Origin of the sequence: Actinoplanes sp. NPDC049548, assembly GCF_040676695.1 — a bacterium.
GTDB lineage: Bacteria > Actinomycetota > Actinomycetes > Mycobacteriales > Micromonosporaceae > Actinoplanes.
In genome coordinates this window covers 1-115,343 of sequence record NZ_JBFAPM010000001.1, presented here as the reverse complement: position 1 = coordinate 115,343, position 115,343 = coordinate 1, and the positions used below count along the sequence as shown (strand labels likewise).

Sequence of the window (115,343 nt, the reverse complement as noted above, 5' to 3'; positions counted from 1 at the left end):
GTGACCAGCGCACCCCGCTGGATGGACTACCGCCCGGCGATCCGCGACCTCTTCGGCTCCAAGGTGGAGCTGCGCCTCGGCGACCCTACCGACTCCTCGGTCAACCGACGGCAGGCGATCAACGTGCCGGAGAAGCCCGGCCGTGGTCTCGTCGAGCACCCGACCGACAAGAACAAGGCCCTCCACTTCCTCACGGTACGGCCGGAGCTCAGCAACGCCGAGTCCACCGAGCTGGTCAAGATGATCGCCAGCGCGTGGACCGGGCCCGTCGCGCCCCGCGTACGGTTGCTGCCCCCGTCGCTGCCGTACGCCGACATCGACCTCAACCGCTCGACCGGCCTGCGCCTGCCGATCGGCATCGCCGAGGCGGACCTGCAACCGGTCGAGATCGACTTCGCGAGCGACCCGCACTTCCTGCTCTTCGGCGACGCCGAATGCGGCAAGTCGTCGTTCCTCCGCGCCCTCGCCACCACCATCATGCGGCGCTTCCAGCCGACCGAGGCCCGGATCATCCTGGTCGACTACCGCCGCAGCCTGATGGATCTGCCGGAGAGCGACCACCGCATCGGGTACGGCATCCAGGCGCAGAAGACCCTCGAGCTGATGGAGTCGGTGGCCGGCTACATGGAACGCCGCCTGCCGGGCCCGGACGTGACCGCCCAGCAGCTCCGCGAGCGCTCCTGGTGGAACGGTCCGGAGCTGTTCGTCCTCGTCGACGACTACGACCTGATCGCGTCGGGCCCGACGAACCCGCTCCAGCCGATCCTCGAGTACCTCCCCCAGGCCCGAGACGTCGGCCTGCACCTGATCGTCACCCGCCGGGCCGGCGGCGCCAGCCGAGCCATGTACGACCCGGTGATCCAGCGCCTGCGCGAACTGTCGTCGCCCGGCCTCGTGATGACCGGCCCGTCGGACGAGGGAGCGCTCATCGGCCCCGTACGCCCCACCCTGATGCCACCAGGGCGTGGCCGCCTGGTCACCCGACGTGAGGGTGTCCGGCTGGTGCAGCTTTCCCACCTGCCTCCCTTCTGAGCTCCGACCTGCCCAGACGCACCAAGGGTGCGATCCACATCGACAGACCCCAGCGACAACGCGCGGATTCGGAGTAATCTCCCTCCATCGACCGCCCGTCAGAATGGTCCGCCGTCCAGTGAGCGCTGTGAGCGAAGCACCGCACGCGTCCCGTCCGTCCCGGCGTGACGCTTCCGCGCCGTCCCCGGAACGCGGCGGTGCCCGTTGGTGAGACTTCTTGCCGCACGTCTGTGGGCGGCCGGTGTGGCCGCCGGGTTGACCGCGGCCCCCGTCTTCGCCCCGGCCGTCGCGTCCGCGGCTCCCGCTGCCGCCGCGCCTGCCGCCATTGCCCCCGCCACTTCCGCAGTTTCTGCGGTTTCAGCGGGCGGGTCCGGCGCCGCATCCGAGGCCTCTTCGGGTGGGTTCGCCGCCGGTGGCGGCGGGTCGGCCGCGGAAACCTCGAGTTCAGTTCCTTCAGCCTTTGAGACGTCACATTCTGATTCGTCTACTTCCGAGGCGTCTCACTCAGGATCGTCTACTTCCACCGACTTCCCGGACTCCTCTGGCTCCCCGGACTCCCCGAAGTCCTCCGGCTCCCCGGCCTCCTCTGGCTCGTCCGCTTCCTCCGGTTCGTCCGTTGTGGAGTCGTCGACCGCCGGCGGGGCTGCCGCCGCACGGCCGGTGAGCGCGCCCGCCGCCGACCCGCTGACCGGACCCGAGCCCCTCGCCGGCGACTCGGTCCGCGCCGAGCAGTGGCACCTCAAGACGCTCAACGTGGCGGGCGCCTGGACCTACTCGTCCGGGGAAGGCGTGACGGTCGCCGTCATCGACTCCGGCGTCGACGCCGACCACGTCGACCTGCAGGGCCAGGTGCTCAAGGGCCTCGACCTCGTCGACCCCCAGGGCGACGGCGACACCGACCTGGTCGGCCACGGCACCACGGTCTCGGCGATCATCGCGGGCCGCGGCGACGACGCCGCCGGCGTGGTCGGCATCGCCCCTAAAGCCAAGATCCTCCCGGTCCGCGTCCTGGACCGCGAGAACAGGTACGACGACGCGATGATCGTCGCCAAGGGCGTCCGCTGGGCGGTCGACAACGGCGCCCGCGTCATCAACCTCTCCCTCGGCGGCAACGGCAGCAGCCCCGCGCTGGCCGCGGCACTGGACTACGCGTTCGCCAAGGACGTGGTCGTCGTCGCCTGCACCGGCAACGTGAGCGCCTCCTCGTCGTCGGGCGTCTGGTATCCGGCCCGGGAGCCCGGCGTAATCGCCGTGGCCGGCATGGAGAAGGACGGCAACGCCCTCTGGTCGGGCTCGATCACCGGCAAGGAGACGGTGGTGACCGCCCCCGCCACCCAGCTGGTCGGCGCCCGCCCGGACGGCTCCCACGACGGCTACTGGCGCGTCCAGGGCACCAGCTTCGCGGCCCCCATGGTCTCGGGCACGGCGGCCCTCATCCGGTCCCGCTGGCCCACGATGTCCGCGGGCGAGGTGGTCAACCGGATCATCAAGACGGCCAAGGACCGAGGCCCGGCGGGCCGGGACGCCGACTTCGGCTACGGCATGGTCGACCCGGCGGCCGCCCTGACCGCCGAGATCCCCACGGTGATGCGCAACCCGCTGGACACCACCGCATCGCCGGGCATCGCGCGCTTCGGCAACGCCCCGGCCTCCGGCCAGGCCCAGTCGGCCCCGGACGACGCCACCAGGAACGCCGCCGGCGCCCAGGCCCGGGTCTCCGACGCCGGCACGGCCACGGCCTCCGGCGACGCGGGCTCGGCCGAGGAACCCCGCAGCTGGTGGGCGGCGGGAGCACTGTTCCTGCTCTCGGCCGTCGCGGCCGCCGTGACGATCCGCCGTTTCGCCAACGTCACCTGACGCCCGCTCAGACGCCCAGCAGCACCGGTTCGGCGGGAACGCCCGTCGACGCTCAGGACAGTCGAGAGCATCCCCGGCTCCAGAGGCGAGAACAGGCGCCGGGACCGCCGTGGGCGCTGTTGATTTCGTCAGCGAGTTTTGAGCGCCGCGTCGGCCGACCGAGCATGATCAATGTTGCCGGGTTCGGGCGCCACCTAGACATCCCACGTGCTCAAGAAGTCAAGCGGCGATGGCCAGTTGTGGTTCTGCGGCCGGCCAGGCGGTGGTTTCGTTGTAGGGCTGGTGGTGGCGGAGGCAGCCGTGGAGGATGCCGACGAGGCAACCGGTAACATCCATGCCCGACGGTTGCTGGTCGAGGCCGCGTGGCATCACCGAATGGATTACCGCAATCCGGGGGCGACGATGCGTGCGCGGTGGAACCTCGCCTCGCCGGCGGCCCGGGCGCGTGGTCACGCCGGGAACCACCGGCTGCATCAGCGGTGGCAGAGCTTCACCGCCCGCGGCAAGAGACCCGTGATCGCCAACGTCGCGATCGCTCGGGAGCTGGCCGGCTGGTGCTGGTCACTGGCCGTCCTCGACGACTGAGGCTCCCACCTTGAGCAGCCGGCCGGTTGAGGCGGGCGTGGCAGCGCGTGGAGCGACCCGCGTTACACCTATGAGCAACGCCGCCCGGCGGCGTCACGCTCGTCATTGCTAGACCAGCGGAACGCTCCAGCCGAACAGCCCGTCCTGCGGTAACCAACCCGCGCATATCAGTCTGACCGCGCGTCGCCCGACGACACGCACACGACCCGCCTCAACCGCCCGGCCACCAGCGCAAATGACGCCCCGAGCGCGAAGCTCAGGACGCCGTTTCCGCCTGCCTATTGACAGGAACCACCCTCATATCAGATGTAGACCTCGAAGGTCTGGCCGAATCAGTGCTCGACTCCTGGCGGTGTGGACCCGACCCCTTCTACCAGAACAGGCCGGTTCGAGGCCCATTAGACCGGAGGTCTCTATGGCCCACCGTAATGCCCGGCTGACCGTGCACGGCAGACGCCTGCTCATCGAGCGTGTCGTGCATGACCGCCGCCCGGTCGCGCATGTCGTGCAGGAACTCGGCGTATCGCGTGCCACCGGCCACAAATGGCTGGCTCGGTGGCGCGCTGAAGGCGACGGTGGCCTGCGTGACCGCTGCAGCACCACGCACCGGCTTCCTACCGACGCAGGCTCGCGGCCGGGAAGACCCCGGTGGAGGCCTTACCCGCGCTCAAACGACGCCTGTCCGACATCGTCTACCGGCGGATGGTCGCCGACGCCAAGCTGCTCAGGACGGGCCCGGGAGGACACATGGGGGCGACTCTGCAATCCAGCGCGGCCGACCCGAACCCCAAGATCGACACTTCGGAGAAGTCACTTCCCGGACCCGCCGAAGCCCACTCTAGAACACCGCTGCTCGCCGCCTCTTGACACAGAGGGATGCCGTGAGGGTGCGACGTCGTGTGCCGGGCGTCAGGAATGCTCATGGGGGTGTGATGACGAGCCTTGCCGCGCATCGCTCGCCGCGCGGGAGGCGCACCGGCCCAGCACGTCGGCCTGTCGTTGAAGATCCGCGTTTCGGAACGGGTAGCCGCCGCCGGAGGTGGCCCGGTCGAATGCGGCGTCGATGAAGTCGCTGACAGCGCGCCCTTGCCGGAACAGGTCCGCACTGTGCCAGCCTGTCATCGTCCGACTTCGCTCAAAGTAGTGGTCGCTGAGGGCCGTCAGGTCGGCGCGGAGTTCGGGACGTGGCAGATGCCCGAGGGCCAGGGACTCCATCGCTTCCCGGACCGACGCCTTCATTCAGCAGGTCATTGCCGCGCCGACACTCGACAAGGTCCCGGTCATTGCCGCATTCCGAGCCAGGCTCATCGCTCAGGATGCCGGCCTCGTCGACGAGCCGGCGTTCGTCGAGGAGGACGCCCGGCATGTCCCAGGCCGGGAAGTCGACCGGCAGGCGCACCCCGGTGACGCGCTCGGCAAAGGCGAGCCCAGCCACGCGCCAGTCAGCGTCGCCATCGTGCCCGAAGGGCAGGTCCGTGAGGTAGGCGTCGACATCGGCAGCATCGGGGCCGCTTCGGTCCTCTGGGCGCGACATGTCGAACCTGAAACGCGTACGGCCGCCGACCGCATACCTCAGGGCGTCGGTTGCCTCAACCGGCAGCACCCTGCAAGAACTCATCGGCATCGGCCCGTCCGGCGCCGCCCGCCTGATCGGCGACATAGGTGACATCGCTCGGTTCGCCAGCCGCGCACTTCGCGTCGTGGAACGGCACCGCCCCCATCGACGCGTCCTCCGGCGATCAGAACCGGCACCGGCTCTCCCGGGCCGGAAACCGGCGCATCAACCACGCCCTGCACATCATGGCTGTGGTCCAGTTACGCCGTGACACCGAAGGCCGCCGTTCCCGCCAGCGCAAACTAGCCGACGGCAAAACCCCGATGGAAGCGATGCGAGCGTTGAAACGCCGGCTGTCCAACATCGTCTACAAACGGATGGTCGCCGATGCCAGACGGCTGGAGACGAGCCCGGGAGGACACGTAGGGGCGACTCTGCAATCCAGCGCGGCCGACCTCAACCCCATGATCGACGCTTCGGAGAAGTCATTTTCCGGACCCGCCGAAACCCACCTTAGAGCAGACCTTGCCGCGGCCTCTTGACATAGAGGGGTGACGCCCGCGCTCCCCCGCGCGCACGAAAGGCGGCAGATCAACGCGCTCGACCTCAGTGTCCTGTAACTGTTCCCGCAAGGCCGGACCAGCGGATCATCCAGTCGACCACGGATCATTTCTTGATATGAAATACGGGCGGTCATGTTCGTGGATCATGAGGGGCGCCTGAGACAATGGAGAAATGACGCAGCTCGCATTGTTCCCCACGAAGAATGTGCGGGACCGGACGCTGCTTCGCAATTATTCGCCGGCCGCTGAAGAGTTCCGGCGCGAGCATGCGCGGCACCGCTCATGGGGCTTGGTGCGGCGTCATTCCCGGCGCTTGCGCCGGCCACACGAGACCGCGAACCCGCAACCCGGCCCTCATCACCTCCGCCCTGGCAATCCGCGTCCTGGCGATTCGCACCTCAGTGACGTCCGCCCCGGTGACCCGCGTCCTGGCGATTCGTACGTCAGTGATGTGCGCCCTGGCAATCCGCGTCCTGGCGATTCGCACCTCAGCGGCGTCCGCTCCGGCGACTCATACCCCGGTGATCGGCGCCCCGGAGCGCCGCCCAGCATGACGTATCCCGGTAGCCCCACTCGTCATCCCGACCAGCCGGACAGGCCAGCACAAGACGACGACCCTGGGCGAGGCACCGCACCTGCAAACGGCACAGTGCCAAGCGCCGGCGCAGCGGAGCACCGACTCGAGACGGCGGCCGCGCAACAGGCGCGCGCCGCCGGACCACCGCCACCCCGCCGGACGCGACAGCCGCGCATCGATCGTGCCGGGCAAATCTTGCGACCAGAAAAGGTCACCACCCGGCCGCCGCTTCCCTGCACGCGAATACGGCGGCGTCATCCCATCAGCGGCCATTGTCCCACCGGACCAGCGCGGCGACCGCCGCCGGTTACGGGCGGAAAGGCGAACGAGACCCCTTGCGGAAACTGTCGACGAACTCGTCTCGGCAAATTCGGATATCGCCGATGCAGGCGGTAGCGGATCACCCTGCCAACGCAAGGTGAGCAGAGGTTGGCTTTGACTCGCCCGAGCGGTCGCTGCTCGCTAGTGTTCGTTGCACGAGGCGGTAGAGCGATCGGGAGATGGTCCGTTTGAGGCAGCGTCGGATCTCGTAGTCGCTCTTACCCTCGGCGATGCGTCTGTCCCGGTAAGTCTTGGTCTCGTCGTGGTAGCGCATTCGGCTGGTGGCGATGAGCACGGTTGAGTTGGCGATCCCGTGTCGGTTGAGGCGACGACGAACAACCCGGCCAGAGGATGCCTCGAGCGGGGATACCCCACCGAGGGCGGCGAAGGCGGCCTCGGTGCGGCAGCGACCGGGGCCGGAGAACGCGACGAGCTCTTGCGCGGCGCTGAACGGGCCGACACCGGGCTGCTCGAGTAGCTCAGGCGGCATACCGCAAACGCTGTCGGTGAGCGCGCGTTCGTTGGCGCGCATGTCTTGGTCAAGTACGCGGATCCGGGACGCGAGCCTGCGCAGAGCCGCTACAAATGTGCGTCGTTCGACAGTGTCCCTGGTCTTTGCGCGCAGTCGGCCGATGCGAGCGAGTTGATCGACGACTGTTCGGCCGGGGAGGTCTTCACGCACGTCGTCCGGATCAACGCTTTGAGAGTGTTGATTGCTGCGGTCCTGGCCGAGGCGCTCGTGTTACGGACCACCAGCAGTAGTCGCAATGCTCCACGGGGTCCATCGATGCGAGGTTGCGCGCGGTGAGCAGCGGCAAGAGCGACCCGCGCGATGCACCACTCGCCGCGCGCCAAGCTCTCGTCGCCTGGTCGAGGAGTGCGGCGTGGTGGTCGTGCGGCTTCGATAACAGCCTGTCCGCTGCTGGTAGGCAACCTTGCAAGGCCGGCTCCGTGAGTGCGATTGCCGTCCACCGCGCTCTCGGCGAGCATGGGCGGCGCAGGAGCCCTTTCAAGTGGCCGGGGATGACGTGACGCGGGTCTGGAAGGGGGCCTGCGCGGTAGATCTGTGATTCGGTCGGCGGTCGCGGCGCACAGCCGCGGATCGGTGAAGGCCTTGGCTCTGACGCGACGGACCCCTGCTCACGCTCGGTCAACGCTGGGAAGAGCACGTTGACGAGCTTGGTGGCCGGCACGTAGCGGACATGGAGCCGGCCATCGCAGCTCCCGTGCCCGCGGCGATGCGCAGGTGTGACTTCCCGGTGCCGGAGTCGCCGATCAGGCCGACCGCACAGCTCGCCGACCCCTCAGGCGCAGTCGCCGGTCCGGACGCCGCGGGTTCGTTCGATGCCGAGCCTCGCCGTGCTTGACGCCTCGGCTGCTGTCAGCGCGAAACCCACGTTCCGGTCGTCCGCGGCCGCCGCGAAGATGACGCCGAGGACGTCGCCGTTGGGGGCGATCAGCGGGCCGCCCGAGTTGCCGCTCTGCACCAGGGCCCGGATCGTGTAGATCTCGCGGGTCACGTTGCCCGAGTCGTAGATGTCCGGTCCGGTGATGTTGCTGACGTCGCGGACCCGCGCGCCCTGGGCGTTGTACGGGCCGTCCAGCGGGAAGCCGAGGACGATGGCGTTGGCGCCGGTGCCGGCCGGCTTGGGGACGAAGTCCAGTACCGGCGCCCGGAGGCCCGGGACGTAGATGACGGCGAGGTCGCGTTCGGGGTCGTACACGACGACTTTGCCCTCGAGGCGGTCGTTCTGCGTCTCCACCTGCACGTTGCGGGTGCCCGCCACCACGTGGGCGTTGGTCATCACCCGCTCGTTGGCGTACACGAATCCGGAGCCCTCGATGCGGCGGGAGCAGCTGGGGGCCGTACCCAGGACTTTGATGACCGATTTGCGGGAGTTGATCACGACCTGGCTCTTCGCCAGGGCCGGGTCCGGCGCCGCGACCTCGCGCGCGTTGGTGCGGGTCAGGCCGCCGAAGACGTCCGGGAAGCCGTTGGTGTTCAGCGACTCGCGCAGGCCGGCCGAAAGGGCCTCCGCCTGGTCCGGCATGAGCTTGTTGATGCCGTTGAGGACCGCGCTGCTGCGAACCTGCCGGTTGATCTCGGGGAACGGCGTCGATCCCAACGGTACGGCGATGAGCCAGGCGACCAGCAGCACGGCGATGAGCGACACCAGGGCCCCACCGGCGTCGTCGAGGCGCTGCAACGGCCGGCTGTCGATCGCGCGGCGCAGCTTCGTCCCGAGCCAGCCCGCCAGGGTCTGCCCGAGCACCGCCAGCGCGAAGATCGCCACGAGCGACACCACCAGCCGCACCGTGCCGTCCGCGAACTGGTTGGCGATCAGCGGGCCCACCTGCAGGCCGATCAGCACGCCGCTGAAGAACCCGCCGAAGGACAACGCCCCGATGACGAAACCCTGCCGGTAGCCGCTGATCGCGAAGACCAGCATGAGCAGGATCAGGATTCCATCGACCACAAGCACTCGCTCAAGGTAGAAGTGACGGTCATGGGACCACCTCGTCAGAGGCGGTAGGCGCCGAAGCCGCAGCGTCGGCCGCCGCCACCGGACCGTGGGGCATCGGTGCAGGATCGTGGGACGAAGGCGCGGAGCCGTGGGGACGTAGGAGGGGTTCGGACGATAGGGGTGCGGGGTCGGACGGCCGGGGTGCGGGGTCGGGCAGTTCCATGATGCGACCCGGGCGCCAGGGCCGGCTCCACCCGGCCATGTCGAGCAGCGCGGAGATGACCCCGGCGGTGAATCCCCAGACCAGCATCCCGCGCACCTGGAAGGCCGGGCCGACCCAGCCGCTCGGGTGGCGTACCCGGATCCGGTTGGCGGGATCGACCAGCTCGGCGATCGGCAGCCGCGCGACGTGGGCGACCTCCGCCGGCTGCCGGGGATGCACCGGATGCGGGGCGTGCCACCAGGCCAGCACGGGCGTGACCACGAACCGGCTCACCGGGATGTAGAGCTCCGGCAGCGTGCTCAGCACGGTGGCGCTGGCCGGATCGAGACCGACCTCCTCGCTGGCCTCGCGCAGGGCGGTAGCCGCCGGGTCGCGATCGTCCGGGTCGGCCGCGCCGCCCGGGAACGCCGGCTGACCGGCATGGTTGCGCATGGTCGCGGCGCGCTGCAGCACCAGCAGGTCCGGCTCCCCGGCCCGCTCCTCCCCGAGAAGTACGAGCACGGCGCTGGGTCGCCCCCCGGAAGCAGGCGCCCGCAAGGTGGTGAAATCTTCGGTACGCGCGGAGGCGGCCCGCGTCAGCAACGGCTCCCACCATCCGGGCAGCCCCACCGGCCGCACCCCGTCGCCGCCCGAACCGTCCGAACGCCGGTCAGCGGAGGCCCGCTCCAGCGGCCGCACACCGTCGCCACTCGAACCGGGAACGTCCGAACGCCGGCCGGCGGAAGCCTGCCCCGGCGGCCGCGCGCCGAAGGGAGCACGCACTCCGGCGATCGGGCCCTCGCGGCCGGCGGCGTCGGGGGTCATCCGGTCACCGTCACGCCGGTGTGGGTGCGGACCAGCGCTCCCAGGGTGGGCTTGTCGAGCGCCTTGCCGGTGTAGACGAACCGCTTGCCGTCCCGGTCGAGCAGAACGGTGACCGGCAGCGTGGTGCGCCCGAGCGCCACCAGCAGTTTCTGGTCCTGGTCGAAGAGCGTGGGGATCGTGACGCGGTGGTCGGTGGCGAACGAGGCGCCCGCATCCCGATCGTCACGCGTGTCGACGCCGAGCACGTGCAGTCTGCCGGCGGTCGCGTCGGCGAGCTCCTGCATCAGCGGAAGCTCTTCGCGGCACGGCCCGCACCAGGAGCCCCACAGGTTGATGACGGCGGGGCCGCGCAGGTCGGTGGTCCGGATCGGTGCCCCGCCGGTGAAGCACGTCAGTGTGACGTCCGGCAGGTCGGCCACGACCTGGGAGACGGAAACGCCCGGTGAATGGGAAGCCCCGGCAGCCGTCGTGCCGTCCGAAGCGACGCCCGGCGAAGAGCCAGAGCCGGCGGCCGGGGGCGTGGTCAGCGTCGTGCAGTCGGCGAACGGGGACGCGGCCTTGCTCTGGTCCGGCGTGACCTCGGTGGCCGTGCACGCGGCCAGGAGCAGCACCAACGGCGGCGTCAGCCACCTCGGCAGGGCCGATCCGGCCGGGCGGCGGCCCGCGGGGTCACTGCTCACGGGGCCTCCGGGGCCACGACCGCCGCCGCCGGGACGAGGTCGGGGTCGATGCCCGCCTGGGTGGCCAGGTCGCGGGCTCGGGGGCCCTTGAGGAGCTTGGCGGCGGGGGCCGCCTCGGTGGGGCCCGTGCCGTAGGAGGGGCACATCGTGGCCAGGGTGCAGGCGCCGCAGGCCGGTTTGCGGGCGTGGCAGACGCGGCGGCCGTGGAAGATGATGCGGTGCGACAGCATGGTCCAGTCGCGCTTCTCGATGAGGTCGGCGACCTGGAACTCGATTTTGACCGGGTCCTCCTCCTGGACCCAGCCGAAGCGGTTGACCAGGCGGCGGAAGTGCGTGTCGACCGTGATGCCGGGGACGTCGAAGGCGTTGCCGAGGATGACGTTGGCGGTCTTGCGGCCGATGCCGGGGAGGGCGACCAGCTGGTCGAGCTTGCCCGGTAGTTCGCCGTCGTGGCGCTCGACCAGGGCCTGGCCGAGCTTGATGAGCGAGTCGGTCTTGGCGCGGAAGAACCCGGTGGGGCGCAGGATCTCCTCGAGCTCCGCCCGGTCGGCCGCCGCGTAGTCGGCCGGCGTCAGGTAGCGCTTGAAGACGATCGGCGTGACCTCGTTGACCTTCTTGTCCGTGCACTGGGCGGACAGGATGGTCGCCACGGCGAGCTGCAGGGGCGTCTCGAAGTCGAGCTCGCAGTGCGCGTCGGGGTGGGTCTCGGCCAGCACCTTGGCCATCTTGCGGGCCCGGCGTTTGCGCCCGATGGGCGTCTCCCCCGCGAACCGTTTGGCCGACCGGACGAGCACGGCCGCACCGGTGGATGCGGCGACGGGGGGACGACTCACGCGAGCAAGAGTACGTCGCCCCGCCGACATTTCTCGTCCGCGGAAAGGTCCCGGAAGCGCCGCAAAACGGTCGGATACCGGCAGCAGGTCGGGTGAACGTGAGGAAAAAGGTCAGGCCGGGGCGGCGATGGAGCCGTCCTTGCCGATCTTCGCCGCCGTGTCGCCGAAGTCGTCCGCGGAGAGCTCGCGGACCCGGGCGAGCCCGCGCTCGTTCTCGCTGTCACGGGTGGGCCGCCCGACGGGGTTCATGGCCGTCGAGAGGAACTTGCCGCCCGCGAACTCGCCGTCCCGGGTGAGGGTGACGTGCAGGATGCCGCCGTACCCGAGGACGCCGCTGCGGCTCAGTGTCTTGCCGCCGCCGGCGAAGTTCCCGAGGCTGTACGCGATCAGCTTGCCCTTGTAGAACTCCATGCCGCGCAGCACGTGCGGCCCGTGCCCGATGACCACGTCCGCGCCCGCGTCGATGACGGCGCGGGAGAACTTCATGGGGTCGCCGCGGTTCTCGCCGAAGAACAGCTCGTTGCCCGGCTTCACGTGGCCCTGGTCGGAGCCCTCGGCGCCCATGTGCACCTGGACCACCACGATGTCCGCCCGGCCGGCGGCCTCAGCGATGACGGTCCGGGCCGCGTCGAGGTCGTTCAGGTTGTTGGCTCCCGCGTACGGGGAGAAGCCCACGACCGCGACCCTCACACCCTTGACCTCGACCACCGCGATCTCGCCCTCGGCCCCGGTGTGCTCGAGGCCGGCCTTCTCCAGCGCCTCGACGGTGTTCTTGTAGCCCTGCGTACCGAAGTCCTTGGAGTGGTTGTTGGCCGTGTTCATCAGCTGGAAGCCGGCGTCCACGAGGTGGTTGGCATAGGACGGCGGCGAGCGGAACGCGAAGCAGTTGGGGCGCGGTGGGGTGCCGCATTTCGAGGTGCCGGTGTCGCCGGTGAGGGGTTGCTCGAGGTTGCCCATCACGAGGTCGGACTTGAGCCCCGGCTTGACGGGATCGAAGAAACCCTCGCCGTCGTCGGCGGGCAGCTTGTTCGGCGCGCTGCCCATGATGATGTCCCCGGTCGCCGACAGCGTAACACTCTCACTACTCTGAGTAGTTGATGGCGGTGCCGACGGCGTGCGGGAGGGGGCTGCCGAGAGGGGTGCCTGCCAGATGGCCCCGGTGTCCTGCGGCCCGCGGTCCGCGAGGGCGATCCCGCCCAGGCCGGCGCCCACGAGGGCGGCGACGGCGATCGTGAGGGTCAGGATCGGGCGACCGAAGAGGCCCGGTCGGTGCGGCGGGGGCTGGGCATTCATCGACGAGGACGATACCGTCGGGCGACGTGCCGGTACGACCGTCGAACGGCCGATCGCCGCTCACCGAGAGCGACGGTTTTTCCCACCTCGGCGGCCGGAGTGGTTACGCTGCGAGATCTGGATCGAGGGGTGGCCGCCCGTTTGTGGGCCCCGTGCGCCTAGACTGATCGGGCGCGGCGAAGCGCGTAGTCGGAGGTACAGCGATGGATGAGGTACTGGCTCGCAGCGGGATCTTCCAGGGCGTTGACCCGGAGGCTGCCGAGGCGCTCGCCAAGGAGATGGAGACGATCGAGTTCCGCAAGGGCGACATCGTCTTCAATGAGGGCGAGGCGGGCGACAGCCTTTACATCGTTCTCTCCGGGAAGATCAAGCTCGGCCGCCGCGCCGCGGACGGCCGGCAGAACCTTGTCTCGATCATGGGTCCGTCGGACATGCTCGGCGAGCTGTCGCTGTTCGACCCCGGACCGCGGACGGCCACGGCGACGGCGGTGACGGACACCCGGCTCGCCCGGTTGAAGAAGTCGTCCCTGCGCCCGTGGCTCAACAACCGCCCGGAGATCGCCGAGCAGCTGCTGCGGGTGCTCGCCCGCAGGCTGCGCCGGACGAACGACGCCCTGGCCGATCTGATCTTCACGGACGTGCCGGGCCGGGTGGCGAAGAACCTGTTGCAGATGGCGGGCCGGTTCGGCACGCGCGACGGTGGCGTGCTGCGGGTGACGCACGACCTGACGCAGGAGGAGCTCGCCCAGCTCGTCGGGGCCTCGCGGGAGACGGTCAACAAGGCGCTGGCGGATTTCGCGTCGCGCGCCTGGCTGCGGCTCGACGGCAAGAGCGTGATCATCCTGGACCCGGAGCGGCTGGCTCGACGCGCACGCGTCTGAGCAGCTCAGCGACGGAACACACCACGCCGGACCGAGGAAGGGGTCGTCCTGACGGACGACCCCTTCAGCGTGCCTGCATAACGGTCATATCGCCCCTTTATCCGCGTTTTCCCACCTGATCAGGGGACAAAGCCAGCCCGTCAAGATCCGTGTCGCACCCGGTCAGCCGCTCGTTACGGAGGTGGTCGAGAGGCACTACGACGGTCGAGAGGGCGCGGCTTTGAACGAGGTGGCGGGCGTACAGCGCAGCGGGGTGACGACGTGACCGTGCTGGACACCGCTATCGACCCGCGCACCCTCGCCTATCTGGCCAACCGCAGCGCGATGCTCGAGCGGCTCGCCGAGCTGGAGACGGCGCTCGAGGCGGCTCGGGCCGGGGGCGGCGAGAAGTGGGTCACCCGGCATCACGCGCGCGGGAAGCTGCTGCCTCGCGAGCGCGTCGAGATGCTCCTCGACCAGGACAGCCCATTCCTCGAGCTGTCGCCCGTCGCGGCGTGGGGCTCCGAGTTCCCGGTCGGCGCGAGCGTCGTCACCGGGATCGGGGTCGTCGAGGGTGTCGAGTGCGTGGTCATCGCGAACGATCCGACGGTCGAGGGCGGTGCCGTCAACCCGTACACGGTGGAGAAGATCCGGCGGGCCGCGCGGATCGCTTCGGTGAACCGGTTGCCGCTGGTGAACCTGGTCGAGTCCACCGGAGCGGCCGCGCCCACCGGGCCGCCGCCGGGCGGGGCGATCGCGCGGGACCTCAGCCAGCTGACCGCCGAGCGGGTACCGACCGTGTGCGTGGTCTTCGGCGCCACCAACGGCGACGCCGCCTATCTGCCGGCGTTGTCCGACTACACGATCATGGTTCGCGGGCACGCGAAGATGCTGACCATCCACCCGCAGCCGATCCGCGCCTCGGTGGCCAACGGGCGGCCCGCGCCCGAGGTCCGCAGCGCCCCCACCGTGCCGGCCGGGGTGACGGGGCCCGCCGACCAGCTGGCCGAGGACGAGCGGGACGGGCTGCGGCTGGCCCGGCAGTGCGTACGCCGCTTCAACTGGCGCAAGCGCGGCCCCGCCCCGCGGAACTTCCCGCCCGCGCCGCCGAAGTACGACGCCGAGGACCTGCTCACCATGGCCGGCACCGACCCGGCGTCGATCTTCGACCCGCGTGAGGTGCTGGCCCGGATCCTCGACGGCAGCGACTTCGACGAGTTCAAGCCGGCGCAGGGCACCGGGCTGGTCACCGGTTGGGGCGAGCTGCACGGCTATCCGCTCGGGGTCGTGGCGAACCTCGGCGGCGCGTTCTCACCCGCCGAGACCCAGAAGGCGGTGCACTTCATCCAGCTGGCCAACGCCACCGCCACCTCCCTGCTCTTCGTCCAGTACACCGGCGCGCCCGCGGCCGAGCCGAACGAGGCCGCCGACGTGCGGCACGGGGCGCCGCTGGTGCACGCCGTCGCCAAGTCGACCGTCCCCCACCTGACGCTGATGATCGGCGCTACTCCGGCGGAGGAGGCCGGGGGCATCTACGGGCGCGCGTACGAACCACGGTTCCTCTTCAGCTGGCCGGTCGAGCGGCCGGCGGAGGTGCCGCTCGGCAAGCTGCCCGACGACGGCGTGATCGACCCCCGGGACACCCGTACGGTGCTCGGCCTCTGCCTGTCCGCGGTGCACAGTGCGGTCGTGGAGGGCGCGGAACACATCGGCGTCTTCCGGCCCTGACGGCGTTTTTCGAAAGGTAGAGCAGAGCAGTGATCCGACGTCTTCTGGTGGCCGACCGTGGGGAGATCGCCCGCCGGGTCTTCGCCACGTGCCGCCTGGTCGGCATCGAGACGGTCGCCGTCTACTCCGATGCCGACTCCGACGCGCCCCACGTCACGGAGGCGGACTACGCGGTCCGCCTGACCGGGGGCACGCCGGCCTCGACGTACCTGCGCGGCGACCTCATCATCGCCGCGGCGAAGCGGGCCGGTGCGAACGCCATCCACCCGGGCAACGGGGTGCTCGCCGAGGACCCGGAGTTCGCCGCCGAGGTGGCCGACGCGGGCATGATCTGGGTGGGGGCGCCGGCGAAGACGCTCGGCACGCTGCACAGCAAGATCGAGACGAAGGGGGTCGTCGCGGAGGCCGGCGTGCCGGTACTGCCGACGCACACCGACCCCGAGGCGGTGGACGGCTTCCCCGTGCTCATCAAGCCCGCCGGCGGAAACGGCGGAGCGGGCATGCGGGTGGTCCGGGACCCGGTCGCGCTCGCCGAGGCCGTCGCGTCGACCCGGCAGGAGACCGGCGACGACGTGTTCTGCGAGCCGTACCTGGAGAACGTGCGGCACATCGAGGTGCCGATCATCGCCGACGCGCACGGGGCCGTGGTGCCGTTCGGGGAGCGGGAGTGCTCGGTCCAGCGCCGCTACCAGAAAATCATCGAGGAGACGCCGTCGCCGGCGGTCGACCCCGGGCTGCGCGAGGAGCTGTGCCGGGCGGCGATCCTGGCGGTCCGGTCCATCGGGTACGTGGGCGCCGGCGCCGTCGAGTTCCTGCTCGCCGACGACGGCGCGTTCTGGTTCCTCGAGCTCACCCCCAGCCTGCAGGTGGAGCACGCGGTCACCGAGTGCGTCTCCGGCTACGACCTGGTACGCCTGCAGCTGCTCATCGCCGAGGGCGGCACCCTGCCGATGCCCGGCCCGCCCCCGATCCGCGGCCACGCCATCGAGGTGCGGATCTGCGCGGAGGACCCGGCGTACGCGTGGCTGCCCGCCGCCGGCACCCTGCACCGCTTCAAGGTGCCCGACGTGGCCGGTTCCTTCCGTCCGCTGCCCCAGCCCGGCCTGCGCCTGGACGCCGGGGTGGTGGACGGCTCGGTGGTCGGCGGCCAGCACGACTCGATGCTCGCCAAGCTCGTCGCGTGGGCTCCCACCCGGCAGGAGGCCGCGCGGATGCTCGCGTCGGCGCTCACCCGTACCGAACTGCACGGTGTCGTCGCGAACCGCGACCTGCTCGTCCGGGTCCTGCGGCACGGAGCTTTCCGGGCCGGCGACGTGGACACCGGCTTCCTCGACCGGCATCCGGAGGTGTTCGCGCCGCTGCTGTCGTCGGTCGACGCCGTCCGCATCTCCTGCCTGGCCGCCGCCCTGGCCGGCGCCGCGGCCCGGCGGGCGTCCGCACCGGTCCTGCGCTCGCTGCCCTCGGGCTGGCGCAACGTGCCGTCGGGATCGCAGACGGCCGTGTACGACGGCCCGGCCGGCCCGGTCGAGGTGGGCTACCGGATGAACCGGCACGGCGAGCTGGCGGGCTGGTGGGTCCGCGCGGTGGATCCGGAGGAGCTGGACCTGGCGGGCCTGGGGCAGGCGCCGACCCTGGACGACCACCCGCCGACGGTCGTGGTGCACGCCGACGGTTCCCGGGTCGACCTCGACGTCAACGGGATCCGGCTGAGCCTCAAGGTGCACCGGGTCGGCGACGTGTCGTACGTGGACAGCCCCGAGGGATCGGTCACTCTGCGCGAGCTGTCCCGCTTCCCGCTGCCCGCCCCGGAGGCCACCGAGGGTTCGCTCATCGCCCCGCTGCCCGGCGCGGTCCGGCGCGTGCTGGTCGTCCCGGGTCAGCGGGTCCGGGCGGGCGAGCTGCTGCTCACCCTCGAGGCGATGAAGCTGGAGCACCCGGTGCACGCGCCCTCGGCGGGCGTGGTCGCCTCGCTGCCGGTGCACCCGGGCGCGGAGGTCGACACCGGCGAGCTCCTGGCCGTGCTGGACCCGGAATAAGCGCGGTCAGCTCAGCCGCGGGCCAGCACCGGTCCGTGCAGGCTGTCGGCGCCCCGCCCGGCGAGGCAGCGGAACGTCCGGTCACCCGACGTCGGCGGCAGCACCGACAGCGCCCACTCGGTGCTGTCGGTGCGGGTGGTGGTGCGCTGGAACATCCGGCGGCTGCAGACCCGCAGGACGCCGGGGTCGGTGGTGACGGCGTCCCGGTCGCGCGGGTTCACCTGCGCGGGCAGTGAGCCGACGGCGAAGACCTCCCAGCTGTGCCGCTTGGCGCACGACACCTCGCGCGCGATCGGGCCGCTGCCGGGTTCGAGGGTGAAGCACTCCAGCTCGCCGGGGCAGTGCGCGCGACCGGCGAGGCACCCGGGCAGCCGGGACATCGCCGCCGGCAGGGTCGAGGTGGCCGGGACGGTGAGGCGGGAGGCGAGCGAGCGCACCGCCGGCGCCCGCGTCGACGCGAGCCACGCACCGCCGACCGCCGTGGCGAGCAGCAGGAACGCTCCGAAGCCACCGAACAGCCACCGCCGCTTGTTCCGCTTGGGGTTCTCGGTGTGTACGGTCGGCGTCTCGTCCGCTCCGGACGACTCCCGCGTGGGCGTCACCGGCGGCACGGGACGCGGCTGCGGCGAGGGGTGGAACGGCCTCGGCGTGGGCGGCACGAACGTCGACGAGTGGTAGACCGTGGGGGCCTGCGCGCCGCCGGGGTGCAGGTGCAGGCCGGCGAGCATCTCCCGGAGCTGCTCGGCGGTCGGCCGTGCGCGGGGGTCGTTGGCCATGCCGTACCGGAGCACCTCGGTCAGCGCCCGCGGCACGCCCGGAAGGTCCGGAATGGGCTGGTGGAAGAGGTCCATGAGCGTGATGAGGCTCGGGCTGCGGTCGCTCTCCCAGCGCGGCGGGCGGCCGCGCATGACCGCGTAGAGCGTGGCGCAGAGCGCGTACACGTCGACGGCGCCCGACGGGTCGGCGTGGGAGAACATCTCGGGCGGCGCGTACGCGGGGGTCAGCACCTCGAGCGTCACCGACGAGTCCCGCATCTCGCCCAGCACGGCCAGCCCGAAGTCGGCGAGGACGGCCGGGTTGAAATGCGAGTACAGGATGTTGGCCGGCTTCACGTCGCGGTGCAGCACACCGTTGGCGTGCGAGTGCACCAGCGCGTCGGCGATCTTCACTCCGAGGTCGCGGGCCTCCAGCGCGCCGAGCGGCGAGATGCGCATGCGGTCCAGGTACGACCCGTCGCACAGCTCCATGATCAGGTACGGATGCTGGTCGACCGTCACACCGACGTCGAAGAGGTCGACGACGTGCGGGTGCGACGACATCCGCCCGGCGGCTTTCGCCTCGCGCAGGAACCGCGCCTGATCCCGGGGACTTTCGAGTGTCCGGTTCTCGACCTTGATCGCGACCTCGCGCCCGACCGAGTCCTGCGTCGCTCGGTACACGGTTGCGTACCCTCCGCGAGCCATGACGGTCAGGCCGGACATACCTGGCACGTAAGGCACGGGCAGGCGACCAGGCGGGGTATCCGTCACGGGATAGAAAATACGCGAAGGCCGAGCCGGATCATCCCGGCACGTCAGACGCGTAGGCGACAGATTCCGGCGGGTCCACGATGGAATGTGCCAGAGCGTCCCGGAGTTCCTCTGCCGCAACGCGTTCGCTGGCCTGTTCCGTCGAGTACGCGAGCAGCACGGCCTCCTCCGCGGCGTCCCGTGCGCCCGGAATGTCCCCGGCGGCCGCGTTGACCCGGGCATTCACCAGCGCCGCCACCACCCCGCTGCGGACGTCCTCGGCCGGGATCTCCCGCGCCCGGCGGATCCAGGAGGCGGCGGCGTCCACCCGGCCGTCGGCGAGCAGCGCCGAGGCGTACGACGCCAGCGCCTGCCGGCGGGAGAACAGCAGCGAGCCGCCGGTGTCGCTGGCGATCGGCGCGAGCAGGCCGATCGCCGTACCCGCGTCACCGGCCCGCAGCCGCGCCTCGGCCAGCAGCACCCGGGGGCCCACCTGGGCGGGCGCGAGCGGGTTGTGCGGCTCGACCGCCGTCATCACCCGGCGTGCGTCGGCCTCGGCGGCGTCCCCGTCGCCTCGCTGCAGCGCCACGAACCCGCGCAGGGTGCCGGCCATGCCCAGCAGCAGCGGATGCCCGGTGCGGCCGGCGAAGTCCAGGGCGTCCGTGAGCAGGTCGTTCGCGTGATCGAACTCACCCAGGCCGCGGGCGATCACCCCGCGGACGACCAGCGCGAGCCCGCGCCCCCAGTCGTCGGAGACCTTGTCGAAGTCGCGGTACGCCCGGCGGGCACCGCCGTCGGCCTCCGCCAGGTCGCCGAGCTCGGCGGCCGCGTACGCCTCCACCGCCCGCAGCGTCCCGACCGCCCAGCCCTCGCCGACCCGGTCGCCGAAGGGCAGGAAGATCCGGGCCAGCCGGCGGGACTCCTGCAGCCGTCCCGCGAGCAGCCGCGCGAACGCCGTGGTGCCGCGCAGCCAGGACCGCCCCACGGGATCGCCCAGCTCGGCGAAGAGCCGGGCGGCGCGGCCCAGCACCGCGTCCGTACCGGCGAAGTCGCCCCGGGTCGTGGTCACCCAGGCCAGGTTCTGCAGCGCCCAGGCCTGCCCGTGCCGGTCCCCGGCGGCCAGCGTCACCTGGTACGCGGCGGCGAAGCGGCTGCTGGCCTGGCTCAGCCGCCCGGACAGGAAGTCGGCCATGCCCAGCCGCCGCATCGCGTTGGCGCGCTCCGGGGCCAGCTCGGCCTCGGTCGCCACGTCCAGCGCTTCCTGCCAGGCGTCGACCGCCCTGGCGACGTCACCCATCGCCTCCTGGGCCCGGCCCACCACGAGGAGCGCCTCGGCCTTGCACACCGGCTCCTTGCGGGCGGTCGCGGCGATCTTCTCGCCGATCGCCAGCGCCTCGTCGGCCCGGCCCAGGCGCAGCAGGGCGCGGGCGTGCACGAGCTGGTCGGGCAGGGGCAGGCCGTCCTTGGCCAGGGCGGCGGCGCGCTCGGCGTACGCGATGGAGGCGGCCGGCTCGATGTTGGCCAGCGCCCGGCGGGCCATCCTGCCGAGTGCCGCCACCCCGAGCGGCGCGACGTCCCGGACCGCGGCGTCGGGGCGCAGGCGGACGGCGTCGGCCAGCTCCACCGCGCATTCGGCGTGGGTCGCCACGAACGCGTCCCGCTCGTTCTCCCCGAGGCTGAGCCGGGAGGCGCCGTCGTAGCCGAGCTCGTCGATCGTCTCCGGGGCGGCCCAGCGCGCCAGGTACGCATGCCGGTCGGCCAGGTCCGCCTTGCCGATGCCCGCGTACGCCGCCTCCCGCATCAGCGGGGTCGTGAACGCGTACCCGCCTCGGACGCGGTGCAGCATGCGGCGTTGCAGCAGCTCGTCGACCGCGCGCTCGAGCTCCACCGCGGCGACCGCCCCGGGCCGGGCGTCGCCGGGCGACCGGCGCTCACGCAAGGCCTCGATCACTCCCGTCGGCACGGTGTCGCCGACCACCGCCGCGTCCCGCAGCACCGACCGCGGCTCGGTCGGCAGCGCGTCGATGCGGGCGGCGAGGACGGCGGCCAGGTCGCGCGAGAGGAGCTGGCTGCCCATCGTGCCGCCGGCCAGCTGCCACCGGCCGGCCGCGTTCGCGCCGACCGCGGGCATCAGCGAGCCGCGCTCCAGCAGCAGCGTGACCAGCTCGGCCAGGTAGAACGGGTTGCCCTGGGCGGTGGCCAGCAAGCGGTCCGCGTCCTGCTGCGGGAGTTTTCCGCCGTTCAGGTACGACGTCAGCAGCCGAGCCGCGTCGGCGCCCCGCAGCGGCGGCAGGGTGTGGATCTCGGCGTCGGCGAGCCGGGTCAGGGCACCCGCGGTGCGGACCAGCTCCGGACGGCCGAGCAGCAGCATGACGACCGGCCCGTCGAGGCGCGAGAGCACCCCGCCGAGCGCGTCGATCGTCTCCGCCGTGGCGTCGTGCAGGTCGTCGACGATGACGACCAGCGGCGCCTCCCGGGCCAGGGCGCTGAGCAGGCCGGCGACGGCGACCGGCACGGTCTCCGAGTCGGGGCGCGCGCCGCCGGTCGGCTGCCACTCCGCCACCGCGGCCGGCCCGACCGGGTTCGCCGGGGCCTCGCCGTACCCGAGGAGGGCGAGCAGCCGGTCGATGTCGATGTCCGGCGGCTCGCCGTCACGGCTCAGCCGGGTGACCAGCTTGCGCAGCCGCTCCTCGACCACCGGGCGGCTGACCGTCGCGGCGACGTCCTTGGGCAGGCCCACGGACTTGCGGACCAGGTCGGCCAGGGGCGCGAACCGCCGTCGCTCGCCGAACGCCCGGCAGCGGGCCCGCAGCACCCGGGCGCCGGTGTGCGCGGCGAACCGTCCTGCGCCCACGTCGTAGCCGGCCGCCAGCCGCTTGACCTCGCCCGCGAACCGGGTCTTGCCGATGCCGGCCTCCGCGGTCATCACCATCACCCGCGGCGTGCCGGAGTCGATGACCTCGGCCAGCCGGCCGGCCACCCGGCCCAGCTCGGTCTCGCGCCCCACGAACGGCGCCTCGTCGCCCACGCCGGAGCGGGTGCCGGGGGCGTCGTGGAGGCCGAGCAGCTCGTACGCCGGCACCGGCTCCCGCTTCCCCTTGAGCCGCAGCGCCCGCAGCTGCCGCCAGGAGGCGACGTGCCGGGTGCCCGCGGCCGTCCGGGAACCGGCGTAGACGGCACCGACGGCGGCGGCGTCGGCCAGCCGGGCGGCGGTGTTCACGGTGTCGCCGATGACCGTGTACTCGATCGCGGCCTGGATGCCGGCGACCACCTCGCCGGTGTTCAGCCCGACGCGCAGCCCGAGCGGGGCACCCCCGCCGCGTTCGTCGTCGAGCACCCGGCGGACCGCTCGCTGCATGCTCAGCGCCGCCCGGACCGCGCGCTCGGCGTCGTCCTCATGGGTCACCGGCGCCCCGAAGACCGCCATGATCCCGTCGCCGGTGAGCTTGTCGACGTGCCCGCCGAAGGTCTTGACCGCGCCGGCGAGCGCGGCGAGCACCCGGTCGGTGACCGCGCCGACCCGCTCCGGGTCGAGGTCCTCCGACCAGGACGTGAAGTCCGACAGGTCGCCGAAGAGAACGGTCACAATGCGGCGTTCCGCGGCGGGCAGGGTGGCCGCCGCAGGCAGGGCGACCCCGCAGTTGTGGCAGAAGCGGGCACTGGGAACGGCCACGGTTCCGCACACGGGACAGGTCACAGCGGGTCCAACCCTTCAGGGGTCCGCTGTGATTCCCGCCTCAGAAAGTCGAGTTGGGCCCCGGCCGACGCCTCGGCGGCGAACCGGATCCTGGGGTCGATGTCGGGATACACCAGGTCGACGACGGCCTCCGGCGAGTCCGCGCCCTGCGCCACCGCGGCCCGGACCTGCGCCAGCCGCTCCCGGCGATGATCCAGATAGGCCCCGGCGACCGCGGCGCAGTCGGCCTGCGCCGGACCGTGCCCCGGCAGCATGAGCAACGGGTACGCCCGCAGCACCTCAAGACTGCCCAGGTACGCACCCAGGTCCCCGTCGGGCCACGCCACCACGGTCGTACCCCGGCCCAGGATGGTGTCGCCGGTGAACACCGCGTCCGCCACGACGAAGCAGACCGAGTCGGCCGTGTGTCCGGGCGTGGCCACGACCTCGATCTCCAGGCCGGCCAGGCGCATCCGCGGCGGCAGCGGGTCGCCGTGCCGCGGGTCGGCCGCGAGCACCGGCACCCCGCCGAGCATCCGCGACAGCGTCTCGGCACCCTCGACGTGATCGTGGTGGCCGTGCGTGATGAGGATGGCGCTCAACGGCCGGTGCTCGGCGACGGACGCGAGATGCCCGGCGTCGTCGGGACCGGGGTCGATCACGACCGCGTCCTCGGCGCCCGGTGCGCGCAGCACCCACGTGTTGGTGCCGTCCAGGGTCATCGGCCCGGCGTTGGGCGCCCGTAGCAGCGTGACCCACTCCGGCAACCGCTCCACCTGCGACGACACAGACGCCACCCCCCGACGCATGGTACGTCGCCGGTGCCGCCGGGACCGAACACGCGAGGTGCGATCCGGTCACCGGCGACGCGTACGACGTGGTCAGGCGATCTCGGCGATGACTTCCACCTCGACGGGCGCGCCGAGCGGCAGCTCCGCCACGCCGACCGCGCTGCGGGCGTGCCGGCCCAGCTCGCCGAGGACGTCGCCGAAGAGCTGCGAAGCGCCGTTGACCACGGCCGGCTGGCCGGTGAAGCCCTCGGCCGACGCCACGAAGCCGGTCACCTTGACGATCTTCACGATGCGGCCCAGCCCCACGAGCGCGTCGATCGCCGCGAGGGCGTTCAGCGCGCAGTAGCGGGCCAGCTCCGTACCCTGCTCGGGGGTGACGTCCGCGCCCACCTTGCCGGTGTGGGGCAGCTTCCCGTCGACCATCGGCAGCTGCCCGGACACGTACACGTAGTTGCCCGACTGCACGGCCGGCACGTACGACGCGAGCGGCGGCACGACCTGCGGCAGGGTCAGCCCCAGCTCGGCCAGCTTCGCGTACGCGTCGGCACCGCCCTCGCCGCTGACCGGCGTCGGCTCCGTCACGACTTCGGCCGCTTCATGTACGCCACCAGCTGCTCGGCGTTGGGGCCCGGCACGACCTGCACCAGCTCCCAGCCGTCCTCGCCCCAGTTGTCGAGGATCTGCTTGGTCGCGTGGACCAGCAGCGGCACGGTCACGTACTCCCACTTCTGCATTTGCTCGCCCAGCTCCCCTGAGTTAGTCCGCGGGCTCCGGGCGCCCGCGCTGGCGGCAACAGCCTAGCCAGGGCGTCGGAGCTGCCTCGCGGCCGACCGGATTCCACTACCCTGACGTGGGGGTCGCCAAGGGCAGATCAGGGGGCACGATGGGGCAGGCGTCGCAGGGTGGCAGCGGGCGGCCGTCATCGATCGCCGCGGCCGAGGCGCCGGCGTCCGACTTCATCGATGCGCCCCCGCCCACCTCGCCCGCCGGGTGGCCGCCGCCGGGCGCCTACCCGGGCGAGCCGGGCCATCCGGAGCCGGGCCCTCCCGAGCCGGCCGCACCGACCGAGCAGATCCCGGCGGTCACCGATGAGACGGTCGTCATGGACGCCGTCGAGGGCGAGACCGTCGAGGGTGAGGTCGTGTGGCATCAGCCACCGCCCAGCGAGCCGTTCCACGCCAAGCACGAGAAGCCGGGCGAGTGGCACACCCATCCCCCCGACCATCTCGCCTTCGAGCACTCGCCGCCGGCCGAGGTGCAGCCCGGCGTGCAGCACGAGGACCCGGTAGAGACGGAAGCGATCCCGCTGCGCATGCTGCCGCAGCCCTGGGAGGTTCCGTTCGACCCGCAGCACACCGAGACGGTCGACGAGGACCCGCCGCCCCGCACGCGGCGTACCGGGCTGTGGGTGACGCTCGCCCTGGTCGTGACGCTGCTGCTGTTCGCCGGGGGCACGGTGTCGGCGCTCCTGCTGCTGCGCAACGCCGACAGCGGCAAGGGCGCGCCCGATCCGGCCACGGCCGTCGACCGGTTCATGACGGCGGTCTACACCCAGCAGGACCCGAAGGCGGCCGGCGACCTCGTCTGCCGCGAAGCCCGCGACGAGGACAAGCTCAAGGGCCGGGTCGACCAGATCAAGGGGTACGCGACCGAGTACGACGCGCCGACCTTCCGCTGGAGCGAGCCGGCGGTGTCGGGGCAGAACGACGAGAAGGCCTCCGTCGCCGTGCAGCTGTCGATGATCACCGACGACGAGAAGAGCGCCGAGCAGCAGCTGACGTTCACAGTGATCCGCAAGACCGGTTGGCTCGTCTGCGACGTCAGCAGCTGAGGGAGAACCGTACGCTCGAAGCGTGGGTAGAGATGAGTGGCCGGCCCGCCTGCACGTGGTGACGGGCAAGGGCGGCACGGGCAAGACCACCGTGGCGGCGGCGCTGGCGCTGGGGCTGGCGGCCGGCGGGCACCGCACCCTGCTGGTGGAGGTCGAGGGCCGGCAGGGCATCGCGCAGCTGTTCGGCACCGATCCGCTTCCGTACGAGGAGCTGCGGATAGCCACCCCGGCCCGGGGCGACGGCGAGGTCCGGGCGCTGGCGGTGGATCCCGAGGAGGCCCTGCTCGAGTACCTCGACATGTTCTACAAGCTCGGTGCCGCCGGGCGGGCGCTGCGCAAGATCGGCGCGATCGACTTCGCCACCACCATCGCCCCCGGCCTGCGCGACGTGCTGCTGACCGGCAAGGTGAAGGAGGCGACGACGCGCTCCTCGGACGGCCGGCGCGCGTACGACGCCGTGGTGCTGGACGCGCCGCCGACCGGCCGGATCGGACGGTTCCTCAACGTCACCGCGGAGACCGCCAAGCTGGCGAAGATGGGCCCGATCAAGAACCAGAGCGACGGCGTCGCCTCGCTGCTGCGCTCGCCGATCACCTCCGTGCACGTGGTCACACTGCTGGAGGAGATGCCGGTGCAGGAGAGCCTGGACGCGATCGAGGAGCTGACCGCCCTGCACATCCCGGTCGGCCGGATCATCGTCAACGGGGCGCGGTCGCCGCTGCTCGCCGGCGCCAAGGTCACCAAGTCCGAGCTGCGCCGCGGGCTGGCCGCCGCCGGCCTGCCCGCCGACCCGGCCACGGTGAGCGGCCTGCAGGCCGAGGCCAAGGCGCACCTGACCCGGCGGGAGCTCGAGGAGTCGCTGCGCGCCGACCTCGCCGAGACGGAACACCCCATGGTCGAGCTGCCCCTGCTCGAGGACGGCGTCGACCGCGAGGGACTGAACCGCCTCGCCGACCTGCTGATGAGCATCTGAGCCCCGCGGCCCGAGCCCGGAGTCAGTACGCTCGAACCGTGGCCGCTGATCAGACCGCCCCGCGCCTCGATGTCGATGCTCTGCTGGCGGACCCGACGACCCGCATCGTGGTGTGCTGCGGTGCGGGCGGCGTCGGCAAGACCACCACGGCGGCCGCCCTCGGGCTGCGGGCCGCCGAACGCCACGGCCGCCGCACGGTGGTGCTGACCATCGACCCGGCGCGCCGGCTGGCCCAGTCGATGGGCCTGACCGAGCTGGACAACACCCCGCGGCAGGTCAAGGGCATCGACACCGAGGCCGCCGGCGGCGAGCTGCACGCCATGATGCTCGACATGAAGCGCACGTTCGACGAGGTCGTGCAGGCGCACACCTCGCCGAACCGGGCCGCCGAGATCTTCGCGAACCCCTTCTACCAGGCCATGAGCTCGACGTTCTCCGGCACGCAGGAGTACATGGCGATGGAGAAGCTCGGGCAGCTGCGGTCCCGCGACGAGTGGGACCTGATCGTGGTGGACACGCCGCCGTCCCGCTCGGCCCTCGACTTCCTGGACGCGCCCGCGCGGCTCTCGCGGTTCCTCGACGGCCGCATGCTGCGGATGCTGCTCGCGCCCGCGCGGGGCGGCCGGAGCATGTTCAGCCTGGTGACGGCGTCGTTCGGCATCTTCTCGCGGGCCGTGCAGAAGATCCTCGGCGCCCAGCTGCTCACCGACCTGTCCGGCTTCGTCGCCGCGCTGGACTCCATGTTCGGCGGCTTCCGGCAGCGCGCCGACGAGACGTACCGGATCCTGCAGGACCCGCAGACCGCCTTCCTGCTGGTCGCGGCGCCGGAGCGGGACGCGGTCCGGGAGGCGGCCTACTTCGCGGAGCGGCTGGTCGCGGAGCGGATGCCGCTCGCCGGCCTGGTCCTCAACCGCACCCACCGCACGGCCGTGGACTCGCTTCCGCTGGCCGAGGCCGAGGCCGCGGCGGCCGCGCTGGACGCCGAGGGCGATCAGCGGGTCACCGCGGAGGCGCTGCGGGTGCATGCCGGGTTGCTGCGGCAGATCGATCGAGAGGTACGGGTGGCCGCGCAGTTCACCGACGCGTTCCCGGCCGTGCCCCTGGTGTCGGTGACAGCACAGCCCGCCGACGTCCACGACGTCGACGGGCTGCGAACGATCGGCGACGCACTGACCGCCGATGACCGATAAATCAGCGGGTCGAGACGAGCACCTTGTCGGCGCCCTTCTCGCGCAGCGCGGCTTCGAACATCTTGCGCCAGCTCGCCACGTGCGGGTGCCGGCGCAGCAGAGCGCGCCGCTCCCGCTCGGTCATGCCTCCCCAGACACCGAACTCGATCCGGTTGTCCAGTGCGTCGGCGAGGCATTCGTAGCGAACCGGGCAGCTTCGGCAGATCCTCTTCGCCACGTTCTGCTCGGCGCCCTGCACGAACAGCGCGTCAGGGTCGCCACTCTGACACGCCGCCATGCTGGGCCAGTCGCTGATCATCCCCATCTGTTCACGTCCCCCCTTGCAATTACCCCCTGACGCCTGCGCGCTCATGTCCCCCAAGCCGCGCAGACGTCGTGCGAAAGCTCGCCGGACCATCATGCTCCGTAGTCGGGCGATTACGCAACGTTGTCCCTCAAATACGTATACCTCGGTAGTTCCGGGCATCTCACTCTGACCGGACGGAGAAAAGTTCGCGGGAAATCTCAGAAAACGCCACGGCGTGCCGACCTGACCGGCAGAATCATTCTGGGCGAACCGTGACCATCTCGACGCGTGGTCAGGGCGGTGTTTCGCGTACCCTGCTCACGTGAGCTCCTGGATGCGCAGACGCGATCACAACATCTTCGCCAATGCGACGTCGCTGCTGATCTGCGGCCTGCTGGCCGGCGTCGTGGTCGCCGCCGCGGCATTCCCGGCCGTGGCCATGTCCGGACTGGCGGCCAAGGCCGGGGGCCAGACCTTCGCAAGTCTCCCCAGTGAGCTCAAAGCGGCGAGCGCGCCGCAGATCAGCCGGATCTTCGCATCCGACAACAAGACTCAGATCTCGGTCTTCTACGACGAGTTCCGCAGCGACGTGCCGCTCAACAAGATCTCGCCCAACATGCAGCACGCGATCATCGCCGCCGAGGACCACGAGTTCTACAAGCACAACGGCGTCGACCTCAAAGGCGTCGCCCGTGCCGTGGTGAGCAACAAGAGCGGCAAGTCGCAGCAGGGCGCCTCCACCCTGACGATGCAGTACGTACGCATGTCCCTGGCGTACTCGGCGACGAACCCCCAGGAGGTCGTCGACGCCACCAAGGACACGCCCAAGCGCAAGATCACTGAGATGAAGTACGCCATGCAGGTCGAGAAGGAGCTCACCAAGGAGCAGATCCTGGAGCGCTACCTCAACCAGGCGCCCTTCGGTAACCGCGCCTACGGCGTCTACGCCGCCAGCCAGGTCTACTTCAAGAAGAAGCCCGACACGCTCACGGTCGCCGAGTCCGCCCTGCTGGCCAGCATGGTGAAGGCCCCGACCGCGTTCAACCCGACCACCGCCAGCGGCTACCCGCAGGCGCTGGCGCGGCGCAACTACGTCGTCAACGACATGCTCGAGCTGAAGTTCATCACGCCGGAAGAGGCGAAGAAGGCCACCAACACCAAGATCAGCCGGAAGGTCCAGGGCGTCGGCAACGGCTGCGTCTCCGTGGCGAAGAACCACTGGGGCTTCTTCTGCGACTACTTCTACCGGTGGTGGCTGAGCCGCAACGAGTTCGGCGCGACCACGTACGACCGGGAGCGGCGGCTCAAGAGCGGCGGCTACCGCATCCAGACCTCGATGGACGTCAAGGCGCAGAACGCGGCGCGGGAGAACATCCTCGACCACATCAAGGACAAGAACAAGAACGCCCTGCTCCTGGCCGGCATCCAGCCCGGCACCGGCAAGGTCCGCGCGCTCGCCGCCAACCGCCGCTTCAAGCTCGACGACCCCGAGCACCCGCAGAACAAGATCTCCTCGGACCCGCGCAAGGCGAAGAAGAAGATCCGCGGCACGTACCCGAACACCACCAACCCGCTGCTCACCGGCGGCGGCGACATCACCGGCTACCAGGCCGGGTCGGTGTTCAAGATGTTCACCATGGTCGCGGCGCTGGAGAACGGCTACCCGCTGGCCTACTCGATCAACGCGCCGGCCCGGTACGTCTCGAAGTACATCATCGCGCCCGGCCCGTCGACGTGTAACGGCAAGTACTACTGCCCCTCGAACGCGTCCAAGAACGAGGCGGGCATCTTCAACATGTGGACCGGCTTCGGTGCGTCGGTCAACACGTTCTTCGTCCCGCTGCAGGAGCGGGTCGGTGCCGAGAAGGTCGTCGACGTCGCCAAGCGCTTCGGCGTGCAGTTCCGGGCGAAGCAGGACGCCGACTTCGCCGCCACGGAGCAGTCCGCTCATCAGTGGGGTGCCTTCACCCTCGGCGTGTCCTCGTCCACACCGCTGGACATGGCCAACGCGTACGCGACGCTCGCCGGCGACGGCATGTACTGCACGCCCACCCCGGTCGAGCAGATCACCTCGCAGGACGGCGAGAAGATCGACGTCGGGCAGCCGCACTGCACCCGAGCCACGTCAGCCGACGTAGCCCGAGCCGCCCTCGACGCGGCCCGCTGCCCGGTGGGCGACTCGGCGCAGCTCGGCAACTGCCGCGGCCGCACCGCACCGCAGGCCCACGGCATCATCCGGCACCCGATCTACGGCAAGACCGGCACCACCGACCACGACAAGACCGCCGCCCTCATCATCGGCAGCAGCTCCCTGACCGTCGCCGGCTACCTCGTGAACCCCGACTATCAGGACCACTCCGACCGGATGTCCCACCAGATCGTCAACCCGGCCGTGTGGAACACCATGGCGGACTACCTGGACGGCAAGCCCAAGGTCCAGTTCAAGAAGCCCGAGAGCCGCAAGATCTCGATCGGCGACCAGCGCTCCATCCCGGACGTGACCTGCGCGACCATCGACGGCGCCCGGGCCCGCCTGGAAAGCGCCGGCTTCAGCGCCTCGGTCGGCACCGAGGTCGAGTCGGACTGCCCGAAGGGCACGGCGGCAGGCACCAACCCCAGCGGCCGGACGATCAAGGGCGGCTACGTCAGCATCGAGGTCAGCAAGGGCAAGGACGACGACAAACCCCGCGATCCCAAGCCCGGCGACGGCGGCATCATCTTCCCGCCGCCCCGGCGCCGGTAGCCCTCCAGCGAGGACGGGCGGGTCACCCTCCGAGGGTGGCCCGCCCGTCTGCTGTCCCCGTACGGGATCAGCCGAGCTGTTTGCGCACCGCGGCCGCGACCCGCCCTCCCTCGGCCCGGCCCGCCACCGCCGCCTGGGCCGCCTTCATGGCCGGACCCATCTGACCCTTCCCGCTGAAGCCGCCCGCCCGCAGCGCCTCCGCCACGATGCCGTCGATCTCCTCGTCGCTGAGCTGAGCCGGCAGGTACCGGTCGAGGATCTGCCCCTCGGCGTTCTCCTTGGCGGCCTGGTCGGCACGGCCGGCCCCTTCGAAAGCAGTCGCGGCCTCCCGGCGCTTCTTCGCCTCCTTGGTCAGCACGGCGAGCACCTCATCGTCGGACAGCTCCCGCGCGGCGTCCCCGGAAACCTCGGCATTGCGCACCGCGGCCAGAGCCATCCGCAGCGTCGACGTGGTCAGCTCGTCGCGGCCCTTCATGGCGGCACGAAGGTCATCGTTCAGGCGGTCTTTCAGCGTTCCCATGGACGGTCAAACTACTCTGGCCTCCATGCGCAAGCGCCCCTTTATCGCCCTGGCCGCCACCGTCACCGCCGCCGGCGGCGCCACCTTCGCCTACGCCTCCCTGGTCGAGCGCAACATGTTCACGCTGCGCCGCCTCAACGTCCCGGTCCTCGAACCGGACGCCGAACCGCTGCGCATCCTGCACCTGTCGGACCTGCACATGATGCCGAACCAGCACCGCAAGCAGGCCTGGGTCGCCGCCCTCGCCGGCACGGACCCCGACCTGGTCGTGGTCACCGGCGACAACATGGCCTCCCCGGACGCGGTGCCGGGCGTCCTGCGCGCCCTCGAGCCACTGCTCACCGTCCCGGGAGCCTTCGTGTTCGGCTCCAACGACTACCGCGGCCCGGTCTGGAAGAACCCGCTGAGATACGTCCTGCCGTTCTTCTCCTCGGACGAGTACGTCCAAGGCGTCGACCTCCCCACGGAAACCCTCCGCCAGTCACTCCTCGACGCAGGCTGGGCCGACCTCAACAACGCCCGCACAGTCCTCAAGGCAGGGGGCCGCTCGATCGAGCTCGCCGGCGTCGACGACCCCCACGTCGACCGCGACGACTACCCCTCGGTAGCCGGCCCCGTCTCCCCCGGCGCAGACCTGCACATCGGCGTGACCCACACCCCAGCCTCCCGAGTCCTCGACGCCATGGCCGCCGACGGCTTCTCCATCCTCCTGGCCGGCCACACCCACGGCGGTCAGGTCTGCATCCCCGGCTACGGAGCCCTCACCACCAACTGCGACCTCCCCCACTCCATGGCAAAGGGCCTGCACCGCTGGCCGGGCTCCGAATCCTGGCTGCACGTGTCCGCAGGCCTGGGCACCCACCCCACAGCCCCGGTCCGCTTCGCCTGCCGCCCCGAGGCGTCGATCCTCACGCTGATCCCGCGCTGAGGGCCCCTGAGCTGCGCTTTTCGGGTGTGGGGGATACCGATTTCGCCTGCGGGAGGACGTCGGATACTATTGCTCAGCACGCATCGGGGTGTGGCGCAGCTTGGTAGCGCGCTTCGTTCGGGACGAAGAGGCCGTCGGTTCAAATCCGGCCACCCCGACCACGTAGGTGCAGGTCAGGCCCGGTCACCGGAAACGGTAGCCGGGCCTGATGCCATTTCGGCGCGGTTTTGGGACGGAGCCTCCTGCGAGCGGCTCAGAGCGCCTGGAGCAGCCGGTCGAGCCCACCTACCGGAGAACGCGGCGCGAGCGCCTTGCGTGCGCGCAGAGCGTCGTTCACTGCTCCGTGAGCCCGTCGCAGAGCGCCCGGCGCATCGTGGAGGTGATGTGGGAGTAGCGCGATCCCACCGAGCCGTCAGCGTGCCCCATCCGGTCGTCTTTGAGCTTCTGCGGCACCCCCATCTCGTCCATGTTCGTCTTGTGGGAGTGCCGCAGACCGTGCGGAGTCAGGCCGGGCGCGAGCGGCAGCCAGCGTGCGTCAGCGCGCCCGGCGGCACCTCGGCCGCGCGCGGGGATGCCGGGCCCCGGATAGAGCCCGTCGACAGTCTCGACGAGCTCACGGAACGGGCTCACATCATCCTGAGTCTCTGCCCTCCAGCCGCTGCCCAGAGCGTGGCCTGCGCCGTTGCTGAGCGCAACTTTGCCGGCGTCTATGTGGAGGCCAACGCGGTCAGTCCCGAGCAGATGGCTCGAATCGCTGCGCTATTGGGCAAGTCTGCCCGCTCCGTGATCGATGGTGCGGTTGTCGGCTCGCCGACGAGCAGCGGGAAGCAGACGCGGTTGTACTTGGCCGGCTCACCCGATGCCGTCTTGCAGGCGGAGAATCTCTCCAGAGGCAGCACGGTGGCGACGACGGTTCTAGGGGCGGAGATCGGGCAGGCATCTGCACTGAAGCTCGCGTACAGCTCGTTCCAGAAGGCAGCCCGCGTTCTCGCGGCTATCGCGTTCGGCGCGGCACGAAGACACGGCGTGGACGATGCGCTGCTTGACATCGCCAGGAAGCGGCCGGGGAGCTACCTAGTCGAGACGGAATACATTGCCGAGACCGCTGCCAGGTCGTGGCGATGGGGTCCGGAATGGACGAGGCTGCTGACATGCCGGCAACCGCCGGGTTGCCGGACGAGATGCTGCGGGCGGCTTCCCTCACCCTTGCTCGATGGGACCGAAGTAGAGACCTGGCCGGCTTGACGCCCGACGAGGCCCTTGACCGCCTCTTTTTCTCGTGAGGCCCGCCACGCCCTGCGACAGAGTAAGGCCCCATACCAGGGCAGCCATGGACGATATCGGCAGGGACCGGAACGTCCCCGCACCCTAGAAGCGAAGCCGAAGAGGCCAACATTCTGAAAGCGCCGATCGAACGCCCCCCTACTGCATCAGTTCCGCCGACTCGCCGTGCGCTGGAAGCACCCGCCTCGACATCCACGACGCCTTCGTCAGCCTCGCCTGCCTCCCGATTTGCTGGCGCCGACCGCTCAACCGGAAAGGCAGAGATCTCATAAGGAGCAGTTAGGCGCGTCGGTCGATTCGTTGCCAGTAGGTCGTCGTTCGATCAGCAGGCGTCGAGACCTCCGGGTCGGTGGAGAGTTGCAAACTCCCACACCTTGCCGGAGGTCTACTGAGCAATCAAGCCGGTATGCAGTGTCGCCAATGTTTATTGGTAATACGCACTTCGACCAACACCTGCGGGCACCCAACTCGGGCAGCGTAACGTCGGGCCGTGTGACCGACTGGCGCTAACGTTTTTGCGTCGACGTCCGCTCAGGAGCAAGGCGTATCACTCGGCATACAGGACCCAGAATTGGTCGGCGCCCAGCCCGCATTCCCATTGAATGATCTGCGTTCCGTTGGCAGGGTTCCCACCTCCGGCGACCGCAAGACATTTGCCACTCCCGCGATTGACCAGGCGGAAATAGGGGCCACCCTCCCACCAATCTATGTACCATTGCTGGAAACGGTTGGCAGCGCTGTACTGCCACTGGATTATGCGCTCACCATTCCTGTTATTATTTCCGTTTACGGTTAGAGCTTTCCAGTCCGGCGTGCCTGCATTCCGGAAACTGTAAAACCCTTCCGAATTTCGAGCCAAGCCCCATTGCTGGTCATACGTTGTGGTGCCATCTGGCTTGAACGACTGGGTCCACTGAATGACATTTGCGCCATTCCCCTCGTTCGAACCACCCTGGATCGCCAAATACTTAAAGGTCTCCCAATTTTGGACCCTGTTCCATCCGCTACTGAGGGCCTGGGCTGTTGCGCCGCCGCCGCCGGGCGGAGTTCCCTTGGACGCTGAAGAAGAGGTTTGAATGATGGAAGTAGCTAACAGCCCAGCAGTGATCGCAGCTGTTAGTCGTTTGATGGTGAAAATGTCGCCGCCTCCAATCGATTCTCATCGTTGAGTCGAGCCGAACGTTAGCAGGTCCGGCGTGGACGCGATGCCCCGTCGAGAGTGGTCCGGCTCACCGTCAATGGCCTGGCAACCCGCTACGACAAGCGAATCGACTCCTACCAGGCCACCCTCGACCTCGCCGAGACCCTCGACTGGCTCCGCGCCGCGCCCGACCACCCCTCATGATCGGTCAGGTACGACCTAGCCAACTTTGGGGCGAACCTTGGGGCAGCCTGCCGCAGGTGAGCCTTCATCAACCAAAGCAGACCAACGCACGCCAAGGCATCTGACCAGCAAGCATTGGTGGGACCACACTCAAAGAAGGCGGCAGGATCCTCATTCGGTACGAAGAGGCCGTCGGTTCAAATCCGGCCACCCCGACCACGTAGGTGCAGGTCAGGCCTGGTCACCGGAAACGGTAGCCGGGCCTGATGCCATTTCGCTCCAGCTGCTGTCGCTGGCGGAGAGTACATTCCGGCGGCTGTCGCGGGTGGCCGTCTGTATGCTATGACAGCCGGATGGCCGCACTCCCTCGTCGTCTTCGCCTCCGTGATGACCTCGCAAAATGACCCGGGTGCCTCCGGCTCCGGCCCGGAGCGACGTTTGAGAAGTGCATGTCAGAGCCGGTATTCCATTCAGGGCTGCCAACCCTGACGCATGTCTGCCCTCGTGAAGTTGATGCTGAGCCGAGCCTAGCGACGCGAGCCGATGCCGCGATTACCCTGCGATGGTGGCAAGCGAGTTCGAGCGAGCGTTGCGGCTGATGCGTCGGCATGACCCGCAGCTGGCCGAAGACGGCTTCCAGTGGCTGTCGCAGATCGCCGGAACGCACGTTGACGAGCTGATCGTGGAGTTCGGCCGGGAGACGGACCACGGGCTGCGGTGCTGGCTTCTGGAGCTCATCGGGCGCACCCGCTCACCGCAGTCGTTCGACCTGCTGGCCGCGCAGCTGCACAGCGAGGACGAGGCGCTGCGCGACTGGGCCGCACGGGGTCTGCAACAGCTGGACACGAAGGAGGCCCGGCGGGTGCTGTGGCAGCACGCGCAGAACCAGCCGTCCGGGGCGGAGCGACCTGTTTGACGGTGCGGCCGGCATGCGCGCGGGGCGGGCCAGTCGTTGACTGTCCCGCCCCGCGGCCGGTTACTTCGGGTTCTGTTGTCAGTTCTTTGCCAGTGCGGTTCCGACGAAGTCCGCCGCGGCGCCGCCGGTCTTGAGCAGCGCGATGGCCGTGCCGGTCGGGGTGGGCCCGCAGATGCCCTGGCCGGCGGTCGCCAGGCTGTTGACCACCAGGACCAGCTTGCCGGCGGCGGTCACCGTCAGAGCGTCACCGGAGATCTTGAGGGTCAGCTTGTGCGCCGTCGTCGCGCTGAGGCCCTGCACCACGTTGGAGGTGGCGAGCGACGTCGTGCACGTCTTGCCCGCTTGCCGCTTCCGCAGTACGTACGTGTACTGGCCGTTGGACTTCACCAGCTGGACGACGTAGCCGCTGGTGCCCTGAGCCTCGCGGGTGGCGCGCAGAACCACGCCGTAGCCGCTGCCGCTCTTGAGCGTGGCGCTGGTGTTGAGGGTCAGGTCGGCGCCGGGGGTCCTGGCGTCGAGCACCTCGGCGTCGCCGTACGAGGACAGCTGCACCGTGGCGTCCGAGATCTGGGCCTGGCCCTTGACGAGGATCCAGTCCGCGGCGGACAGCAGCTGCGAGCTGGGGGTGAAGCTGCGCAGGGCGATGTCGTCGAGGTAGAAGCTCTGACCACGCAGCAGCTCGCCGACCTCGAGGAAGGGACCGGCCGAAACGGCGCCGGCGGGGGCGGTGAAGGTGCCGCCGGAGGGCTTCCAGTCGCCGACCGTCTTGCGCAGTCGCTTGGTGCGGGTCACGGCAATCTTCTCGCCCTTGGCGTTCCACCAGGCCACGCCCAGGTTCCACTGGGTCGCCTGAGTAGTGGCGAAGCCCTGCGCGGAGACGACGACCTGCTGGCCGGCGACGGTGGGGATCGCGCGGGCCAGGCCCGGGCTCGCGGTGATGTTGTTGCCGATGCTGTCCTTCGTCGCGGTGACGGCCATGCTGGTGGAGCCGTCGTAGGCGATCTTGTCGGTCATCAGGACGACCGGCAGGCTGGTGGCCGGGTAGACGCCGTGCCAGTCGGCGGTGCCCTCGACGAACGACACCCCGACCGAGCTCATCGTGAGGGCACCGTCGTTGACGAAGACCTCCTCGTTGAAGAGCTCGGAGCCGTGGTCCTTCGGGTCCTTCGAGTTGCGACCCAGCACCCACAGCCGGTAGCGGCCGCTGGGCACGTTGTCGAAGGACACGGCCAGCTCGGAGCCGTTGGTGACGGTGCGCTCGTCGCGGTAGGTCCAGCCCTCGCCGGGCAGCAGGCAGATGGTCAGCTGGTCCTGGCTGGTCGCAAGGTCGTTGTGCAGGTTCACGGTGACGTCGTGGCCCGAGGAGGTCACCGTGATCGGGTACGCCGAGGAGACGAGCGGAGTGCGTACGGCCACGTCGACGAACTCGATGTCCGCGTCGACGGACTGCCCGGCGTTGTTGACCGCCCGCACCGAGTACACGCCGGTCGACTTGGCCGGGAGGCTGAGCGTGGCAGTGGTGACGTCACCTGCGTCGACCCAGGTGCTGACCGTGCCCTTGCCGGAGCCGATCAGGTATCCGGTGACCGCACTGGAGCCTGCCCAGCTGGGCTCGGTCCAGGACAGCACGATCTTCTCGGGCGCCTCGGGGTCGCGGACGGCCGTGAACCAGCGCGGCGCCGTCGGGGTGTCCCCGCCGATCCGCGCCGTCTCGACCAGGCCGGCTCCGTCGCGGGTCACCGCGGCCACGGACACGTCATAGACCCGGGTGGTGTCCAGGCCGGGAACGCCGAGGCTGGTGCCCGACGTGGTGTAGGTCGTCTTCGCGCGGGTCAGCACGTCGACGAAGCTCACCTGGTAGTTCAGCGTCGGGTTCAGACCGGTGCGGCTCGGCGCGGACCAGTTCACCTTGATCCCGCCGCCGGGGAGCGACGCGCTCCACACGTTGACGGGCGGGCCGGCCAGCACCGGGTTGACGGTCAGCTCGTCCGAGGTGGTACCCATCGACGCCGCGTTCTCGGCGGTGACCCGGACCTGGTAGATCGTCATCAGGCCGGAACCATCGACGGCGAAGCTGGTGGCGGTGCTGGGCACGGTGTAACGCGACCGCTTGCCGTCGGCGAACATCGACACCACGTAGTGATCGACCGGCCCGGTGGCACTCGTCCAGCTGACCGTGAAGTCCCGCACGTCAAGGACCGAACGGACCGCGCTCAGGCCGGTCGGCGCAGTCGGGACCGAGCCGGCCGCCATGGCCTGCATGGGCGTGGCGACGCCGATCGCGGAGGTCATGACGACCGCAGCGAGGCCACCGACGCCGATTCTGTTCCTGCTGAACGTCCGAAGCGACATTGTCATCCAAATCTTCGAGCCTCGCCCTGCGCCGCAGAAGCGGCTGTCCGCGGGGGATGCGGACCGGCGATGTACTGGAGCATGCATCGGCGGCCCGTCTTGGGAGCTGAGCAGAAACCGGCCGTGATCCGGACCTCACCTGGCTGTCATTGCCGTCGCCTCGCGAAGATTCTAGTATTTTGCAATACGACTGCATTGCAACCCAAGGAGACGACCATGGCGGGTCCGGCACGCCGGGCGGTCGAGATGGAGATCGCGATGTGGCGCAGCCTGGTCCGATGGCTGCTCCGCCGCCCGGCGCCCTTGAGCGCGGGCGACGTCCCGTTCCCGTACCTCGGGGTGGTGAAGCCGATCCTCGGGATCTTCATCGCCCTGTCGATCGTCGAGATCCCCATCCTCGACCTCGTCATCCGCAAGGTCGTGCCATGGCAGCCGGCCCGTTGGATCATGCTGGTCATCAGCATCTGGGGTCTGCTGTGGATGCTCGGGCTCTACGCCGGGATGAGAATCAACCCGCATGTGGTCGGCGCGGCCGGCATCCAGGTGCGGATGGGCCCCACGCTGGGCTTCACGATCGCCTGGGCGGACGTGGAGTCGGCGACCAGGCGTCACCGGACGATGCCTTCCGCCAAGTCGGTGCAGATCGAGGACGACGCGCTGCACATCGTGGCGGGCAGCCAGACCAGTGTCGACCTTCGGCTGCGCCGGCCGATGACCTTCCACCTGCCGAACGGCGAGACACCAGCCGTCCAGGACGTGCGGGTGTACGCCGACGACCCCGACGCTTTCGTGCGCAAGGCGCGTGAAGTGAGAGCATCTGCCGGTGCCCGGAAGAACCGACCTGCAGGAGGGTAGGACCGCATGACCGGAGACGACGTCTGCGAGGTCGTCATCACGGCCGCCGACGCGGAATGGCTGGCCGGCTTCACCCGGCGCCTGGTCGAGGACCGGCTGGCGGCGTGCGGTCAGCAGGTCGCGGCGATCCGGTCCATATACCGGTGGGAGGGCGCTGTTCACGACGATCCGGAGGCGCGGGTCGCCCTGCATACCCGCGCCTCGCTCGTACCCGAGATCGTCGCCCGGGCCGACGCCGAGCACCCGTACGACGTCCCGTGCGTCTTCGCCCTGCCGATTCTGGCCGGGAACCCGGCCTACCTGCGCTGGGTCCTGGCCGAGACGCGCGGCTAGGCCGCAGCTTCGAGGTCTGCGCGGGTCAGCAGCGCGCGCAGCTGGATGCCCTCCGCGGACAGGGCCTCGGCGCCGCCCTCCTGCCGGTCGATCACGCAGAGGGCGTGGTCGACGTGGGCGCCGAGCTTGCGCAGGTCCATGGTCGAGAGGACGACCTGGCCGCCGGAGGTGACCACGTCCTCGACCACCAGCACCCGGCGGCCGGCGACCTCGGCGCCCTCCGCGAGCCGGGCCGTTCCGTAAGCCTTGGCCTGCTTGCGGACGAACGCGCAGGGCAACTTGGCGTGCCGGCCGAGCGCGGTCACCACGGCGATGCCGCCCATCTCCAGGCCGGCCAGCACCTCGGTGCCCTCGGGGATGAGCACGGCCATCTGCTCGGCCAGCTTGTCGAGCAGCACCGGGTCGGACTCGAACTGGTACTTGTCGAAGTATTCGGTCGCGGTCCGCCCGGAGCGCAGAACGAACTCCCCGGTCAGCCGGCTCACGTCGCGGACCTGCCGCGCAAGGTCAGAGTCACTCACAAGGACACAGCCTTTCACCCCGGTCCGGCGGGCGGCCGGGCGGGTGCTCCGGCGCGGTTCACCCGTACGCGTAATTGCCCGAACGACTGGGTAGAGGTTTGTCTAGATTCGACTAATTTGCGGTTTATCGAACGTCGACCCTTTGAAAGGCTTGTCGTGACACCCTTCGCGCTGCTCTTCCTGATCGCCCTCGCCGGCTCGTCGTGTTTCGCCATCGGCCGCGCTCTCGGCCGCGGTGAACGCTACGAGAAGGGTTATCGCGAGGGCTTCCGCGACGGCGAGACCGGTTCCCTGGCCCGCGCGGCCCGGCTGATCCAGCTCAGCGAACGCCGTTCGATCGCGCCGGCCGTGGAGGCCATGCTCGTTCCCCACCCGGTTCCGCAGCAGGCGGCGCCGGCCATCGTGGGCATCCCGGCCCGTCCGCAACTCGCGCTCTAGACACATCGAAAACCGACGGGGGTACGGCCAGAGCGGCCGTACCCCCGTCATGGTTTCGATCAGCAGGAGAGGTTGCCGCCGGGGCTGACGCCCAGGATGGCGGTGAACCGGTTGTACGCGTCGACCCGGCTCTGGACCTGCGCCGGATTGCCGCCGTTGCACTCGAGCGAACCGTTGATGCTGCGGATGGTCTCGCCGAACCCACGGCTGTTGACCATCGCGTCGTGCGAGGTCATCGTGCCGGGGCCGCGCTGGGTCATCCAGTACCAGACGGCGGTCTGGTAGGCGACCGACGCCTCGTTCTTGACCCGGTCGGGGCTGTGGAGCAGGTCGATACCGAGCGCGTCACCGGCAGCCTTGTAGTTGAAGTTCCAGCTCAGCTGGATCGGCCCGCGACCGTGGTACGCCGACTGCCCGGCCGGGCACCCGTACGACTGGCTGGCGTCGCAGTAGTGCGGCCAGTTGGCCTGGTTGATCTCCTCGACGTAGACCAGCCCGCCGGACTCGTGGTTGATGTTCGCCAGGAACGCCGCGGCCTCCTGCTTCTTCACCGTGGCGCTGCCGGTGGCCGTGAAGGCGGGGAACTTCTTCACCGCGTCGATCAGACCCGCGTACGAGTAGAACCCGATCCGGTTCGGGAACATCTGGTTGAACTGCGCCTCACTGACCGGGAAGCCGGTCGAGCCGCCACCGCCGCCGGGAGGCGGAGGGGGAGGCGCAGTGGTCCCGCCGCCGCCACCGCTGCACGTGAACGGCTCCCAGTACCAGGTGCTGATGACGGGGTCGTAGCCCGGGTTCTCGTGCTTGGCCCGGTAGTAGTTCCCGTTCGTGTACTTCACGATCGAGCCGGTTGCGTAGAACGTGCCGGCCGCCCAGTTGGGGTGGTTGCAGGCGGTGCCGCCGCCACCGCCCCCCGGAGGCGGGGTCGTCGCGCCGCCGCAGCTGCCGGTGTCCTGCCAGACGCCCGAGCCGCCGGTGCTGGGCGCCTCGTGCTGGGTCCACCACTTCGCGGTCCAGTTGTGGCTGTTGTACGACACCTTCGCGCCACCGGTGTAGACAGCGCCGTTGTTGTACGCCGCAGCACAGGCCTCCGCCGCATTGGAGGACGTCATGGGGATGACCGCGGCGGCCGCACCGGCGACAGCGACACCGGCCGTCGCCATGATCGCCAAGAGCCTTTTTCTGGGCATGGTTCACCGTTCCGCATCGAGGGTGGGGGACGGACATCGACTCAACTAGATCCACGTCGGCCCGGTCAACTTCTGTTAGGAAACTTCAGGGATTCTTTAGAAACCGATCCGCTCCCGCCCGGTTCCTCCGGGCTCGCCCCGGGCAAGCCGGCAGAAAAGGTGTGACCCGCCTGCTGCCTCAAGCCGCCCCCACGGAGCGGACGGCGTCAGACAGCCGAGGCCACAGTCAACGACGTGACCACGGACGCGGCGGCGGTAAGCCGTGCGGTGTCGGACTTGACCAGCAGGCTGAGTTCAGTGGCGGACGCCCAGCGACTGGCATCGTCGGTGATGGGCGAGCGGGTCACGCCGGCGGTCCGGACCCGAGGCCCGGTGACGACCGCGAGGGACGGGGTCGCGAACTCCACATCGGAGCCGGCGCTCAGCCCTTGGCGATCTCGGCCGCCAGCAGTTCGGCGATCTGCACCGTGTTCAGCGCCGCGCCTTTGCGCATGTTGTCGCCTGTGATGAACAGGTCCAGGGCTCGGGGGTCGTCGATGGCGCGGCGGATGCGGCCCACCCAGGAGGGGTCGGTGCCGACCGCGTCGATGGGCATGGGGAACTCGCCGGCTTCCGGGTCGTCGACCAGGATGACGCCGGGGGCGTTGCGGAGGACCTGGCGGGCGCCTTCGGCGTCGAGCTCCGAGCCGAAGACGGCGTGGACCGCTATCGAGTGGCCGGTGACCACCGGGACCCGGACGCAGGTGGCCGAGACCTTCAGGGCCGGGAGACCGAGGATCTTGCGGGACTCGTTGCGGAGTTTCAGCTCTTCGGAGGACCAGCCGTCGGGGGCCAGGTCGCCCGACCAGGGGACCACGTTGAGGGCGAGCGGGGCCGGGAAGGGGCCGAGGTCGTCGCCGACCGCCTGGCGGACGTTGCCGGGGCGGGAGCCGAGGGCCCGGTCGCCGGCCACCTTGCTGAGCTGGTCGTGCAGGGTGTCGACGCCGATCTGGCCCGCTCCCGAGACGGCCTGGTACGAGGCGAGGACGAGCTCGCGGAGGCCGTACTCGTGGTGCAGCGGGGCGATCGCCATGATCATGGCCATCGTGGTGCAGTTGGCGTTCGCCACGATGCCGCGGGGGCGGTGGCCGAGGTCTTCCTTGTTGACCTCGGGAACCACCAAGGGGACGTCGGGCTCCATGCGGTACGCCGAGGAGTTGTCGACCACGGTGGCGCCGCGCGCGACGGCGACCGGGGCCCACTCGAGGGAGACCTGGTCGGGGACGTCGAACATGGCGACGTCGACACCGTCGAAGACGTCCGAGGTGAGCTGCTGGACCGTGAGGTCCTCGCCGCGGCAGGAGAGCACCTTGCCGGCCGAGCGCTCGGAGGCGATCAGGCGGATCTCGCCCCAGACGTTGCGGCGGGAGGTGAGCAGCTCACGCATCACCGTGCCGACGGAGCCCGTGGCTCCGACGACGGCGAGGGTGGGCTGCCGCGACCCCATCCGTCCGGTTACCGGCCGGTGCCCGCGTAGACGACGGCCGTCTCGTTGCCGCCCAGCTCGAAGGTGTCGTGGACGGCGCGCACCGCGGTGTCGAGGTCGCTGTCGCGGCAGACCACCGAGACGCGGATCTCGGAGGTCGAGATCATCTCGATGTTGACGCCGGCCTCGCCGATGCAGGCGAAGAAGGATGCCGCGACGCCCGGATGGGAGCGCATGCCTGCACCGATGAGCGAGACCTTGCCCACGTGGTCGTCGAAGAGCAGGCTCTTGAACTTGATCTGCTCCTTGATCTTGTCCAGCGCCGCCATCGCGGTGGGGCCGTCGGCCTTGGGCAGCGTGAACGAGATGTCGGTGCGGCCGGTGCCCTCGGTCGACACGTTCTGCACGATCATGTCGATGTTGATCTCGGCCTGGGCCACCGTCTCGAAGATGCGGCCGGCCGCGCCGGGCTCGTCGGGCACGCCGACGATGGTGATCTTGGCCTCGCTCCGGTCGTGGGCGACCCCGGTGATCAGCGCTTGTTCCACGTTCGGGTCCTCCATCGATCCCGTGACGACAGTGCCCTGCTTGTTCGAGTACGACGAGCGTACGTGGATGGGGACGCCGAACCTGCGGGCGTACTCCACGCATCGCAACATCAGCACCTTCGCCCCGCCGGCGGCCAGCTCGAGCATCTCCTCGTACGTGATCTGCTTGATGTGGCGGGCGTTGGGGACGATCCGCGGGTCGGCGGTGAAAACGCCGTCCACGTCGGTGTAGATCTCACAGACGTCGGCGCGCAGCGCCGCGGCGAGCGCGACCGCGGTGGTGTCCGAACCGCCGCGGCCCAGCGTGGTGATGTCCTTGGTGTCCTGCGAGACACCCTGGAAGCCGGCCACGATGGCGATGGCGCCCTCGTCCAGCGCGGTACGCAGCCGGCCGGGCGTCACGTCGATGATCCGCGCCTTGCCGTGCACCGAGGTGGTCAGCACGCCGGCCTGGGAGCCGGTGTACGACCGCGCCTCGTAGCCGAGGTTGTGGATCGCCATCGCGAGCAGAGCCATCGAGATGCGCTCGCCCGCGGTCAGCAGCATGTCCAGCTCCCGGCCGGGCGGCAGCGGGCTGACCTGATTGGCCAGGTCGAGCAGGTTGTCCGTGGTGTCACCCATCGCGGAGACCACGACCACCACGTCATGCCCGGCCTTACGGGCGTCCACGATCCGCTCCGCCACGCGCTTGATGCGCTCGGCATCGGCCACGGACGAACCGCCGTACTTCTGCACCACCAGGGCCACGGCAGCCGACTCCCTTCCCACGCCGCACGTGCCGACGCCGCCGGCGTTCCGGCCGGCGGCGTCGGTCGAGTCAATCGCTGACCAGACTAGCCGCGCTCGTCCCGGTACCTGACAGGCGATCCCAGAATCCGGCCTGTGGACCGCGACACGGCGGGTCCGCGCGACACGCCGGGAGGGGGTTCCGGCCGGCGGAACGACCCGTACGGGAGAAGAGAGGCGAGAATGTCTCAATGCGTCCCCGTCCCGCCTCGCGTGTTTTGTCCGCGTTGGCCGCCGCCCTGCTCACCGCCGGCGTGGCAGCGTGCGCTGATGCGGCGCCCGCAGCGCAGCCGACCGGTTCGGCACCCGCCGCGCCCCCCGAGGCCCAGGACGCCCGCATCGACCTGGCCGCCCGGGCCGCGCTCGCCCAGGACCACCGCTTCGCGGCGCTCTACACCCTCGACGTGCCGGGCCAGGCCCAACGCTCGATCATGGCGACGGTCGCCGCGGACGGCAGCTGGCGGGTCGACATCCCTGGCGGCGCCCTCGGGGGTACGACGGACGTGTCGATCGCCCAGACCGAGGCGGGCGTCTTCCAGTGCGCGATCCCGTCGGCCACGAACCCCGTCGCGCCCTTCTGCGTCCGGGTGGCCGACCGCGGGAAGCCCGTACCGAAGAAGTTCGACCCCAAGGTGCAGCGGGTCTTCCGGCAGTGGCTGCCCGTCTTCACCGATCGCCAGGCGGCGCTGTCGGTGACCGCCGCCCAGCCGCTGCCGGGCTCGACCGGCAGCTGCTACTCGGTCGACACGATCTCCGCTTCGCTGTCCGCGCCGGTCGACGTCGGGATCTACTGCTACGCGGACGACGGCCTGCTGACGGCCGCGCGTGTGACCTTCGGCACGATCACGATCTCGGGTACGGCCGCAGCCCCGCCGCCCTCCGTCGACCTGCCCGGCCCCGTCGTCGGCGGCGACCCGATGGGCATGACCTCGCCACCGCCGACCACGCCGCCGGCCCCCGCCCCTTCCACGGCCACGGCCGAGGGCGCGGGCGACCCCTCCCCCTCCGCGTGAAGGCGGGAACAGGGCGCTGCGGTTTCCCACGATCCGGGCGTACAGTTAGCAACGGCCAGATTGATCACGTAGGGTGACGTTCGACATGTGGCAGGCACTCCTTCTTCGCTGCCGCGACGAGGCCCCATCCGAGGCCGGCACCTCGTCGCGGAGTTGACGCGCGCCGGTCGGTCCTCGTGAACTGACCAACCTCGTGTAGGAGCTCGCATGTCCAGCGACGTAACCGTCGATCCCATCGCCCGGCAGCGCCCCAGCCGGATGCCGTTCCAGCGCTACGCGCCGTACCAGCAACAGTTCGCCGTCGACCTGCCCGACCGGCAGTGGCCGTCGCGGCGCATCGAGGCCGCCCCGCGGTGGTGCGCGGTCGACCTGCGCGACGGCAACCAGGCCCTGATCGACCCGATGTCCCCCGAGCGCAAGCGGCGCATGTTCAGCCTGCTCGTCGCGATGGGCTACAAGGAGATCGAGGTCGGCTTCCCAGCCGCCAGCCAGACCGACTTCGACTTCGTCCGCCAGCTCATCGAGCAGGACCTGATCCCGGACGACGTGACGATCCAGGTGCTGGTCCAGTGCCGCGAGCACCTGATCGACCGCACCTTCGAGTCGATCCGCGGCGCCGAGCGCGCGATCGTCCACTTCTACAACTCGACCTCGACGCTGCAGCGCCGGGTCGTCTTCGGCCTGGACAAGGCCGGCATCACCGACATCGCCACCACCGGGGCGCGGCTCTGCCAGAAGTACGCGGAGATCCACACGCCCGACACGGAGATCTTCTACGAGTACTCGCCGGAGTCCTACACGGGCACCGAGCTGGACTACGCCCTCGAGATCTGCTCGGCGGTCATCGACGTCATCGACCCCACCCCGGACCGCCCGCTGATCATCAATCTGCCGGCGACCGTCGAGATGGCCACCCCCAACGTGTACGCGGACAGCATCGAATGGATGCACCGCCACCTGCCCCGGCGCGAGAGCATCATCCTGAGCCTGCACCCGCACAACGACCGCGGCACCGCCGTCGCGGCCGCCGAGCTGGGCGTCCTGGCCGGCGCCGACCGCGTCGAGGGCTGCCTCTTCGGCAACGGCGAGCGTACGGGCAACGTCGACCTGGTCACCCTCGGACTGAACCTGTTCTCCCAGGGCATCGACCCGATGATCGACTTCTCGGACATCGACGAGATCAAGCGAGCCGTCGAGTACTGCAACCAACTGCCGGTGCACGAGCGCCACCCGTACGTGGGCGACCTGGTCTACACGGCCTTCTCGGGCTCCCACCAGGACGCGATCAAGAAGGGACTGAGCGCCCTGCAGGAGGACGCGTCGCAGGCCGGCGTCGAGGTGGACGCGTACGCCTGGGGCGTGCCGTACCTGCCCATCGACCCGAAGGACGTGGGCCGCACCTATGAGGCGGTCATCCGCGTCAACTCGCAGTCCGGCAAGGGCGGCGTGGCGTACATCATGAAGGAGGAGCACAAGCTCGACCTGCCGCGCCGGCTGCAGATCGAGTTCTCCGGCGTGGTCCAGCACGTCACCGACGCCGAGGGCGGCGAGGTCGGCCCGCAGCAGATGTGGGACATCTTCGCGAGCGAGTACCTGGTCGACCACCAGCAGTTCGGCATCATCGAGCTCGAGCGCTACTCGACGGCCACGGTCGACGGCAAGGTGGAGATCGACGCGGAGATCCGGCACCGCGGCACCCGCCGCCCGCTCGTGGGCCTGGGCAACGGCCCGATCGACGCGTACGTGCAGGCCCTGGAGCCGCTCGCCATCAAGGTACGCGTGCTCGACTACGCGGAGCACGCGCTGACCTCGGGCGAAGACGCCCAGGCCGCGGCCTATGTGGAGTGCGAGATCAACGACCGCACGGTGTGGGGCGTCGGCCTCGACGCGAACATCGTCACCGCGTCGATCAAGGCCGTGACGAGCGCCGTCAACCGGGCCCGCTGAGCTCGGAGCCGCTACAGGACCGCCGCCGGCCACGAGCCGGCGGCGTCCACGCCGCGCGTCTCCACGAGAGCCGCGCGCGTCCCGGAGCCGGCGTCACGACCGGGTGACCCCCGCCACCGCCGGAACCCCGCGCGAGCCACTGTGTCCGACGGTCGGCGTGCCCGGAGATCCTTGGTGGCCGCTTCGCGACCGCTGAAAGTGGGCGCCGCCCGGAATCACCCGGGCGGCGCGCGGAACGATTCCGGCACGGATGACGAGTGGAGCTAAACGGGCGTACGTTGCATACGCTTGCTTCGTGCCCCTACGCTCCGCTCCTCGGTGGACCATCCGCCTCGCCGCCGCCCTGCTCGCCTCCCTCGCCGTCGCCGGATGCGAGGTGACGATCACCGATCCCGACTCCGGCTCCGACTCCACGCAAGGCGGCACCAGCTCGACCAGGAACGGCGACGAGGCCAGGAAGCGGCTCGGCAAGCTGACCGTCGCGAAGGCCGGGTCGATGCGCGGGTACAGCCGCGACAAGTTCCCGCACTGGCGGAGCACCGGCGACAACTGCGACGTCCGCGACACGGTCCTCAAACGGGACGGGACCAAGGTCAAGGTCTCCGGGTGCAACGTCGTCGCGGGTACGTGGGTGAGCGCGTACGACGGCGACAAGCTGACCGACCCGGCGAAGGTCGACATCGACCACATGGTCCCCCTCGCCAACGCGTGGCGCTCGGGTGCAAGCTCGTGGACCACGGACAAGCGCGAGGACTTCGCCAACGATCTGGACGATCCGCAGCTCGTCGCGGTTTCGGCGGCGGCCAACCGGTCAAAGGGTGACCAGGATCCGTCGACCTGGAAGCCCGAGCGGACCGGCACGTGGTGCCAGTACGCCGAGGACTGGGTAGCGGTGAAGACACGGTGGAAGCTGACCGTGACATCCGCGGAGAAGTCCGCGCTCACCGAGATGCTGGAGAACTGCAAATGACCGAGTCCACCGCCGCTGAACCCACGCCCCCCGGCACCCCCGCCGAAGCGTCCCCGTCGCCGGTACCCGGGCAGGTCGCCGCCGCCGCACCGGCCGAGGGCAGCTCCGCCGCCGCCGCGGTGGCGAACGCAACCTCGAACGCACCGACGAACGCTGTTCCGAACGCGACAACGAATGCTGTTCCGAACGCGACAACGAACGCACCGACGAACGCTGTTCCGAACGCGACAAGGAGCGCGCCAACGAATGCGGCGGCGGACAGCAGGAGCACTGACATCACGGCCGGCCAGGGCGGTGTGATGACCGACGAGGTTGGCGTCGTCACCGGCGAGCTGACCCTGCGCACCGAGTTCTCCGGCGGCCAGGTCGTCGTCCGCGCCCAGTACAAGGACGCCGACGAGTGGTACACGGTCACCGGAGCCAAGGCCGCCCTCAAGGACCCGGCCGACCTCGACGCCGTGCACACGGTCGCGGTCGGCATCCTCAACCGCCCGGAGGGGTGACGACACCGTCCGGCGGATGGCTATGAGGAAGCTTTACAGATAGACGATCCTCTTTGTAGCGTCGGGCATGGCCAAACCCGTGATGTCCCGCCTGCTGACCGTGGCAGCGCTGGGTCTGCCCCTGGTCGCGGCGCCCGTCTCCGCCTCAGCCCACCCCGCGGTTCCCGGGAGGAGCCACCCCGCGGCTTCCGCAAGAAGCCACACGGCGGCCTCCCCGACGAGCCACACGGCGGTCTTCGCGACGGGCCACACCATGGCCTCCCCGACGAGCCATACCACGGCCTCCGCGACAAGCCACACCACGGCGACGCGAGCCGCGCCTCCGGCTCTGGATGCCGTCATTCCGGCGCCGGTGCAGGTCACCCCGGCCGCCGGGACGAGCTTCCGGCTCGGGCCGCTGACGGTGATCCGTACGCAGCCCGGCTCCGCGGCGGCCCGCGCGGTCGGCCGGCAGCTTGCGCGGGATCTGCGGCCGGCGACCGGCTATCGGCTGCCCGTCACGCCGGTCGCGCCGCCGCGGGTGCCGGCGATCTCGCTGTTGCTGGGGGCGAATGACAGCCGGCTGGGGTCGGAGGGCTATCGGCTGGAGGTCACTGGCCGGGCGGTCACCGTACGCGCGAACCGGCCCGCCGGTCTCTACGCCGGCACCCGGACGCTGCTGCAGCTTCTGCCCACGCAGATCGATTCGCCGACCGTGGTGCAGCGGGCGTGGACCGTGCCCGGGGGCCGCATCGTGGACTACCCGCGCTTCGCGTACCGGGGCGCGTTCCTCGACGAAGCTCGGCACTTCCACACGCCCGACGAGATCAAGGCGTACGTCGACGAGGTCAGCCGCTTCAAGGTGAACTACCTGCATCTGCACCTCTCCGACGACCAGGGGTGGCGCATCCAGATCGACAGCTGGCCGCGGCTCACCGAGGTCAGCGGTGGTCCGGGGACCGGGGTCGACGGCGTGGGTCCCGGCTATCTCACCAAGAGCGAGTACCGCGAGATCGTCGCGTACGCGGCTCAGCGGTACGTGACGATCGTGCCCGAGATCGACATGCCGGGTCACGTCAACGCCGCTCAGGTGGCGTACCCCGAGCTGACCTGCGACGGGGTGGCGCCTCCGCCGCGGACGGACACCGCCGTGGGTTACAGCTCGCTGTGCATCGGGTCGGAGAGGACGTACCGGTTCGTGGAGGACGTCATCCGGGAGCTGGCCGCCATGACGCCGGGGCCGTACCTGCACATCGGGGGTGACGAGGCGCATGCCACGCCGGAGGCCGACTACCTGACGTTCCAGCAGCGGGTGCTGCCGCTGGTCGCGAAGTACGGCAAGATCGCGTACGGCTGGAACGAGATCGCGAAGTCGCCGGCGTCGGGCACGGCGGTCGCCCAGTACTGGGACACCGCCACGACGAACGCGACGGTTGCGGCGGCCGTCGCCCGTGGCACCAAGGTGGTGATGTCGCCGGCGAACAAGGCGTACCTGGACATGAAGTACGACCGGAACACGCCGCTGGGCTTGTCGTGGGCCGGTTACATCGAGGTGCGCACGGCCTACGACTGGGATCCGGCGACCCGGGTGGCCGGCGTGGGTGAGGCTGCGGTCCTCGGTGTCGAGGCGCCGCTGTGGTCGGAGACGCTGCGCTCGCTCGACGACATCGAGTTCATGGCGTTCCCGCGTCTGCCGGCCATCGCCGAGTTGGGCTGGTCACCGGCGTCGACGCACGACTGGGAGTCGTTCTCGGCCCGTCTGGGCTCCTACGGTCCGCGGTGGACGTTGCAGGACGTGAACTTCTATCCGTCGCCCCAGATCAATTGGGAGAACTGACAACAAGCCGCGTTGTCAACGAGCGGAATCGACAGTGGCCAGTCGGGCCCGCAGGTCCGGCAACCCTTCTCCGGCGAGCTCGGGAAGGACCACAGCGCGGCCGGTCAGGGCGAGCATCACCGCCTCGGCCGGTCCGCGCACCGTCTTGCCCGTGCCGCTCGCCCATTCCAGGTCCGTGGCCTCGAAGCGCAGCCCGGCCGTCCGCCCGCGCGGCACGAAGGCACCTCCGGCGCGGCGGCTGACCAGGAAGTCCAGGGAGACGCGCAGCCGGTCGGGGTGCAGCTCCCGGGGCAGGCCGAGGGGACGGCGTATGTCCTGCCCGTGGATCTGCAGGTCGGTGAGCTGGCCGAAGAAGCCGACGATCGGCGCCTTGTACGGCCGGTCCGCGTTCTCTCGCAGCACAGCGGCGATCTCGCCGGCGGGACGTTCGGCGATGCGCTCGGCAAGCATGGCGATGGCGCGGTGCAGCCTGAAGCGGCTTCGGATGGACACTCCCAGGAACCAGCGGCGCTTGGTGGCGAACGGTGCGATGAGATGAGCGGCGACCTGCTTGACCGTCCACTCGCCACACAGGCTGGGGGTGGCCAGCTGCTCCGGGGTCAGCGACTCGATGAGGTCCGCGGCCCGCCGCCGCTCGTCACTGATCATCGCCATGAGCTGCTCGTCGGACAATCCCGGCACAATCCGGCCCCCTCTCCGATCACCCACATCGATGATGCACGATCGGGTCGACCCGCGACGGATGTCGGACGATCCCGTGAGCGGGCGGTCAGGTCCGGGCGCTGCGAGGCATCAGCCGATGCGCTCAGCCAGCGAGACGATGATTCCTTCCGGTCCCCGGACGTAGGCCATCCGCCAGACGCCCTCGTACTCGCCGATGCCGCCGACGAGTCCGTAGCCCTCGCCCGCCGCCCAGTCCACTGCGGCCTGCAGGTCGTCGACTTCGAAGGACACGTTGCGCAGTCCCAGTTCGTTGGCCATGGCGCTGGGCGAGCCCGGCGTGGGGTCGGGCCGCACGAAGCGCGAGAGCTCGAGGCGGGCGGCGTTGTCGGGTGATCTCAGCATGACGATTTCGGTGCGGGAGTCGGGAATGCCGCAGACCGTTGCCAGGAACTCGCCCTCGACGAACATGCGGCCCTCCACCTCCAGACCGAGCGCGACGAAGAAGGCGGTCACGACGTCGAGATTCTCGACCGTGATGCCGACGTGGTCGAAGCGTCGTACATGTGCCATGGACCGGATTCTCCACCACTCACGCAGAATGAAGGGCCAGGGCCAGCGAATGCTGGGCCCCGGCCCGGCCTCGACGGGAGTTGCGGTCTGCACCACCCACCGAGCTACGACATGAAGCTCTTGATCTTGGTTCTTACGCCGACGCTCCCGCCGGGCGCCGTCCCGCGACCGCCTCGTCCTCGACGACCGGGAAGTGGCAGGCCGTCTGGTGCGAGGCCGGGTCGTCGAGGCGCGGGACCAGCACGGGTTCCTCGGTCGCGCAGATGTCCTGGGCCTTCCAGCAGCGGGTCCGGAAGCGGCAACCCGACGGCGGGTTGATCGGGCTCGGCACGTCGCCGGTGAGCAGGACCCGCTCGCGCTGGGCCCGGTCGCGGCGGGCCGGGTCCGGAACCGGGACGGCCGACATCAATGCGACCGTGTACGGGTGCCGCGGGCTCGAGTACAGCTCGTCCCGGTCGGCGATCTCGACGACCTTGCCCAGGTACATGACCGCGACCCGGTCGGAGATGTGCCGGACCACCGACAGGTCGTGCGCGATGAACACGTACGTGAGGTCGAACTCCTGCTGGAGGTCGTCTAGGAGGTTGACGACCTGGGCCTGGATCGACACGTCGAGGGCGGAGACCGGCTCGTCGGCGATGATGAGCTTGGGCCGCAACGCCAGCGTCCGGGCGATGCCGATGCGCTGACGCTGGCCGCCGGAGAACTCGTGCGGGTAGCGGTTGTAGTGCTCCGGGCTGAGGCCCACCAGTTTGAGCAGGTCCTGCACCGCGCGCTTGATGCCGTTCTCGGTCTTGACGTTCTGGATCCGGAACGGCGCCCCGATGATCGTGCCGACGGTGTGCCGCGGGTTCAGCGACGAGAACGGGTCCTGGAAGATCATCTGCATGTCGCGGCGCAGCGGCCGAAGCTTGCCCTGGCGCAGGTGGGCGATGTCCCGGCCGTCGAAGTCGATCGAGCCGCCGGTCGGCTCCAGCAGCCGGGTCAGCAGGCGGCCGGTGGTGGTCTTGCCGCAGCCGGACTCGCCGACCAGGCCGAGCGTCTCACCCTTGTAGACGTCGAACGTGACGCCGTCGACCGCCCGCACCGCACCGATCTGGCGACGCAGGAGGCCCTTGGTGATCGGGAAGTGCTTCTCCAGGCCCTTGACGGACAGCAGCGGATCGCCCTTGGCGGCGCGCTGCTCCCGCATCGCCTCGTCCGGCACCGGGTCGCTCAGATGCGTGGCCTCCGTCGCGCCTTCCACCGCGTCCGTCTCGTCGTTCACTGCGCCTCCAGCTTCGGCTTCACGTCTTCTCGCCAGATCCGCTGACGCTCGGAGGTGGGCATGTGGCAGCGCACCAGGTGGCCGGGCTCCGCGGCGGGGCTGAGCTCCGGCGACAGGGACTTGCCCAGGCCGCCGGTGCGCGGCTCGTAGGCGCACCGGGGGTGGAACGCGCAGCCCGACGGCAGGTTGATGAGGGACGGCGGGAGACCGGGGATGGGCACGAGCCGGTCCAGGTTCGGACGGTCGATGCGCGGCATCGAACCCAGCAGACCCCACGTGTACGGGTGCTCCGGCCGCTCGAAGATCGTCCGGGCGCTGGCGTACTCGATGCACCGGCCGCCGTACATGACCAGCACGTCGTCGGCCAGCTCCGCCACCACGCCGAGGTCGTGCGTGATGACGATGAGCGCCGAGTTGAACTCCTCCTGCAGCTTGTGCATGAGGTCGAGGATCTGCGCCTGGACCGTCACGTCGAGCGCGGTCGTCGGCTCGTCGGCGATGAGCAGCTGCGGGTCGTTCACCAGCGCCATGGCGATCATCGCGCGCTGCCGCATGCCGCCGGAGAACTGGTGCGGGTAGTCGTCGACCCGGCGGTCGGGCTGCGGGATGCCGACCCGGCCCAGCATGTCGACGGCGTGCTTGCGGGCCACCTTCTTGGAGACCTTGTGATGGACCCGGTACGCCTCGATGATCTGGTGCCCGACGGTGTAGAACGGGTGCATCGCCGACAGCGGGTCCTGGAAGATCATCGCCATCTTGTTGCCGCGCAGGGCGCGTACCGTATCCGGCCCGGCGCTGACGAGCTCCTCGCCGTCCAGCCAGATCTCGCCGGACACGTCGGCGTTGCGCTTGTTGTGCAGGCCGAGGATTCCCAGGCTCGTGACGGACTTGCCGGAGCCGGACTCGCCGACGATACCCAGCGTCTTGCCGCGCTCCAGCCGGAACGACAACCCGTCGACGCTCTTGACCAGGCCGTCGTCGGTCGGGAACGAGATCTTGAGATCCTTGACCTCGAGGAACGGTTCTCCCGTCATCAGCTGATCCTCACTCGCGGGTCCACGACCGCGTAGAGCAGGTCGACGACGAGGTTCGCGACCACCACGAACAGGGCGGCCATCATCGTCACGCCGAGCACCTTCGGCAGGTCGTTGTTGGTGATCGCGTCGACCGCGTACTTGCCGAGTCCGGGCAGGGAGAAGACCTGTTCGGTGAGGACGGCGCCGCCGAGCAGCAGGCCGAAGTCGAGACCGAAGATCGTCAGCAACGGGGTCAGCGCGGCCCGCAGGCCGTGCCGCACGTTCACGGCGCTCTCCGGCAGGCCCTTGGCGCGCGCCGTACGGACGTAGTCCTCGCCGAGCGTCTCCAGCATGCCGGCCCGGGTCAGCCGGGCGTACTGCGCGGAGAACTGGAAGGCGAGCACCACCCACGGCAGCAGCAGGTTGTAGGCCCATTCGCCGGGGTCCTCGGTGAACGGCGTATAGGAACCGCCCGAGGCGGTCAGTCCCAGCCCGTAGCTGAAGACGAGCAGGCCGATCAGGCCGGTGAAGAAGATCGGCAGGGAGACGCCGGCCAGCGAGACGCCCATCGCGGCACGGTCGAGGAACGAGCCCCGGCGCAGCGCCGACAGCACGCCGGTCGAGACACCGAAGAACACCCACAGAGTCGCGGCGCCGACGGCCAGCGAGAGCGTGACCGGCAGCCGGTCGAGCAGGTCCGGCCAGACCGGCTGGCGGGTGATGAAGGAGTAGCCGAAGCAGGGCGCCGGGCAGTGGTCGGTGCCGTTGCCGTAGTCGAACTCGGCGCCGAGGAAGATGCCCTTCACCCACCGGGCGTACTGCACCCAGAACGGGTCGTAGAAGCCCAGCTTGTGGGCGATGAGGCTGACGGTCTCCGGCGTGGCGGCACGCCCCACGTACCGGGTCGCCAGCGTCTCGGGCGTCGCGCCGACGAGCCGCGGGACCAGATAGAAGATCGCGAAGACTGCGGCGCTGACGATGAAGAGCAGCACGAAGGCCGCTAACAGACGCCTGATGATGTACGTGATCACAGTGCCCGGCTACGACGGCCGGCCCGGGTCGCCCCGGACCGGCCGCCTGCTGCCTTCACCTACCCAATCGGAACTAGTGCGCCAGCAGTGGTGGTTACGCGACGCCGAGCGACACGTAGTCGTACATGTTGTACGCCGGGTTGACGTACACGTTGGTGAGCTTCTTGGGACGGATCAGGAGGGCCTTGGCGTAGACGCCGGGGAGGATGAAAGCGTCCTCCATGACCTTCTTGTCGATCGCGCCCCACTGCGCCTCGCGGGCCTTGGCGTCCGTGTTGCTCACCGCGGCGTCCAGCATCTTGTCGACCTCGGGGTCGCGGACACTGGTGTTGGAGGAGCCACCGGTCTCCCGGATGACCCGGCTGTCGACGATCTGCGACAGGTAACCGAAGCCGTCGTTCCAGTCCGCGCCCCAGCCGTTGACGGTCAGGCCCAGGTTGTTGCTCTTCACGTACGGCGGGTTGCCGGCGTACTGGGAGAAGTAGTCACCCTGCGGGAACGGCTTGAGCGTCAGCTTGATGCCGACCCGGGCCAGCGACTGCTGCAGCGACTCGGCGGTGGCCTTCTCCTTCGGCCGCTCCGCCCGGTACGCGATGTTGGTGGAGAAACCGTTCGGCTGGCCGCAGGCCGTGAGGGCCTCCTTCGCCTTGGCCAGGTCGCCCTTGTTGTCCGGGCCCGCCGGGTACAGGTCGAACTTCTGGTAGCCCGGGATGGTGGGCGGCATGATCGTGGTGGCGATGTCACCGCCGGCGAGCGGGCCGCCGTAGGCCGTCTGGTAGCCGGTGCGGTCGGCGGCGTAGAGGATCGCCTTGCGGCAGTCGATCTTGTCGAGCGGGGCCACGGTGCCGACGATCGAGGTGTACCAGAGCCGGCTCTGGCTGGCGTTGTCGGTGTTCGCCTTGGCCGTCGGGTCGCCGACGACGCGGCCGAGCGTCGCGGGCTGCACACCCGTGCCGACCACGTCGATGTCCAGGTCGCCGGAGAGCAGCCGGTTGTCGATGTCGTCCGCGTTGACGTTCAGCGCGACCTCGAAGCCGTCCGGCAGCGCCTTGCGCAGCGGGTCGGTCGACTGGTCCCAGTTCGGGTTGCGCTTGAGCGTGAAGTTCTTGCCCAGGTTGTTCTGGTCGAACATGTACGGGCCCGTGGAGACCACGTGCTGCTTGTACTTGGCGGCCGTGTCCTTGGCCTGCGGGACCGGAACCGTCTGCGGCAGCGCGGCCAGGTAGTCGAAGCCACCGAACGCCGACTTCAGGTGGAAGACGATGGTGTTGTCGTCCGGCGTCGAGATGGCCTGGTCGGTGTTGACGCCCTTGGACTTGTACGGGCCCTTGTAGCCCGCCGGCAGGTTGAGGAACTGCTCGAAGTACGCCGGGCCGTTCGGGAACGTCTGCTTGTCGATCGAGCGCAGGACCGCGTACTTGACGTCCGCGGCCTTGACGACGGTGCCGTCCTCGAACTTGACGTTCTTCCGGAGCTTGTACGTCCAGGTCTTGCCGTTGTCGTTCGTCTCGCCCAGACCCTCGGCGAGGTCCGGCGTCAGCTCGTTGCCGGTCGCGCCCGGAGAAGCCTTGTACGTGAGCAGGCTGCGGCCGTACAGGCGCAGGAAGTCCCACGAGTAGCCGTAATATGTCTCGCCCGGGTCGAGGGTGTCCCAGTCACCCGAGTTCGCCAGGCGGATCGTGCCGCCCTTCTTCTCGGAAGGGTTGAACACCTTGTCCAGGGCGGCGTTGAACTCCGCCTTGGAACCGCCCGAGGTGGAGCCGTCCTTGCCCCCGCCACACGCGGCGGTCAATCCGAGTGCCAGGACGGCCGTAGCGGCCACCAGCACCCTTGTTTTGTGGATCACTTCTAGCAACCTCCCTGGTGGAACGGTCCGTTCACGGACCGCCTGGCTGGAGAGAAAGTCGTCCGGCACACGATCAGCGTCGGCCCTTGGGGTCGAGCGCGTCGCGCAGCCCGTCACCGAACAGGTTGAACGCCAGCACGGTGATGAAGATGGCCATGCCCGGGAAGAACATGAAATGCCAGATCGTGTAGAACCGGGCGGCGTCGGACAACATGCCGCCCCAGCTCGCGGTGGGCGGCCGGACCCCGACCCCGAGGAACGACAGCGCCGCCTCGAACAGGATGTTCGTCGGGATGAGCAGCGTCGCGTAGATCAGGATGGGCGCTACCAGGTTGGGAAGCAGCTCCTTGAAGATGATGTACGGCCCGCGCGCACCCAGGCTGCGCGCCGCGTCCACGAACTCGCGTTCCCGCAGCGACAGCGCCTGCCCGCGCACGATGCGGCCGATGTACGGCCAGCTGAAGAAGCCGATGATGAAGACCAGCAGGGCGATGCGCAGCGAGTCGCCGGACAGACCGAACGCGGTGTCCGGGATGACGCCGGCCAGCGCGATCGAGAAGACCAGCAGCGGGAAGGCGAGGAAGACGTCCATGGCCCGGCTGATCAGCGCGTCGACCCAGCCGCCGAAGTAGCCGGCCACCACGCCCATGGTCGCGCCGATGACCACCGACAGTCCCGTCGCGAGGAACGCGATCAGCAGCGAGATGCGGGCGCCGTAGACGACGCGGCTGAAGATGTCCCGGCCGTTCTGCGGCTCGACGCCGAACAGGTGGTCCCCGCTGATTCCCGTACCGCCCTTGGGCGCCAGGGTGTTGACGTCGATCAGGTCCTGGTGGAAGTCGTTGGGCGGGTCACCCAGGAACTTGACGATCAGCGGCGCGAAGATCGCGACGAGGATCAGGAAGATGACGATGTACCCGCCCGCCATGGCGACCTTGTCGCGCTTGAGCCGGGTCCAGGCGATGCGGCCGAGCGACCGGCCCTCGATCGCCTTGCCGGGGACGCTGCCCTCGGCGGGGTCCGGAGCCACCGGAGCCTGGTCAGAGACCGTGCCGGGTCCAACGACCATGGAAGCGCCCGGTCCTCTCCCGGTGACCGCACCACGGCACCCACGCCGAGCCGGGCCTGCATCGCCCCGGTCGGACCGGCCCCGCAGCGCGGACAACCGATCGGTTGTCGCGTACGTGGACTGCTACAGCCTGCTCCAGCGATGGTGACGCCGGTGCCGGCATGCCGAACATGCGAACGGGTTACGCCGTCGCACGAGAGGAACGCTCACGTACTCGGCGTCGCCGGTCAAGCCCCTTCAGCCCTCGTAACCAAGTTCAGGCCGCGCCGTGATGGCAGCGTGATCTACGCCCGGCAGCACTCCGTACGCCCGCACCGTAACCGACCAGACGGGCAGGTCGGGCGCTTTGCTGGAAGAAGCCATCAAACGGCGCGGCGGCCCTCGAAGGCCCGGCCCAGCGTGATCTCGTCGGCGTACTCGAGATCGCCGCCGACCGGCAGGCCGCTCGCCAGCCGGGTCACCGCGATGCCCATCGGTTTGACCATCAGGGCGAGATAGGTGGCGGTGGCCTCGCCCTCGGTGTTCGGGTCCGTGGCCAGGATCAGCTCCTTGACCTCGCCCGTGCCCAGACGGAGAAGCAGCTCACGGATGCGCAGGTTGTCGGGGCCGATGCCCTCGAGCGGGTTGATGGCACCACCCAGGACGTGATAGCGGCCGCGGAACTCGCCGGTCCGCTCGATCGCCACGACGTCCTTGGGCTCCTCGACGACGCACAGCACCTCATTGGTACGGCGGGTGTCGCGGCAGACCCGGCACTGCTCCGACTCGGCCACGTTGAAGCAGGTCGTGCAGAAGCGGACCAGCTCCTTCACCTTGCGCAGGGCGGTGGCCAGCCGGTTGACGTCGGCCGGGTCGGCGGACAGGACGTGGAAGGCGATGCGCTGGGCGCTCTTCGGGCCGACGCCCGGAAGCCGGCCCAGCTCGTCGATCAGGTCCTGGATGGCACCTTCGTACACGGACTCAGAACCCCGGCAGGGTCAGGCCGCCGAGACCGCCGGTGGCCGGGCCCATCTTCTGCTCGGTGAGCTCGCGCTGCGCCTCGGCGGCGTTGTGAATGGCCGCGAGCACCAGGTCCTCCAGCGTCTCGACGTCGTCGGCGTCGACCGCCTTCGGGTCGATCTTCACGGACTTGAACTCGCCCAGCCCGGTCACGACCACCGTGACGAGGCCACCGCCGGCGGTACCGGTCAGCTCGGCCGCGGCCAGCTCGGCCTGCGCCTGCGCGACCTGCTGCTGCATCTTCTGCGCCTGCTTCATGATCTGCTGCATGTTCGGCTGTCCACCGGGGCGCATGGGTCACTCCTCAGTCAGGGGGTAGTCCGGTCCATTGTCCCGCGTACGGCCCCGTACCCGGGGAGCCGGGTCAGGACTCGCTGATCTTCTCGGCCCCGAAAGCCTCCTGGAGCAGCCGCACCGCCTGCTGCTCACTGCTCTGCCGCGCGGTCTTCTCGTCGATCACGTCGTCGAGCGGCTCGTCACCGGGATCGAACCCCTCCCAGGAGGCCCCGTCGGCGCCACGGACCGGACCGTCGTACTCGGGGTCGTACGGCGCCTCCTCGGTCGGGGAGCCGTCGGACCAGGAGCTGCCGCCCGCGTCGGGGCGTTTGGTGGTCGCGGTCGGACGCTCGGCACCGTTGGCCGGGCCGGTCGTGGTGGCGCCGGCCCGGACGGCCGCGGGCGCGGCGCCCCGAGCCGCGGCGGCTCTCGCGGCGGCGATTCCCCGGCTGGGGACATTGCCGACCGGCAGCGCGCCGCCGGTGACCGCACCGGATCTCGCAGCGGCCGTGATGGGCGACCCGCCGTTGGATCCGGCGTTGGCGGGCGCGGGCGCTTCCGGCACGGCGGCGGCGGACAGCCCGAGCCCACCGGGCAGCGGATCGCCGACTTGCTCGGATCCGGAACTCGCAGCCGCGAGCACGGTGTCGGCCGCGGGCGGCGCGGCGGCGTTCGCAGTGCTGCCCCCGGGACGGGCAGGCTGGGGCCAGTCGTCACCCTCGTCCTCGCCGGCCGGTGAGGACGTCACGGAGGAGGTCGCCGCGGGTGCGGCGAGGCCGCCGGGCCTGACGGGCTCCGGCCAGGCTCCGTCGTCCTCCTCGTCGGCCGACGCCTGCGGCCCGCTCGCGGTCTGCCGGGCGGAGACACCGGATCCGGTACGCGCCTGAGCCGGCGTCCGCTGCTCGGCGACCCCCTCGCGAGCCGGCCCGGAGTCCTGCGGTGCCCGTGACGCGGGTCCACCACCCTGCGTCCCCCGGGGCGCGGGGCGTCCGCCGGAACCTCCGGAGGGACCGCCCTCACCCGCGACGTCACACCGGATCTGCCAGCGTCCCCCCAGCGCCTCGTAGAGGGCATCGGCGATGAGATGCGGTTCGGCGGCGACCATCCGGGCGTGCGCGGGGAAGCGGAACGTCAGCACGACCGTCTGGCCCTCGAGGTCGCGGACCGTGGCGCCCTGGGCCAGCGCGGCGATCTTCTTGCTCTTGCGGCCGACCGCCACCATCACCTCCGGCCACACCTCGCGGATCGAGGCGGCGGAGAGCTGCCCGGGCACCGCGCCGACGGCGACGGGCTCCTCGGGGGCGTCCGGCATGATCCCGGCCGGTTCGGCGCGGCGGGGCTCGGGCGCGGCGGTGGGGGCAGGTGGCGCGAGCGCCGGAGCATCCGAGCCAGGGTGGGTGCCGGCCACCGAGGCGGGGCCGGCGTCGGCGGCCGCCACCGACGCGGGCTTAGCCACGGGCGCCGAGGCGGGCCCGGCCCCAGCCGCCGAGGCGGGCACGGCCCCGGCCGCCGAGGCAGGCACGGCTTCGGCCGCCGCGACGGGCTCGGCTTCGACCACCGAGGCGGGCCGCGGAGAGCTCGGATCAGCGGAAACGGGTGCGTTGGCAGGTGCGGCCGACGCCGGCAAAGGCACAGACGCGGCGGATACCGGCGCACCGTCGGAGGAGGTGGGGGCCGGATCAGGGGAAGGTACAGCTGACACCGGTGCGGCTACGGGGGACGCCGGCTCCACCGCAGACGCACCCCCGGCGAACGCCGACTTGGGCGAAGGCGCGGACACCATGGACGCGTCGGCGGAGGACTCCGCTGGTGCGGGCGCCCGGCGACTCGCCGCCGCCGCTGCCGCCCGGGCCGCGGACAGCCCGCCGCCCGCGCTCCCGGATGCGGCTGGAGCCGTGGACGGTGTTGCGGGCGGGGAGGTGTGCTCTGGGCGTACCGAATCATCCGAAGTGAGGGTGAGCCGCCGCTCCATGCGCTCCAACCGCTGGAGCAGCGCGCCGCTGGAGTCGTCGGCGCCGGGCAGCAGCATGCGGGCCGTGATCAGCTCGAGCAGCAGGCGCGGGGCCGTCGTGCCGCGCATCTCGACCAGGCCGTTGTGCACGATGTCCGCGCAGCGGGACAGGGTCGCCGGGCCGAGGCGGGTGGCCTGCGCGCCCATCTGCTCGAGCTGGTCGGCCGGGCCGTCGATGAGGCCCTTGGTGACCGCGTCCGGGACCTGCTGCAGCACGATGAGGTCGCGGAACCGTTCGAGCAGGTCGGAGGCGAAGCGGCGGGGGTCGTGGCCGGCCTCGGCGACCCGGTCGATGGTCTGGTAGGCCGCCGCGCCGTCGCCGGCGGCCAGCGCGTCGCACATCTCGTCGATCAGGGCGACGTCGGTGACACCGAGCAGCGCCACCGCCCGGGCGTAGCCGACGCCTTCCGGGCCGGCCCCGGCGATGAGCTGGTCCAGCACCGAGAGCGTGTCCCGGGCGCTGCCCCCGCCGGCCCGCACGACCAGCGGAAAGACGGCCGGGTCCACGTGGATGCCCTCGGCCTCGGTCAACTGCTGGAGGTACGGCCGGAGCACCGCCGGCGGGATCAGCCGGAACGGGTAGTGATGGGTCCGCGACCGGATCGTGCCGAGCACCTTCTCCGGCTCGGTCGTGGCGAAGATGAACTTGACGTAGTCCGGCGGCTCCTCGACGAGCTTGAGCAGCGCGTTGAAGCCGGCCGACGAGACCATGTGCGCCTCGTCGATGACGTAGATCTTGTAGCGGCTGTTGGCAGGCGCGAAGAACGCCTTCTCCCGCAGCTCGCGCGCGTCGTCGACACCGCCGTGGCTGGCCGCGTCGATCTCGATGACGTCGATCGACCCGGCGCCGTCGTTGGCCAGCGACTTGCAGGAGCCGCAGGCACCGCACGGCTCGGGAGTGGGACCCTGCTCACAGTTGAGCGACCGGGCCAGGATGCGTGCGCTGGAGGTCTTGCCGCAGCCGCGTGGTCCGGAGAACAGATAGGCGTGGTGCAGCCGCCCGCTGCGCAACGCCTGCGACAGCGGCTCGGTGACGTGCTCCTGCCCGATGACCTCGGCGAACGTGCGAGGCCTGTACTTGCGGTAGAGGGCCAGTGCCACTCCTGCCTCCTCCTGACGACCGCGCCATTCTCCGTCGAGGGTGTGACAAGAACAAACGGCGTGCCCCAGAAGTGAAGGACCCCCCGTGCACCCGCCAGAGCCCGCTTATCCTTGCTGCCTTCCGGCCCTGGGGAGGTTCACGGGGTACGCGCCGCACGAGGGGCTGTGGCACAGCGTACCCGGAGCCTCCGGCGCGTCACCGGGCGGTCCCGCGGAAACCGGATCGCCGGGTTCTGTATCCTGTCGGACGGAGGATTCGCCTAGAGGCCTAGGGCGCACGCTTGGAAAGCGTGTTGGGTTCACACCCTCACGAGTTCGAATCTCGTATCCTCCGCCAGCCTGACAAGGGCAGACGTTGATGGGCCGGGCCCCTGGGGGTCCGGCCCTTCGCCTATCCGCGTCGCAGTTTCCGTCTCACTAACCACCTCGCCGCTGCTCCGGACAGGCGATGTCAGCTCGCCCACGACGCAGCCTCCGGTCCGGTGGTGCGTAGACCCTTCGAACAGCCACTGGGCGCGGCGGAGGCGGGTATCGGAAGAGCGTCACTCACAGCTCTGCGCCGTCGCGAGTCCCGCCTTCTGGGTCAGTGGGTCTTCCGGTGGCCAGCAGCGCCGCCGTCGGCAGGCAGAGTCTCCCGTTCCCATCAAGGTGCGGCCGCACAAGCTCGTCATAGCAGTCCTTCATCCGCCGGACCGTCGCTGCGTCCTGCAGGCTGATCACGTATCCGATGCCGGCCAGGCCACTCGCCGCGGCCGCCCACCACCGGCCGGGATCCGTGCGGTGCTCCCATTCCACCGTCCAGGACTCGACCCCGGTCAGGCCACCCTGCTCGAGCAGGTCGGCGAGCCCGTCACGCGTACGCGGGAAGTCGTCCTCCGGCGCCAGCCCGGGCATCGGTGGCCGGATCACCCCGGCCGCCTCGATGACGTCGTCCCAGAGGCGCTGCAGCGGCGGCGCCGGCTGCGGCCACACCGTCACGCCGACCCGGCCGGACCGGCGGGTCACCCGGGCGAGCTCGGCCACGGCCGGTGCGGGCCTGGCGACGTGGTTGACGACGAAGTTGGCCGCGACGGCGTCGAAGGCACCGGGGTGGAACGGGAGCCGGGGCAGGGCGGCGAGCGAGGTGCGGGCCGACGGCACCCGGGCGGCGGTTGCGGCGACCATGCTCGGCTCCGCGTCGACGGCGGTGACGTCGGCTCCGCGTGCGACGGAGGCAGAGGTCAGGGTGCCGGTGCCGCAGCCGACGTCGAGGACGGTGGTGCCGGAGGAGACGGCCAGGGAGTCGAGGAGGAGGTCGACCGGGTGGGCGCACAGGCCGGCGAAGCTGTCCTGGTACGCCGCTGCCTTGTCGCGCCAGAGGTCGCGCCGGTAGGAGTCGTAGTCGTGGGCCATTCCGGCCAGGCTAACGGTGTCGTTTTATATCTGGGCCGCGGCGATCGCGTCGTCCACCTCGGGGAAGATGGCGAAGTAGCGGCTCAGGCCCACCGTGTCGAGGAGGTCGACGAGGAAGCGGTTGGCACCGGCGAAGCTCAGCCAGCCACCGCGGGCGGAGATCACCTGTTTGGCGGTGATGAAGGCGCTCAGGCCCACGGAGTCGCAGAACTTCAGGGCCGAGAGGTCCACCACGATCCGCGGGACCGGCCGTTCCAGCAGGTCCGCGAGGAGGTCGTGGAGCTTCGGTGCGGTGTCGGCGTCGAGCTCGCCGCTCAGGCGGAGCACGGCGACGTCGGTGCGGTGGTCGGTCACGGTGGCCTGCATGGCATCGCTTTCGTCCTGGTTGCGAGGGGTCCATGCTAGTTGTGGATGATCACTGGATGGCGCACAAAGCGTCCGTCCAGATCACGCACGAGCATCCGCATTGCGCAGTCGAATGCAGCTGAACTCCCACGATGACTCGACAACCTCGTCCACCAGGCTCCACAGGTTGGTGAGGAGCCGGAGCTCGATGCCCGCCTGTTCGTGCAGCGCGATGAGATCGCCGACCGGCTCGGGCGGGCCGAGCGGAGTCACCGTCTCCGTCGCGACCATGGCGTGGGGCCGGGGTGACCCGAACGGGCGGAAGAGTGCCGCGTCGAAGCGGTACGCGTACAGCGACACCGCCTGAAGCCGACGCAGCCAGCCGTACTCGATCGCGTGCACACGCCCGGGCGCCGGCCAGAACATGACCCTGGGGCAGTCCCGGGGGAACCAGTACGCCGGCGCCTGCTCGGCGTCGACGGCCCACACGTACGGTTCGGGCTGCTGAGCCGTCGCCGCCACGTGCGGGGCGAAGCGGGTGATGTGCGGGTCCTCGGAGAAGTGCATGACCTGGCCGGCGGAGGGTCGCATCAGGACGGTGTAACAGAATCGGACCGGACCCGTGGGGGTCCGGCCCGATCAACGGCTGGCCGAGAGAAGTGTGCGTGCGGCGCAGCCCGGCTCCTGGCGTCTTACAGCTGACGCCACCGCCAGCGTGGCCCTCGCCACGCGTCTGCCAGGATCAGCGCGGAAGCCTTTCCCGGACACTGCTGCACCTTGGACTTGCCCTGGGGGCCGCCCATCTGGGCTTCGACCTCCCAGACCTCGCCATCGGTGCGGACGTAGACGTCCCGGCGCGCAAGTCGGACGTCACCATTCCACCAGTGCTGCTCAACTCTCACGTGTCGACCTTATGACAGGTATCGACAACTCTGCGCGATGCGAATCTGTGAAAGTTTTTCGACGGCAGGTCGGAGCGCATTGTCCGATCCGGTGGTTTTCCGCCCCACGACTTGCGGTGAGGTGCCCATATTAGGGCGGCTTCCTAACTAGCACTCTCCGTAGTCATTGCAGGTGGAGCGGGCGCGAACGAGTCGACGAAACGGTACCGACACGTATCCGTGACGCGACCAGCGGATTTGATCATGGAACCGGGCCCGCGGACGGCGGCGCCGACGGCCAGACGAGCAGAATCCGGCACGGTGCGTGATCAATCACGAAGCGGGTACGGTGCCCGATGCTGCGGGGTCCGAGGCGGGTCCGATCGCCGTCGCGGGCCAGGATCAACAGGTCCGCCCCGGCGCACACGGATAGCACTTCGCGCTCCGGACGACCACGCAGAGTGATTGTCTCCGCCGTACGGTCGAGTCGTTCGGAGGCTGCCCTCAGGAGCCGTCGTTCGGCTGCCGCGAGCAGCTCGGCGGGATCGGCACCACTCACCCGTCCGAGGAGTCCCGCGGACCCGCTCATTGCCGCTTCCGTGTCGACGTCGACGACGTGCATCAGGGTGATGTCGCCACCGATCTCGCGCGCCGCGTCGACGCACGCCTCCCATGTGCCCTCGTCGAGCCACACGATGACTTTCACAACCCCGACACTCGCAGACTCAGCCACAAGCCGGCCACCCCCGCCAGCAGACAGACCGGCACGGTGATCAGTCCCAGCCGCAGAAACTCCCCCGTGACCGGCGGATGCCCCCGGCCGTGCAGGATCTGCCGCCACAGCAGGGTGGCGAGCGAACCCACGTACGTGAGGTTGGGCCCGATGTTGACACCCAGCAGCACCGCGAGGACGAGCCCCGGCGAGTGCGCCGCCGCCGGCAGCAGCATGAGCGTCGCCGGCAGGTTGTTGACGAGGTTCGCGAGCACCGCGGCCAGCCCGGCCATCACGAGCAGGCCCACCAGCCCGGCATGCCGCGGCGCCACCCGGTCGACGAGCGCACCGAACCCGCCGCGGCTCACCGCCAGCACCACCACGCCCAGGGCCAGGACGAAGAGGCAGAACCCCGGATTCGCCTTGCGCACCAGCGTTCCCGCACGCTCCTTTTCCCGTACGGCCAGAGCCAGCGCACCGGCGAGCGCGACCCACGCCGGGTGGATCCCCAGCGGACCCGCCGCGGCGAACCCGGCGAGGGTCAGCCCCAGCGCCACGAGCGCGAACATCGGCGGATCCGGCCGGTCGACCTCTTCCGGATGCGCCGGAGTGCCGAGGTCGTCGGCGAAGAACCGGCGCAGGATCACGAACTCGACCGCGATGACGGCCAGCCACGGCAGCGCCATGAGGCCGGCGAACGACAGGAACGACAGCCCGGCCGCGGACATCGCGAGCAGGTTCGTGAGGTTCGACACCGGCAGCAGCAGCGAGGCCGAGTTCGCCAGGTGGTTGCAGGCGTAGACGTGCGGCTTCGGGCGTACGGCCAGTGTCGACGCGGTGGCGAAGACGACCGGCGTGAGGAGCACGACCGTCGCATCGAGGCTCAGCGCCGCGGTCACCACCGAGGCGAGCACGAAGACGATGCCGAGCAGGCGCCGCGGCGAGCCCCGGCTCCATCGGGCGGCGACCGCTCCGGCGTACCGGAACACCCCGGCCTTGTCGGCGAGATGAGCGAGGAGCAGGACCGCCGCGAGAAAGCCGACTGTCGGCCCCAGCCCTGCCAGCTCGTGCAGGGCGTCCCGCCAGGGAACGAGCCCGGTCGCGACGGCGACGACCGCGGCCGGCACGGCGGCCACCGCCTCCGGCAGACCGCCCGGGCGTGCCACGGCGAACCCGAGCACACCGGCCAGCAGCAGAAGCGGCACCACAGTGATCACAAGGCGCTTCCGATGCCCGCATCCCGTAGCGTCGAAACCATGCTGCGTCGATGGCTTCCCGCCGGCATGCTGGTCGCCGTCGGCATCGCCCTGGCGTACGCGGCCGGGCCCCTGGCGCTGATCGTGCCGGTGGCGCTCGCCGCGGCGCTCTCACCCCTGGCTTTCCCGCGTTCCGTCCCGGCCACGGAGGCTCGCCGTCGCAGTGCCGCGGACGGCAAGCCGATCGTCTACTGGCGGCCGGGCTGTCCCTACTGCCTGCGCCTGCGCGCCACCGTCGGCCTGCGAGCCCACCGCGCTCACTGGGTGGACATCTGGCGGGACCCGGACGGCGCCGCGGCGGTACGCGCGGTGGCCGCCGGCAACGAGACGGTCCCGACGGTCATCCTGGCCGGCGAGCCCCTCGTGAACCCCGACCCGCGCCGGATCCGCGCCGCGCTCTGACCGCCATGTGGGCGACGACCAGGGGCAGGACCCCCACCGGGTACAAGGCGACATCGGTCCAGTGATGAACGGACTCGATCTCCGCCGCTCTGATGCCTGCCCCGGCCCATAACGGCTACAGCAGTCTTCAGCGGTGCGAGGACCATGCGGGGACTGTGATGGTCCAGAAGAAGCTTGTGGATGGTGCGGGAGATATGTTCCACGTTACTCGTAATGATCCGTCTTGAACCACACTCTCTTGCTTCCCTCTCCCTTGAGCTTCCCGCACAGAGGCAGACGTCACACCCGGGGGAAACACAAATGAGACAGTCAACGACGATAGCGTGATTCCGTGCCTGTTCTCGAAGGGCTCAGTATGATAGCGCAGCACATCTTTCCCAGAGGTCCTGAGCGGATTCCATAGCCCACCTTCGGGCCGGTAACGAATACCCCACCTCGTGGTGGAGCTCAGGGCAGGCCGAAAGACCGCCAAAGCCCTCTGGCGCCCGGTCCTCTGCTCGACCGGCACGATGTTGAGAGTGTGGGTCGGCTCCTCTTCGCACCACCAAGACGCCTCGATGCCTTCCCAACTGGGCGCACCACCCAACTCGAAGCTGACGGTAAGGCGAAGCGGCAGCACAAGTATCGTTGAGTCCGGGGTTGTCCGCCTCTCGTCCACCACGTAATCGCCGGCACCGTCAACGCCGATATGATAGGTGACGGCAATCTCCTCACTGCACTTCGGAGATGCGTGATCTACCAATTCGGTCAGGATTTGCCGACACTCATCCAGGTCGCGCTGAAGGCTTTGAATGCCGTGCGAAACATAGAGTTGCAGCATTTTGGCGCACATAAACACGAACGACAAGCAGAAGATGGCAATCAGCACGACTCTGCCAAAACCGCTGACAATCAGTTGAGCAACTCCAGAAGTCACAGCGATCGCCGTCGACCCCAAAGTCCAGGCGCCCCGTCCGACACCCTGTACTTTGGTCCGCACCCGCAACGCCACAGGTCAATTCTACGACCGCATGCATGCTGAGATAGTCAGAGATGATTTCGGATTTCCGCACCGGTTCATCGCCTTGCAAGAAGTCGCGCGCTCCTCGCGTCCGCCTCACGGAGCAGAGGAGGCAACCCCACGGACACAGAAACGCCCGGCGGCTCGCTCGGAGCTGCCGGGCGCTCGCCCTGCTACTGGCGGTGGTGAAGGGATTTGAACCCTTGGAGGGCGTAAACCCTCACACGCTTTCGAGGCGTGCTCCTTAGGCCGCTCGGACACACCACCGCGAAGTAGGTTACCCGACCGCCCACCGGCTTCGCCGCCGGGTTACCCCGAACCGCGAAGAGGCAGGTCGCGCCCCCTTCGGCGGGGCGGCCTGGCAGGATCTTCCGACATGAGTGTGCACATCGGCGCGCAGCCGGGCGACATCGCCGAGCGGGTTCTGCTTCCCGGGGACCCCATGCGGGCGAAGTGGATCGCCGAGACGTTCCTGAAGGACCCCGTCTGCTACACGCAGGTTCGCGGGATGCTGGGATTCACCGGTATGTGGCAGGGGGTGCCCGTCTCCGTCCAGGGATCCGGCATGGGCATGCCGTCCGCCTCGATCTACAGCCACGAGCTGATCAACGAGTACGGCGCCAAGTCCCTGATCCGCATCGGGTCGTGCGGCGCCCTGTCCGAGGACCTGAACCTCGGTGACGTGATCGCCGCCATCGGGTCGGCCACCGACTCGAACATGAACCGGGTCCGCTTCGACGGGCTCGTCGACTACGCGCCGGTGGCGGACTTCGGGCTGCTGCGGACCGCTGCCGACGTCGCCGACCGGCGGGGCATCGCGCTGCGGGTGGGGCCGATCCTGGCCGCCGACGCGTTCTACACCGACCGGCCCGACCTGTACGACACGCTCGCCGACTACGGGGTGCTGGCGGTCGAGATGGAGTCGGCCGCCATCTACACGATCGCGGCCCGCTACCGTGCGAGGGCGCTGACCATCCTGACGGTCAGCGACCACATCAAGCGCGGCGAGAAGATGGACTCGGCGCAGCGTGAGCAGGGCTTCTCCGACATGGTGCAGATCGGCCTCGACACGGCGATCAGCTAACGGAAGAAGTCCCGCATCAGGGCGGCGCACTCGGCTTCGAGCACCCCGGAGTACACCTCCGGGCGGTGGTTGAGGCGCCGGTCGCGGACCACGTCCCAGAGCGACCCGACCGCGCCGGTCTTCGGCTCCCAGGCGCCGAAGACCAGCGTGCCGACCCGGGCCAGCACGAGCGCGCCGGCGCACATCGTGCACGGTTCGAGGGTGACGACCAGCGTGCAGTCCGACAGCCGCCAGCTGCCGGTGAGCAGGGCGGCCCGGCGCAACGCCAGGATCTCGGCGTGCGCGGTCGGGTCGCCGGTCGCCTCCCGCTCGTTGCCGGCGGCGGCCAGCTCGTTGCCGTCGGCGTCGAAGACGACCGCGCCGACGGGCACGTCCTCCGGGAACGAGGAGGCGACGGCGATGGCCCGCCGCATCCACGTCTCGTGCCGGGAGCGCGCCGTCACGCCTCGCGCAGCTCCTCGAGCTCGTCGCCGCAGCCCAGCTTCTGGCAGATCTCCGCGGTCACGTCGGACGGCAGCATGCCTTCCAGCCCGCACAGGGTGAGCAGCCGGTGCGAGCTGATCCCGAGGTCGGCGAGGAGCTCGACGTCGCCGACCGGGTCGGCGTCCGGATCGGCGGCGGGCCGCTCCTCCTCCTCGTCGTCGTCGGTGCTGCCGGCGGCCAGGTCGTCGATCTCCAGCGCCGGCGTCTCCACGTCGGCGAGCAGCAGGGCTCCGAGCCGCGACTCGTCGGCGAACGCCGAGTCCGATCCGAAGACCCGCAGGTCCTCACCCTCGTCGAGGCGCAGGATGACCAGATACTGGTCGTCGGCCTCGACGAACAGCAGCGACAGGTCGGCGTCGGGCTCGGCGTCCCGCAGCCTGTCCACCACCTCGTCGATGTCGGCCAGCCCGGTGAGCTCCAGCTCGGACGCCGTCCAGCCGTTCTTGCCCCGAGCGACGGCGGCAGCGAAAGTCGACACGAATCCCCCCACGAACGTCTGTTCTCAGCGAGTGACGGTAGCGGCTGCATCGGCTCGAGCGCAGCGCCACGCCCCGAAGGAGACAAGCTCTCTCCACGGTACGGGCACAGCGAGCTCTCGTGACACACGGCCGGGCGCTGCCGTCCCGGCCTGATCACCCGCTGCCGGCTGGTGTGGCAGGTCACCCAAAAAGACCCGCCACGGTTGCCTTCGGCGGCCGTGTCTCAGCCCCCGACGTCGCCGTCGGCGGCCGAAATCCCTCGGCACCAGTGCGAAAAGACCCGTACCGGTGATGGCGTCCGCTCAGGACGACCATGCGGAGGGTTCCGGTCGGGCCCAGGTCGGGCCTGGCCCTACGGTGGCCCGGTGACGGAACTGAGACAGGTCCATGACGACGCCCGCGCGATCGCCGAGGCGGCCCTCGGACGCGACCCCGGGCCCTTGACGACGGCCGAGAGCATCTCGCACCGGGTCTACGTCGGAGCGGACATCGTCGTGAAGGTCATCGACGCGGCCGGCCACTCCCGGCTGGACCGGGAGATCGCCCTGGTGCCGCACCTGCCCGGTGGGCTGACGGCGCCACTGCTCGCCGCCGGGCTCCATGGTCAGGTGCGGTATGCCTGCTACGCCCGCGTGCCGGGCAAGGCTCCCGGCATGGGCATGCCGGCGGCCGACGCGGCGACCGCACGTTCGCTGGCTGTGCAGGCGGTGCAGCGGCTGCACGCGCTCCACGACTGGGTTCCTGCCGGCGAGGCCGAACGGACGCTGCGGGAGCCTCTCGACCACGGCGGCTTCGTCGGCCGCGCAGAGCTGATCGCCGAGATCGAACGCCTCACCGCGGCGGACCGGAAGGCGGTCGTACCCGCCGCGGCGCTCGACCGGCTGACGGCGATAGCGGAGAGTGCGCCGCCGAATGTCCGGATGGACGTGCCGGTGCATGCGGACTGCCACTGGGGCAACTGGCTGGCGTCCGGAAGCGATGTGACCGCGCTGCTGGACTTCGAGTGGGCGCGCTTCGGCGATCCGGTCGACGACTGGTTCTTCGTGATCGCGGACAGCGGCCCGCACGTGAGCACGGTCCTGGAGGTCGTCGCCCGCGAGACGACGACTTCCTCGGACACCCTGCGCGCCCAGTGCGAGGTCCGCGAGGCGGCGTATCTCGCCTCCGACGTCCGGCCGGCACTCACCCGCCCGGATTTCCCGCCCCGGATGTTCGGCGAGCGGCTGCGCCGGCTGAAGGAGATCACGATCGGGCGAGCCTGGTGGCGGTGACGGTCAGGCGCGCTGGTCCCCTGCCGGCTGCCACTTCTTCATCCACGGCGAGTCGGGCCAGCCCTCGGCGGCCGCCATGATCGGGTACGCCGTACCGCCGTCGACCGCCTCGCGGATGATGTCCGCATGCCCCGCGTGCCGGGCCGTCTCCTGGATCAGGTGGAGCAGCACCCACCGCACCGACCAGTTGTCGATGTCCTTGGGGTTCCACGGCACCGAGTGGTCGACGGGCACGTCCTGGCCCAGGTCGGCGATCTCCGCAACGGTCTTCTCGGTGCGCGCCGCCACCCGGTCGTAGTGGGCGAACACCTCCTCGATCGACTCACCGTCCGCCAGCCGGAAGTTGTCCTCGTACGCCTGGTAGTCGACCGGCCGGGACTCCCCGCGGACGGTGTCGATCCAGCTCTCCTCGGTGGACGCACAGTGCTTGATCAAGCCACCGATCGTCAGCGGGCTCGCCGTCGGAGCGGCGCGCAGCTGCTCGGCGGTGAGGCCGTACGCGGTGAGCCTGAGCACGTAGCGCATTTGGGTGAGGTAGGCGAGGAGGCCTTCGCGCTCGTTGCTGATGGCACCGACCTGACCGGGCATGACCGTTCTCCTGTCGTCGTGTTTCTCGGCTACGTTTCGAGCCTAGAAGCCATTGCGGTCAGTTCTCGGCCGCATTCCCGGCAGTTTCGGGCCGACGCCGGTCACCCAGCCGCCCGCGCGTCCCAGCGCCAGAAGAGCATCCCGATCAGGATCAACTTCCACCGGTACGCCCACCGCCCCCGGCCACTGGCGTCGCAGCTCCCCCGGCCGCTCGAGCAGGGGCGTCAAGGCCTCGACCGGATCCGGTTCGGCCAGACGCCCCGCATAGGCCTCGAGGTCGGAGAGCACGGCGGGCAGGATCCGGCGTACGGCGGCCGCGTTGCCCCCGCACATGGCCGCTGTCAGTTCGGCGCGGGTGGCGGCTACCCGCGTACCGTCGCGGAAGGACCCCGCAGCGAGCGCGCCGGCGAGCGGATGCCCGTCGATCAGGTTCGTCAGAGCCGCGGCGAGCAGGTGCGGGATGTGACTGATCCGGGCCACCGCCTCGTCGTGCTCGTCGGCGGTGGCCGGCACGACCCGGGCGCCGAGCGCGGTGAAGAGGCCGGCCAGACGAAGCCAGTCCGCCAGGTCGGTCTCCGGTTCGAGGCAGAGCACCCAGGCGCAGCCGTCGAACAGGTGCGCGTCGGAGGCGAGGAAGCTGGACTCCGCCTTGCCCGCCATCGGGTGACCGCCCACGTACCGGCGGCCGCGGAGCATGTCCCGGACCGGGACCTTGACCGACGTGACGTCCGTGACGAGGCCGGGGAAGCCGGCGAGCTGGTCGATCACCGGGGGCAGGACCGGCAGCGGGACGGCGAGCACCACGATGTCGGCGCGCTCGGCGGCGGCCGGGATGCTGTCCGCGATCTGCACCATCGGAAGCTCGGCAGCGGCTTTCCGCGTGTCGGCGCCGATGTCGTAGCCGGTCACCTGGTGACCTCGGGCGGAGAGGGCACGCAGGAGCGAGCCGCCGATGAGACCCAGACCGATGACCGCGACGTTCACGCCGGTGACTCTCGCACACCGACCCGCATCAGCCGTACGGTCATGTGAGGATTAGTCCGTTTCGTCACTAGATAACCCGCATCAATGCGGTTACGTTCGGCATGTGACGTATAGGGGCAAACTTCGCAAGCAGTGCACGGTGGTCCTGGCGACCCTCGGCGCGGTCCTCGCCACGGCGGCACCCGCCCAGGCGGCACCGTCGGAGACGTCGGATGCCGTGCCGGGCTTCAACGGGACAGTGCTGGCCGTGGCGTACTCGGGCAGCACGATCTACATCGGCGGCGACTTCACCTCGGCGATCGTGAAGGGCAAGAGCTACGCGCGCGGCCGGCTCGCCGCCGTCAACGCGTACACGGGAGAGCTGTTGCCCTGGGCGCCGACCGCCGACGCGCGGGTGAAAGCGATCGCGGTGAGCGGATCGTCGGTCTACATCGGCGGCGAGTTCGGGTACGTCAGCGGGCAGAAGCGGGACAGCCTCGCCCGGCTCGACGCCACCAGCGGAGCCGTCTCCAGCACCTTCAAGCACGCGATCGACGGCAAGCCGTACGCCCTCGCCGCCGCCAACGGCCGCCTGTACGTCGGCGGCACCCTGACCAAGGTGAACGGCCAGGTCCGCACCCGGCTCGCGGCCTTCGACCTCTCCTCCGGCGCGCTCGACACCGCCTGGAAGCCCACGGTCGACGACCAGGTCGAGGCGCTCGCCACCGGCGGCGGCCGGGTCTACGTCGGCGGCAAGTTCCACAAGGTCAACAGCACCAGCGGGTACGACCGCCTGGTAGCCCTCGACCCGTCCTCGGCCTCGATCGTCACGAGCTTCAAGCCCAAGCCGGCAGTGATCGTCTTCGCCATCGCGCTCACCTCGGACGGCGTCTACACCGCACACGGCGGCCAGGGCGGCACGGCGGCCGCGTACACCCTCAGCGGCAGCAAGCGCTGGAGCGCCACCTTCGACGGCGACGCCCAGGCGGTCACCACCCTCGGCGACACCGTGTACGTCGGAGGCCACTTCGACCACGCCTGCCGCACCGCCCGCACCGGAGACCAGGGCGTCTGCCTGGACGGCTCGGACGACCGCGTCAAACTGGCGGCGCTGGCGCTCGACGACGGCCACCTGCGCGACTGGACCGCGAACATGAACGGCATCGAGGGGGTGCTGACCATGGCGTCCGACACGACGATCGGTGCGTTCGCGACGGGCGGGGCGTTCACGACGATCAACGGGGCGTCGCAGAAGAGGTTCGCGCAGTTCAGCTGAGACAGGACCACACAGCAGGGCCGCATCCTGGGCGAGGATGCGGCCCTGTGCACGTCTCCCGGCCGCCGGCGGGTCGCGTCAGGCTCGGCAGTTGTGGGCGGCCTTCCAGGCCTTGACCTTGGCCACCGGGCTCTTGCTGCCGCCGTTGCGCCACGAGGTCAGGTAGGTCGCGGGCCAGATCACGCCGCGCCGCACCTTCCAGTCACCGGTCTTCGCACAGGCGGGCGAGATGCCGTAGTGCAGGTGGCACACCCCGTTGGCGTTGCCGGTGTGCCCGACCTTCCCGAGCTGCTGGCCGGCCTTGACCCGGACGCCCGCCTTGATGCCGGTCTGCACCTTGCTGAGGTGCGACCCGTAGTACCGCACGCCGTCGTCACCGAGGATCGACACGAACAGCCCGCCGTTCAGGGGCCCGTCGGGACGCCCCTTGACGTACTCGTCCTTCAGGCTGATCTCGAGCACGACGCCGCTGGTCGTAGCGACGACCTTCTCACCGCAGTCGGCGAAGATGTCCGTCGCCGGGTACTTGGAGTGCGTCGGGTGGAAAGCGACGTTCGACGCCTTCACCGGAAACACGTACTTGACGCTCGTGGGCGCGGTGGCCGGAGCCGGCTTCTTGCTCGGCGTCTTCTCCGGCGAGGGCGCCACACTGACCTTGCCCGCGGCGGCGGGCGGCGCGGCCGAAGCAGGCGCGGTCAACGACGCGGCAGCGGTAGCCGACGGCTCCACGAACTGCGGCGTCGCGTCCGCCGACGACCCACTCTCCGGCGAGCCGCAAGCGGCCAGCGAGAGCGCGGCAACGGTCAGGACCGAGAGGGTACGCAGGGAAACCACCGCGCCATCCTGGCAGAAGTCGCCGAACTCCGCAGGCCCCCGCCCGTCGACCGCGCTCGATCCCCCTCCCGAAGGCGCACGATTACGCCCGCCGAATCCGACTCCACGACCGGGTCGCCGGCCTCGTGAGTGGCGTCGCTCACCCTCCGGTGGTCAGCGCCACCCAGCCTCCAGTCGTCCTGCCTCGCGGACCGCGGAACGGTGGATAGGGTTGGGCGTAGCCATCAACACCGGGAGGAATGGCATGGCCGAGCAGCACGGAGGGTGGGCGGAGACGAGCCCGCCGCCCGGATGGTTGCCGCCCTCCGCCGCACCGGCGGCCCCGTTCCCGCCCTCCGCCTCGCCGGCGCGCCCCCTCCCGCCCTCCGGCTCACCGTCGTTCCCGCCCACTGCCTCGCCGGCGCTCGCATTCCCGCCTTCCGCACCGGCGCTCCCGTTCCCGCCGCCGCGGCCCGTCTACCGCGAACCTCACCCGATCCGCACGGCCCCGCTCCTCACCGGCCTGGCCGCGGCGGCGCTCTGGTTCGCCCTCTTCGGCAGCCTCGGCCGAGACCTGTTCAGCTACGCCTGGTGGACCGTGGCAGCCGCGATCTCGGCTTGGTTCGTCGCAGCCTTCCTCACCCTGGTCGGCGATCGAGGCGTAGCCGTCGGCGTAGCCCTCACGAGCGGCCTCGCTCTATCGATCGCCGCCGGTTTCGTCGGTGCGAGATGGATCACCACCAACGACTGGCCGCTGTGGTGAATGTCCAGCTCTGCACGCGTCTGTGATCGACGATCAGTACTGTCTCCGTGGCGCAACGCACTCGGCCTTGACGAACGCCGAACAGCTCGGCAGTCTCGGCCTCATGGCCCACGTACCGCAGCGACTCGACCCGGATCGTCGCCGTCGCAGGCTCGAGCTCCTCGCCGCTCTGGCCGACGCGAAGTCGGCCCGCGAGCACAGCCAGCCCCAGCGCCTCCGCGGCGCGAGGATCCGCGAGCTGATCGCTTCCCGCCGCCGCTTGTCCAACTGATCCTCCGCCCGGTTCAGCGGCTTCCGGCCCGCTCAGCGGTCAGAGCGTTTCGCCGCGGTCCAGGCGTATGACCCGCCGATCCGTCACGATCGCCGTCACCAGATCGTGCGGCGTGACGTCGAAGGCCGGATTGACCGCCGCGGAGAACGACGTCACCTCGGCGGCGCCGCGATCCTCGATCTCCACCGCCGCGCCCTCCGGCGTCTCCATGTCCACCGTCGACTCCGGCGCCACCACCACGAACGGCACACCGGCCCGCCGGGCCCCGAGGGCGTGCGCGTACGTGCCGACCTTGTTGATGACGTCTCCGTTGGCGCAGATCCGGTCGGCCCCGAGGATGACGGCGTCGGCTTCGCCGCGGGCGAGGAGGAACGGTCCCGCCGAATCCACCGACACCCGGAACTCGATGCCGGCCTGTTCCAGCTCCCAAGCCGTCAGCCGGGCACCCTGCAGCAGGGGCCGCGTCTCACTCGCGATGACCCCGGCCAGCGCCCCTCGCCGCTGCAGCTCGAACACCACACCCAGCGCCGTACCGCCGACGACGGCGGCGAGCCCGCCGGTGTTGCAGTGCGTCAGCACCCGGGGCCGCCCGCCGCACAGCTCGACCAGCAGGTCGGCCCCGAGGCCCGCCATCGCCTCCGAAGCAGCGATCTCCTCGTCACGCACAGCACACGCTTCGGTGAGCACCGCCGCAAACCCGTCATCCAGCCGCGCGGCGGCCCGCCGCGCACCCCGGGCAAGGTTGACTGCGGTGGGCCGGGCGGACTCCACATCCCGTACGGCCTGAGCCAGCCCCTCGGCATCTCCCGCGAACTCCCGAGCCGCCAAGGCCACCCCGAAGGCCCCGGCCACCCCCAGAGCGGGAGCACCCCGAACCGCCAGCGACTGAATGGCCCCGACCAGCTCGGCGACCCCCGTGACCCGCAGCATCCGCAGCTCACCGGGCAGAGCGGTCTGGTCGATGAGCTCCACAGCGCCGTCAACCCAGTCAATGGTCCGCATGAGCGGCAGCCTATCCACGCCCATCCGAGTCCCCTGTCCAGCTACCCGTTGCCCACACGCCCTGCGCGCACCCTCGACGGCTCAGAGGCGAGCTAGCGCCTTCCGCAACGGATCCAGCCCCAACGCCCCCAGGTTCAGTGCATCGCGGTGGAACTCTTTCAAGCTGAACTCCGCGCCCTTACGCGCCTTCGCGTCCTCCCGCGCTTCGAGCCAGATCCGCTCTCCCACCTTGTACGACGGCGCCTGACCCGGCCAGCCCAGGTATCGCTTCCACTCGAAGCGCAGCACGTCCTCCTGCATGCGGCAGTGCTGGCGGAGGAACTCGTAGCCAAGCTCCGGGGTCCATCGCTCGCCCGGGTGGAAGCCGAACGGGTTGTCGCGGGGGATCTCGAGCTCCAGGTGCATGCCGATGTCGACGATGACCCGGGTCGCGCGCAGTGCCTGGCCGTCGAGCATGCCGAGGCGGTCGCCCGGGTCGGCGAGGTAGCCGAGGTCGTCCATGAGGCGTTCCGCGTACAGGGCCCAGCCCTCGCCGTGGCCCGAGCACCAGCAGAGGAGGCGCTGCCAGCGGTTGAGCAGGTCGGCGCGGTAGATGGTCTGGCCGATCTGCAGGTGGTGGCCCGGCACGCCCTCGTGGTAGACCGTGGACGTCTCGCGCCAGGTCGAGAACTCCGTCTGGTTCGGCGGGACCGCCCACCACATGCGGCCGGGGCGGCTGAAGTCCTCGCTCGGTGACGTGTAGTAGATGCCTCCGTCGCTGGTGGGGGCCAGGCACGCCTCCACCGTCCGCACCGGCGCCGGGATGTCGAAGTGCGTGCCGTGCAGCTCGGAGATCGCCTTGTCGGCGGTGGCCTGCATCCAGTCGCGGAAGGCCTCCTTGCCCGGGATGCGGCGGGCCGGGTCGGCGTCCAGCACGTCGACGGCCTGGTCGACGGTGGCGCCGGGACCCTCGATCTCGGCGGCGACCGCGCGCATCTCGCGCTCCAGCCGGGCGAGCTCCTCGAAACCCCACGCGTACGTCTCTTCGAGGTCGATCCGGGCCCCGAGGAAGTACTGCGAGGCTCGGGCGTACCGTTCCCGCCCCGCCGCCTCCTTGTCGCGGCCGAGCGGGGCGAGCTCCGTACGCAGGAATTGTCCGAAGCCGGCGGTGGCCGCCGTGGCCGCGGCAGCGTTGCGTTGCAGCTCCGCGAGGAGCGCACCTTGGGCGCCGAGGCCGTCGGCGAGGCTGTGGAAGAAGTTGTCGCGGGCGGGGTCGGTCCAGGCGTCGCACTGCTCGGCGACCTCGATCATCTGGATGCGCGCGCTCGCGTTGCCCTTGTTCGCCTGGTGGAGCAGGCTGGTCTTGTACTGCTCGAGGGCCCGGGGAAAGCCGCCGAGCCGGGCCGAGATGTTGGCCAGCGCCTCCTCGCCCTGGATCGGCATCAGGTCGAAGACCATGCGCAGCCCGTGCAGGGCGCTGGAGATCACGTTGATCTCGCTGGCTGTGTCACCGGCCTCGTAGCGGACCAGGTCGAGGCCGAGGCGCTCCTGCATGGCGTCCTTGGCGACGTGCTCCGCCTCGGTCTCGGGCTCGAGCGGGTCGAGCTCCAGCAGTGTGCGGCGCACGAGGTCGGCCTGCGCGTCGACGCCCTCCGGCGACAGATCGTCGAGCTTGTCGTCGTAGCCGGGCACGCCGATGAAGGTGGCGCCGGTCGGGTTGAGCGGCGCCCACTCGTCCACGTAGCGGTTGGCGAGGTCATCAATCTGTCCCACGCGCCGACCCTACGGGAGACCTCCGACAAAACGCGGGTCCTTATTCCGCCGGCGAGTGGCCGGCCGTCCATGCCAGCAGGCGGTCGGTGGTCCAGGTGTTCACCACCCGGTCCACGGGTACGCCGCAGAGCGCCGCTCGCTCGCACCCGAACCGCTGCCAGTCAAGCTGTCCCGGCGCGTGAGCGTCCGTGTCGATGCTGAACAGGCAGCCGGCCTCGACCGCGACCGTGAGCATGCGTTTGGGCGGGTCGAGGCGGTCCGGCCGCGAGTTGATCTCCACGGCCTTGTCGTGCTCGACACAGGCGGCGAGCACCTTCTCCAGGTCGAAGGTGCTCGGCGGCCGCGTGCGCGCGCGGCGATGCGCCTGGTCGCCCTCGCCGGCCGCGGACACCTTGCGCCCGGTGAGGTGCCCGAGGATGTCGAGGTGGGGGTTGGCGATCGCGGCCAGCATCCGGCGGGTCATCTTCGGCGACTCGTCACGAAGCCCGCTGTGCACCGACCCCACGACGACGTCCAGGCGGGCCAGCAGCTCGTCCTCCTGGTCGAGCGAGCCGTCGGCGAGGATGTCGACCTCGATGCCGGTGAGGATGCGGAAGCCCTCCGGCAGCGCGTCGTTGAGCCGGTCGATGTAGTCGAGCTGTTTGCGAAGCCGGGCCGCGGTCAGGCCGTGAGCCACGGTCAGGCGTGGCGAATGGTCGGTGAGCACCAGGTACTCGTGCCCGAGCTCGACCGCCGCGAGAGCCATCTCCTCGATCGGCGAACCACCGTCCGACCAGTCGGAATGGGCATGGCAGTCGCCGCGCAACGCCTCGCGCAGAGCGGCCGCCGCGCCGACGAGGTCGGTGCCCTCGGTGCTTTCCAGCCTGCGCAGGTAGACCGGTTCCTCGCCGCTCAGCGACTCGGTGATGCAGCGGGCGGTCACGTCACCCACGCCGGGGAGCTTGGCGAGCGTGCCTTCTTCCGTACGCTGGGAAAGCTCCGCCGGAGGCAGCGCGGCGACCGTCGCGGCAGCCGATCGGAAGGCCTTCACCCGGTATGTCGCCTCGTTGGCGCGCTCCAGCAGAAACGCGATGCGCCGCAGGTCGGCGGCCGGGTCACGGGATGCCATGCCGCCCAGCGTAGGCCCGTGATCGGCGATTTTCGCGGTTGTCCACAGGCAGCGCCGAAGGGGCTTGCCTGACCAAGATCGATACCGGTATCTTCCTCGCGCCGCGGGCCCCGACCCACGGCGTCATGGGGGAAGGAACCACCGATGTTTCGTGCTGCCGCGTCCGTGGTGATGCTGCTCGGTTTCTATGTCGTGGCACTGATCCAGCTCGCCGCCGTCCTGGCCTTCGTGGTCTGGGCCGCGATGTCGCACCACACCGCGGCGGGCCTCAAGCTGGGACTTCCGCTGCTGCTCGCCGTCGGTGCGACGGCCGTCGGGCTGTGGCGCGCCATCCGCACCCAGCCCGAGCCGATGCACGGGCTCGTCGTCACCCCACAGGCCGCGCCGGAGCTGTGGCAGACGGTGCACGCTCTCGCGACCGAGGTCGGCACCCGCTCGCCCGACGAGATCCGGCTGGTGCCCGAGGTCAACGCGGCCGTCAGCGAGGACACCAAGCTGCTCGGCCTCATCGGCGGCCGGCGCCGGCTCTACCTGGGAATGCCGCTGGTGCAGGCGCTGACCGTCGACCAGCTCCGGTCGGTCATCGCCCATGAGCTCGGGCACTACTCCGGCCGTCACACCCGGCTCGGCGCAGTCGCGTACCGGGGCCGCCTCGCCATCGGCGGCACCATCAGCCGCATCGGACGCTGGAACCCGGTCGGCATGGTGTTCCGCGGCTATGCGCGGCTCTACCTCCTGGTCGACAACGCCGCCTCACGGCGGCAGGAGCTCGACGCCGACCGGGCCTCGGTGCGCGTCGCCGGCCCGGAGGTGGCGATGTCCGCGCTGCGCGAGCTTCCGGTCATCGACGCGGCCTGGGACTTCTACTTCGGACGGTACGTCGCGCCGGGATGGGAAGCCGGGTACGCGCCGGACGACGTCTTCGGCGGCTTCGGGCAGCTCTTCGCCGCCCGCGGGGACCAGCTGGCCGAGGTGCGCGACCAGGAGCCGGAGCAACACAAGTCGCGCTGGGACACCCACCCGTCGACCGCCGAGCGCATCGCGGTGATGCGGGCGGCACCGCAGCAGCCGCACCCGGTGGACGGCCGTCCCGCGGCGGCCCTGCTGCCGTCGGTCCACGAGGCCGGCATCGCCCTGCAGCGCGAGGTCGTCGACGTAGCCGATCGCCGGGTGCTGCCGTGGCCCCAGTTCACCGCCGCAGCGGCCACTGCGCGGCTGCAGCGCACCGCCGACCGGTTGTTCCGCTCGCTGGGCCGTCTCACCGGTACGCCGGACCCCGACCTCGGCACGCTGTTCGCCCTGGTCGCCGCCGGACGCCTGGGCGAGCTGGCGGAGGAGTTCTTCCCGGACACCGACCGCGACGAGGCGGCCGTCAGGTTCGCCGGCCTCATGGACATGCTGTTCGCACTGGCGGCCATCCGGTCGGGCACGGCCTTCTGGCAGCACTCGTGGTCGGGCCCGGCACGGCTGACCGACGCCGAAGGCGCGGAACTGGACTTCGAAGAGATCGCCAAGCTGGCCGTCTCACCGGAAACCCTGGAAGAGGCCCGGGCGCGACTGGCCGGGCGAGGCGTCCGCGTCGAAGCCGCCGGCATCGTCGAGCGCAAGGCCACGGCGAAGGGCTCGGACGTCATCGCCGCCCTGGCCAACCTCAAGGTCGACGGCGCGCACACCGACCTGATCCTGCTGGACCGCGGCTTCCTGTTCGTGCCGGGCCCGAAGTCCACCGACAACGGCAAGAAGCGACTGCAGGAACTGCTGTCATCAGCCCCGATCGAGCAGCTCGCGGCAACCTACCGCTTCCTGCCGTTCGAGGAGGTACGCGCAAGCACCATCACCAAGCGCACGCCGACCCGAGCGGACTTGCACCTGCACGACGGCACGGTCATCGCCATGGAAGAGCGCTGGACCGGAGAACAACTCGGCGACAGCCGCGACACCCTGCTCGAAGTCCTCGACCGACTCGGCGGCCACTCCCCCGACAACTGACCGCCCCCGACGACGGCTAGCGCCGGGCGGACGACTGTGAGCGGCCGCGGGCCGCGGGCGGCTGGCGGCGCGGCTAACAACCGCCAGCGACGGGCGGCGCGGCTAATGACCGCGGGTGGCGGGCGGGCCCGCGCGGGTGGGGACCCGCGGCAGGCAGCGGCGGGCAGCCAGCGACAGGCGGGCATTCGCAGGCAGCTAAGGCGACGGGCGGCTGACGCGCCGCGCAGCCAGCCGCGACAGCGAACACTCGTCCGGTAAAGCAACCGCACTACGGCGAAGGCGCACCGGCACGGAGCAGAGCACCGGATCGAAATCCGGACGACCCGCGGCCGCGAACGGCGCAGGCTCGCCAATGCCTGGGGAGCAGCGCCCAGTCCCCACGCCGCACATGCCTTCGGCGAAGGCGGGGTGCCGCCGGACGGACCGGCCGCCATAGAGGCGCTTCGATCCGTCAAGTCTGGCGGACCACCGTCGCGAACCCGGCCGAACCCGCCGGCCAACGACCGAGAAGGCGGCCGAATCTCACCGCCCGACAGCCAAGAGCGGCGGCGCAACGGAACCGACTTCGCGACGGTAAGCCCGACCGCCGCCCCTCCTATCCACCGAGGCGCAAATCGCGCCTTCCGCTCGAATTCAGCGCCGAACAGGGCCATTTCCGCGCGCGACCACGCCCACCCTCCACCGAACGGACGTTCCCACCAATGCGTCCACTCCATGGGATAGCGGCCAAATACTCCAAACCACGCCGGGCGGCCGAACTCCGTTACGTGATGTTATTGTTACCGTGCAGTAACCGATTCTTGAGCGCGACACTATAGCCCAGTCAGGCAGGAAATAGCCAATCGAGTGCGAAAGAGCGCTCCCCGCCGCGCCGCACTCTCGCCCACCCCCGGCAAGTCCGCAACCAGCGGGTTCGATGGAGGCTTGCGGAGGAGCCAGGTCCCCTATCACCCGGCGATCCCAGGAGGTCCATCCCCCGATCAGACGACTCAACTCTGACCCTAAGAAAGGGGTCGCATGATTATTTCCCGGATAGATTGACCCGGATTGGTGCGCCCGCACGGCTACGGAGGGTAGCCGCCAGATCGGTCGAAGGCGGTCGCATGGTGGAGGAATGGGGCAATGTCAGCTTCGGTGAATAACCGTCGGACCCGGATGCGCTCGGCGCTCGTGGTCGTTCTGACGGTTTTGATACTCGTGCCGGCCGGCATCCTGTTCGGTCGAGTGTGGGCGGATGTCGAGGATCGCAGGGACAGCGCGCGACTCGAGCAGAAGGGCGTCGAGTACATCACCGCGCTCGGCCCGCTCGTCAGCGCTCTCGGCGAGGCTCAGTCCGCGACGCTTTCCGGCACGAGCGCCCCGTCCGGTTCGCTGACCGCCGCCGTCGCCGCCGTCGGTGCCGTGGACCAGCGGCTCGGGAGTGAGCTGCGGACCCGGGACCGGTGGAACGGGCTGAAGCAGAAGATCGACGCGCTCCCCAAGGTCACCGGCGGCCCGCTCGCCACCTTCCAGGCCCACGTCGAGGTCACCGATCTGGCTCTCGCCCTCTACGGCGCCGTCCGCAACAACTCCGAGCTGGCTCGCGATCCCGACAACGACATCTCGCACCTGCAGCAGGCGGTGGCCGCCGACCTCCCCGCGGCCATCGTCCACATGGGCCGGATGGCCGACCTCAGCCAGCTCGTCGCCAAGGCGAACGCCCAGCAGCAGGCTCAGCTCGGTCCGCAGTTCGGCGCCGCCGTCCTGCAGGTGAACACCTCCGTCAACGGGCTCACCGACAATCTGCAGGCGGCCGTCGACGACACCAGCAGCACGACGCTGAGCGGCAACCTCGTCACCGGGCTCGACTCCTTCCGCCGCGGTGCCGAGTTGCTGACCAGCGGCGCCAACCCGGGCGGGGCCCCCGACGCCGCCACCATGGCGACCGCGGAGAGCCGCCTGCAGGTGGCGCTGACCAATCTCGCCGGCATCACGACGCGTGAGATGTCGCGGCTGCTGGACGATCGGCTGGACACCCTCGACTACCGGACCGCGGAGGCGCTGGCTGCTGCCGGTGCGGCCGTGCTGCTGGCCCTCGCCGCGATCGTCGTACCGCTGACCGGCCGGCGCAGGCCCGGCAAGACGGCGCGGGTCCCGGGCGAGGCCACACGCGACCTGACCGTTCTTCCCGGCGGCACGACGGAGACCAACGGCAGACCGGGCAGCGGAGAAGCCGGCAGCCCGGCTTCCAGGCAACGGGAGTGGACCAGTGCTGTTCGGTAGATTCCGCATCCTCGGCAAGCTGACGCTGCTCGTCCTCGTACCTCTGATCGGGGTTGTGGCCCTTGCCGTGCCGATCGTCGGCAACCGCGTCGGCGCCGCTCGGGACGCGCAGGACACCTCCGACACCGTGCGGCTGGCCACCCAGGTCGGTTCGGCGGTCCAGGAGCTCCAGGAGGAGCGCCTGTTGTCGGTGGGTTACCTCTTCGGCCTGGTGCAGGCGCCCGAGCTTGCGGTGCAGAGCGCCAAGGCGACCGACCGCATCCAGGCGCTCAAGGACCTCGACGTGCCGGTGTCGGACGAGCTCACCAGGGCGATCGACGGCGCGGCGAAGCTCTCCGCCACCCGGACCGGCGTGATCAACCGGACCATCCGCCCGGATGTGATCGTGACCGACTACACGTCGGTGATCACCTCGATCATCGACAACCTCGCGCTCACCAAGCGGGCCGACCTGAACACCTCCGCCGGCCGGCAGGTGTACGCGCTGGACCAGGCCCTGCGCAGCGACGACATGATCAGCCAGGCGTCCGGCTATCTGGCCGGGGCGGTGGTGACCCGCAACGCCGGGCTGGTCCGGCTCTTCTACTCGACCCTGGTGCAGCTGCAGCTGGTCATCATCAACGCGCGGCCGTACTTCACCGACGCGCAGTACAAGCTGTACCTGGGCGCTCAGGACGCCTTCGCCTCCCGGGTCGGAACGCGCTTCCTGGTGGAGGCCGCCACCGATCCCGAGGCGGCGGTCAAGCGGCTGAACATCCAGACGGTCTTCCCCTCTCTGCGGTCCGTCATCGTTCTCGGCGGCTTCGTGGAGAAGCGGGTCGCCCAGGACGTGGACACGGCCGTGACCGAGAACCGCAACTCCGCGCTGCGGACGGCCGCGCTGGTCGGTGGCGGCTCGCTGCTGCTTCTGCTGCTCGTGGTCGCGCTGTCGCTGTTCATGGCCCGGGCCGTCGCCCGGCCCCTGCGACGCCTCACCGCTTCGGCGGATCGGATCGCCCGCGCCGCCGAGGCCGAGCTGGAGCGGGTGGCGGACGACGACGCCGAGGCGGTCCGGCCGATCCGGTTGGACCCCGTCGACGTGGCGGCCCGCGACGAGATCGGCGACCTGGCCAAGGCGTTCGACCGGGTGCAGACCACCGCCGTCCGGCTGGTGGAGCGCCAGGTTGCCGGCCGGCGCAACGTCGCCCAGATGTTCGGGCACGTCGGGCGGCGTACCCAGAACCTGGTCGGACGGCAGCTGGCGCTCATCGACAGCCTGGAGCGCCGGGAGACCGACAGCGACCGCCTGCGGGAGCTGTACCGGCTCGACCACATGTCCAGCCGGCTCCGGCGGAACGCGAGCTCGCTGGTCGTGCTCTCCGGTGGGGCTGGCGCTAACGACCACATGGCACCGCTGGCGCTCTCCGACGTCGTACGCCTGGCCCTCGGTGAGATCGAGGACTACACGCGCGTCGACGTGGAGGTGCCCGAGGAGCTGGTGGTCGTGCCCGCCGTCGTGGCCGACCTGACGCTGCTGCTCGCCGAGCTCATGGAGAACTCCACGTCGTTCTCCCCGCCACACACCCGGGTCACCGTCACGGCGTTCGAGCTGCGCGGCGGCGCCCGCCTCGCGATCGTGGACCGCGGCCTCGGCCTGCCGCCGGAGCGGCTGGCCGAGGAGAACGCGCGGCTGACCCGCCGCGAGCGCCTCGACCTGGCACCCACCGAGGTGCTCGGGCTCTTCGTGGTGGGCCGCCTCGCCCGCCGGCACGGCATCGAGGTCACGCTGACCGACACCGCCGAGGGCGGCGTGACGGCCTGGGTGGATCTCGCCCCGGCGCACCTGGTGCCGCGGCCGGAGCCGCTGCCGGCGGAGCTCGCGCCGATCCGGGCGACCGTACCCAGCAGCCATGCCGAGTTCGCTCCCCTGATCTCCGGCGGGTCGGCCCGGCACGTGCCGGGCAGCGCCCAGCCCTTCGACGCCGGCGTGCTCAACCGGGCGACCCGCACGCTGGAGGCGGGGAGATCCTGGAACGCTTTCGCGGTACGCCCGACCGCTCCGCAGCTGGAAGCCGCGCCCAGCGCCGTCCCGGCCGCGTACGAGGCCACGCCGGTGGCGGGACGGTTCCCGGCGACCGTGCGGGAGCTGCCCTCGGCCGGCCGGTACGTCGAGCCGGAGCATCCGGCGGTGGTGCTGGAAGCCCAGGTGCCGCAGCAGCGCACGAGCCCGGAGGCGCACAACGGCGCACCGGCACCGCTGCGCCGCCGTGTTCCCGGCAGCCAGCTGCCGGCCGAGACCGGACCGAAACTGCCGACCGCGCCGCCCACCTCGGACGACGCGATCGCGGCCCGGGAGGCGTTCGACGCCTTCGAGGCGGGCGTGTCCCGCGCCCAGTGGGACGTCATCGAGCAGGACATGGCCGCGCCGCCGGCCGTGGGTCATCCGCCGCTGACCCGGCGGGTGCCGGGCGCGACGCTGCCGGTGAGCGAGCCCATGAACCCGACCCCGCCGGCCACGCCGGCCCAACCCCTCGATCCGGAAGCCGCCCGGGCCCTGATGGAGCAGTTCGAGTACGGCGTAGCCCGGGCGCTGCACGAAACCCAGCCACAACCCGAAGGACAACCGCGATGACTTCCCCCTACTCCACTGACACCGGCAACGGACGCGACTATGCGCAGTCGCAGCTCAGTGCGGAGGCGAAGACCTTCAACTGGCTGCTCGACTCGTTCACGTCCGGCACCGCCGGCGTCGTCGAGGCCATCGCCGTCTCCTCGGACGGTCTGCTGATGGCGATGTCGGCGATCAAGGACCGGCCGAACGCCGAACGCCTGGCCGCGGTCGTCTCCGGGCTGACCAGCCTGGCCGGCGGCGCCGCCAGCTGGTACGCGCTGGGCAGCCTCAACCGCGTCATCATCGACATGGCGGACGGCTACCTGCTGGTGACCGCGATCAGCGCCGGGTCGGTGCTCGGCGTGATCGCGGACCGGACGGCCAACCTCGGCACGCTGGCGTACGAGATGACGCTGTTCGCGACCCGTGCCGGCGGCGCCCTCAGCCCGCGCCTCATCGCCGAGCTGAAGAACGCCGTCCAGCAGTAGGAAACAGCCGAAGCAGCGCACGTCGAGGAAGGTCGTGAACATCTCCATGAGAAGCCCGGCCGACCCCGACGAGCCGGCGGCACCCGGTGTCCGGCCGTTCCTGCGCAACACGGGTCCCGGCGCGCGGTTCACGCCGCCGCCGGCCCCGCCTCCCGGGCCCCCGCCCGGGGATCCGCCCGGCGAGCAGGCGGCGGCGCTGCGGCCGTTCGTCATCACGTCCGGCCGCGTCGCCGGGCAGGACGCCGGCATCGGGCTGGAGACGCAGGTCAGTGCCCTTCCGGGGGCGACGAGCGCGCGGCTCTCGCCCGAGCAGCGGGCCATCGTCCAGCTCTGCGGCGAGCCGCTGTCGGTGGCCGAGATCTCGGCCCGGCTCCGGATGCACTTCGGCGTCACCCGGATCCTGGTCGGCGACCTGCGGGCCGCCGGACACCTTGACGTTCACGTGTTGGAGAGCGACTTCCCCGACCCCGAGACCATCATGCGAGTTATCCGTGGGCTTCGATCCATCTCCTGACCGCCGCGTCGTCGGCACCGCGCGCGTACCCGGCGTGCCGCAGCGGACGTCACCGCCGGTACCGGTCAAGATCATCGTGGCCGGCGGCTTCGGCGTCGGCAAGACCACCACCGTGGGCGCCATCTCGGAGATCTCGCCGCTGACGACCGAGGCCGAGATGACCTCGGCGTCCGTCGGGGTCGACGATCCGGGCCAGGCGAGCACGAAGACGACCACGACCATCGCCATGGATTTCGGGTGCGTCACCATCGACCAGACGCTGAAGCTGTACCTGTTCGGCACGCCCGGGCAGACCCGCTTCTCGTTCATGTGGGACGACCTGGTCCGCGGTGCCCTGGGGGCGCTCGTGGTGGTCGACACGTCCCGGATCGACGACTGCTATCCCGCGGTCGACTACTTCGAGCGCGCCGGGCTGCCGTTCGTCGTCGGCGTCAACACGTTCCACGGGCAGCTCGGCTACAACCTCGACGAGGTGCGCTGGGCGCTCGCTATCCGTGACGATGTGCCGGTGGTGCAGTTCGACGCCCGGTTCCGGGGTTCGGTGCGAGATGCCCTGCTCGTGGTGCTCGACCAGGCCCTCGACAAGGCCATGCGGATACGTTCGTCGTAAGGTGTGCGCCGATTCGTTCCGTACAGGTTTTCAAACCGCCCATCGAGCGGGCACAGTTGTACGGGGCGACTGCGTTGACGGGAGGACGGTGACGTGCGAGGCGGACTGGACGACGCGCTGGACAGGCTGGCGCGCCGCGATGAGCTGCGCCGACGCGCCGCCGGGGAGGCCACGGGCACCCCGCCGGCGGTGACGGAGCTGGTCGAGGCGATCGCGGCGGTCGTGGGCCGCAACCCGGAGCTCGCCGTGACGGTCGGTGTCGAGGGCGCCGGCGACCCGGTGCTGCTGCACTTCGCCGTCGAGGACGGAATCGTGCAGGTCAACGCCGACAACTCGGTCGCCCGACGGGCCGAGCCGCAGGATGTCGAGGTCATCGACGTCGACCCGGAGCCGGAGCCGTACGCGGACCGTGGCGAGGACACCCGCCGGATCACCTACCAGGATCGCGGGCAGCACCGCTACGAGGAGCCGCCCCCGGTGCCGCAGCAGCGTCCGCCCGCCCCGCCCATGCCCACGCCGCTGCCCGAGCCGGTCCCGCTGCGGGTCAGCGAGGAGGAGACGGAGCTGGCGGCCAAGCGTCTGGCCGCCCTGCTCCGCGAAGACCCCTCGCTACTGCGCGCTCAGGATTGACCGCGGATCGCTTTCTCCACCGCGCCGACCCGGTCGGCGAGCAGGCCGACAGCGCCGACGGCCCGGGTCATCGGGTCGTCCTCGGCGCCGCCGAGCGCCTTCTCCCGCAGGTACGCCGCCTTGACGTCGGCCCAGCGCGCGGCCTGCTCCGGGGTGAGCCGCCCGCGCAGCTCGGCGAGCTTGAGCAGGTTGGCCTCGGCGCCGGTGGTCAGCGTCTGCGCCTCGCCCAGGTAGTGGTCGTCGACCACGGCCTCGAGCTCGGCGTCGTTCATCACCGGCACGATCCGCTCGGCGAGCTTGTTCATGTTGCGGTAGGAGCCCTGCAGCTTGAACGGCGGCTCGGTGCGTGACGCGTCGGCCTGGCCGGCCGAGGCGATGTACGCCTGGTTGTTGCGCAGCACGATCCGCTGCACCCGCCGCATCTTGCGCAGCACCGACAGCACCTGCTCCAGCTCGGTGGCCGAGTACGCGTAGCTGAGCCGGTCCGGGCGTACCGAGTCGTCGCCCTCGGCGAGGCGGACCAGCAGCGGCAGGTCGGCCCGGTCCCGGGCGGACAGCGGCGCGAGCACCGGGTTCGAGGTGAGGGCGTTCTCCAGGTACGACATCTCGAACGCCTCCTCCCGGCCGCTGAGGACGTCGCCGAGGTTCCAGACGTCGGCCCGGTTGGCGAGCATGTCCGGGATCCGGAAGCGCGTGCCGCTCTCCGTGTACGGGTTGCCGGCCATGCACACCGCGAACCGCTTGCCGCGCAGGTCGTACGTGCGGGTCCGGCCCTCCCACACGCCCTCCATCCGCCGCTGCGCGTCACAGAGCGAGATGAACTTCTGCAGCAGCTCGGGTGAGGTGTGCTGGATGTCGTCGAGGTAGAGCAGGACGTTGTTGCCCATCTCCAGGGCGAAGGAGATCTTCTCGACCTCCTGCCGGGCCGTCGCGTCGGGCGCCTCGGCCGGGTCCAACGAGGTCACCTCGTGCCCCAGCGCCGGGCCGTTGACCTTGACGAACACCAGGCCGAGGCGGTTGGCGACGTACTCCATGAGGGTCGTCTTGCCGTAGCCGGGCGGTGAGATCAGCAGCAGCAGGCCGGACTGGTCCGTGCGCCGGTTGTCGCCGGCGGCGCCGAGCTGCCGCGCGAGGTTGTCGCCGATCAGCGGCAGGTAGACCTCGTCCAGCAGCCGGTTGCGCACGAACGCCGACATCACTCCGGGCTTGTACTCGTCCAGGCGCAGGCGGTTCCGTTCGGCCTGGGCGAGGGCGGTCCGCTTCTTCTGGTACGCCCGGTACGCGGGCACCCGCTCCTCGCGGAACCGCCGGGTGGCGGCCAGGAACTCGTCCAGGCGTACGGTCAGCCGCCCGTCGACGATCCGCGGGTGCGTGGACAGCAGCCCGGACACGGTTTCGCTCACCGCCGCCGCGGAGTCGTACCGGGTCAGCGTGGTGAGCTCGATGGCGACGGCTTCCGCCACGTCACTCACGTCGCCGGAGTCCGGGTTGGCCCGGTGGTAGGCCGACAGCCACGCGTGCACGAGCTGCTTGCGGGCGGCCGGGTCGGCCTCGAGCGCGCGCAGGTCGTCGGCGTAGCTGCGGGCGGGACCTGCGGTGAGTGCCCGGTGGAAGCGGTCGAGGAAGGTCCGGGCGGTAGCGCTCGTGACGAAGCCGGCCGGGGTCGCGGCCAGCTCCTCGACCAGGTACTCGCCCACCACGCGGTCGGCACCGGCCGCAGTGGCGAGGGCGTCGCACAGGTCGGCGAGGTCCTGCCCGGCGCCGAACAGTTCCCGGGCCCGGACGAGCGAAGCTGCCCGTACGGACCAGGACGTCTGCTCGGCCGCGGGCAGTCCGGCCCAGAAGAGTTGCGCGGCCGCCCGGACCGGCGCCGGGTAACGCAACAGGCCCGCGGCGGCGTGCAGCCGGATCACCGCGCCGAGGATCAGCGTGGCGTCACTGTCGTGCACCCCGCGCTCGTAGCCCTCGTCGTAGCGGGACTCGGCTCCCCGGCGTACCAGATCACCAAGGGTGTCGTCCGGCAGTGCCGTCGGATTCTCGGCGAACAGGGACGCGGCCAGGTGTTCGGCGCGGGACAGGTCCTTGGCCTCGGACACCAGCGGCTGGTCCCAGAACGGGCGGGTGGCCAGGAAGTCCTCGTCGCGGACCGGTGCCCGGTAGTCGGTGCCGGTGATCGCGAACGCCAGCTCGTCGCCGTCCGGCACCAGGGTCAGGTCGATGGCCTGCGTGTTCACCGCGAACGTGTGCCGGCCCAGGGTGATCGTGCTGCCGTCGGCGCCGTAGAGGTCGAGCCGGTCGCGCAAGGCCCGGCCGGCCTCCTGCCGCGCGGCCTTGACGCGCCCCTCCAGCTCCTCGGCCCGGACCGTGTCGCCGAGGGTACGCAGCTCGTCGGCGACCTTGCGCAGCTTGCCGACCATCGGATCGGTGGCGAAGTACGTGTTGACGTCGTCGACCGTGCCGAGCGTGGCGACCCGCCGTTGGACGCTGGCGAGGGTGCGCTGGGCGGAGTCGAAGAGCCGGTCGGCGCGCCGCGCCCGCTCGTCGAGCAGGGCCTGCCGGCGCGCGGCGAAGGCCTCGTAGACCTCGGTCCGCTTGGCGCCGAGCTGCTCGATGAAGTCGTCGAAGTCGCCGAACCGGGACTCGAGCGCCTCCACCTGCAGCATCAGCTTGGCGAGCTGTTCGTCGCAGCGTTCGGGGGTGTCCGCGGCGGCCAGCGCCGCCGTGACCGACTGGGTGAGCAGCGCGAACTCGGCGGCGAACGCGGCGCGGCCCTCGACGGCGGCGAGCTCGCGCCGGCGGGCGTCCAGGGTGGCCCGGGCCCGGTTGACGCCGCCGAGCACCTCGCCGATGCGTTCCAGGATGCCGACCCGCACGGTCGCGTCGGCGATGTCGAGGCCGCCGACCACCTCGGTGACGACCTGGAGGCCGTCGGCCTGCTCGGCGAGCCGCTCGGCGACCGGTGCGGCCTCCGCGACGGTGGCGATGGCCGCCGCATCCGCCACGAGCTGGTCGACGGACTGCTGATAGCCGGCGAAGGCGTCCTCGCGCCGGAGGAAGTCGACGGCGCGGCGGGCGGTGGAGTCGACCTCGGTGGAGAGTTCGGCGCCCATCGCGTCGAGCCGGGCGGTGTCGACGTACCGCAGCTCGCGCAGGGTGACGACCTTGCCTTGGGCCTGGCGCAGGGCGGCGAGCTGGCGGATCCAGGCGTCGGTGGTGGTCGGCACCTCGCCGCGGGCCCGGCGGATCAGCGACGTGGTGGCGGCGCCGGCCTCGTCGACGGCCGCGGTCGCCTGCGCGGTCAGCTCCTGCACCGACTCGAACTCGTCGAGGACCTGCTCGGCGGTGGCCCGCACCTCGGCGAGCGGCGTGCTCAGCTCCTCGAGCTCCGGGTCGGTCAGCCAGTGGTACTGGTCGAACAGGCGGGTGCAGGCGGCGATGATCGCCTCGAACACCGCGCCCGAGGGCGTCATCTCGTCGACCATGCGGGACACCGAGAGGGCGTCCGCGATGCCGCGTACCAGATCGGCGTTGCCCACCCGGTCCAGCGGGCCGGTGCCGACCGGCTGGGCCGCGGCGAAGGTGTCCGAGACGTACGGCGTCTGCCACACCTGCATGGGGTGCACCCGGGTCGGTTCGTCCGAGGCCGCCCGGAAGGCGACCAGGGTTCCGTCGTCGAACAGCGAGTAGCCGTGGCACGGGATCGGGGTCGCGACCTCTTTGCGGATCACGTTGTAGGGCAGCAGCAGGTAACGCCCGGCGGCCCGCGCGTGGAAGACGTACAGCACGTCCTCGCCGTTGACCGAGCGCACGACCCGCTCGAACTCCAGGTCCGCGACGTCGGCGTCGAACGTCTTCGCGATGCCGGTGGCCAGGTAGTAGCCGCCGGGGAAGATGATGCCCTGGTCCTCCGGCAGGCGCTGGCACGCCTGGCCGATCCCGTCGAGGCGGACCACGTCACGGGTACGGGTGTTGAAGACGAGATACCGGTGCGTGGTCTCCTTGTACGGCAGCACACGCAGCAGGATCAGCGGGCCGATGCGGGCGTACGCGATCTCCCCGTCGGCGAGGCTCTGCAGCGGCTCGTCGACCGGCTCGGAGAAGATGCCCTCCCCGTCCTCGGTGTTGTTCTCCACCTTGACGGTCAGCGTGCCGCCGACCGTCTCGACGAACACCTGGTCCTCGATCGACACGTGCGGGTGACGGCCGAGGACGTGCTGCTCGCGGGTGGTGAGCGTCCACTCGAAGTCGTGCGACGGCGGGAAGACGTGGTCGCGTTCGCCGCGGTTGTCGACGTACGCGACCGACCCGTCGGTGTCCACCTTCCAGCGCAGCACCTTGAGGTCGTCGGCGCGGGCGCCGGTCTGGAAGACCGCGAGGAGCAGCCCCTCCAGCCGGCGCAGCTGCAGGAGGTGCGTCTCCCGGTAGTAGCGGTACAGCTCGGCGAAGTCGCGCTGGAACTGCGGGTCGTCGAGCAGGCCGGGCAGCGTCGCCGCGTGGAAGCTGCCCTCGGCGAACCCGTGCACGGCGAAGACGTCGCTGATCACGGTCTCGCTGCGGAGCCCGATGAACACGTTGTAGCCGAACAGCATCGCGCCGCCGACCTGCACGATGTCCCGCGGCACGCAGTTGTTCTCGGTACGGACCCGTTCCGTGCCGAGCAGCCGCAATTGCTGCCCGCCGAACGTCTCCATCCGGCGGGCGTTCAGCGCCTCCGCGCGGCCGGCCAGCTCCTTGGCCTGCGCGCCGAGGCGGGCGCGCAGGACCTCGTACGTCCCGGCATCCAGGGTCTGGTCGGTCACCGGACCGCCGGAACCTTGGCGTCGGCCAGCCCCATCTCCCTGGCGGCGGCGAGCAGTTCCTTGAGCTTGGCGGAGTCCCCGTTTCCGGCCTTGATCTGCTGGGTCAGGAACGCCGACAGGGTCAGGTTCGCCACGTCGCCGGTGCTGACCGAGCCGACGACGCGGCTCAGGTCGTCGGCGAAGTTCGCCGAGCCGTTGAGGTAGCGCGCGCCCAGGCCCTGGACCACGTCGGAGTGCTGGACGAAGCCGTCGACGCTCTTGCCCATCGTGATCGAGCCGATGAGCTTGTCGAAGAAGACCGAGTCGCCGCCGACGATGTCGATGTCGGCCTTCTCCAGGCCGGTCGCGATGAGCGTGGCCTGCGCCTCGGCGATGTCCTTGTGCACGTGGATGCCGGCGAGGCGGATCTCCTTCTCCATCTCGAGCCGCAGCCGGTACTCCTCGTGCTCGCGGGTGGCGTCGTCCAGCGCGGCCATCGCACCGGCCTTCTCCTGCAGGCCGGCGGCCTCGCCCTTGAGCTTCTCGCGGATCGCCTCGGCGGCGACCAGCGCCTTCTCGCGCTCGACGGCGGCCTCGGCGCGGCCGGTCTTCTCGACCACCTCGGCGTTGCGCTCGCGCACCTGCACGTCGGCGAGGCCCTCGGCGGCCGCCTCGGCCTGCTTGCCCTCGGCCAGCCGGATCTTCGCCCGGGCCTCCAGCTCGGCGGACTGCTGCCGGGCCTCCGCCAGCACCAGCTCCTCGCGGGCCTTGAACTTCGCGGCCGCCTCGGCCGCCTCCGCGGCCTTGATGTCCTTGACCAGGGCCTCCTGCGCCTCGGCCTCGGCGTTGATGATCACGGCCTGACGGGTACGCTCCGCCTCCTCGACGACGCGCAGCCGCTTGATGTTCTCCTCCTGCTCGGCGACCGTCTTCTCCACCGCGATGCGCTCGCGGATCACCTCGGCGATCGAGCGCTTCTCCGCCTCGACCTCCTTGTTCTTGGCGATGGTGGAGAGCTCGGTCTCCCGCTCGCGGCCGATGACCTCGAGCATCCGGTCCTTCTCGATGCGCTCGGTCTCGATCGCGATGACCCGCTCGCGGTTCTTCTCGGCGACCGCGATCTCCCGGGCCTTGTTCTCCTGCTGCACACCCAGCTGCTGCTCGGTCTGCAGGGCGGCACCCTCGGCGCGCAGCCGCTCCTGGGCGTGCGCGAGGGCGATCTCGGCCTCCTCGCGGGCGCGCATGGTCTCGATCTCCCGGCGCTGCTTGATCTCCGCGTCGGCCTGCCGGCGCTCCAGCTCGAGGATCGCCTCCTTGGCGTCCACGTTCTGCCGGGTGATCTCCTTCTCCTCGTTGCGGCGGAAGTCGTTGGTGCGCACCGACTCGATCGCGGTCAGCTCGGTGATCTTCCGGATGCCCTGCGCGTCGAGAATGTTCTTCGGGTCGAGGGAGACCAGCGGCGTCTGCTCCAGGAAGTCGATCGCCGCGTCCTCGAGGCTGTAGCCGTTGAGGTCGGTGCCGATCACCTCGATGATCTGGTCCCGGAAGTCGTTGCGCTTGGTGTAGAGGTCGACGAAGTCCAGCTGCTTGCCGACGGTCTTCAGCGCCTCCGAGAACTTCGCGTTGAACAGCTCCTGCAGCGTCTGCTCGCTGCTCGCCCGCGTGGTGCCGATCGCCTGCGCGACCTTGATGACGTCCTCGGTCGTCTTGTTCACGCGGACGAAGAACGTGATCCGGATGTCCGCGCGGATGTTGTCGCGGCAGATCAGGCCCTCCCGCCCCGTACGCGAGATCTCGATCGTCTTCACCGAGATGTCCATGACCTCGGCCTTGTGCAGCACGGGCAGCACGACCGCACCGGTGAACGTGACGTCGACGCGGCGCACCTTGCTGACGATCAGCGCCTTGCCCTGCTCCACCTTGCGGAACATGCGGCTGAGGAAGAACACGACGCCGAGCGCGATGAGCAGCACCACGGCGAGGAGCACACCGAATCCGGTGGAGATCACGTCCATGAAGGTCCTTTTATGAGGGGTTGGCGATGTCGGCGGGGATGATCCAGAAGAAGTCGCCGTCGGTGTCCACGTCGTAGAGCACGGCGACGGTGCCGGCGCGCAGGTCGTCGTTGCCGGCCTGACGGACCTGCACGATCGCGGACGAACCGTCGGGGGCGTGCACCTCGGCCTGACCGAAGGTGCGGGTCACCTTGCCGGTGCGCACGACGCAGGTCAGTCCGACGAAGTCGGCCCGCGACGGCTCGGCGCCGGCGGGCAGGAAGCGCTTGAGGAGCAGGACGGCCACCCGCGTGACGACCCAGGCGGCCACGACCGCGCCGACGAGCACGAGGGCGGCGGGCAGGGCGCCGAGCAGCTCCGCACCGGCCAGCGTCGCGAACCAGGCGAAGACGATGAGCAGCGAGAGCACCACGGACACGGGCACGCCGCCGAGCCCGAGGAAACCGAGGAAGCCGCCCTCGCCGCCGCCGTCGCCCTCGGGGTCGGCCCCGCCCACGACGACGACCAGCCAGTAGCCGATGACGACGATCAGCAGTGGGGTGAGAAGAACGGTGGGGAAGCTGAGCACAGCCTCGAAGAACCCACCCATGAATCAGCCCCGCCCCCGTTGACGCCACCGCGCGTCGTCGCCCTCTGTGGCGCATCGATCGCTGCGGTGATGTCGATGATGACAGGGCCGATCAAGGACGGCACTCCGCCGTCAGGACAGGATGCGGATCACCCTCAGTCGTCCGTCAGGGCGAGGGTGTCCGGCAGGTCGAGCAGGACCTCGCGCCGGTCCGGGTCGCGGGTCGCCTCCGCCTGGTCCTCGATGTAGTCGACGATCTCGTCGCGTTCGGCGTCGGACAGGTCGTCGAGGTTGGCCGCCAGGTCGTCGAGGAGAGTCGTCGCCGTCCGCGGGTCGATCTCGTCGTCGCTCGAGAGCTCGATCGACACCGCCAGGTCGATCAGCGCACGCACCAGGATCCGATTCACGCACGCAGCATAGACCTCACGCTCCGTCACGTGCAGTTTCCGCGGTGCCACGAAGCGCAGCGGACGTGGAACATCACGCTTAGTAGCAATCTCCTCGCCAGCCGAGAGGATGCATCAGCCGCCTGATCTCTCCGTACTGGTTGGGATTTCGGCCGTTTTGCGCTGCCTGAGATGTCTGACATGGGCCGATCGGGCAGACCGGGCCACCGCTCCGGCAACCGCTCTTGTTTCACGCTGCGTAGCGCCCTAATGTCCTAATACGTCCAGGGACGCGGCAAGCGTTACCCGGTCGACATGACAGACAGCGACGAAGGGAGAGCAACCGTGACGGCGTCCGACAGCTGGATCATCGTGGTCATCGGCTACGCGATCCTGCTCGCCTGGCCGGTCTCCACCCTCGGCCTCGTCAGCTTCGCCGTCCGCTACACGGCGTCGCGCCGCCAGGCCGTGGTCAGCAAGGCGCTGGAGCACGGCGACGGCACCCCCGAGCACTTCTGGATCATCGTCCCGGCCCTGAACGAAGAGGTCGTGGTCGGCAACACCGTCAACGCCGCGCTCACCCTGGGCGGCCACGGCGGCACGCTCGCCCGCGTCCTCGTCGTCGACGACGGCTCCGACGACCGCACCCCCGAGGTGCTCGCGGCGATCGACCACCCCCGGCTCACGGTCATGCGCCGCGAACTGCCGGAGGCGCGCAAGGGCAAGGGCGAGGCGCTCAACGCGGCGTACCGCTACATCGCCGAGCGCACCGCGGAGGCCGGCGTCAGCCCGGACAAGGTGGTCATCGGCATCATCGACGGCGACGGCCAGGGCAGCCGCAACATCCTGCTCGAGGTCTCCCGGATGATGCGCGACCCGCGCGTCGGCGCCGTGCAGGTGCAGGTCCGCATCCGCAACCGGCACAAGCTCCTCGGCGCGGTGCAGGACCTCGAGTTCGCCGCGATCGTGAACGCCTGCCAGAGCCTGCGCGACACCATCGACACCGTCGGGCTCGGCGGCAACGGCCAGTTCACCCGCCTCTCCGCGCTGCTGGCTCTCGGCGACGCGCCCTGGTCGGCGTGCCTGGTCGAGGACCTCGAGCTGGGCCTGCGCCTGCACCTCGACGGGATCAGCATCCGCTACACGTCACGGGCGTCGGTCACCCAGCAGGCCGTGGTCGACCTGCGCCGGCTCACCCGCCAGCGCACCCGCTGGGCGCAGGGCAACCTGCAGTGCGCCCGCTACCTGCGCCGGCTGGCCCGCTCGGAGCGGATCGGGGTCACCTCACTGCTCGAGATGTTCCACTACCTGGTCTCGCCCTGGCTCAACGCGCTGGTGACGGTCGCGCTGATCGCCGGTGTCTCCGCCGCCGTGGTGGGACTGCTGGCCGGCCACCCGGTGCCGTACCTGCGCACCTGGGGCGACCTGGCCTTCACAGGCGAAGTGTGGTTCGCGGTCACCTTCTTCCCCGGCTTCATCTGGGCGCTGGTGCACCGCTACCGGCTCCGCGACGAGGAGCTCTCCCGGCTGCTCACCGCGGCTCTCGCGTACCCGATCTTCCTGCTCCTCGGACTGGTCGCCACCTACCGCGCGATCGTCCGCCAGGCCCGCGGACAGCAGTCCTGGGCCAAGACCGAACGGCTCGCCGAGGAGCCGATCGCCGCACCACTGCCCCACCAAACCCCCACCCGCGTTCCCGTCCCCGTCTGAGGCTTCCCCCTCCTCGAAGTAAGGGCTCCCCCCAAATGTCACTGCCCGAAGTGCACCTGATCGGCGGCACCCGCCCCGAGGCCGTCAAGCTCGCCCCCGTCGTGCTCGCCATGCGCGAGGCCGGACTGCTCACCCCGGTCCTCGTGGCCAGCGGCCAGCACCCGACGATGGTCGGCCAGGCCCTCGCCGCCTTCGACCTGACGCCGGACGTCACCCTGCAGGTCGAGCGCGGCACCGGCACCCAGGCCGAGCTGCTCACCGAGATGATCCGTCAGCTCGACCAGCTCTGGGCCGACCGCACCCCGGCCGCCGTGATCGTGCAGGGCGACACCACCACGAGCCTCGCCGGCGCCCTGGCCGCCTTCTGGCGCCGCATCCCGGTGGTGCACCTCGAGGCCGGCCTGCGCTCCGGCGACCTCGACTCGCCCTTCCCCGAGGAGGCCAACCGCCGCCTGGTGGCCCAGATCGCCGCGCTGCACCTGGCCCCGACGCCGCTGGCCGCGATGAACCTGCTCGACGAGAACATCGACACCGGCGACGTCCTCATCGCCGGCAACACCGTCGTCGACGCCACCCTCGCCGTCGCCGGCCGCCGGCTGCCGTTCGAGAACCCGCAGGTCGCCGCCGCCCGGGCCGCCGCCGGAGACCGCCGCCTGGTGGTCGTCACCGCCCACCGGCGCGAGTCGTGGGGCGCGCCGCTCGACCGCATCCTGGCCGCAGTCCGCGAGCTCGTCAACCGGTACGCCGACATCGACGTGATCCTCCCGAGCCACCCCAACCCGGCGGTCCGCGCCCAGGTCGAGGCCGGGCTCGCCGGCCTCGAGCGGGTCACGATCACCGACCCGCTGCCGTACCCCGACCTGTCGCGCCTGCTGTCCGAGGCGTACCTGGTGCTCACCGACTCCGGCGGCATCCAGGAGGAGGCGCCCTCGTTCGGCGTGCCGGCCCTGGTGCTGCGCGACGTCACCGAGCGGGTCGAGTCGCTCGACGCCGGCTGCGCCAAGCTCGTCGGCTCCGACACCGAGCTGATCGTCACCGAGGCGGCCGCGCTGCTCGACAGCCGGGTCCGCCGGGACGCCATGACCGCGGGCGGCAACCCGTACGGCGACGGCCTCGCGGCCCGGCGTACCGCCCAGGCCACCGCGGCCCTGCTCGGCCTCGCCGAGGCTCCCGAAGCCATGCCTGCCCTCGACTCCACCGCCACTGCCACGTACGGAGCGTCCCTCTGATGCGCATCTTCAAGATCAGCCGCCGCGCTCTGGCCGCCGTCGGCGCCGCCTTCACCGCCACCGCCGTGCTCGGGGTCGGCGTCATCAACGCCAACGCCGCCGCAATCACCCCCACGGCGGTCACGACGACGATCGCCGCGAAGTCCGGCAAGGCCGCTCCCGGCGGTGGTACGGCGAAGACCCTGGTCCTGTACGACATCACCGGCCCGTACGGCTGGATGGGCGAGGTCTACGCCACCCAGGCCGCGAATCTCACCTCGCACTTCGGCTCCTGGACCGCCGCCCCGGTGGCGAGCTACAAGGCCAAGGACCTGGACGCGTACACCGCGGTGGTCTACCTCGGCTCGACCTACGACGAGCCGCTGCCGGCCGCGTTCCTCGACGACGTCGCCGCCACGAAGAAGCCGGTCACCTGGGTCTTCGACAACATCTGGCAGCTCACGTCCCGCGACGCGTCCTTCGCGGCGGCTCACGGCTTCACCAGCGGCACGTTCGACACCGCCGGGGTCGGCGAGGTGACCTACAAGGGCGCCTCGCTCACCCGCGACACGACCGACAAGTCCGGCATCATGAACCTGTCGATCACCGACGCGTCGAAGGTCAAGACCCTGGCTTCCGCCGTACGCCCGGACGGCTCGTCGTTCCCGTGGGCCGTGCAGTCCGGCAACTTCACGTACGTGGGTGAGATCCCGTTCGCGTACGTGACCCACGACGACCGCTACCTGGCCTTCGCCGACATGCTCTTCGACTCGCTGGGCGACACGGGCCTCTCCCGTGAGCGGCACCGCGGCCTGGCCCGCATCGAGGACGTCGGCCCCGACGCCGACCCGGCCGAGCTGCGCGCGATCGCCGACTACCTGTACGCCGAGAAGGTTCCGTTCAGCGTCGCCGTCTACCCCCGGTACCGCGACCCGAAGGGCGTGCAGAACAACGGCAAGGCCGAGGACTACACGCTGGTGCAGCGGCCGCAGGTCGTCTCGGCGCTCAAGTACATGCAGCAGCGCGGCGGCACGCTCCTCATGCACGGTTACACCCACCAGTTCGGCAGCGTCGCGAACCCGTACGACGGCATGAGCGCGAACGACTTCGAGTTCTACGCCGCGCACGTCGACGCGAAGGACAGCGTGATCTACGACGGACCGGTCGCCGGCGACTCGGCCGCCTGGGCCGCCAGCCGGATCACTTCGTCGGCCCTCACCTTCGCCCTCGCGGGCCTCGGTGTGCCGAGCACCTTCGAGTTCCCGCACTACGCCGGCAGCGCCGTCGACTACCAGACCGTGAACTCGATCATGGGCAAGCGCTACGACCGCGGCCTGTACTTCCCCGGCGTGCTCAGCGGCGGCAAGATCGACTACACCCGGCAGTTCGGCCAGTTCTTCCCCTACACCGTCCGCGACGTCTACGGCTCGGTGATCATCCCGGAGAACATCGGCAACGTGGAGCCGCTGCCCTTCAACAACCACCCGGCCCGGCTGCCCTCCGACCTGGTCGCCTCGGCGAAGCGCAACCTGGTGGTCCGCGACGGCGTGGCGAGCTTCTTCTACCACCCGTACCTCGGCACCGACTACCTGAAGCAGCTCGTCCCGGGGATCAAGGCGCAGGGCTACACGTTCGTGGCCGGCGACTCGATGCTCAACGGCTGATCGCGTACCGATCGCGGCCGCCGCCCCTCACGGGCGGCGGCCGCTCTCTCTGCTCTCTCCTCGAAGGGCACGCCATGGGAACCGCCGACCTGACCCTCTTCTACGCCTACTCCTGGATGACGCGGGACCGCGGGGCCGTCCGCCGCCTCATCGACCCCGGGGCCGAGATCGAGTGGAACCTCGACGCCCCGGTCGACGACGAGGAGCTGGTCCAGACCCTGCACCGCATCGCCGCCTTCGCCGACTCGATCTCCATCGCCTCGACGACCTGCGCGGACGACCGGGCGGCGCTGGTCTACGACTGCACGGCACCGTTCGGCAGCGTCCGGATCGCCGAGTTCCTCGCCGTCGCCGACGGCCGGATCACCGAGGTCCGCCAGGTGTACGACGTGGTCGCTTTGCGCCGTTTCTTCCCCGGCCTGCTCGAGGACTGAGTTTTTGTCAGAGGTCCCGCCTACGCTCCGGGCATGGCATACGACTTCCAGCTGACCGTCGACTGCGCAGATCCGCACCCCCTGGCCGCATGGTGGGCCGAGACGCTGGGGTGGCAGGTCGAGCCCGTCGACGAGGCCTTCATCAAGGACATGGTCGCCAAGGGGTATGCGACCGAGGACCAGACCGTCGTCTACGAGGGCCGCCTGGTCTGGCGGGTCGGCGCCGGCATCCGCCACCAGGAGGCGCTCCCGAGCGGCAAGCCCCGCCGGATGCTCTTCAACCTCGTGCCCGAACCCAAAACGGTCAAGAACCGCCTGCACATCGACATCTGGGTCGGAGCCGACCGCCGCGACCAGGTGCGCGACGAGCTTGTGGCCCGCGGCGCCACGTTCCTGTGGGCCGAGCAGCAGGGACCGCACTCCTGGTACACGATGGCCGACCCGGAGGGCAACGAGTTCTGCATCAGCTAGCCGCGATGGCCGCACAGTCGCCACGCCCAGTCGACGCCGTCCCATCAGGCAGCGCGGTCTGGCCGGGTGTCAGGTCTTCCGGCTCGGACGCAGGGCGTGACCCTGCCGCCGGCCCCCGTCACCATGCTGCTGGGCCCCCGCAGCACCGTCGGCCATCCCGGTAGCACTTCGGAGGCGCTTGCGTTCCTGGTCGGCCTCGGCGAGCCACGTGACCAGACGCCTTCCGTCGTCCTTCCCTGGCGTCGTGCTCGCGCCGTCGCCTCAGCCGGCAGGAGGATGGACCCGGTCGAGGAGGTCGAAAAGCCTCACCCAGTGACGCTTCTCGCCGGCCTCCTGATAGGCCGCCGTGTCCGACATCGTGAAGCCGTGCGGCGCTCCCTCGTACACCTCGGAGGTGTAGGTAACGCCGGCCTCGTCGAGGGCCGACTCGAGCCGACGGATCTGCTCGGCGGTCATGGAGGGGTCGTTGTCGGCGTGACCGACGTACAGCTCGCCGGTCACCGCGCCGACCCGCAGGTGAGGGCTGTCCGGCTGGTCGGTGACGAACCCACCGGCGTGGAAGCTGGCCGCGGCCTTGATCCGGTTCGGGTAGGCCACGGTCGCCAGGACCGCGTTCCGGCCGCCCATGCAGTAACCGGTCGCCACCACCGGACCCGCCGCGACCCGGTCCTGCGCGGCGAAGAAGTCCAGATATGCCCCGGCGTCACGGGTGATCATGTCGGGGCTCAGCCCCTTCACGAGCGGCATGACCTTGCCGAAGATCGCGTCGCGCCGCTCGGGGTCGCCGAGCTCGGCCGGGTCCACCAGCGGTGAGCGGCCGCCCCGGTAGAGCAGGTTCGGTGCGAGCACCGCGTATCCCCGCTCGGCGATCCGGTCGGCCATCTCGAAGATGCGCGGGCGCAGGCCGAAGGCATCGATGAAGAACAGTACGCCCGGGAACGGGCCGTCGCCGCCGGGCCGCACGAGGTACGCGTCCGCCACGCCGTCCTCGGTCGTGATGTCCACCGTGGTCTTGTCCATGGCCGAACCGTATCGCTGTTCACCCGCCGTGATCGCCACGACCCGCGTCGGGGACTTCAGACAGTCTTAAGGAAATTGGCAGAACACTTTAAGCCCTCGCGTTCCACGATCAACACCGTTCGTTCCCCCCGCGATCGGAGTCAGCAATGGCACGCAATCGTCTACGCCTGTCCATCTATGTGGGAGCGGCGCTGCTCGCCGTGGGCGGAGGCGCGGTCGCCGCGGTCGCGGCGACGGCCCCGACCACCAAGGCGTCCGGCGGCCTCACTGCGACGTTCACCAAGAACTCCGACTGGGGTACGGGCTACCAGGGCACCTACACGATCAAGAACACCGGCGGCAGCGCCGTGACGGGCTGGCAGCTGGCGTTCGGCCTGCCGTCGAGCGCGAAGCTCGGCAGCACGTGGGAGGCCACGGTCACCTCCGCGGGCGGGCTCAACACGGCGAAGGACAAGGGCTACAACGCGACCATCCCGGCCGGCGGCAGCACCGAGTTCGGGTTCATCGTGGCCGGCAAGGGCGACCCGACCAGCTGCACGATCAACGGCGCCTCCTGTGGCGGCGGCTCGGCACCCACAGCGCCCGGCACCAGGCCGACCACGCAGCCGACGACCCGGCCGACCACCACCGCCCCGACGAAGCCGACGACCGAGCCGACCAAGCCGACCACCGAGCCGACGAAGCCCCCGACCACCACCGCGCCCCCGCCGTCGAACGGGGGTGGCGGGAACGTGCTGGTGGCTCCGTACGTGGACATGGGTGTGCTCTCCAACGGCACGACGACCCTCGCCCAGCTGGCGACCAGCGGGAACGTGAAGTCGTACTCGCTGGCGTTCGTCACCGGCGCCGGCTGCAAGGCCAGCTGGTTCGGCGCGTTCGACCCGCGCAACAAGCAGTTCGGCGACCAGATCTCCGCGATCCGCGCCGCCGGCGGCGACGTCAAGGTGTCCTTCGGTGGCGCGACCGGCGTCGAGCTGGCCCAGGGCTGCAATGACGCCACGGCGCTGCAGGCCGAGTACCAGGCCGTCGTCTCGGCCTACAACCTGAAGTACATCGACCTGGACATCGAGGGCGCGGCCTCGGCCGACAGCGCCTCGATCGCCCGCCGCTCGACCGCGCTCGCCGCGCTGCAGAAGGCCAACCCGGGCCTCAAGATCTCGCTGACCCTGCCGGTGCTGCCCGAGGGCCTCACCGACGACGGCCTCAACGTCGTCAAGTCGGCCAAGAACGCGGGTGTCGACGTCGACCTGGTCAACATCATGGCGATGGACTACGGCCGCGCCGGCCAGGACTACGGCGACCTGGCCATCCAGGCCGTCAAGTCGACCAAGGACCAGATCAAGGCGATCTACGGCAACAGCGACGCGGCCGCGTTCAAGATGGTCGGCGTCACCCCGATGCTGGGCAAGAACGACGACAGCGGCACCTTCAACCAGAGCGACGCCCGCGACCTGGTCGCCTTCGCCAACAGCAACCACATCGGTTTCGTCTCCTTCTGGGAGGTCAACCGCGACAAGAACGCCTGCAACGGCGCGCTGTTCCAGTGCACGAACATCCCGCAGTCGGCGTTCGAGTTCAGCAAGATCTTCGCCGGCTTCCGCGGCTGAGAAAGAGTTCCGTCCCCAAGGAACCACCATCCCCACCAGCGCGGCGCCGGGAAGCACCCCTCCCGGCGCCGCGCGCCTGTGCGTTCACCGCTCCGGCATCAGGGGCGCTTAGGCGTCCGGCACGCAGGCGTTCGACGTTCGGCACGCAGGCGTTCGACGTTCGGCACGCAGGCGTTCGACGTTCGGCACGCAGGCGTTCGGCGTTCAGCGCGCAAGCAAACGGCGTTGGGCGTTCAGCGCGCGGGCGTCGGGGACCCGGGCGAACAGCGTTCGGCGTTCGGCGTTCGGCGCGCGGGCGTGGGGGACGCGGGCGAACGGCGTTCGGCGTTCGGCGCGCGGGCGTGGGGGACGCGGGCGAACGGCGTTCGGCGGATGGTCTAGCGGGCGAACCCTCGGCCGGTTTCCGCGAGCGACAGCTGCACCAGGTCGCCGAGCGACGACTCGTCCGGCGCCTCCAGCCACACGTGCAATGACACCCGCATGGCCGTCATGAAGGTCGCCGCCATCAGCCGGGCGCGGATCCCGTGCGGGTCCGGTTCGGTGCTGCGCGCGCTCACCGCCGCCGCCAGCTCCCGTTCCAGCGCGGCGAACGTGCTGACCTGCTGCGCCGCGAGCGCCGGTTTGGTGCGGAGCAGGCGTGACTGGGCGACCCACTGCGGGTCGAGCTCGCCCAGCTGCTCGTAGAACTCCCGCGCCGCCCGGGTGAGGGCGATCCACGGTGTCTCGTCGGCCGGGCGCGCGCGGACGATGCCGACCAGGGCGCTGATGCGCCGGTGGTCGCCGTGCAGCAGCGCCTCTTCCTTGTTGGCGAAGTAGTTGGAGAAGGTTCGGCGGGAGACGCCGGCCTCGTCCGCTATCGCCTCGACCGTGATCTTGTCGACGCCGTGGGCTATGGCGAGCCGGACTGCTGCCTCGTGGAGGGCTTGGCGGGTCGCCGCCTTCTTGCGTTCCCGCAGCCCGGGCTCGGGGACGCGGACCTCGGTGGTCATGGCGTCGAGCGTACCGAGACTGTGACTCAGTTCCCATTGAGAAAACTTGCGCAGTGGGCAACTTAGGCCGATAGTTGTATGCGGCAACCATTCCGAGGAGGTGGCTCATGGCCGACGACGTCGGTAGCGCGGCGCGCCGGGAGCTGCTCGCCCACCTGCGCGAGCTGCTCAAGGCCGTACGCCTGCTGAAGAACGAGATGTCCCTGCAGCATCCGGCCGTCCCCGCCGGCACGCTCAGCGTGCTGGCCTTGATCGACGCCGTGGCCGCGGAACCGGCCCACGGCTGCCACGTCAAGGACCTCGCCGCCCGCTCCTCGCTCGATCCCTCGACGGTGAGCCGCGCCGTCGCCGCCGTCGTCCGGGCCGGCCTGGTCGCCCGGGCCGCGGACCCGCATGACGGACGGGCCAGCGTGCTCGGCCTCACCGCCGCCGGCCGGCAGGCCCTGGGCGATGCCATGGCGTGGAGCGACAACCGCCTCGCCGCCGCCCTCGAGAACTGGAGCGTCGCAGACGTCTCCGTCTTCACAGCGCTGCTGCAGCGCTTCTCCGCAGACCTCATGTCCCACTACGAACAACCGCTGGAGGCCGCTCGATGAGCGCACCCACCACCACGCGCGCCGAACAGGGCGCGATGAGCCACCGCGAGATCATGGAGGCCCTGAGCGGCCTGCTGCTCGTGCTGTTCGTCGCGATGTCCAGCGCCACCATCGTCTCCACCGCGCTGCCGAAGATCATCGGTGCGCTGAACGGCAGCCAGACGCAGTACACGTGGGTCGTGACGGCGAGCCTGCTGACCGCCACCGCGACCACCCCGATCTGGGGCAAGCTCTCCGACCTGTACAGCAAGAAGGTGCTGGTCCAGGTCTCGATCGTCGTGTTCGTGCTCGGCTCGATCGTGGCCGGCTTCTCGCAGACCGCGGGGCAGCTGATCGCCGCCCGCGCCTTCCAGGGCATCGGGATGGGCGGCGTGCAGGCGCTCGTCCAGGTGGCGATCGCCGCGATGATCCCGCCGCGGGAGCGCGGGCGCTACAACGGCTACCTCGGCGGCGTGCTGGCCCTGGCCACGGTCGGCGGCCCGCTGCTGGGTGGCGTCATCGTCGACACCTCGTGGCTGGGCTGGCGCTGGTGCTTCTTCATCGGTGCGCCGGTGGCCGTGATCGCCCTGGTCGTCCTGCAGCGCACCCTGCACCTGCCGGTCATCCGCCGGGAGAACGTGAAGATCGACTACGCCGGTGCGGCGCTGATCGCCGCCGGTGTGAGCGTCCTGCTGATCTGGGTGTCGTTCGTGGGCAACTCGTTCGACTGGGTCTCCTGGCAGACGTTCGCCATGGTCGGGGCCGGCCTCGTCCTGCTCGCGTGCGCGGTCTGGGTCGAGTCCCGCGCCGCCGAGCCGGTCGTGCCGCTGCAGATCGTGAAGCAGCGCACCACCGCCCTGGCGATCCTGGCCAGCCTCGCGGTCGGCATGGCGATGTTCGGCGGCTCGGTCTTCCTCGGTCAGTACTTCCAGGTCGGCCGCGGCTACAGCCCGACCGAGGCGGGTCTGCTCACCATCCCGCTGATGGCCGGCGTACTGGTCTCCTCGACGATCTCCGGCCGGCTCATCACCAGGTCCGGACGGATCAAGCCGTACATCGTCGCGGGCACGATCGTGCTCGTCGCCGGCTTCGCCGCGCTGTCGGTCATGGACCACGAGACGCCGCTCTGGTACATCGGCGTCGGCATGGCGCTGGTCGGCATCGGCGTCGGCATGTCGATGCAGAACCTCGTGCTGGCCGTGCAGAACACGGTCGCGCTGCGGGACATCGGCGCGGCGAGCTCGACCATCGCGTTCTTCCGCTCCCTCGGCGGCACGATCGGCGTCTCGGTCCTCGGCGCGGTCCTCGCCCACCGGGTCACCGACTCGATCACCTCGCAGCTCGCCGCGGCAGGCGTGCCGACCGGCGGCGGTGGCGGCAAGACGAGCAGCCTCAACCTGGCCGAGCTGCCGCCCGCGGTCCAGCACATCGTCCGGGCCGCTTACGGCGACGCGACCGGGCACATCTTCCTGATCTCGGCCGGCATCGCGGTGGTGGGCGTCATCGCCGCCCTGCTGTTCAAGCAGATCACCCTGCGGTCGACGATCGATCTGGGCAAGGCGGCCCCGGCGGCGAAGCCCGTTCCCGTCGAGGCTGGCAGCAAGGTCGAGGCCGGCAGCAAGTAGGTCATTGGGCAGAGGCGGCGCCCGGGTCGACCACCCGGGCGCCGCTTCTCGTCCCAGGGTCAGGCCGCGACGGCCGCCTCGGCCACCTGGTCGGACGTCGGGCGCAGGCGCGGCGCGCCGATCGCGGTGAGCAGGTTGACCGCCGCGAACACCGCCGCGAACAGCAGCCCCCGCTCGAAGCCGCCCACCAGCGCCTCCTGCGGCTGCGAACCTCCGATGACCAGGCTCTCCACGTGCGAGGTGGCCAGCGTGGTGATCACCGCAAGGCCGAGCGCGCCGCCGACCTGGTAGCCGGCGTTGACCACCCCGGAGGCTGCGCCGGCCTGGTCGTGGCGGACGTCGGCCACCGCGGCGATCGAGGCCGGGGTGCCGACCGCGATGATGCCGATGCCGAAGAGCACGATGCCGGGCAGGATCGTGAGGGCGTACGAGCCGGTCGCGTCGGCCCGGGAGAGCAACAGCAGGCCGACGATGCTGAGCGCCGCGCCGCCGAACTGCACCGGCTTCGTGCCGAACCGGGTCACCAGCTGCGACGCCACGATCGCGCTGGCGATGGCCGCGATGCCCATCGGCAGGAACTGCAGGCCCGTCTCCAGCGCCGTCAGGCCGCGGACCTGCTGCAGGAAGATCGCGGTCAGGAAGAACATGCCGAGGAAGGCGGCGCCGTTGAGCGCCAGCGCCAGGACCGACGTGGTCAGGCCGCGGGAACGGAAGAGGCCCAGGGGTACGAGCGGAGCGGCGGAGCGGGCTTCCACGCGTACGAACAGCGCCAGGAGCACCGCACCGCCCGTGAGCAGGGCGACGACCTGGACCGACGACCAGCCCTCCGGTTCGGCCCGGATGACGCCGAGGACGATGGCCAGCAGGCCGGCCGTGCTGAGCAGTGCACCGGCGACGTCGAACGTGCGGCGTCCCGTGGTCGTGACCCGGCTCTCGGCGACGAACATCGGCACCAGCAGCGCCAGGACGGCGGCGATCGGCACGTTGACCAGGAACACCCAGCGCCAGCTGAGCGAGTCGACGAGCAGGCCGCCGGCGATCACGCCGAGGGTGCCGCCCAGCCCCGCGAGGCCGCCCCAGACCCCCATCGCGATGTTGCGCTGCCGGCCGTGCGCGAACGTCACGGTCAGGATCGCGAACGCGGCCGGGGACATGAGCGCGCCGCCGAGGCCCTGCACCGCACGCATGATCACCAGTTGCTCGGGGTTCTGCGCGAGCCCCGCGGCCAGTGACGTCACGCCGAACAGCAGCAGGCCCGCCACGAACAACCGGCGGCGGCCGAGCAGGTCGGCCACCCGCCCGCCGAGGAGGAGGAAACCTCCGAAGAGCAGGGTGTACGCGCTGACGACCCACTGCAGCCCCGAGGCGCTGAACCCCAGGTCCTGCTGTATGTCGGGCAGCGCCACGTTCACGATCGTCACGTCGAGCACGACCATGAACTGGGCGACCGCCAGCACGGCCAGGGTCGACCAAGGATTGCGTTGCACCGGTCCCACCTCCAGGCGAGCGCCGCCCTATGCGGCGTACATGTACTACGTATATGTACGCCGTAGAGGAGCGTCAAGGGGTGTGACGGAGATCAGTCCCGGCGCAGGCCGCGGACGCCCTGCACGAGCAGGTCCAGGTTCAGCGCGAAGTAGTCGTCCTCGTCGCGGCAGGCGGGCAGGAACGGCGCCGCGGCGATGACGTTCGGATACCGTTCCGGCGACAGCGCCCCGAGCATCGCCTTCTTCTGCCGGAGCATCTCCTCGCGCGCCTCACCGGCCAGCATCGGGCCGGGCGACGGGTCGGCGGCGACCAGCGTGATCACGGAGCACATCAGGAAGGTGCCCACCTCCGCGGCGCGAGCCGGCCCGAAACCCGCCTCGCGCAGCAGCCCCAGGACCCGCTCGGCGAGCCGGAGCCCGGGCTCCGCCACGAGGATGCGGCGCAGGGCGAGCACCGCCGTCGCCGGGTGCGGCCGGATGGCGGTCAGAAACGCCTGCAGGATCTCGCGAAGCTGGCCGTCCCAGGGCGAGCCGCCCGGCTCCGGAAGCCGGACCGATGCCACGAGATGCTCGGCCAGGCCGTCGAGAAGGCTGTCCTTGTCGTTGAAGTGCCAGTACATGGCCATCGGCGTGACGCCGTTCTCCTGCGCCAGCCGCCGGATCGTCACGGCCTCCAGGCCCTCCGCGTCGGCGAGGGTCATCGCACAGTCGATGATGACGTCCCGGCTCAGACGCACGCTCCGCTTGACCATCCCTCAACTGTACGACGTACATGGTGTGCGACTTCGAACGGCGGCGACCTGGATCACGGGTGCGACGCTGGGATCGGATGTTCACTCAGGGCTAACCTTCGGAACACGTACCGCAGTTGTTCTTCAGCGGGGGCGAGAGGTGTCGATCAACCACGGTGAACGGAGAGGGGTGGGCCGGATGGGTGGGCGCGAGCACGACGCGGAGCGACTGTCGGCTGCCCTGACCAAGCTCGAGGACCAGTACGCCTGGGACGCCGACGCGACCTATGAGGCCGCGCTGGCCTGCGAGAGCGTCGCGTGCCGGCTCGGCGACGAACGGCTGCTGACCCGCGCCCGGCTCGTCCAGGCCAACATGCTGATGCGCAAGGGCGAGGTCGCCGCGGCCGCGCAGCGCATCTGGAAGATCCACCACTGGGCCAGCGAGCACGGCGACACACTGGTGCAGGCGCGGACGCACCTCGTCTGGGCCAACATTCACCGCCACCTCGGCGACGCCGCCCAGTCCCTCGAACACTCCGTGCTCGCCGTCGAGCTGCTCGACGGCACCGCCACCGACCACATGCAGGTGTGGCACCGCGCGAAGCTCGCCGACGCGCTCGGCGCCGCGGGCTCCATGGAGGACGCCCGGCAGCGCTACGCCCAGGCCGAGGAGCTCGCCGTCCAGCTCGGCCTGCCCGAGCTGCACATGGGGATGCTCAACAACTACGCGTACACCGAGTACGCCGCCGGTGAGAACGCCCGGGCCGAGGCGGTCGCCCGCCGGCTGCAGGACGTCGCGGACCGGCACGGATTCGCCCTTCAGCCCGCGGTGCTCGACACCATCGGTGCGATCGAGATCGAGAACGGTAACTACCGCCAGGCCGAGGAGACGCTGCAGGAGGCCGTCCGCCGTTATCACCAGGGCGGCTACGAGGACGCCGACGCGCTGGCCGAGTACATGCTGACCCTGGCCCGTGCCCAGCGCTTCCTGCAGGCCACCGACCGGGCCCAGCTCAGCCTGGACGCCTCCCGGGAGCTCTGCGAGGAGCGAGGGCTCGGCGACGTGCTCGTCCGCGTCCACCAGGAGCAGGCCGAGCTGCATGCCGCCCGTGGCGAGTTCGCCGAGGCTTTCGCCGTACACAAGGTCTTCTTCGCCGCCCACAATGCGCTGCACTCGTCGCAGCGGGAGGCACAGGCCCGCACCCGGCAGGCGATGTTCGAGACGACCGAGGCCCGGCAGGAGGCCGAGCGGTTCCGCGAGCAGGCTCGCCGCGACCCGCTGACCGGCCTGCGCAACCGGCGCTACCTCGACGAGGAGCTGCCCGGCCTGGTCGGCTGCGGCGCCGCGTTGACCGTGGCGATCGTGGACCTCGACCACTTCAAGCGCGTCAACGACCAACTGTCGCACGACGTCGGCGACCAGGTGCTCGTGCTCGTGGCCAAGCTACTGGAGACGGAGCTGGCGGCGGTCGCGCCGGACGGGTTCGTGGCCCGGATGGGCGGCGAGGAGTTCCTCATCGCCATGCCGGGCACCACCGCTTCCGTGGCGGCCGCCCAGCTCGACGGCATCCGCCAGGCGATCCGGTCCTACGACTGGACCTCCCTCACCCACGGCCTGCCCATCACCGTCAGCATCGGCGTGGCGGACCTGCGCGACTCGCCCGCCCCGTCCCAGTCGGCCCTGATGTCCACAGCGGACCGCAACCTCTACGTCGCCAAGCACGCGGGACGGGACCGGGTCGTATCGGGCAAGCCTCGCGACGGCCGGGCCCGGTCCTACCGCGACGGTGCCAACGCGGCCTGACCGGCACAGCGCAGCGCCGGCGATTCCTTGGAGCGACAGGGCTGAATTCGATCATCTTCTGGGGCTAGGCTGGCCGGTACGGATCTCGCCGCCCGACGGACGGGATCCGCTCGGCCTCGGCGTGGCCGGGACGTCCTGGCCCGTGACGGCCGGGATCACCCGGCGCTCGGTGGCCCGGGGCACCTCGGTCCCGGCCGCTCGTGGCCGGGTAGCGGTCCGGCCTGGACGGCCGGAAGTCTCGGCCAGGGGTGGCCCGATCAGGAGGCGGTCGACGTGACGCAGGGCAGTGCGGAATCGGCATCGGCCGAGGTGGCACCACCGGGGGTCAATCCCAACGTGCCGCACTCAGCGCGCATCTACGACTACTGGCTGGGCGGCAAGGACAACTTCGCGGTCGACCGGGCGGTCGGCGAGGCGATGATTAAGGCCATCCCGGGCATGCGCTACATGGCCGGCGAGAACCGCAAGTTCGTCCACCGCGCGGCCCGCGACCTGGTCGCGAAGGAAGGCATCCGGCAGTTCCTCGACATCGGTACGGGCATCCCGACCCGCCCCAACCTGCACGAGATCGCCCAGCAGATCGCCCCGGAGACCCGGGTGGTCTACGTGGACAACGACCCGATCGTGCTGGTCCACGCCCGGGCCCTGATGGTCAGCAGCGAGCAGGGCCGCTCCGAGTACATCGAGGCGGACATCCGCCGGCCGGAGGCGATCCTCGACGAGCCGGTCCTGCAGGAGACCCTGGACCTGACGAAGCCGGTCGGCCTCACGCTGATCGCCATCCTCATGTTGCTGGCCGACGAGGACGACCCGTGGGACATGGTGGCCCGCTACCGGGATGCCATGCCGTCGGGAAGCATCATGGCGATCACCCACCCCACGGCCGACTTCAACCCGGACGAGGTGAACCAGGCGGTCGCCGCGGCGCGGGGCGCCGGGATGACCTTCCAGGACCGGGGCAAGGAGGAGGTCGCCCGCTTCTTCGGCGACTGGGAGCTGCTGGAGCCGGGGTTGGTGCCCGTGTCGGCGTGGCGACCCGACCAGCCGGTCGACGATCCCGAGGCGGCCTATTACTGGGCCGGGGTCGCCCGCAAGCCCTGAACCGCCCTCGTGGGGGCGATCGCGCCGGGTCGACTTCCCCATCGGGCAGAGTCGGCCGGGGATTCCGGCCGGCCGAGCGATCCGGCACGGGGGAACCGGACCGCCCGGCCGGGGTCCGGGCAACGCGCCCGGCGCGCGACGCGCCCCGGCGCGGAGCGACACCTCGCTGATGCCGCTCGACCTTGTCACGGCCGCAAGCGGGGACGTCTGCGGACGGGCGGTTTCGGCAGCCGGCGGGCGCGGACCAGCACCTGACGGCTCCTGCCCGCCACGCCGGTCCGCCGGTCGATCACCGTGCCCTCCACCTCGAACCAGGTGTCGCCCTCGTACGGGATCGGCGTGGTCCACTCGACCCGGAGCAGCCGCAGCATCAACGGGCCGTTGCCGTAGCAGTAGTCGTGTTCCTCGAAGACGTGCACCGGCCAGCGAGCGATGCTCTGCTGGAGGCGTCCGTCCCGGATGACCGGCGACGCGAGGGACCAGGCCCGCCGGGCAGCCATTTCGTGGCGGCGCCGGCGGGCACAGTGGACGTGTTCAGTGACTCGCGTGGGAATCACCGCCGTCGTCCAGGATCGGGTCCGAGGGGTGCTTCGCTTCGTTCCGGGTCAATGCGTAGCGGACTCCACCGAACCGGTGCGACACTGTCGTGGCCCGGGTCGTGGCTGCTTCCATCCCGTCGGGTAGCCGTTCGTCGCGGTAGACGAGGGCCGGGTTGCCGCGCCTCGGGATGTCCGTGCCGTCGTGCTCGGTGGGGTCGAACGGTTCGGGGCCGATGTTCGGTACCGACATGTGCTTCTCCTCCCGCTCGGGCGCTCCCGCCAGAGAGCCCCGCGTCGAGGGCCGCAGCGGCCGTTCCGCGACTGACCCGTCACTCAAAGATGTCACCCTCCGTGACCCACTTTGTTGGGGGTACGTGCGTTATCATGCTCACTATCATGTGAGAACGCAAGGCCAAATGCACGTGCATCTGCACAGCAGGTAGCCGGCGTGACACACATCGCCGGTCCCGGGACCGGTCTCACCGTTAGGGAGCCTAGGAATGACGCACATTTTCAACGGCATGCCCGCCGGGCAGCTGCAGGGTGTGACCTGGCGAAAGAGCGGCCGGAGCAACCCCAGCGGCAACTGCGTCGAGTGCGCCGCGCTGCCGGACGGGAGCGTCGCGATGCGGAACTCCCGCGACCCGCAGGGCCCGGCGCTGATCTACACGCCGGCGGAGATCGAGGCCTTCCTCGGAGGGGTTCGCGACGGAGACTTCGACCACCTGCTCGGGTGAACCGTCTCCGCACCCACGGATGACACTCGGGAGCATTAGCTACCCAACGTAATCGAACCGCGACCCGAGCCGGTCGGTGCGGCGGTCAGCCGAGCCGGCCGACCTCGTGCAGAAGCTTGCCGAGGATGTCCTGGGTGTGGTTCGGCGGCTCGGCGTCGATGCACACGCGCTCCATGGCGATCGCGTAGTGGTCGACGTCGTCCCGCTTGTCCAAGTAGATGGCGCTGGTGAGCTGCTCGACGTACACCACGTCGGGCAGCTCCGGCTCCGGGAACCGCAGGATCGCGAACGGGCCGCCCGCCGCGGCGTGACCGCCGGCGTGGAACGGGATGATCTGCAGGCGGATGTTGGGGCGCTTCGACGCCTCGATGAGCGCCTCGATCTGACCGCGCATCACGTCCGCGCCACCGATGGGGCGGCGCAGCACGGCCTCGTCGATGACCGCCCACAGCTGCGGCGGATCCGGCCGTTCCAGCAGCTGCTGGCGCTGCCGGCGCAGCTCCACGCGGCGGTCGATCTCGTCGCCGGTGGCGCCGGCATGACCGAGCATGATCACGGCGCGGGCGTACTCCGGCGTCTGCAGCAGGCCCGGAACGAACTGGATCTCGTACGTCCGGATCAGCGACGCGGCCGCCTCGAGGCCCAGGTAGGACTGGAACCAGGACGGCATGATGTCGCCGAAGTGGTGCCACCAACCGGGGTTGTTCGCCTGCCGGGCCAGGCTCAGCAGCGCCTCGCGTTCGACGGGATCGCCGACGCCGTACATGCTGAGCAGGTCGGCGACGTCGCGCTCCTTGAAGCTGACCCGGCCGAGCTCCATGCGGCTGATCTTCGAGCCGGAGGCGCGGATCTCGTAGCCGGCGTCCTCACGGGTGATGCCCTTGCCCTCGCGGAGGCGGCGGAGCTGTGCGCCCAGGAGGATGCGCAGCACGGTGGGGCCGCTGTTCGGCGCCTCCTCCTGCGTACCCGTGCTCACCTGGCTCCTCGTCCGATTCGTCCCTC

101 protein-coding genes, 3 tRNA genes, 1 other RNA gene and 4 pseudogenes (1 of these 109 running past the window's edge) are annotated in these 115,343 nt (G+C 70.4%); 49 read left to right on the top strand and 60 right to left on the bottom strand.

Annotated features, from left to right (window positions below; genetic code table 11):
• The 5 genes and pseudogenes from eccCa to AB0J80_RS00525 form a co-directional block, all read left to right on the top strand.
• Positions 1–1,032, top strand: partial view of a type VII secretion protein EccCa gene (eccCa, locus tag AB0J80_RS00545; protein ID WP_364698764.1) — the final stretch only. Its footprint begins 2,943 nt before the window's first position; only the last 1,032 of its 3,975 coding nucleotides appear in the window; the start codon falls outside the window, past its left edge; it ends in the stop codon at positions 1,030–1,032.
• A gap of 660 nt (positions 1,033–1,692) precedes the next feature.
• A complete protein-coding gene (gene mycP, locus AB0J80_RS00540) occupies positions 1,693–2,889 on the top strand; it encodes a type VII secretion-associated serine protease mycosin (RefSeq protein WP_364698762.1) in 1,197 nt (398 codons plus the stop codon).
• A gap of 300 nt (positions 2,890–3,189) precedes the next feature.
• Entirely contained in the window at positions 3,190–3,474 is a 285-nt protein-coding gene (locus tag AB0J80_RS00535; RefSeq protein ID WP_364698760.1) for a hypothetical protein, read from the top strand.
• A 415-nt stretch (positions 3,475–3,889) separates the two neighbouring features.
• A pseudogene (locus AB0J80_RS00530) lies at positions 3,890–4,072 on the top strand (leucine zipper domain-containing protein); the annotation flags it as partial.
• A gap of 50 nt (positions 4,073–4,122) precedes the next feature.
• The gene (locus AB0J80_RS00525) at positions 4,123–4,341 is read left to right on the top strand and encodes a hypothetical protein (RefSeq protein WP_364700195.1); all 219 of its coding nucleotides are present in this window, start codon (positions 4,123–4,125) and stop codon (positions 4,339–4,341) included.
• A gap of 42 nt (positions 4,342–4,383) precedes the next feature.
• On the opposite strand, the gene AB0J80_RS00520 is transcribed toward AB0J80_RS00525, so the two are convergent.
• Together AB0J80_RS00520 and AB0J80_RS00515 are read right to left on the bottom strand one after the other, a co-directional pair.
• Complete coding sequence (locus AB0J80_RS00520) at positions 4,384–4,713, bottom strand: hypothetical protein (RefSeq protein ID WP_364700193.1); 330 nt, start codon at positions 4,711–4,713, stop codon at positions 4,384–4,386.
• Positions 4,610–5,134: a hypothetical protein gene (locus tag AB0J80_RS00515; RefSeq protein ID WP_364698759.1), complete on the bottom strand. Its 525-nt coding sequence runs from the start codon at positions 5,132–5,134 to the stop codon at positions 4,610–4,612. The genes AB0J80_RS00520 and AB0J80_RS00515 overlap by 104 nt, the downstream gene beginning before the upstream one ends.
• A 2-nt stretch (positions 5,135–5,136) precedes the next feature.
• On the opposite strand from AB0J80_RS00515, the gene AB0J80_RS00510 reads away from it, so the two are divergent.
• Positions 5,137–5,571, top strand: a complete 435-nt coding sequence (locus tag AB0J80_RS00510; protein WP_364698757.1) for a transposase — start codon at positions 5,137–5,139, stop codon at positions 5,569–5,571.
• Positions 5,572–6,569: 998 nt separating this feature from the next.
• Here AB0J80_RS00510 and AB0J80_RS00505 read toward each other — a convergent pair.
• The 6 genes and pseudogenes from AB0J80_RS00505 to AB0J80_RS00480 all read right to left on the bottom strand — a co-directional run bounded on the left by AB0J80_RS00505 (position 6,570) and on the right by AB0J80_RS00480 (position 12,788).
• Positions 6,570–7,022 carry a transposase gene (locus AB0J80_RS00505; protein ID WP_364698755.1) on the bottom strand — a complete coding sequence of 151 codons (453 nt, stop codon included), beginning with the start codon at positions 7,020–7,022 and terminating at the stop codon, positions 6,570–6,572.
• 772 nt (positions 7,023–7,794) lie between these two features.
• Positions 7,795–8,973 (bottom strand): MarP family serine protease, encoded by a 1,179-nt coding sequence (locus tag AB0J80_RS00500; RefSeq protein ID WP_364698753.1) that lies wholly within the window; start codon positions 8,971–8,973, stop codon positions 7,795–7,797.
• A 193-nt stretch (positions 8,974–9,166) separates the two neighbouring features.
• A pseudogene (locus tag AB0J80_RS00495) lies at positions 9,167–9,796 on the bottom strand (CoA pyrophosphatase); the annotation flags it as partial.
• 182 nt (positions 9,797–9,978) lie between these two features.
• Positions 9,979–10,662, bottom strand: a complete 684-nt coding sequence (locus tag AB0J80_RS00490; RefSeq protein WP_364698751.1) for a TlpA disulfide reductase family protein — start codon at positions 10,660–10,662, stop codon at positions 9,979–9,981.
• Positions 10,659–11,495 carry an endonuclease III gene (gene nth / locus AB0J80_RS00485; protein ID WP_364698749.1) on the bottom strand — a complete coding sequence of 279 codons (837 nt, stop codon included), beginning with the start codon at positions 11,493–11,495 and terminating at the stop codon, positions 10,659–10,661. The genes AB0J80_RS00490 and nth overlap by 4 nt, the downstream gene beginning before the upstream one ends.
• Positions 11,496–11,606: 111 nt before the next feature.
• Entirely contained in the window at positions 11,607–12,788 is a 1,182-nt protein-coding gene (locus tag AB0J80_RS00480; protein ID WP_364698747.1) for a CapA family protein, read from the bottom strand.
• Positions 12,789–12,991: 203 nt separating this feature from the next.
• Between AB0J80_RS00480 and AB0J80_RS00475 the strand changes: the two genes are divergently transcribed.
• The 3 genes from AB0J80_RS00475 to AB0J80_RS00465 all read left to right on the top strand — a co-directional run bounded on the left by AB0J80_RS00475 (position 12,992) and on the right by AB0J80_RS00465 (position 17,412).
• Positions 12,992–13,669, top strand: a complete 678-nt coding sequence (locus AB0J80_RS00475) for a Crp/Fnr family transcriptional regulator (protein WP_023562908.1) — start codon at positions 12,992–12,994, stop codon at positions 13,667–13,669.
• Positions 13,670–13,930: 261 nt separating this feature from the next.
• Complete coding sequence (locus AB0J80_RS00470) at positions 13,931–15,376, top strand: carboxyl transferase domain-containing protein (RefSeq protein WP_364698745.1); 1,446 nt, start codon at positions 13,931–13,933, stop codon at positions 15,374–15,376.
• 29 nt (positions 15,377–15,405) lie between these two features.
• A complete protein-coding gene (locus AB0J80_RS00465) occupies positions 15,406–17,412 on the top strand; it encodes a biotin carboxylase N-terminal domain-containing protein (RefSeq protein ID WP_364698743.1) in 2,007 nt (668 codons plus the stop codon).
• Between the two features lie 11 nt (positions 17,413–17,423).
• On the opposite strand, the gene AB0J80_RS00460 is transcribed toward AB0J80_RS00465, so the two are convergent.
• From AB0J80_RS00460 to AB0J80_RS00440, 5 genes are all read right to left on the bottom strand, one after another.
• Complete coding sequence (locus AB0J80_RS00460; RefSeq protein ID WP_364698741.1) at positions 17,424–18,941, bottom strand: serine/threonine-protein kinase; 1,518 nt, start codon at positions 18,939–18,941, stop codon at positions 17,424–17,426.
• A 31-nt stretch (positions 18,942–18,972) separates the two neighbouring features.
• Positions 18,973–22,617 carry an adenylate/guanylate cyclase domain-containing protein gene (locus AB0J80_RS00455; RefSeq protein ID WP_364698739.1) on the bottom strand — a complete coding sequence of 1,215 codons (3,645 nt, stop codon included), beginning with the start codon at positions 22,615–22,617 and terminating at the stop codon, positions 18,973–18,975.
• Positions 22,614–23,405 (bottom strand): MBL fold metallo-hydrolase, encoded by a 792-nt coding sequence (locus AB0J80_RS00450; protein ID WP_364698737.1) that lies wholly within the window; start codon positions 23,403–23,405, stop codon positions 22,614–22,616. The genes AB0J80_RS00455 and AB0J80_RS00450 overlap by 4 nt, the downstream gene beginning before the upstream one ends.
• 72 nt (positions 23,406–23,477) lie before the next feature.
• Positions 23,478–23,969: a RidA family protein gene (locus tag AB0J80_RS00445; protein WP_364698735.1), complete on the bottom strand. Its 492-nt coding sequence runs from the start codon at positions 23,967–23,969 to the stop codon at positions 23,478–23,480.
• Positions 23,966–24,121 (bottom strand): DUF4177 domain-containing protein, encoded by a 156-nt coding sequence (locus AB0J80_RS00440; RefSeq protein WP_127498762.1) that lies wholly within the window; start codon positions 24,119–24,121, stop codon positions 23,966–23,968. Before AB0J80_RS00440 ends, AB0J80_RS00445 begins: the two co-directional genes overlap by 4 nt.
• A gap of 149 nt (positions 24,122–24,270) precedes the next feature.
• Here AB0J80_RS00440 and AB0J80_RS00435 point away from each other — a divergent pair, with 149 nt between their 5' ends.
• Genes AB0J80_RS00435 through AB0J80_RS00425 form a run of 3 tightly spaced genes read left to right on the top strand, consistent with a single transcriptional unit; the run spans position 24,271 to position 27,381 of the window.
• Entirely contained in the window at positions 24,271–25,218 is a 948-nt protein-coding gene (locus tag AB0J80_RS00435) for a hypothetical protein (protein ID WP_364698733.1), read from the top strand.
• A gap of 22 nt (positions 25,219–25,240) precedes the next feature.
• The gene (locus AB0J80_RS00430) at positions 25,241–26,191 is read left to right on the top strand and encodes an ArsA-related P-loop ATPase (RefSeq protein ID WP_364698731.1); all 951 of its coding nucleotides are present in this window, start codon (positions 25,241–25,243) and stop codon (positions 26,189–26,191) included.
• Positions 26,192–26,229: 38 nt separating this feature from the next.
• Entirely contained in the window at positions 26,230–27,381 is a 1,152-nt protein-coding gene (locus AB0J80_RS00425) for an ArsA family ATPase (protein WP_364698729.1), read from the top strand.
• 1 nt (position 27,382) lies between these two features.
• Here AB0J80_RS00425 and AB0J80_RS00420 read toward each other — a convergent pair whose 3' ends face one another.
• Positions 27,383–27,685 carry a WhiB family transcriptional regulator gene (locus AB0J80_RS00420; protein ID WP_041832981.1) on the bottom strand — a complete coding sequence of 101 codons (303 nt, stop codon included), beginning with the start codon at positions 27,683–27,685 and terminating at the stop codon, positions 27,383–27,385.
• Positions 27,686–27,989: 304 nt separating this feature from the next.
• Here AB0J80_RS00420 and AB0J80_RS00415 point away from each other — a divergent pair, with 304 nt between their 5' ends.
• Positions 27,990–30,410: a transglycosylase domain-containing protein gene (locus AB0J80_RS00415; RefSeq protein ID WP_364698727.1), complete on the top strand. Its 2,421-nt coding sequence runs from the start codon at positions 27,990–27,992 to the stop codon at positions 30,408–30,410.
• 67 nt (positions 30,411–30,477) lie between these two features.
• On the opposite strand, the gene AB0J80_RS00410 is transcribed toward AB0J80_RS00415, so the two are convergent.
• Positions 30,478–30,930 (bottom strand): GatB/YqeY domain-containing protein, encoded by a 453-nt coding sequence (locus AB0J80_RS00410; RefSeq protein WP_364698725.1) that lies wholly within the window; start codon positions 30,928–30,930, stop codon positions 30,478–30,480.
• Positions 30,931–30,955: 25 nt separating this feature from the next.
• Between AB0J80_RS00410 and AB0J80_RS00405 the strand changes: the two genes are divergently transcribed.
• Together AB0J80_RS00405 and AB0J80_RS00400 are read left to right on the top strand one after the other, a co-directional pair.
• Positions 30,956–31,858 carry a metallophosphoesterase gene (locus AB0J80_RS00405; RefSeq protein ID WP_364698723.1) on the top strand — a complete coding sequence of 301 codons (903 nt, stop codon included), beginning with the start codon at positions 30,956–30,958 and terminating at the stop codon, positions 31,856–31,858.
• Between the two features lie 84 nt (positions 31,859–31,942).
• Positions 31,943–32,019 (top strand) — tRNA-Pro (locus AB0J80_RS00400).
• A gap of 92 nt (positions 32,020–32,111) precedes the next feature.
• Here the strand turns inward: AB0J80_RS00400 and AB0J80_RS00395 are convergent.
• A pseudogene (locus AB0J80_RS00395) lies at positions 32,112–32,443 on the bottom strand (tyrosine-type recombinase/integrase); the annotation flags it as partial.
• 1,246 nt (positions 32,444–33,689) lie between these two features.
• Positions 33,690–34,220, bottom strand: a complete 531-nt coding sequence (locus tag AB0J80_RS00390; protein WP_364700111.1) for an RICIN domain-containing protein — start codon at positions 34,218–34,220, stop codon at positions 33,690–33,692.
• An 808-nt stretch (positions 34,221–35,028) separates the two neighbouring features.
• Between AB0J80_RS00390 and AB0J80_RS00385 the strand changes: the two genes are divergently transcribed.
• Positions 35,029–35,382: a HEAT repeat domain-containing protein gene (locus AB0J80_RS00385; RefSeq protein ID WP_364698721.1), complete on the top strand. Its 354-nt coding sequence runs from the start codon at positions 35,029–35,031 to the stop codon at positions 35,380–35,382.
• Between the two features lie 78 nt (positions 35,383–35,460).
• On the opposite strand, the gene AB0J80_RS00380 is transcribed toward AB0J80_RS00385, so the two are convergent.
• Complete coding sequence (locus AB0J80_RS00380) at positions 35,461–37,674, bottom strand: fibronectin type III domain-containing protein (RefSeq protein ID WP_364698719.1); 2,214 nt, start codon at positions 37,672–37,674, stop codon at positions 35,461–35,463.
• Between the two features lie 276 nt (positions 37,675–37,950).
• Between AB0J80_RS00380 and AB0J80_RS00375 the strand changes: the two genes are divergently transcribed.
• Both AB0J80_RS00375 and cutA read left to right on the top strand, forming a co-directional pair.
• Complete coding sequence (locus tag AB0J80_RS00375) at positions 37,951–38,589, top strand: hypothetical protein (protein ID WP_364698717.1); 639 nt, start codon at positions 37,951–37,953, stop codon at positions 38,587–38,589.
• 6 nt (positions 38,590–38,595) lie between these two features.
• Positions 38,596–38,922: a divalent-cation tolerance protein CutA gene (gene cutA, locus AB0J80_RS00370; protein ID WP_364698715.1), complete on the top strand. Its 327-nt coding sequence runs from the start codon at positions 38,596–38,598 to the stop codon at positions 38,920–38,922.
• Here the strand turns inward: cutA and pyrE are convergent.
• Positions 38,919–39,443 (bottom strand): orotate phosphoribosyltransferase, encoded by a 525-nt coding sequence (gene pyrE / locus AB0J80_RS00365; RefSeq protein WP_364698713.1) that lies wholly within the window; start codon positions 39,441–39,443, stop codon positions 38,919–38,921. The two genes, cutA and pyrE, sit on opposite strands and share 4 nt — an antisense overlap.
• Before the next feature lie 156 nt (positions 39,444–39,599).
• Here pyrE and AB0J80_RS00360 point away from each other — a divergent pair, with 156 nt between their 5' ends.
• Complete coding sequence (locus AB0J80_RS00360) at positions 39,600–39,881, top strand: hypothetical protein (protein WP_364698711.1); 282 nt, start codon at positions 39,600–39,602, stop codon at positions 39,879–39,881.
• A 59-nt stretch (positions 39,882–39,940) separates the two neighbouring features.
• On the opposite strand, the gene AB0J80_RS00355 is transcribed toward AB0J80_RS00360, so the two are convergent.
• The 3 genes from AB0J80_RS00355 to AB0J80_RS00345 all read right to left on the bottom strand — a co-directional run bounded on the left by AB0J80_RS00355 (position 39,941) and on the right by AB0J80_RS00345 (position 43,831).
• Positions 39,941–41,071: a glycoside hydrolase family 19 protein gene (locus AB0J80_RS00355; RefSeq protein WP_364698709.1), complete on the bottom strand. Its 1,131-nt coding sequence runs from the start codon at positions 41,069–41,071 to the stop codon at positions 39,941–39,943.
• A gap of 421 nt (positions 41,072–41,492) precedes the next feature.
• Positions 41,493–42,557 (bottom strand): aspartate-semialdehyde dehydrogenase, encoded by a 1,065-nt coding sequence (locus tag AB0J80_RS00350; protein ID WP_364698707.1) that lies wholly within the window; start codon positions 42,555–42,557, stop codon positions 41,493–41,495.
• A gap of 8 nt (positions 42,558–42,565) precedes the next feature.
• Entirely contained in the window at positions 42,566–43,831 is a 1,266-nt protein-coding gene (locus AB0J80_RS00345) for an aspartate kinase (protein ID WP_364698705.1), read from the bottom strand.
• A gap of 230 nt (positions 43,832–44,061) precedes the next feature.
• Here AB0J80_RS00345 and AB0J80_RS00340 point away from each other — a divergent pair, with 230 nt between their 5' ends.
• From AB0J80_RS00340 to AB0J80_RS00320, 5 genes are all read left to right on the top strand, one after another.
• Positions 44,062–44,883: a hypothetical protein gene (locus AB0J80_RS00340; protein WP_364698703.1), complete on the top strand. Its 822-nt coding sequence runs from the start codon at positions 44,062–44,064 to the stop codon at positions 44,881–44,883.
• A 207-nt stretch (positions 44,884–45,090) separates the two neighbouring features.
• On the top strand, positions 45,091–46,830 hold the full coding sequence (leuA, locus tag AB0J80_RS00335; RefSeq protein ID WP_364698701.1) for a 2-isopropylmalate synthase: 1,740 nt from the start codon (positions 45,091–45,093) through the stop codon (positions 46,828–46,830).
• Between the two features lie 295 nt (positions 46,831–47,125).
• Positions 47,126–47,800 (top strand): HNH endonuclease family protein, encoded by a 675-nt coding sequence (locus AB0J80_RS00330; protein ID WP_364698699.1) that lies wholly within the window; start codon positions 47,126–47,128, stop codon positions 47,798–47,800.
• Entirely contained in the window at positions 47,797–48,303 is a 507-nt protein-coding gene (locus tag AB0J80_RS00325; protein ID WP_364698697.1) for a hypothetical protein, read from the top strand. Before AB0J80_RS00330 ends, AB0J80_RS00325 begins: the two co-directional genes overlap by 4 nt.
• 67 nt (positions 48,304–48,370) lie before the next feature.
• A complete protein-coding gene (locus AB0J80_RS00320) occupies positions 48,371–50,119 on the top strand; it encodes a family 20 glycosylhydrolase (RefSeq protein WP_364698695.1) in 1,749 nt (582 codons plus the stop codon).
• A 15-nt stretch (positions 50,120–50,134) separates the two neighbouring features.
• On the opposite strand, the gene AB0J80_RS00315 is transcribed toward AB0J80_RS00320, so the two are convergent.
• The 11 genes from AB0J80_RS00315 to ffs form a co-directional block, all read right to left on the bottom strand.
• The gene (locus AB0J80_RS00315; protein ID WP_364698693.1) at positions 50,135–50,791 is read right to left on the bottom strand and encodes a maleylpyruvate isomerase family mycothiol-dependent enzyme; all 657 of its coding nucleotides are present in this window, start codon (positions 50,789–50,791) and stop codon (positions 50,135–50,137) included.
• A 120-nt stretch (positions 50,792–50,911) separates the two neighbouring features.
• Complete coding sequence (locus AB0J80_RS00310; protein ID WP_364698691.1) at positions 50,912–51,352, bottom strand: VOC family protein; 441 nt, start codon at positions 51,350–51,352, stop codon at positions 50,912–50,914.
• A 133-nt stretch (positions 51,353–51,485) separates the two neighbouring features.
• Positions 51,486–52,544: a dipeptide ABC transporter ATP-binding protein gene (locus AB0J80_RS00305; RefSeq protein ID WP_364700109.1), complete on the bottom strand. Its 1,059-nt coding sequence runs from the start codon at positions 52,542–52,544 to the stop codon at positions 51,486–51,488.
• A 71-nt stretch (positions 52,545–52,615) separates the two neighbouring features.
• Positions 52,616–53,653, bottom strand: a complete 1,038-nt coding sequence (locus AB0J80_RS00300) for an ABC transporter ATP-binding protein (protein WP_364698689.1) — start codon at positions 53,651–53,653, stop codon at positions 52,616–52,618.
• Positions 53,653–54,666, bottom strand: a complete 1,014-nt coding sequence (locus tag AB0J80_RS00295; protein WP_364698687.1) for an ABC transporter permease — start codon at positions 54,664–54,666, stop codon at positions 53,653–53,655. The genes AB0J80_RS00300 and AB0J80_RS00295 overlap by 1 nt, the downstream gene beginning before the upstream one ends.
• Before the next feature lie 94 nt (positions 54,667–54,760).
• On the bottom strand, positions 54,761–56,512 hold the full coding sequence (locus AB0J80_RS00290; RefSeq protein ID WP_364698685.1) for an ABC transporter substrate-binding protein: 1,752 nt from the start codon (positions 56,510–56,512) through the stop codon (positions 54,761–54,763).
• A gap of 73 nt (positions 56,513–56,585) precedes the next feature.
• Positions 56,586–57,542 (bottom strand): ABC transporter permease, encoded by a 957-nt coding sequence (locus AB0J80_RS00285; RefSeq protein WP_364698683.1) that lies wholly within the window; start codon positions 57,540–57,542, stop codon positions 56,586–56,588.
• 401 nt (positions 57,543–57,943) lie between these two features.
• Positions 57,944–58,537 (bottom strand): recombination mediator RecR, encoded by a 594-nt coding sequence (gene recR / locus AB0J80_RS00280; protein ID WP_364698681.1) that lies wholly within the window; start codon positions 58,535–58,537, stop codon positions 57,944–57,946.
• A 4-nt stretch (positions 58,538–58,541) separates the two neighbouring features.
• Positions 58,542–58,850: a YbaB/EbfC family nucleoid-associated protein gene (locus tag AB0J80_RS00275; RefSeq protein ID WP_364700107.1), complete on the bottom strand. Its 309-nt coding sequence runs from the start codon at positions 58,848–58,850 to the stop codon at positions 58,542–58,544.
• A 94-nt stretch (positions 58,851–58,944) separates the two neighbouring features.
• Positions 58,945–61,968 carry a DNA polymerase III subunit gamma and tau gene (locus tag AB0J80_RS00270; protein ID WP_364698679.1) on the bottom strand — a complete coding sequence of 1,008 codons (3,024 nt, stop codon included), beginning with the start codon at positions 61,966–61,968 and terminating at the stop codon, positions 58,945–58,947.
• A 74-nt stretch (positions 61,969–62,042) separates the two neighbouring features.
• Positions 62,043–62,133, bottom strand: an RNA gene (ffs, locus tag AB0J80_RS00265) — signal recognition particle sRNA small type.
• A gap of 84 nt (positions 62,134–62,217) precedes the next feature.
• Here ffs and AB0J80_RS00260 point away from each other — a divergent pair.
• Positions 62,218–62,305: transfer RNA gene (locus tag AB0J80_RS00260), tRNA-Ser, on the top strand.
• A 209-nt stretch (positions 62,306–62,514) separates the two neighbouring features.
• Here the strand turns inward: AB0J80_RS00260 and AB0J80_RS00255 are convergent.
• The 6 genes from AB0J80_RS00255 to AB0J80_RS00230 form a co-directional block, all read right to left on the bottom strand.
• A complete protein-coding gene (locus tag AB0J80_RS00255; RefSeq protein ID WP_364698677.1) occupies positions 62,515–63,360 on the bottom strand; it encodes a class I SAM-dependent methyltransferase in 846 nt (281 codons plus the stop codon).
• Positions 63,361–63,384: 24 nt separating this feature from the next.
• Complete coding sequence (locus tag AB0J80_RS00250) at positions 63,385–63,726, bottom strand: STAS domain-containing protein (protein WP_364698675.1); 342 nt, start codon at positions 63,724–63,726, stop codon at positions 63,385–63,387.
• Between the two features lie 81 nt (positions 63,727–63,807).
• On the bottom strand, positions 63,808–64,296 hold the full coding sequence (locus AB0J80_RS00245) for a DUF6886 family protein (RefSeq protein ID WP_364698673.1): 489 nt from the start codon (positions 64,294–64,296) through the stop codon (positions 63,808–63,810).
• A 101-nt stretch (positions 64,297–64,397) separates the two neighbouring features.
• A complete protein-coding gene (locus AB0J80_RS00240) occupies positions 64,398–64,607 on the bottom strand; it encodes a hypothetical protein (RefSeq protein WP_364698671.1) in 210 nt (69 codons plus the stop codon).
• A gap of 241 nt (positions 64,608–64,848) precedes the next feature.
• Complete coding sequence (locus AB0J80_RS00235) at positions 64,849–65,280, bottom strand: universal stress protein (RefSeq protein ID WP_364698669.1); 432 nt, start codon at positions 65,278–65,280, stop codon at positions 64,849–64,851.
• Positions 65,281–65,288: 8 nt separating this feature from the next.
• Positions 65,289–66,515, bottom strand: coding sequence for an SLC13 family permease (locus AB0J80_RS00230; protein ID WP_364698667.1), 1,227 nt, complete (start codon positions 66,513–66,515; stop codon positions 65,289–65,291).
• A gap of 39 nt (positions 66,516–66,554) precedes the next feature.
• Between AB0J80_RS00230 and AB0J80_RS00225 the strand changes: the two genes are divergently transcribed.
• On the top strand, positions 66,555–66,956 hold the full coding sequence (locus tag AB0J80_RS00225; protein ID WP_364698665.1) for a glutaredoxin domain-containing protein: 402 nt from the start codon (positions 66,555–66,557) through the stop codon (positions 66,954–66,956).
• A 127-nt stretch (positions 66,957–67,083) separates the two neighbouring features.
• On the opposite strand, the gene AB0J80_RS00220 is transcribed toward AB0J80_RS00225, so the two are convergent.
• Positions 67,084–67,947, bottom strand: a complete 864-nt coding sequence (locus AB0J80_RS00220) for a hypothetical protein (RefSeq protein WP_364698663.1) — start codon at positions 67,945–67,947, stop codon at positions 67,084–67,086.
• 186 nt (positions 67,948–68,133) lie between these two features.
• A tRNA-Ser gene (locus AB0J80_RS00215) sits at positions 68,134–68,223 on the bottom strand.
• Between the two features lie 109 nt (positions 68,224–68,332).
• On the opposite strand from AB0J80_RS00215, the gene deoD reads away from it, so the two are divergent.
• Positions 68,333–69,040, top strand: coding sequence for a purine-nucleoside phosphorylase (gene deoD, locus AB0J80_RS00210; protein WP_364698661.1), 708 nt, complete (start codon positions 68,333–68,335; stop codon positions 69,038–69,040).
• Here deoD and tadA read toward each other — a convergent pair.
• A complete protein-coding gene (tadA, locus tag AB0J80_RS00205) occupies positions 69,037–69,483 on the bottom strand; it encodes a tRNA adenosine(34) deaminase TadA (RefSeq protein ID WP_364698659.1) in 447 nt (148 codons plus the stop codon). The genes deoD and tadA overlap by 4 nt on opposite strands.
• Positions 69,480–70,001, bottom strand: a complete 522-nt coding sequence (locus AB0J80_RS00200; protein ID WP_364698657.1) for a tRNA adenosine deaminase-associated protein — start codon at positions 69,999–70,001, stop codon at positions 69,480–69,482. Before AB0J80_RS00200 ends, tadA begins: the two co-directional genes overlap by 4 nt.
• Before the next feature lie 366 nt (positions 70,002–70,367).
• On the opposite strand from AB0J80_RS00200, the gene AB0J80_RS00195 reads away from it, so the two are divergent.
• Entirely contained in the window at positions 70,368–71,273 is a 906-nt protein-coding gene (locus AB0J80_RS00195; RefSeq protein WP_364698655.1) for a phosphotransferase, read from the top strand.
• A 3-nt stretch (positions 71,274–71,276) separates the two neighbouring features.
• On the opposite strand, the gene AB0J80_RS00190 is transcribed toward AB0J80_RS00195, so the two are convergent.
• The gene (locus tag AB0J80_RS00190; protein WP_364698653.1) at positions 71,277–71,861 is read right to left on the bottom strand and encodes a DinB family protein; all 585 of its coding nucleotides are present in this window, start codon (positions 71,859–71,861) and stop codon (positions 71,277–71,279) included.
• A gap of 42 nt (positions 71,862–71,903) precedes the next feature.
• Positions 71,904–72,854 (bottom strand): annotated as a pseudogene (locus tag AB0J80_RS00185) (prephenate dehydrogenase/arogenate dehydrogenase family protein); the annotation flags it as partial.
• 130 nt (positions 72,855–72,984) lie between these two features.
• Between AB0J80_RS00185 and AB0J80_RS00180 the strand changes: the two are divergent.
• Complete coding sequence (locus AB0J80_RS00180; protein ID WP_364698651.1) at positions 72,985–74,100, top strand: hypothetical protein; 1,116 nt, start codon at positions 72,985–72,987, stop codon at positions 74,098–74,100.
• A gap of 78 nt (positions 74,101–74,178) precedes the next feature.
• Here the strand turns inward: AB0J80_RS00180 and AB0J80_RS00175 are convergent, their stop codons facing one another.
• A complete protein-coding gene (locus tag AB0J80_RS00175) occupies positions 74,179–74,934 on the bottom strand; it encodes a M23 family metallopeptidase (protein ID WP_364698649.1) in 756 nt (251 codons plus the stop codon).
• A gap of 244 nt (positions 74,935–75,178) precedes the next feature.
• Here AB0J80_RS00175 and AB0J80_RS00170 point away from each other — a divergent pair, with 244 nt between their 5' ends.
• Together AB0J80_RS00170 and AB0J80_RS00165 are read left to right on the top strand one after the other, a co-directional pair.
• Positions 75,179–75,676: a hypothetical protein gene (locus tag AB0J80_RS00170; protein WP_364698647.1), complete on the top strand. Its 498-nt coding sequence runs from the start codon at positions 75,179–75,181 to the stop codon at positions 75,674–75,676.
• Between the two features lie 67 nt (positions 75,677–75,743).
• Entirely contained in the window at positions 75,744–75,947 is a 204-nt protein-coding gene (locus AB0J80_RS00165) for a hypothetical protein (protein WP_364698645.1), read from the top strand.
• Positions 75,948–75,986: 39 nt separating this feature from the next.
• Here AB0J80_RS00165 and mtnA read toward each other — a convergent pair whose 3' ends face one another.
• The 3 genes from mtnA to AB0J80_RS00150 form a co-directional block, all read right to left on the bottom strand.
• Positions 75,987–76,949 (bottom strand): S-methyl-5-thioribose-1-phosphate isomerase, encoded by a 963-nt coding sequence (gene mtnA, locus AB0J80_RS00160; protein WP_364698643.1) that lies wholly within the window; start codon positions 76,947–76,949, stop codon positions 75,987–75,989.
• Positions 76,950–77,030: 81 nt separating this feature from the next.
• Entirely contained in the window at positions 77,031–78,701 is a 1,671-nt protein-coding gene (locus AB0J80_RS00155) for a DUF885 domain-containing protein (protein ID WP_364698641.1), read from the bottom strand.
• 40 nt (positions 78,702–78,741) lie between these two features.
• Positions 78,742–79,809 (bottom strand): PHP domain-containing protein, encoded by a 1,068-nt coding sequence (locus tag AB0J80_RS00150; RefSeq protein WP_364698639.1) that lies wholly within the window; start codon positions 79,807–79,809, stop codon positions 78,742–78,744.
• Between the two features lie 144 nt (positions 79,810–79,953).
• Here AB0J80_RS00150 and AB0J80_RS00145 point away from each other — a divergent pair, with 144 nt between their 5' ends.
• The 7 genes from AB0J80_RS00145 to AB0J80_RS00115 all read left to right on the top strand — a co-directional run bounded on the left by AB0J80_RS00145 (position 79,954) and on the right by AB0J80_RS00115 (position 88,892).
• Entirely contained in the window at positions 79,954–81,798 is a 1,845-nt protein-coding gene (locus AB0J80_RS00145) for a M48 family metalloprotease (protein WP_364698637.1), read from the top strand.
• Between the two features lie 1,134 nt (positions 81,799–82,932).
• Positions 82,933–84,060, top strand: coding sequence for a hypothetical protein (locus AB0J80_RS00140; RefSeq protein ID WP_364698635.1), 1,128 nt, complete (start codon positions 82,933–82,935; stop codon positions 84,058–84,060).
• Positions 84,047–86,671: a nitrate- and nitrite sensing domain-containing protein gene (locus AB0J80_RS00135; RefSeq protein WP_364698633.1), complete on the top strand. Its 2,625-nt coding sequence runs from the start codon at positions 84,047–84,049 to the stop codon at positions 86,669–86,671. Before AB0J80_RS00140 ends, AB0J80_RS00135 begins: the two co-directional genes overlap by 14 nt.
• Positions 86,668–87,138 carry a roadblock/LC7 domain-containing protein gene (locus tag AB0J80_RS00130; protein WP_364684543.1) on the top strand — a complete coding sequence of 157 codons (471 nt, stop codon included), beginning with the start codon at positions 86,668–86,670 and terminating at the stop codon, positions 87,136–87,138. The genes AB0J80_RS00135 and AB0J80_RS00130 overlap by 4 nt, the downstream gene beginning before the upstream one ends.
• 46 nt (positions 87,139–87,184) lie before the next feature.
• Positions 87,185–87,652 (top strand): DUF742 domain-containing protein, encoded by a 468-nt coding sequence (locus AB0J80_RS00125; protein WP_364700105.1) that lies wholly within the window; start codon positions 87,185–87,187, stop codon positions 87,650–87,652.
• Complete coding sequence (locus tag AB0J80_RS00120; RefSeq protein ID WP_364698631.1) at positions 87,630–88,262, top strand: ATP/GTP-binding protein; 633 nt, start codon at positions 87,630–87,632, stop codon at positions 88,260–88,262. The genes AB0J80_RS00125 and AB0J80_RS00120 overlap by 23 nt, the downstream gene beginning before the upstream one ends.
• A gap of 93 nt (positions 88,263–88,355) precedes the next feature.
• Complete coding sequence (locus AB0J80_RS00115; protein WP_364698629.1) at positions 88,356–88,892, top strand: hypothetical protein; 537 nt, start codon at positions 88,356–88,358, stop codon at positions 88,890–88,892.
• On the opposite strand, the gene AB0J80_RS00110 is transcribed toward AB0J80_RS00115, so the two are convergent.
• The 4 genes from AB0J80_RS00110 to AB0J80_RS00095 form a co-directional block, all read right to left on the bottom strand.
• Positions 88,883–93,691, bottom strand: a complete 4,809-nt coding sequence (locus AB0J80_RS00110; RefSeq protein ID WP_364698628.1) for a DNA repair ATPase — start codon at positions 93,689–93,691, stop codon at positions 88,883–88,885. The two genes, AB0J80_RS00115 and AB0J80_RS00110, sit on opposite strands and share 10 nt — an antisense overlap.
• Positions 93,688–95,685: a flotillin family protein gene (locus tag AB0J80_RS00105; protein WP_364698626.1), complete on the bottom strand. Its 1,998-nt coding sequence runs from the start codon at positions 95,683–95,685 to the stop codon at positions 93,688–93,690. Before AB0J80_RS00105 ends, AB0J80_RS00110 begins: the two co-directional genes overlap by 4 nt.
• Positions 95,686–95,695: 10 nt before the next feature.
• A complete protein-coding gene (locus tag AB0J80_RS00100) occupies positions 95,696–96,274 on the bottom strand; it encodes a hypothetical protein (protein WP_364698624.1) in 579 nt (192 codons plus the stop codon).
• 134 nt (positions 96,275–96,408) lie between these two features.
• Positions 96,409–96,660, bottom strand: a complete 252-nt coding sequence (locus tag AB0J80_RS00095) for a hypothetical protein (RefSeq protein WP_364698622.1) — start codon at positions 96,658–96,660, stop codon at positions 96,409–96,411.
• A 324-nt stretch (positions 96,661–96,984) separates the two neighbouring features.
• Between AB0J80_RS00095 and AB0J80_RS00090 the strand changes: the two genes are divergently transcribed.
• The 5 genes from AB0J80_RS00090 (at position 96,985) to AB0J80_RS00070 (ending at position 102,126) form a co-directional block, all read left to right on the top strand.
• Entirely contained in the window at positions 96,985–98,349 is a 1,365-nt protein-coding gene (locus AB0J80_RS00090; protein WP_364698620.1) for a glycosyltransferase family 2 protein, read from the top strand.
• Positions 98,350–98,384: 35 nt separating this feature from the next.
• The gene (gene wecB, locus AB0J80_RS00085) at positions 98,385–99,578 is read left to right on the top strand and encodes a UDP-N-acetylglucosamine 2-epimerase (non-hydrolyzing) (protein ID WP_364698618.1); all 1,194 of its coding nucleotides are present in this window, start codon (positions 98,385–98,387) and stop codon (positions 99,576–99,578) included.
• Positions 99,578–101,221 (top strand): polysaccharide deacetylase family protein, encoded by a 1,644-nt coding sequence (locus AB0J80_RS00080; protein WP_364698616.1) that lies wholly within the window; start codon positions 99,578–99,580, stop codon positions 101,219–101,221. Before wecB ends, AB0J80_RS00080 begins: the two co-directional genes overlap by 1 nt.
• A gap of 74 nt (positions 101,222–101,295) precedes the next feature.
• Complete coding sequence (locus tag AB0J80_RS00075) at positions 101,296–101,655, top strand: hypothetical protein (protein WP_364698614.1); 360 nt, start codon at positions 101,296–101,298, stop codon at positions 101,653–101,655.
• A 33-nt stretch (positions 101,656–101,688) separates the two neighbouring features.
• Entirely contained in the window at positions 101,689–102,126 is a 438-nt protein-coding gene (locus tag AB0J80_RS00070) for a VOC family protein (protein WP_364698612.1), read from the top strand.
• Positions 102,127–102,387: 261 nt separating this feature from the next.
• Here the strand turns inward: AB0J80_RS00070 and AB0J80_RS00065 are convergent, their stop codons facing one another.
• A complete protein-coding gene (locus AB0J80_RS00065; RefSeq protein WP_364698610.1) occupies positions 102,388–103,146 on the bottom strand; it encodes a dienelactone hydrolase family protein in 759 nt (252 codons plus the stop codon).
• Between the two features lie 146 nt (positions 103,147–103,292).
• Between AB0J80_RS00065 and AB0J80_RS00060 the strand changes: the two genes are divergently transcribed.
• Positions 103,293–104,753, top strand: coding sequence for a cellulose binding domain-containing protein (locus AB0J80_RS00060; protein WP_364698609.1), 1,461 nt, complete (start codon positions 103,293–103,295; stop codon positions 104,751–104,753).
• Between the two features lie 377 nt (positions 104,754–105,130).
• Here the strand turns inward: AB0J80_RS00060 and AB0J80_RS00055 are convergent, their stop codons facing one another.
• Positions 105,131–105,742 carry a helix-turn-helix domain-containing protein gene (locus tag AB0J80_RS00055; RefSeq protein ID WP_364698607.1) on the bottom strand — a complete coding sequence of 204 codons (612 nt, stop codon included), beginning with the start codon at positions 105,740–105,742 and terminating at the stop codon, positions 105,131–105,133.
• Positions 105,743–105,849: 107 nt separating this feature from the next.
• Between AB0J80_RS00055 and AB0J80_RS00050 the strand changes: the two genes are divergently transcribed.
• Together AB0J80_RS00050 and AB0J80_RS00045 are read left to right on the top strand one after the other, a co-directional pair.
• Positions 105,850–106,338, top strand: coding sequence for a MarR family winged helix-turn-helix transcriptional regulator (locus tag AB0J80_RS00050; RefSeq protein ID WP_364698605.1), 489 nt, complete (start codon positions 105,850–105,852; stop codon positions 106,336–106,338).
• On the top strand, positions 106,335–107,942 hold the full coding sequence (locus AB0J80_RS00045) for an MDR family MFS transporter (RefSeq protein ID WP_364698603.1): 1,608 nt from the start codon (positions 106,335–106,337) through the stop codon (positions 107,940–107,942). The genes AB0J80_RS00050 and AB0J80_RS00045 overlap by 4 nt, the downstream gene beginning before the upstream one ends.
• 59 nt (positions 107,943–108,001) lie before the next feature.
• Here AB0J80_RS00045 and AB0J80_RS00040 read toward each other — a convergent pair whose 3' ends face one another.
• Both AB0J80_RS00040 and AB0J80_RS00035 read right to left on the bottom strand, forming a co-directional pair.
• A complete protein-coding gene (locus AB0J80_RS00040) occupies positions 108,002–109,429 on the bottom strand; it encodes an MFS transporter (protein WP_364698601.1) in 1,428 nt (475 codons plus the stop codon).
• A 92-nt stretch (positions 109,430–109,521) separates the two neighbouring features.
• Positions 109,522–110,181 carry a TetR/AcrR family transcriptional regulator C-terminal domain-containing protein gene (locus tag AB0J80_RS00035; RefSeq protein WP_364698599.1) on the bottom strand — a complete coding sequence of 220 codons (660 nt, stop codon included), beginning with the start codon at positions 110,179–110,181 and terminating at the stop codon, positions 109,522–109,524.
• A gap of 178 nt (positions 110,182–110,359) precedes the next feature.
• On the opposite strand from AB0J80_RS00035, the gene AB0J80_RS00030 reads away from it, so the two are divergent.
• Together AB0J80_RS00030 and AB0J80_RS00025 are read left to right on the top strand one after the other, a co-directional pair.
• Complete coding sequence (locus tag AB0J80_RS00030; RefSeq protein ID WP_364698597.1) at positions 110,360–111,964, top strand: diguanylate cyclase; 1,605 nt, start codon at positions 110,360–110,362, stop codon at positions 111,962–111,964.
• Between the two features lie 309 nt (positions 111,965–112,273).
• On the top strand, positions 112,274–113,065 hold the full coding sequence (locus AB0J80_RS00025; RefSeq protein ID WP_364700103.1) for an SAM-dependent methyltransferase: 792 nt from the start codon (positions 112,274–112,276) through the stop codon (positions 113,063–113,065).
• 185 nt (positions 113,066–113,250) lie between these two features.
• Here the strand turns inward: AB0J80_RS00025 and AB0J80_RS00020 are convergent, their stop codons facing one another.
• The gene (locus AB0J80_RS00020; protein ID WP_364698595.1) at positions 113,251–113,565 is read right to left on the bottom strand and encodes a hypothetical protein; all 315 of its coding nucleotides are present in this window, start codon (positions 113,563–113,565) and stop codon (positions 113,251–113,253) included.
• A 34-nt stretch (positions 113,566–113,599) separates the two neighbouring features.
• Positions 113,600–113,854 carry a hypothetical protein gene (locus AB0J80_RS00015; RefSeq protein ID WP_364698593.1) on the bottom strand — a complete coding sequence of 85 codons (255 nt, stop codon included), beginning with the start codon at positions 113,852–113,854 and terminating at the stop codon, positions 113,600–113,602.
• 250 nt (positions 113,855–114,104) lie between these two features.
• Between AB0J80_RS00015 and AB0J80_RS00010 the strand changes: the two genes are divergently transcribed.
• Positions 114,105–114,341, top strand: coding sequence for a DUF397 domain-containing protein (locus AB0J80_RS00010; RefSeq protein ID WP_364698591.1), 237 nt, complete (start codon positions 114,105–114,107; stop codon positions 114,339–114,341).
• An 85-nt stretch (positions 114,342–114,426) separates the two neighbouring features.
• Here AB0J80_RS00010 and AB0J80_RS00005 read toward each other — a convergent pair whose 3' ends face one another.
• Positions 114,427–115,317 (bottom strand): helix-turn-helix transcriptional regulator, encoded by an 891-nt coding sequence (locus AB0J80_RS00005; RefSeq protein WP_364698589.1) that lies wholly within the window; start codon positions 115,315–115,317, stop codon positions 114,427–114,429.
• Positions 115,318–115,343 lie beyond the last annotated feature (26 nt).

Coding starts and splice junctions, on each gene's coding strand:
- AB0J80_RS00305 (WP_364700109.1), bottom strand. CDS start 52,544: ATGCGGGAGCAGCGCGCCGCCAAGGGCGATCCGCTGCTGTCCGTCAAG.
- mtnA (WP_364698643.1), bottom strand. CDS start 76,949: ATGCGGACCATTGACTGGGTTGACGGCGCTGTGGAGCTCATCGACCAG.
- AB0J80_RS00515 (WP_364698759.1), bottom strand. CDS start 5,134: ATGTCGCCGATCAGGCGGGCGGCGCCGGACGGGCCGATGCCGATGAGT.
- AB0J80_RS00450 (WP_364698737.1), bottom strand. CDS start 23,405: ATGCGTCGGGGGGTGGCGTCTGTGTCGTCGCAGGTGGAGCGGTTGCCG.
- AB0J80_RS00225 (WP_364698665.1), top strand. CDS start 66,555: ATGCTGCGTCGATGGCTTCCCGCCGGCATGCTGGTCGCCGTCGGCATC.
- wecB (WP_364698618.1), top strand. CDS start 98,385: ATGTCACTGCCCGAAGTGCACCTGATCGGCGGCACCCGCCCCGAGGCC.
- AB0J80_RS00405 (WP_364698723.1), top strand. CDS start 30,956: ATGCGCAAGCGCCCCTTTATCGCCCTGGCCGCCACCGTCACCGCCGCC.
- AB0J80_RS00030 (WP_364698597.1), top strand. CDS start 110,360: ATGGGTGGGCGCGAGCACGACGCGGAGCGACTGTCGGCTGCCCTGACC.
- AB0J80_RS00520 (WP_364700193.1), bottom strand. CDS start 4,713: ATGAAGGCGTCGGTCCGGGAAGCGATGGAGTCCCTGGCCCTCGGGCAT.
- AB0J80_RS00300 (WP_364698689.1), bottom strand. CDS start 53,653: ATGACGGGAGAACCGTTCCTCGAGGTCAAGGATCTCAAGATCTCGTTC.
- AB0J80_RS00350 (WP_364698707.1), bottom strand. CDS start 42,557: ATGGGGTCGCGGCAGCCCACCCTCGCCGTCGTCGGAGCCACGGGCTCC.
- AB0J80_RS00375 (WP_364698717.1), top strand. CDS start 37,951: ATGGCGGGTCCGGCACGCCGGGCGGTCGAGATGGAGATCGCGATGTGG.
- cutA (WP_364698715.1), top strand. CDS start 38,596: ATGACCGGAGACGACGTCTGCGAGGTCGTCATCACGGCCGCCGACGCG.
- AB0J80_RS00050 (WP_364698605.1), top strand. CDS start 105,850: ATGGCCGACGACGTCGGTAGCGCGGCGCGCCGGGAGCTGCTCGCCCAC.
- AB0J80_RS00355 (WP_364698709.1), bottom strand. CDS start 41,071: ATGCCCAGAAAAAGGCTCTTGGCGATCATGGCGACGGCCGGTGTCGCT.
- AB0J80_RS00080 (WP_364698616.1), top strand. CDS start 99,578: ATGCGCATCTTCAAGATCAGCCGCCGCGCTCTGGCCGCCGTCGGCGCC.
- AB0J80_RS00250 (WP_364698675.1), bottom strand. CDS start 63,726: ATGCAGGCCACCGTGACCGACCACCGCACCGACGTCGCCGTGCTCCGC.
- AB0J80_RS00065 (WP_364698610.1), bottom strand. CDS start 103,146: ATGGACAAGACCACGGTGGACATCACGACCGAGGACGGCGTGGCGGAC.
- AB0J80_RS00385 (WP_364698721.1), top strand. CDS start 35,029: ATGGTGGCAAGCGAGTTCGAGCGAGCGTTGCGGCTGATGCGTCGGCAT.
- AB0J80_RS00340 (WP_364698703.1), top strand. CDS start 44,062: ATGCGTCCCCGTCCCGCCTCGCGTGTTTTGTCCGCGTTGGCCGCCGCC.
- AB0J80_RS00310 (WP_364698691.1), bottom strand. CDS start 51,352: ATGGCACATGTACGACGCTTCGACCACGTCGGCATCACGGTCGAGAAT.
- AB0J80_RS00130 (WP_364684543.1), top strand. CDS start 86,668: ATGACTTCCCCCTACTCCACTGACACCGGCAACGGACGCGACTATGCG.
- AB0J80_RS00255 (WP_364698677.1), bottom strand. CDS start 63,360: ATGGCCCACGACTACGACTCCTACCGGCGCGACCTCTGGCGCGACAAG.
- AB0J80_RS00125 (WP_364700105.1), top strand. CDS start 87,185: ATGAGAAGCCCGGCCGACCCCGACGAGCCGGCGGCACCCGGTGTCCGG.
- AB0J80_RS00170 (WP_364698647.1), top strand. CDS start 75,179: ATGGCCGAGCAGCACGGAGGGTGGGCGGAGACGAGCCCGCCGCCCGGA.
- AB0J80_RS00145 (WP_364698637.1), top strand. CDS start 79,954: ATGTTTCGTGCTGCCGCGTCCGTGGTGATGCTGCTCGGTTTCTATGTC.
- AB0J80_RS00505 (WP_364698755.1), bottom strand. CDS start 7,022: ATGCGCGCCAACGAACGCGCGCTCACCGACAGCGTTTGCGGTATGCCG.
- AB0J80_RS00410 (WP_364698725.1), bottom strand. CDS start 30,930: ATGGGAACGCTGAAAGACCGCCTGAACGATGACCTTCGTGCCGCCATG.
- AB0J80_RS00275 (WP_364700107.1), bottom strand. CDS start 58,850: ATGCAGCAGATCATGAAGCAGGCGCAGAAGATGCAGCAGCAGGTCGCG.
- AB0J80_RS00420 (WP_041832981.1), bottom strand. CDS start 27,685: ATGGGGATGATCAGCGACTGGCCCAGCATGGCGGCGTGTCAGAGTGGC.
- AB0J80_RS00100 (WP_364698624.1), bottom strand. CDS start 96,274: ATGGGTGGGTTCTTCGAGGCTGTGCTCAGCTTCCCCACCGTTCTTCTC.
- AB0J80_RS00020 (WP_364698595.1), bottom strand. CDS start 113,565: ATGGCTGCCCGGCGGGCCTGGTCCCTCGCGTCGCCGGTCATCCGGGAC.
- AB0J80_RS00380 (WP_364698719.1), bottom strand. CDS start 37,674: ATGACCTCCGCGATCGGCGTCGCCACGCCCATGCAGGCCATGGCGGCC.
- AB0J80_RS00440 (WP_127498762.1), bottom strand. CDS start 24,121: ATGCAGAAGTGGGAGTACGTGACCGTGCCGCTGCTGGTCCACGCGACC.
- AB0J80_RS00035 (WP_364698599.1), bottom strand. CDS start 110,181: ATGGTCAAGCGGAGCGTGCGTCTGAGCCGGGACGTCATCATCGACTGT.
- AB0J80_RS00480 (WP_364698747.1), bottom strand. CDS start 12,788: ATGAATGCCCAGCCCCCGCCGCACCGACCGGGCCTCTTCGGTCGCCCG.
- AB0J80_RS00060 (WP_364698609.1), top strand. CDS start 103,293: ATGGCACGCAATCGTCTACGCCTGTCCATCTATGTGGGAGCGGCGCTG.
- AB0J80_RS00070 (WP_364698612.1), top strand. CDS start 101,689: ATGGCATACGACTTCCAGCTGACCGTCGACTGCGCAGATCCGCACCCC.
- AB0J80_RS00105 (WP_364698626.1), bottom strand. CDS start 95,685: ATGGACGTGATCTCCACCGGATTCGGTGTGCTCCTCGCCGTGGTGCTG.
- AB0J80_RS00010 (WP_364698591.1), top strand. CDS start 114,105: ATGACGCACATTTTCAACGGCATGCCCGCCGGGCAGCTGCAGGGTGTG.
- AB0J80_RS00150 (WP_364698639.1), bottom strand. CDS start 79,809: ATGGCATCCCGTGACCCGGCCGCCGACCTGCGGCGCATCGCGTTTCTG.
- AB0J80_RS00475 (WP_023562908.1), top strand. CDS start 12,992: ATGGATGAGGTACTGGCTCGCAGCGGGATCTTCCAGGGCGTTGACCCG.
- AB0J80_RS00190 (WP_364698653.1), bottom strand. CDS start 71,861: ATGCCCGGTCAGGTCGGTGCCATCAGCAACGAGCGCGAAGGCCTCCTC.
- AB0J80_RS00055 (WP_364698607.1), bottom strand. CDS start 105,742: ATGACCACCGAGGTCCGCGTCCCCGAGCCCGGGCTGCGGGAACGCAAG.
- leuA (WP_364698701.1), top strand. CDS start 45,091: ATGTCCAGCGACGTAACCGTCGATCCCATCGCCCGGCAGCGCCCCAGC.
- AB0J80_RS00435 (WP_364698733.1), top strand. CDS start 24,271: ATGGGGCAGGCGTCGCAGGGTGGCAGCGGGCGGCCGTCATCGATCGCC.
- deoD (WP_364698661.1), top strand. CDS start 68,333: ATGAGTGTGCACATCGGCGCGCAGCCGGGCGACATCGCCGAGCGGGTT.
- AB0J80_RS00320 (WP_364698695.1), top strand. CDS start 48,371: ATGGCCAAACCCGTGATGTCCCGCCTGCTGACCGTGGCAGCGCTGGGT.
- AB0J80_RS00245 (WP_364698673.1), bottom strand. CDS start 64,296: ATGCGACCCTCCGCCGGCCAGGTCATGCACTTCTCCGAGGACCCGCAC.
- AB0J80_RS00075 (WP_364698614.1), top strand. CDS start 101,296: ATGGGAACCGCCGACCTGACCCTCTTCTACGCCTACTCCTGGATGACG.
- AB0J80_RS00015 (WP_364698593.1), bottom strand. CDS start 113,854: ATGTCGGTACCGAACATCGGCCCCGAACCGTTCGACCCCACCGAGCAC.
- AB0J80_RS00325 (WP_364698697.1), top strand. CDS start 47,797: ATGACCGAGTCCACCGCCGCTGAACCCACGCCCCCCGGCACCCCCGCC.
- AB0J80_RS00045 (WP_364698603.1), top strand. CDS start 106,335: ATGAGCGCACCCACCACCACGCGCGCCGAACAGGGCGCGATGAGCCAC.